This window comes from Enterococcus sp. ZQ21 (assembly GCF_030053755.1).
Lineage (GTDB): Bacteria > Bacillota > Bacilli > Lactobacillales > Enterococcaceae > Enterococcus_B > Enterococcus_B lactis.
On the sequence record NZ_CP125658.1, the window covers coordinates 230,686 to 346,028 of the forward strand.

At 37.4% G+C, this 115,343-nt stretch carries 103 protein-coding genes, 12 pseudogenes and 1 other annotated feature (2 of these 116 only partly in view); of the genes and pseudogenes, 81 read left to right on the plus strand and 34 right to left on the minus strand.

The genetic code is table 11. The features are described from left to right. The 4 genes in view from fni to mvk are tightly spaced (at most 12 nt apart) and all read right to left on the minus strand, a layout consistent with a single transcriptional unit that may run on beyond the window. A protein-coding gene (fni, locus tag QK255_RS01110) for a type 2 isopentenyl-diphosphate Delta-isomerase (RefSeq protein ID WP_002293369.1) crosses the window boundary here: on the minus strand, positions 1-641 show its 5' portion. The gene continues 415 nt to the left of window position 1, outside the view; only the first 641 of its 1,056 coding nucleotides appear in the window; its start codon is at positions 639-641; the stop codon falls past the left edge of the window. Next, positions 638-1,723: a phosphomevalonate kinase gene (locus tag QK255_RS01115; protein WP_002293368.1), complete on the minus strand. Its 1,086-nt coding sequence runs from the start codon at positions 1,721-1,723 to the stop codon at positions 638-640. Before QK255_RS01115 ends, fni begins: the two co-directional genes overlap by 4 nt. Positions 1,724-1,735: 12 nt before the next feature. Then, a complete protein-coding gene (gene mvaD / locus QK255_RS01120) occupies positions 1,736-2,713 on the minus strand; it encodes a diphosphomevalonate decarboxylase (RefSeq protein ID WP_002293367.1) in 978 nt (325 codons plus the stop codon). Continuing rightward, on the minus strand, positions 2,706-3,650 hold the full coding sequence (mvk, locus tag QK255_RS01125; protein ID WP_002293366.1) for a mevalonate kinase: 945 nt from the start codon (positions 3,648-3,650) through the stop codon (positions 2,706-2,708). Before mvk ends, mvaD begins: the two co-directional genes overlap by 8 nt. A gap of 315 nt (positions 3,651-3,965) precedes the next feature. Here mvk and QK255_RS01130 point away from each other — a divergent pair, with 315 nt between their 5' ends. Then, complete coding sequence (locus QK255_RS01130; protein WP_002293362.1) at positions 3,966-4,625, plus strand: deoxynucleoside kinase; 660 nt, start codon at positions 3,966-3,968, stop codon at positions 4,623-4,625. Between the two features lie 84 nt (positions 4,626-4,709). Further along, positions 4,710-5,615, plus strand: coding sequence for a magnesium transporter CorA family protein (locus tag QK255_RS01135; protein WP_002293361.1), 906 nt, complete (start codon positions 4,710-4,712; stop codon positions 5,613-5,615). Between the two features lies 1 nt (position 5,616). Here the strand turns inward: QK255_RS01135 and QK255_RS01140 are convergent, their stop codons facing one another. Then, entirely contained in the window at positions 5,617-6,249 is a 633-nt protein-coding gene (locus QK255_RS01140; protein ID WP_002293360.1) for a pentapeptide repeat-containing protein, read from the minus strand. A gap of 138 nt (positions 6,250-6,387) precedes the next feature. Next, positions 6,388-6,513, plus strand: a sequence feature (ribosomal protein L20 leader region). Between the two features lie 43 nt (positions 6,514-6,556). On the opposite strand from QK255_RS01140, the gene infC reads away from it, so the two are divergent. The 5 genes from infC (at position 6,557) to QK255_RS01165 (ending at position 9,292) form a co-directional block, all read left to right on the plus strand. Beyond that, the gene (gene infC, locus QK255_RS01145) at positions 6,557-7,081 is read left to right on the plus strand and encodes a translation initiation factor IF-3 (protein WP_002293357.1); all 525 of its coding nucleotides are present in this window, start codon (positions 6,557-6,559) and stop codon (positions 7,079-7,081) included. Between the two features lie 71 nt (positions 7,082-7,152). Beyond that, a complete protein-coding gene (rpmI, locus tag QK255_RS01150; RefSeq protein ID WP_002289309.1) occupies positions 7,153-7,353 on the plus strand; it encodes a 50S ribosomal protein L35 in 201 nt (66 codons plus the stop codon). A 52-nt stretch (positions 7,354-7,405) separates the two neighbouring features. Beyond that, positions 7,406-7,765, plus strand: coding sequence for a 50S ribosomal protein L20 (gene rplT, locus QK255_RS01155; RefSeq protein WP_002293355.1), 360 nt, complete (start codon positions 7,406-7,408; stop codon positions 7,763-7,765). Between the two features lie 173 nt (positions 7,766-7,938). Beyond that, a complete protein-coding gene (locus QK255_RS01160; protein WP_002293280.1) occupies positions 7,939-8,898 on the plus strand; it encodes an IS30-like element IS6770 family transposase in 960 nt (319 codons plus the stop codon). Positions 8,899-9,019: 121 nt separating this feature from the next. Continuing rightward, positions 9,020-9,292: a hypothetical protein gene (locus QK255_RS01165; protein WP_002342303.1), complete on the plus strand. Its 273-nt coding sequence runs from the start codon at positions 9,020-9,022 to the stop codon at positions 9,290-9,292. Positions 9,293-9,658: 366 nt separating this feature from the next. On the opposite strand, the gene QK255_RS01170 is transcribed toward QK255_RS01165, so the two are convergent. The 3 genes from QK255_RS01170 to QK255_RS01180 are packed head-to-tail and all read right to left on the minus strand — an operon-like array spanning position 9,659 to position 11,193. Then, complete coding sequence (locus tag QK255_RS01170; protein ID WP_002315615.1) at positions 9,659-9,853, minus strand: hypothetical protein; 195 nt, start codon at positions 9,851-9,853, stop codon at positions 9,659-9,661. A 50-nt stretch (positions 9,854-9,903) separates the two neighbouring features. Continuing rightward, a complete protein-coding gene (locus tag QK255_RS01175; protein ID WP_002292625.1) occupies positions 9,904-10,344 on the minus strand; it encodes an acyl-CoA thioesterase in 441 nt (146 codons plus the stop codon). 3 nt (positions 10,345-10,347) lie between these two features. Then, entirely contained in the window at positions 10,348-11,193 is an 846-nt protein-coding gene (locus QK255_RS01180; protein ID WP_002292626.1) for an NAD(P)H-hydrate dehydratase, read from the minus strand. Positions 11,194-11,341: 148 nt separating this feature from the next. Here QK255_RS01180 and pepV point away from each other — a divergent pair, with 148 nt between their 5' ends. Beyond that, positions 11,342-12,760 carry a dipeptidase PepV gene (gene pepV / locus QK255_RS01185; RefSeq protein ID WP_002292627.1) on the plus strand — a complete coding sequence of 473 codons (1,419 nt, stop codon included), beginning with the start codon at positions 11,342-11,344 and terminating at the stop codon, positions 12,758-12,760. A 55-nt stretch (positions 12,761-12,815) separates the two neighbouring features. Here the strand turns inward: pepV and QK255_RS01190 are convergent, their stop codons facing one another. Beyond that, positions 12,816-13,763 carry a glycosyltransferase family 2 protein gene (locus tag QK255_RS01190; RefSeq protein WP_002292628.1) on the minus strand — a complete coding sequence of 316 codons (948 nt, stop codon included), beginning with the start codon at positions 13,761-13,763 and terminating at the stop codon, positions 12,816-12,818. Positions 13,764-13,985: 222 nt separating this feature from the next. Next, the gene (locus QK255_RS01195; RefSeq protein WP_002292629.1) at positions 13,986-14,336 is read right to left on the minus strand and encodes a PepSY domain-containing protein; all 351 of its coding nucleotides are present in this window, start codon (positions 14,334-14,336) and stop codon (positions 13,986-13,988) included. A gap of 199 nt (positions 14,337-14,535) precedes the next feature. Here QK255_RS01195 and pepA point away from each other — a divergent pair, with 199 nt between their 5' ends. From pepA to QK255_RS01220, 5 genes are all read left to right on the plus strand, one after another. Then, on the plus strand, positions 14,536-15,615 hold the full coding sequence (gene pepA, locus QK255_RS01200; protein WP_002292630.1) for a glutamyl aminopeptidase: 1,080 nt from the start codon (positions 14,536-14,538) through the stop codon (positions 15,613-15,615). Positions 15,616-15,757: 142 nt separating this feature from the next. Beyond that, positions 15,758-16,078 (plus strand): thioredoxin family protein, encoded by a 321-nt coding sequence (locus QK255_RS01205; protein WP_002292632.1) that lies wholly within the window; start codon positions 15,758-15,760, stop codon positions 16,076-16,078. A gap of 21 nt (positions 16,079-16,099) precedes the next feature. Next, positions 16,100-16,564: a universal stress protein gene (locus QK255_RS01210; RefSeq protein WP_002292633.1), complete on the plus strand. Its 465-nt coding sequence runs from the start codon at positions 16,100-16,102 to the stop codon at positions 16,562-16,564. Between the two features lie 204 nt (positions 16,565-16,768). Continuing rightward, complete coding sequence (gene ytpR / locus QK255_RS01215; protein ID WP_002292634.1) at positions 16,769-17,374, plus strand: YtpR family tRNA-binding protein; 606 nt, start codon at positions 16,769-16,771, stop codon at positions 17,372-17,374. A 317-nt stretch (positions 17,375-17,691) separates the two neighbouring features. Further along, positions 17,692-18,909: an IS110 family RNA-guided transposase gene (locus QK255_RS01220; protein ID WP_283341572.1), complete on the plus strand. Its 1,218-nt coding sequence runs from the start codon at positions 17,692-17,694 to the stop codon at positions 18,907-18,909. Between the two features lie 179 nt (positions 18,910-19,088). On the opposite strand, the gene QK255_RS01225 is transcribed toward QK255_RS01220, so the two are convergent. Further along, a complete protein-coding gene (locus QK255_RS01225; RefSeq protein ID WP_002290101.1) occupies positions 19,089-20,378 on the minus strand; it encodes a S1C family serine protease in 1,290 nt (429 codons plus the stop codon). Between the two features lie 427 nt (positions 20,379-20,805). Between QK255_RS01225 and rlmH the strand changes: the two genes are divergently transcribed. Then, the gene (rlmH, locus tag QK255_RS01230) at positions 20,806-21,285 is read left to right on the plus strand and encodes a 23S rRNA (pseudouridine(1915)-N(3))-methyltransferase RlmH (protein ID WP_002287841.1); all 480 of its coding nucleotides are present in this window, start codon (positions 20,806-20,808) and stop codon (positions 21,283-21,285) included. Positions 21,286-21,519: 234 nt separating this feature from the next. Here the strand turns inward: rlmH and QK255_RS01235 are convergent, their stop codons facing one another. After that, on the minus strand, positions 21,520-22,710 hold the full coding sequence (locus QK255_RS01235; protein ID WP_002329145.1) for an IS256-like element ISLgar5 family transposase: 1,191 nt from the start codon (positions 22,708-22,710) through the stop codon (positions 21,520-21,522). A 99-nt stretch (positions 22,711-22,809) separates the two neighbouring features. Here QK255_RS01235 and QK255_RS01240 point away from each other — a divergent pair, with 99 nt between their 5' ends. Beyond that, positions 22,810-23,340 carry a hypothetical protein gene (locus QK255_RS01240; RefSeq protein WP_270275646.1) on the plus strand — a complete coding sequence of 177 codons (531 nt, stop codon included), beginning with the start codon at positions 22,810-22,812 and terminating at the stop codon, positions 23,338-23,340. On the opposite strand, the gene QK255_RS01245 is transcribed toward QK255_RS01240, so the two are convergent. Further along, positions 23,322-24,281 carry an IS30-like element IS6770 family transposase gene (locus QK255_RS01245; RefSeq protein WP_002293280.1) on the minus strand — a complete coding sequence of 320 codons (960 nt, stop codon included), beginning with the start codon at positions 24,279-24,281 and terminating at the stop codon, positions 23,322-23,324. The genes QK255_RS01240 and QK255_RS01245 overlap by 19 nt on opposite strands. Positions 24,282-24,472: 191 nt before the next feature. Here QK255_RS01245 and QK255_RS01250 point away from each other — a divergent pair, with 191 nt between their 5' ends. The 3 genes from QK255_RS01250 (at position 24,473) to QK255_RS01260 (ending at position 27,206) form a co-directional block, all read left to right on the plus strand. Further along, entirely contained in the window at positions 24,473-24,772 is a 300-nt protein-coding gene (locus QK255_RS01250; protein ID WP_270275644.1) for a hypothetical protein, read from the plus strand. A gap of 364 nt (positions 24,773-25,136) precedes the next feature. Then, complete coding sequence (locus tag QK255_RS01255; protein WP_194967690.1) at positions 25,137-26,306, plus strand: IS256 family transposase; 1,170 nt, start codon at positions 25,137-25,139, stop codon at positions 26,304-26,306. 234 nt (positions 26,307-26,540) lie between these two features. Further along, positions 26,541-27,206 (plus strand): hypothetical protein, encoded by a 666-nt coding sequence (locus QK255_RS01260; protein ID WP_070676860.1) that lies wholly within the window; start codon positions 26,541-26,543, stop codon positions 27,204-27,206. A gap of 42 nt (positions 27,207-27,248) precedes the next feature. Here QK255_RS01260 and QK255_RS01265 read toward each other — a convergent pair whose 3' ends face one another. Continuing rightward, complete coding sequence (locus tag QK255_RS01265; protein WP_070676858.1) at positions 27,249-27,824, minus strand: thymidine kinase; 576 nt, start codon at positions 27,822-27,824, stop codon at positions 27,249-27,251. Positions 27,825-28,019: 195 nt separating this feature from the next. Next, a pseudogene (locus tag QK255_RS01270) lies at positions 28,020-28,505 on the minus strand (IS256-like element ISEfm2 family transposase); the annotation flags it as partial. A gap of 456 nt (positions 28,506-28,961) precedes the next feature. Between QK255_RS01270 and gadC the strand changes: the two are divergent. Together gadC and gad are read left to right on the plus strand one after the other, a co-directional pair. Then, on the plus strand, positions 28,962-30,473 hold the full coding sequence (gadC, locus tag QK255_RS01275) for a glutamate/gamma-aminobutyrate antiporter (RefSeq protein ID WP_070544312.1): 1,512 nt from the start codon (positions 28,962-28,964) through the stop codon (positions 30,471-30,473). Positions 30,474-30,485: 12 nt separating this feature from the next. Continuing rightward, a complete protein-coding gene (gad, locus tag QK255_RS01280; protein ID WP_070676855.1) occupies positions 30,486-31,886 on the plus strand; it encodes a glutamate decarboxylase in 1,401 nt (466 codons plus the stop codon). Between the two features lie 164 nt (positions 31,887-32,050). On the opposite strand, the gene QK255_RS01285 is transcribed toward gad, so the two are convergent. Then, positions 32,051-33,487, minus strand: coding sequence for a DNA-binding protein (locus QK255_RS01285; RefSeq protein WP_070676853.1), 1,437 nt, complete (start codon positions 33,485-33,487; stop codon positions 32,051-32,053). A gap of 224 nt (positions 33,488-33,711) precedes the next feature. Then, positions 33,712-34,874 (minus strand): IS3 family transposase gene (locus tag QK255_RS01290; protein ID WP_086956687.1). Its coding sequence is split into 2 segments (ribosomal slippage): positions 33,712-34,598 and positions 34,598-34,874, totalling 1,164 coding nucleotides; the frame shifts between segments, so codons are not numbered across the junction. 74 nt (positions 34,875-34,948) lie between these two features. Here QK255_RS01290 and QK255_RS01295 point away from each other — a divergent pair. The 7 genes and pseudogenes from QK255_RS01295 to QK255_RS01325 all read left to right on the plus strand — a co-directional run. Next, positions 34,949-35,227, plus strand: a pseudogene (locus tag QK255_RS01295) (hypothetical protein); the annotation flags it as partial. A 450-nt stretch (positions 35,228-35,677) separates the two neighbouring features. Beyond that, the gene (locus tag QK255_RS01300; RefSeq protein WP_002291914.1) at positions 35,678-36,616 is read left to right on the plus strand and encodes a 2-dehydropantoate 2-reductase; all 939 of its coding nucleotides are present in this window, start codon (positions 35,678-35,680) and stop codon (positions 36,614-36,616) included. 12 nt (positions 36,617-36,628) lie between these two features. Next, positions 36,629-37,681: a PTS sugar transporter subunit IIC gene (locus tag QK255_RS01305; RefSeq protein ID WP_002291912.1), complete on the plus strand. Its 1,053-nt coding sequence runs from the start codon at positions 36,629-36,631 to the stop codon at positions 37,679-37,681. Positions 37,682-37,946: 265 nt separating this feature from the next. Next, positions 37,947-38,581 (plus strand): annotated as a pseudogene (locus tag QK255_RS01310) (DUF998 domain-containing protein). A 190-nt stretch (positions 38,582-38,771) separates the two neighbouring features. Then, positions 38,772-39,563: pseudogene (gene msrA / locus QK255_RS01315) on the plus strand (peptide-methionine (S)-S-oxide reductase MsrA). A 359-nt stretch (positions 39,564-39,922) separates the two neighbouring features. After that, complete coding sequence (locus tag QK255_RS01320; RefSeq protein WP_086300293.1) at positions 39,923-40,831, plus strand: IS982-like element ISEfm1 family transposase; 909 nt, start codon at positions 39,923-39,925, stop codon at positions 40,829-40,831. A gap of 55 nt (positions 40,832-40,886) precedes the next feature. Further along, entirely contained in the window at positions 40,887-41,384 is a 498-nt protein-coding gene (locus QK255_RS01325) for a GNAT family N-acetyltransferase (RefSeq protein WP_002292909.1), read from the plus strand. A 36-nt stretch (positions 41,385-41,420) separates the two neighbouring features. Here the strand turns inward: QK255_RS01325 and QK255_RS01330 are convergent. Next, a pseudogene (locus QK255_RS01330) lies at positions 41,421-42,104 on the minus strand (PHP domain-containing protein). Positions 42,105-42,282: 178 nt separating this feature from the next. On the opposite strand from QK255_RS01330, the gene QK255_RS01335 reads away from it, so the two are divergent. Both QK255_RS01335 and QK255_RS01340 read left to right on the plus strand, forming a co-directional pair. Continuing rightward, a complete protein-coding gene (locus tag QK255_RS01335) occupies positions 42,283-42,834 on the plus strand; it encodes a PDDEXK-like family protein (protein WP_002292914.1) in 552 nt (183 codons plus the stop codon). A 70-nt stretch (positions 42,835-42,904) separates the two neighbouring features. After that, positions 42,905-44,074: an IS256 family transposase gene (locus tag QK255_RS01340; RefSeq protein WP_002342288.1), complete on the plus strand. Its 1,170-nt coding sequence runs from the start codon at positions 42,905-42,907 to the stop codon at positions 44,072-44,074. A gap of 109 nt (positions 44,075-44,183) precedes the next feature. Here the strand turns inward: QK255_RS01340 and QK255_RS01345 are convergent, their stop codons facing one another. Beyond that, positions 44,184-45,362, minus strand: coding sequence for an IS256-like element ISEfm2 family transposase (locus tag QK255_RS01345; protein ID WP_104674425.1), 1,179 nt, complete (start codon positions 45,360-45,362; stop codon positions 44,184-44,186). Between the two features lie 95 nt (positions 45,363-45,457). Between QK255_RS01345 and QK255_RS01350 the strand changes: the two are divergent. After that, positions 45,458-45,667, plus strand: a pseudogene (locus tag QK255_RS01350) (hypothetical protein); the annotation flags it as partial. A gap of 251 nt (positions 45,668-45,918) precedes the next feature. Here the strand turns inward: QK255_RS01350 and QK255_RS01355 are convergent. Both QK255_RS01355 and QK255_RS01360 read right to left on the minus strand, forming a co-directional pair. Next, positions 45,919-46,758, minus strand: coding sequence for an aldo/keto reductase (locus tag QK255_RS01355; protein ID WP_002292283.1), 840 nt, complete (start codon positions 46,756-46,758; stop codon positions 45,919-45,921). Between the two features lie 141 nt (positions 46,759-46,899). Next, on the minus strand, positions 46,900-47,727 hold the full coding sequence (locus QK255_RS01360; RefSeq protein ID WP_002292285.1) for a manganese catalase: 828 nt from the start codon (positions 47,725-47,727) through the stop codon (positions 46,900-46,902). A gap of 191 nt (positions 47,728-47,918) precedes the next feature. On the opposite strand from QK255_RS01360, the pseudogene QK255_RS01365 reads away from it, so the two are divergent. From QK255_RS01365 to QK255_RS01385, 5 genes and pseudogenes are all read left to right on the plus strand, one after another. Beyond that, positions 47,919-48,865, plus strand: a pseudogene (locus QK255_RS01365) (magnesium transporter CorA family protein). A gap of 633 nt (positions 48,866-49,498) precedes the next feature. Continuing rightward, on the plus strand, positions 49,499-49,747 hold the full coding sequence (locus QK255_RS01370; protein WP_002292290.1) for a GlsB/YeaQ/YmgE family stress response membrane protein: 249 nt from the start codon (positions 49,499-49,501) through the stop codon (positions 49,745-49,747). 199 nt (positions 49,748-49,946) lie between these two features. Beyond that, a complete protein-coding gene (locus QK255_RS01375) occupies positions 49,947-50,351 on the plus strand; it encodes an organic hydroperoxide resistance protein (protein ID WP_002292291.1) in 405 nt (134 codons plus the stop codon). 132 nt (positions 50,352-50,483) lie between these two features. Next, the gene (locus tag QK255_RS01380) at positions 50,484-51,527 is read left to right on the plus strand and encodes a YncE family protein (protein WP_002292292.1); all 1,044 of its coding nucleotides are present in this window, start codon (positions 50,484-50,486) and stop codon (positions 51,525-51,527) included. Positions 51,528-51,541: 14 nt separating this feature from the next. Then, positions 51,542-52,105 carry a restriction endonuclease subunit S gene (locus tag QK255_RS01385; RefSeq protein ID WP_002292293.1) on the plus strand — a complete coding sequence of 188 codons (564 nt, stop codon included), beginning with the start codon at positions 51,542-51,544 and terminating at the stop codon, positions 52,103-52,105. 751 nt (positions 52,106-52,856) lie between these two features. Here the strand turns inward: QK255_RS01385 and QK255_RS01390 are convergent. Genes QK255_RS01390 through QK255_RS01400 form a run of 3 tightly spaced genes read right to left on the minus strand, consistent with a single transcriptional unit; the run spans position 52,857 to position 56,234 of the window. After that, positions 52,857-53,738: an ROK family protein gene (locus QK255_RS01390; RefSeq protein WP_002292294.1), complete on the minus strand. Its 882-nt coding sequence runs from the start codon at positions 53,736-53,738 to the stop codon at positions 52,857-52,859. Between the two features lie 21 nt (positions 53,739-53,759). Continuing rightward, on the minus strand, positions 53,760-54,743 hold the full coding sequence (locus QK255_RS01395; RefSeq protein ID WP_002310605.1) for a LacI family DNA-binding transcriptional regulator: 984 nt from the start codon (positions 54,741-54,743) through the stop codon (positions 53,760-53,762). A gap of 12 nt (positions 54,744-54,755) precedes the next feature. Continuing rightward, positions 54,756-56,234 (minus strand): sucrose-6-phosphate hydrolase, encoded by a 1,479-nt coding sequence (locus QK255_RS01400; protein ID WP_002292297.1) that lies wholly within the window; start codon positions 56,232-56,234, stop codon positions 54,756-54,758. A gap of 228 nt (positions 56,235-56,462) precedes the next feature. On the opposite strand from QK255_RS01400, the gene QK255_RS01405 reads away from it, so the two are divergent. The 8 genes and pseudogenes from QK255_RS01405 (at position 56,463) to QK255_RS01440 (ending at position 66,319) form a co-directional block, all read left to right on the plus strand. Continuing rightward, a complete protein-coding gene (locus QK255_RS01405) occupies positions 56,463-58,418 on the plus strand; it encodes a sucrose-specific PTS transporter subunit IIBC (RefSeq protein WP_002292298.1) in 1,956 nt (651 codons plus the stop codon). Further along, positions 58,408-60,002: pseudogene (locus tag QK255_RS01410) on the plus strand (glycoside hydrolase family 13 protein). The gene QK255_RS01405 and the pseudogene QK255_RS01410 overlap by 11 nt, the downstream one beginning before the upstream one ends. A 799-nt stretch (positions 60,003-60,801) precedes the next feature. After that, positions 60,802-61,641, plus strand: coding sequence for a hypothetical protein (locus tag QK255_RS01415; RefSeq protein WP_234944712.1), 840 nt, complete (start codon positions 60,802-60,804; stop codon positions 61,639-61,641). A 452-nt stretch (positions 61,642-62,093) separates the two neighbouring features. Next, complete coding sequence (locus QK255_RS01420) at positions 62,094-63,233, plus strand: 5-methyltetrahydropteroyltriglutamate--homocysteine S-methyltransferase (protein ID WP_002292303.1); 1,140 nt, start codon at positions 62,094-62,096, stop codon at positions 63,231-63,233. Beyond that, positions 63,234-64,286 (plus strand): methionine ABC transporter ATP-binding protein, encoded by a 1,053-nt coding sequence (locus tag QK255_RS01425; RefSeq protein ID WP_002292304.1) that lies wholly within the window; start codon positions 63,234-63,236, stop codon positions 64,284-64,286. It begins immediately after the preceding gene. Beyond that, positions 64,283-64,954: a methionine ABC transporter permease gene (locus QK255_RS01430; RefSeq protein WP_002292305.1), complete on the plus strand. Its 672-nt coding sequence runs from the start codon at positions 64,283-64,285 to the stop codon at positions 64,952-64,954. The genes QK255_RS01425 and QK255_RS01430 overlap by 4 nt, the downstream gene beginning before the upstream one ends. 23 nt (positions 64,955-64,977) lie before the next feature. Continuing rightward, a complete protein-coding gene (locus QK255_RS01435) occupies positions 64,978-65,826 on the plus strand; it encodes a MetQ/NlpA family ABC transporter substrate-binding protein (RefSeq protein ID WP_002292306.1) in 849 nt (282 codons plus the stop codon). Between the two features lie 19 nt (positions 65,827-65,845). After that, positions 65,846-66,319, plus strand: coding sequence for an S-ribosylhomocysteine lyase (locus tag QK255_RS01440; RefSeq protein WP_002292307.1), 474 nt, complete (start codon positions 65,846-65,848; stop codon positions 66,317-66,319). Positions 66,320-66,435: 116 nt separating this feature from the next. Here QK255_RS01440 and QK255_RS01445 read toward each other — a convergent pair whose 3' ends face one another. After that, positions 66,436-66,996, minus strand: a complete 561-nt coding sequence (locus QK255_RS01445; RefSeq protein WP_002292308.1) for a TetR/AcrR family transcriptional regulator — start codon at positions 66,994-66,996, stop codon at positions 66,436-66,438. A 141-nt stretch (positions 66,997-67,137) separates the two neighbouring features. Here QK255_RS01445 and QK255_RS01450 point away from each other — a divergent pair. The 13 genes and pseudogenes from QK255_RS01450 (at position 67,138) to truA (ending at position 79,427) form a co-directional block, all read left to right on the plus strand. Further along, positions 67,138-67,753: pseudogene (locus QK255_RS01450) on the plus strand (GNAT family N-acetyltransferase). A gap of 188 nt (positions 67,754-67,941) precedes the next feature. Next, positions 67,942-69,822, plus strand: a complete 1,881-nt coding sequence (locus QK255_RS01455) for a heavy metal translocating P-type ATPase (RefSeq protein ID WP_002292311.1) — start codon at positions 67,942-67,944, stop codon at positions 69,820-69,822. A gap of 78 nt (positions 69,823-69,900) precedes the next feature. Beyond that, entirely contained in the window at positions 69,901-70,128 is a 228-nt protein-coding gene (locus QK255_RS01460; protein WP_002292314.1) for a heavy-metal-associated domain-containing protein, read from the plus strand. A 4-nt stretch (positions 70,129-70,132) separates the two neighbouring features. Beyond that, the gene (locus tag QK255_RS01465) at positions 70,133-70,675 is read left to right on the plus strand and encodes a ferritin-like domain-containing protein (RefSeq protein WP_002292316.1); all 543 of its coding nucleotides are present in this window, start codon (positions 70,133-70,135) and stop codon (positions 70,673-70,675) included. Positions 70,676-70,919: 244 nt separating this feature from the next. Further along, on the plus strand, positions 70,920-71,639 hold the full coding sequence (locus tag QK255_RS01470; protein ID WP_025477500.1) for a DUF4767 domain-containing protein: 720 nt from the start codon (positions 70,920-70,922) through the stop codon (positions 71,637-71,639). A 329-nt stretch (positions 71,640-71,968) separates the two neighbouring features. After that, on the plus strand, positions 71,969-73,189 hold the full coding sequence (sstT, locus tag QK255_RS01475; RefSeq protein WP_025477501.1) for a serine/threonine transporter SstT: 1,221 nt from the start codon (positions 71,969-71,971) through the stop codon (positions 73,187-73,189). A 151-nt stretch (positions 73,190-73,340) separates the two neighbouring features. After that, positions 73,341-73,976 carry a DUF998 domain-containing protein gene (locus QK255_RS01480; protein WP_002292320.1) on the plus strand — a complete coding sequence of 212 codons (636 nt, stop codon included), beginning with the start codon at positions 73,341-73,343 and terminating at the stop codon, positions 73,974-73,976. 219 nt (positions 73,977-74,195) lie between these two features. Then, complete coding sequence (locus QK255_RS01485; protein WP_002292321.1) at positions 74,196-75,836, plus strand: BglG family transcription antiterminator; 1,641 nt, start codon at positions 74,196-74,198, stop codon at positions 75,834-75,836. Then, positions 75,833-76,264 carry a PTS sugar transporter subunit IIA gene (locus QK255_RS01490; RefSeq protein ID WP_002292322.1) on the plus strand — a complete coding sequence of 144 codons (432 nt, stop codon included), beginning with the start codon at positions 75,833-75,835 and terminating at the stop codon, positions 76,262-76,264. Before QK255_RS01485 ends, QK255_RS01490 begins: the two co-directional genes overlap by 4 nt. A gap of 12 nt (positions 76,265-76,276) precedes the next feature. Continuing rightward, on the plus strand, positions 76,277-76,558 hold the full coding sequence (locus QK255_RS01495) for a PTS sugar transporter subunit IIB (RefSeq protein WP_002292323.1): 282 nt from the start codon (positions 76,277-76,279) through the stop codon (positions 76,556-76,558). 4 nt (positions 76,559-76,562) lie between these two features. Further along, complete coding sequence (ulaA, locus tag QK255_RS01500; protein ID WP_002329672.1) at positions 76,563-77,813, plus strand: PTS ascorbate transporter subunit IIC; 1,251 nt, start codon at positions 76,563-76,565, stop codon at positions 77,811-77,813. Next, positions 77,814-78,551: a sugar isomerase domain-containing protein gene (locus tag QK255_RS01505; RefSeq protein WP_002292327.1), complete on the plus strand. Its 738-nt coding sequence runs from the start codon at positions 77,814-77,816 to the stop codon at positions 78,549-78,551. Between the two features lie 135 nt (positions 78,552-78,686). Continuing rightward, the gene (gene truA, locus QK255_RS01510; RefSeq protein WP_002292328.1) at positions 78,687-79,427 is read left to right on the plus strand and encodes a tRNA pseudouridine(38-40) synthase TruA; all 741 of its coding nucleotides are present in this window, start codon (positions 78,687-78,689) and stop codon (positions 79,425-79,427) included. A gap of 150 nt (positions 79,428-79,577) precedes the next feature. Here the strand turns inward: truA and QK255_RS01515 are convergent. Both QK255_RS01515 and QK255_RS01520 read right to left on the minus strand, forming a co-directional pair. Beyond that, positions 79,578-80,342 (minus strand): annotated as a pseudogene (locus QK255_RS01515) (hypothetical protein); the annotation flags it as partial. An 11-nt stretch (positions 80,343-80,353) separates the two neighbouring features. After that, positions 80,354-81,313 (minus strand): IS30-like element IS6770 family transposase, encoded by a 960-nt coding sequence (locus QK255_RS01520; RefSeq protein WP_002341232.1) that lies wholly within the window; start codon positions 81,311-81,313, stop codon positions 80,354-80,356. A gap of 300 nt (positions 81,314-81,613) precedes the next feature. On the opposite strand from QK255_RS01520, the gene QK255_RS01525 reads away from it, so the two are divergent. The 10 genes from QK255_RS01525 to QK255_RS01570 all read left to right on the plus strand — a co-directional run bounded on the left by QK255_RS01525 (position 81,614) and on the right by QK255_RS01570 (position 91,582). After that, positions 81,614-82,696 (plus strand): putative glycosyltransferase family protein, encoded by a 1,083-nt coding sequence (locus QK255_RS01525; RefSeq protein ID WP_002292487.1) that lies wholly within the window; start codon positions 81,614-81,616, stop codon positions 82,694-82,696. 174 nt (positions 82,697-82,870) lie between these two features. After that, positions 82,871-83,674, plus strand: coding sequence for a peptide-methionine (S)-S-oxide reductase MsrA (gene msrA / locus QK255_RS01530; RefSeq protein ID WP_002292488.1), 804 nt, complete (start codon positions 82,871-82,873; stop codon positions 83,672-83,674). Between the two features lie 139 nt (positions 83,675-83,813). Beyond that, the gene (locus QK255_RS01535) at positions 83,814-84,770 is read left to right on the plus strand and encodes an aldo/keto reductase (protein ID WP_002348342.1); all 957 of its coding nucleotides are present in this window, start codon (positions 83,814-83,816) and stop codon (positions 84,768-84,770) included. Between the two features lie 277 nt (positions 84,771-85,047). Further along, complete coding sequence (locus tag QK255_RS01540) at positions 85,048-85,746, plus strand: FadR/GntR family transcriptional regulator (RefSeq protein ID WP_002292490.1); 699 nt, start codon at positions 85,048-85,050, stop codon at positions 85,744-85,746. A gap of 149 nt (positions 85,747-85,895) precedes the next feature. Beyond that, positions 85,896-87,212 carry a PTS sugar transporter subunit IIC gene (locus QK255_RS01545; protein ID WP_002292491.1) on the plus strand — a complete coding sequence of 439 codons (1,317 nt, stop codon included), beginning with the start codon at positions 85,896-85,898 and terminating at the stop codon, positions 87,210-87,212. Between the two features lie 16 nt (positions 87,213-87,228). Beyond that, entirely contained in the window at positions 87,229-88,644 is a 1,416-nt protein-coding gene (locus QK255_RS01550; protein ID WP_024636016.1) for a glycoside hydrolase family 1 protein, read from the plus strand. A gap of 312 nt (positions 88,645-88,956) precedes the next feature. Further along, complete coding sequence (locus QK255_RS01555) at positions 88,957-89,277, plus strand: PTS sugar transporter subunit IIB (RefSeq protein ID WP_002292494.1); 321 nt, start codon at positions 88,957-88,959, stop codon at positions 89,275-89,277. Between the two features lie 24 nt (positions 89,278-89,301). Continuing rightward, on the plus strand, positions 89,302-89,619 hold the full coding sequence (locus tag QK255_RS01560; RefSeq protein ID WP_002292496.1) for a PTS lactose/cellobiose transporter subunit IIA: 318 nt from the start codon (positions 89,302-89,304) through the stop codon (positions 89,617-89,619). A gap of 28 nt (positions 89,620-89,647) precedes the next feature. Beyond that, the gene (locus QK255_RS01565; protein WP_002292497.1) at positions 89,648-90,901 is read left to right on the plus strand and encodes a PTS sugar transporter subunit IIC; all 1,254 of its coding nucleotides are present in this window, start codon (positions 89,648-89,650) and stop codon (positions 90,899-90,901) included. 222 nt (positions 90,902-91,123) lie between these two features. Continuing rightward, positions 91,124-91,582 (plus strand): GNAT family N-acetyltransferase, encoded by a 459-nt coding sequence (locus QK255_RS01570; RefSeq protein ID WP_002292498.1) that lies wholly within the window; start codon positions 91,124-91,126, stop codon positions 91,580-91,582. Positions 91,583-91,719: 137 nt separating this feature from the next. Here QK255_RS01570 and QK255_RS01575 read toward each other — a convergent pair whose 3' ends face one another. Next, on the minus strand, positions 91,720-92,034 hold the full coding sequence (locus tag QK255_RS01575) for a YrhK family protein (protein ID WP_002292499.1): 315 nt from the start codon (positions 92,032-92,034) through the stop codon (positions 91,720-91,722). A 30-nt stretch (positions 92,035-92,064) separates the two neighbouring features. Then, positions 92,065-93,198 (minus strand): alcohol dehydrogenase catalytic domain-containing protein, encoded by a 1,134-nt coding sequence (locus QK255_RS01580; RefSeq protein WP_002292500.1) that lies wholly within the window; start codon positions 93,196-93,198, stop codon positions 92,065-92,067. 290 nt (positions 93,199-93,488) lie between these two features. On the opposite strand from QK255_RS01580, the gene QK255_RS01585 reads away from it, so the two are divergent. Further along, complete coding sequence (locus tag QK255_RS01585) at positions 93,489-94,349, plus strand: hypothetical protein (protein WP_002292501.1); 861 nt, start codon at positions 93,489-93,491, stop codon at positions 94,347-94,349. A gap of 411 nt (positions 94,350-94,760) precedes the next feature. On the opposite strand, the gene QK255_RS01590 is transcribed toward QK255_RS01585, so the two are convergent. Then, the gene (locus QK255_RS01590; protein ID WP_002292503.1) at positions 94,761-96,455 is read right to left on the minus strand and encodes an oleate hydratase; all 1,695 of its coding nucleotides are present in this window, start codon (positions 96,453-96,455) and stop codon (positions 94,761-94,763) included. Positions 96,456-96,511: 56 nt separating this feature from the next. After that, positions 96,512-96,640 (minus strand): hypothetical protein, encoded by a 129-nt coding sequence (locus tag QK255_RS01595; protein WP_002287569.1) that lies wholly within the window; start codon positions 96,638-96,640, stop codon positions 96,512-96,514. Between the two features lie 431 nt (positions 96,641-97,071). Here QK255_RS01595 and QK255_RS01600 point away from each other — a divergent pair, with 431 nt between their 5' ends. Continuing rightward, the gene (locus QK255_RS01600) at positions 97,072-97,437 is read left to right on the plus strand and encodes a DUF1622 domain-containing protein (RefSeq protein ID WP_002292505.1); all 366 of its coding nucleotides are present in this window, start codon (positions 97,072-97,074) and stop codon (positions 97,435-97,437) included. Then, positions 97,434-97,799, plus strand: coding sequence for a DUF1622 domain-containing protein (locus QK255_RS01605; RefSeq protein ID WP_002292507.1), 366 nt, complete (start codon positions 97,434-97,436; stop codon positions 97,797-97,799). Before QK255_RS01600 ends, QK255_RS01605 begins: the two co-directional genes overlap by 4 nt. 160 nt (positions 97,800-97,959) lie before the next feature. Here QK255_RS01605 and QK255_RS01610 read toward each other — a convergent pair whose 3' ends face one another. Next, positions 97,960-99,387 carry a helix-turn-helix domain-containing protein gene (locus QK255_RS01610; RefSeq protein ID WP_002292509.1) on the minus strand — a complete coding sequence of 476 codons (1,428 nt, stop codon included), beginning with the start codon at positions 99,385-99,387 and terminating at the stop codon, positions 97,960-97,962. A 469-nt stretch (positions 99,388-99,856) separates the two neighbouring features. Here QK255_RS01610 and tdc point away from each other — a divergent pair, with 469 nt between their 5' ends. From tdc to QK255_RS01630, 4 genes and pseudogenes are all read left to right on the plus strand, one after another. Beyond that, positions 99,857-101,692 carry a tyrosine decarboxylase gene (tdc, locus tag QK255_RS01615; protein WP_002292510.1) on the plus strand — a complete coding sequence of 612 codons (1,836 nt, stop codon included), beginning with the start codon at positions 99,857-99,859 and terminating at the stop codon, positions 101,690-101,692. 306 nt (positions 101,693-101,998) lie between these two features. Then, entirely contained in the window at positions 101,999-103,477 is a 1,479-nt protein-coding gene (locus tag QK255_RS01620) for an amino acid permease (protein WP_283341574.1), read from the plus strand. After that, positions 103,443-104,690 (plus strand): annotated as a pseudogene (locus QK255_RS01625) (amino acid permease); the annotation flags it as partial. The gene QK255_RS01620 and the pseudogene QK255_RS01625, both read left to right, overlap by 35 nt. Beyond that, a pseudogene (locus QK255_RS01630) lies at positions 104,677-105,840 on the plus strand (HAD-IC family P-type ATPase); the annotation flags it as partial. The pseudogenes QK255_RS01625 and QK255_RS01630, both read left to right, overlap by 14 nt. A gap of 6 nt (positions 105,841-105,846) precedes the next feature. Here QK255_RS01630 and mafR read toward each other — a convergent pair. After that, positions 105,847-107,286: a global transcriptional activator MafR gene (gene mafR / locus QK255_RS01635; RefSeq protein ID WP_002292515.1), complete on the minus strand. Its 1,440-nt coding sequence runs from the start codon at positions 107,284-107,286 to the stop codon at positions 105,847-105,849. Between the two features lie 143 nt (positions 107,287-107,429). Between mafR and QK255_RS01640 the strand changes: the two genes are divergently transcribed. After that, the gene (locus QK255_RS01640; protein ID WP_002292517.1) at positions 107,430-107,792 is read left to right on the plus strand and encodes an MmcQ/YjbR family DNA-binding protein; all 363 of its coding nucleotides are present in this window, start codon (positions 107,430-107,432) and stop codon (positions 107,790-107,792) included. 185 nt (positions 107,793-107,977) lie between these two features. Here QK255_RS01640 and QK255_RS01645 read toward each other — a convergent pair whose 3' ends face one another. Continuing rightward, entirely contained in the window at positions 107,978-108,835 is an 858-nt protein-coding gene (locus QK255_RS01645) for a LysR family transcriptional regulator (RefSeq protein ID WP_002292520.1), read from the minus strand. Positions 108,836-108,954: 119 nt separating this feature from the next. Here QK255_RS01645 and QK255_RS01650 point away from each other — a divergent pair, with 119 nt between their 5' ends. The 7 genes from QK255_RS01650 to mdcB form a co-directional block, all read left to right on the plus strand. Beyond that, a complete protein-coding gene (locus QK255_RS01650) occupies positions 108,955-109,866 on the plus strand; it encodes an ACP S-malonyltransferase (protein ID WP_002292521.1) in 912 nt (303 codons plus the stop codon). Between the two features lie 6 nt (positions 109,867-109,872). Next, positions 109,873-111,519: a malonate decarboxylase subunit alpha gene (gene mdcA / locus QK255_RS01655; RefSeq protein ID WP_002292522.1), complete on the plus strand. Its 1,647-nt coding sequence runs from the start codon at positions 109,873-109,875 to the stop codon at positions 111,517-111,519. A gap of 101 nt (positions 111,520-111,620) precedes the next feature. Continuing rightward, the gene (locus QK255_RS01660) at positions 111,621-111,920 is read left to right on the plus strand and encodes a malonate decarboxylase subunit delta (protein ID WP_002292523.1); all 300 of its coding nucleotides are present in this window, start codon (positions 111,621-111,623) and stop codon (positions 111,918-111,920) included. Next, entirely contained in the window at positions 111,910-113,586 is a 1,677-nt protein-coding gene (mdcD, locus tag QK255_RS01665; protein ID WP_002292524.1) for a biotin-independent malonate decarboxylase subunit beta, read from the plus strand. The genes QK255_RS01660 and mdcD overlap by 11 nt, the downstream gene beginning before the upstream one ends. Before the next feature lie 3 nt (positions 113,587-113,589). After that, positions 113,590-114,183, plus strand: coding sequence for a malonate decarboxylase holo-ACP synthase (locus tag QK255_RS01670; protein WP_002292526.1), 594 nt, complete (start codon positions 113,590-113,592; stop codon positions 114,181-114,183). Positions 114,184-114,206: 23 nt separating this feature from the next. Continuing rightward, positions 114,207-115,292 carry an acyltransferase family protein gene (locus QK255_RS01675; protein ID WP_002292527.1) on the plus strand — a complete coding sequence of 362 codons (1,086 nt, stop codon included), beginning with the start codon at positions 114,207-114,209 and terminating at the stop codon, positions 115,290-115,292. A 21-nt stretch (positions 115,293-115,313) separates the two neighbouring features. Beyond that, positions 115,314-115,343: the 5' end (the start) of a triphosphoribosyl-dephospho-CoA synthase MdcB gene (mdcB, locus tag QK255_RS01680; RefSeq protein WP_002292528.1), read on the plus strand. Its footprint extends 840 nt past the window's final position; the window shows 30 of its 870 coding nt (coding positions 1-30); it begins with the start codon at positions 115,314-115,316; the stop codon falls past the right edge of the window.

Here is a 115,343-nt window from a genome sequence, read left to right on the forward strand (position 1 = left end):
TGGGTGAAACTTGTCCCGCTTCGACCGCTGATATCAACTGTATGAACCCCTAAAGAAGCTAAATCATTGATCGTTTCTCTTGTCATGCCAAACCCGACTTCTTTTACGATGAGGGGGACATCAATGGCTGTTTGAATCTCTTGGATAAGTGCTTTCCAGTTAGTAAAATCACGGTCTCCCTCAGGCATGACCAATTCTTGAGGTGCATTCAAATGAATCTGTAAGGCATCTGCGTGAAACAATCGGATAGCTTCTTGGGCTCTTTCGACAGAAGTTCCTGCACCGATGTTGGCAATGATTTTCCCGTGAGGATATTCTTGTCGCACAATTGTATAAGTATCGGCTAAAGAAGGGTCCTTCAAGGCAGCGCTGACTGAACCAGTGGCAATCATCAAATCTGCTTCTCTTGCGACGATTGCAAGATCTTGGTTGATTTTTTTTGTTTTTTCGCTTCCGCCTGTCATCGCATTGATATAAAACGGGCTGCTTAGTGTAAACCCAGCTGCCTGTGTACTTAGATCGACATCAGCAACTGCTGTTTGCGGCAAAGGATTATGAATGACCCGTACGAAATCAAATTCATTTTTTTGCTTATCATGAAAGGCTTTAGCTAGTGAAACATGTTCATCTTTTCGATTCATCGTTTTTCCTTTCTTTGATCGCTATAGACATGTAACGGTAGGGGGGTGATTTCTGCTTTTTCCCATGCACTCATTAAAGGAAGGATGCCAGATTTCTGATCAACGATTACGATGCCGCAATCCCCACCACCTGCACCGGAAGACTTTGCAGCCCCTTCATACTGTTCAGCTAAATTACATAATTTATTCAAAGCAGGCGTTTCGATAACAACCCCGGTGATAGCCGATAAATCATGCAGTAATTGTCGGTTTTTTCGAATCATCTGTTGGATCAACGTAACATTATCTTCTTTAAACCCTTTGATCATTTCGTTGACGCATTCTGTACTGTTTTTTAAGAAAAGCTGATAAGCCACCATTTTATCTTCTCTCGAACGATGAACTTGATCGACCAAATCAGAGGTAGAGGCAGGGCTACCCGTCCAACCAATCAATAAACGTAAATCTTCAGGAGCAATCAATGGCTCAATTGAGAGACCTGGCCAATCCATGGCAAGTAACTGACTGATGGAATGCTGAGTTTCTTGTTCTTGGAGCCAAGGATGGTCGAAGGTCGAGAAGGCGATCCAGCCACCATAACAGCTAGCAGCGATGTCGCCGCAAGAACCATTATCTTGAACTGCTAAATTAGCGAGTGCTGCGATCTTGAAAATCTCTAGCTGAGATAAATTCAATGCGTAAAAAACATTCAAGGCTTTGACCGTTGCAACAGTAACGGCGCCGCTAGAACCTAATCCGTATTTCCGACCATTTGAACTGTCTAGCTCGCTTGTTACTTTCAGATCATAAAAGGATAAAAGAATGTTTTTTTCTTGTGCATACTTTTCAGTCAATCGAATAGCAGCAAGGATATAATGAAAAGGATTTTCCCGAATATCTAAAACTAATTCCCCGTTACGTCTTGTCCAACGTACAGGCATCCCGCTATATTGTGCAGATTGGATACTTCCGACTTTTCGTGCGGACTCTACAGTGACTGTCACGAATTGATCGACTGCAGCGATAACTGCCGGATGACCTGTTTCAACAACTGCATATTCTCCGGCAATATAGAGTTTGCCTGGTGCAGATACTTCAATCATAAAAATCTCCCTTTATTCAATAATCGCAATTCCTGGACCAGCGTGGGCAGTAATTACTTGTTCTTTGCTAAATAATTTGGTAAATGTTTCTTGTACCTCAGATAAATGGCTGTTTTCCACTAAAACTTTGACATTAGGGCCAGCATCCATCGTAAAGTAGCATGGAATGCCTTGCTTTCTCAATTGCCGCACCGCATCCATCGCTTTTAAGCTGTCAGGAGACCAGTAAGTGAAAGGTGGTTGGGCAGCTAAAGTCGTTCCGTGCATTTTTAGTCCGTTTCTTTCCATCGTTTCTCCGAGAAGTTGGAAATCTTTTGTTTTGATTGCTTGTTTCAATTGATATAGATCCCCTTCAACGGAATCTAACCAGCCTTGATAAAAACTGGATGTTTCGACTGTCCGACGCATCCCATTTCTGCTAGACACTTCTTTTTTCTGGTCGTTGATCAAAATGAAAACCATTGCTAAATCGTCTTCGAAAGAATCAGAAGGGACTGGCTTGGCATAAGAGCTTAAGTCATCATGACCTTTTTCCCATTCGACGAAACCACCAAAAATACTTCGGCAAGCTGAACCAGACCCGCGTCGAGCAAATCTTGAAAGAGAAAGATCGTCTAATCCAAGCTTAAGGGCAGTATTACAAGCGCCTGCTAAAGCAGCTAGCCCGCTAGCAGAGGATGCTAATCCGGCTGCGGTAGGAACGAAATTCTGACTGATTACTGAAGCTTTTAGTGAGATGCCGGCTTCTTTACGAAAAAGGTCAAGAAACTGACTAACTTTTTTTGTTGCTTTTTCGTCTTGCAAGGTGTCATCTAGATAAAATTCATCTGCTATATAGCTATCAGAAAAGATGACTTCTGTTTCGGTATAAAATGCATCCAATGTCAACGAAAGACTGTTGTTCATCGGAAGGATGAGTGCTTCATTTTTCTTACCCCAATATTTGATTAGGGCAATGTTGGTATATGCGCGTGCTTTGCCTTTAAACATAGGTATGTACTCCTAATCCTTGTATCCAAGTTTCAGCCGCACCCGCATCTTCAAGTGCTTGACTGATTTCTTGGGCTTTTGTTTTTGTTTGTGCTAATGCAATCATGCAGCCACCGCGTCCGCCGCCAGTTAATTTAGCACCTAATGCACCGGTATCTTTAGCTGTTTGGATCAGTAAATCAAGGAAATCGTTGCTGATCGTCAGTTTTTCCAGAAGTGATTGTGATTCATCCATTGTTTGAGCTAACATTTCTGGTGAATTTTCAATGATTGCTTGCTTCGCTTGCTTTGTCAAGTATCCTAATTTTTGGATCATTTGTCCAGTTTCATGTGGTTGTCTTTCAAACAGGTGAGCGACATCTTTGACGGCTTCTCTTGTTTGTCCTTTGATTCCTGTATCAGCGACAATCAAAAAAGCATCGATATTCAAAGAAAAATAATCAAAAGGATGCCCTTTTGTAAAATAAATTGGCTGCAAGCTGCTAGTAGCGGCTGCATCGATCCCACTAGGATTGCCATGTGCGATTTTTTCCGAAAGTTGTACTTTCTCTAATAGTATTTCACGAGACAAAGGGAGTGTTAAGTAATCATAAAAAGCACGAGTAACTGCTGTGGCGACCGCAGCACTTGATCCCATTCCACGTTCAGCAGGAATCGTGCTTTCGATGGTTAGTTGCAAGTTTTTATGGATATCATGCTCTTTTTTTAAATGGATGAATAATTTTTTGATATTTTTTAATGTATGAGGAGCTTCGGCTAAATTTCCTGAATAGTAGGAAGAAACCAATTGATCGTCCATTGCATCCAGCTCTTCAAGGAATGCGGTGACTTTTGTTGCATAAAAAGGAAAGGCAATCGCCGGTTCTCCATAAACAACCGCGTGCTCGCCCATCAAGATAATCTTTCCGCTTGATTCTCCTTGGCCATAGTTTGCCATAATCTAACTCCTTCTCACGTAAAAGTGATTTTTAAGCAAAAAATAAAGCGCCCAAAACGAGTTGCGCTGCTTCACGAAATTTTTTGTCCGCTAAGGGTCTCAAAAAACATTCCTTCTTTATTTTACTAAAATCATCCCAGAAGTAAAACTAAGAATACGTTTTCTAAAGGAAAAACCCTTTTTTCTTAAGAATTTTTTGACCTTTTTTCTTTTTTGACTAGAAAAAAATACAATTGACACTACTAGATATTGGGGGTATATTTAAAAAGGTTGGAGTTAAACACAATATTTAGTGATGAAGTGAGCTGGAGGTAAATGAGCGTGATCGTTTTAGCAGGTACAATTGGTGCCGGAAAATCAAGTTTGACAGAAATGATGGCTGAACACTTTGATAGTCAGGCATTTTATGAATCAATTGATGATAATGAAGTCTTGCCCTTATTTTATGCAAACCCTGAACAGTATGCTTTTTTGCTGCAAATTTATTTTTTGAATAAACGTTTTGCAAGCATCAAACAAGCAATGAAAGATGACAATAATGTATTGGACCGTTCGATTTATGAGGATTCGCTGCTTTTCCATCTAAATGCAGATCTAGGAAGAGCGACGGAAACGGAAGTTCGTGTGTATGATGAACTGCTAGAAAACATGATGGAAGAACTGCCCTATGCTGCCCATAAAAAACACCCGGATTTATTAGTTCATATTCGTGTATCTTTTGATACGATGCTAGAACGGATCGAGAAACGTGGTCGTTCGTATGAACAATTGTCCTTTGACCCAAGTCTGTACGATTATTACAAAGAATTGAACAGACGGTATGATCAATGGTATGAAGAATACAAAGAAAGTCCAAAAATCCAAATCGATGGAGATCGCTATAATTTTGTGGAAGATCCTCAAGCAAAAGAAGAAGTCTTGAAAATGATCGAAGAAAAATTAGCAGAAATCCGCCAAACTGAATTAGCTATTTGATTTAAAGCTACTCAAAAAAAGGATGCTCCTTTATTTGAGTAGCTTTTTTCTTTATACTAGAAACAAATATCAGGAGGATGGAGTATGCGGGAAAAACACTATTTTAATCAAGAACGTAATTTTTGGATCAATATACAGCAAGATGATGTGCTAGCTGTTAAAAATTTAAAAGAAGAATATGGCATCAGCGATGAGATGCTGACTTATTCTCTAGATAAAAATGAGCGGGCACGCGTAGAGTATGACTCTTTTGATGAAGCGTTACTACTTGTATCAAATGTCCCGCACCAACAAAAAGTTGATAATCATTACGAAACTAGTCCTATTGCTTTTATTTTAAAAGAAGATGGTTTGTTTACATTTACCACGCCAAATACCGAGTATGTGATTCGACTGATTCGATCACTTTTGGAGCGAATGCCAGACATGAGTGTATACAGTTTATTGTTCCATACATTATTTTTAATTTCTGATTCCTTTTTTCCTTTAATCGAGGAAGTAAATAGCGAACGTCAACGGCTCAACCTAAAGTTAAGGGAAAAAACAACAAACAAGAATCTACTGCAACTTTCAGATTTAGAGATCGGTTTGGTTTACTTAGTTACAGGAACAAAACAAAATGTAGTACTTTTGGAACAAATCAAGGCATTAGCCATTTATCGCAAGTTGTCAGAAAAGGAAAAGGAAGAGTTGGACGATGCACTGATCGAAGCACGACAAGCAGTTGAAATGACGAACTTAGCTTCGCAGATTTTAGATCAGCTTTCTGGCACTTATAATAATTTACTGAATAACAATTTAAATGACACGATGAAGTTTTTGACTGTCTGGTCGCTGATCTTGACTGTACCGACTATTGTGACAGGATTTTTCGGGATGAATCTTAAGCTACCATTTACCCATTCCGTTTTCGGATGGGGAATCGCCTTGATCATCAGTCTGGTTTTATCTGTTTGGATGCTCATTGCACTATGGCGGCGGATTCGTTGATCTAGTCTTTGGTCTGCAAACCAAGGGCTTGAGCAATCACAAGTGCTTGCTCCTGGTTGACGATCAGTCCTGCTAAATAATCTTGAGATAAAGCAATGGCAGTGAAGAAATTAGTCGTAAAGTCTAATCCCTTCAGAGAAGTTCGGAACCAATTCGAACCAGTTAACTGATTGTCAGACAAAAAAAGATTTTTCCAAGTGACCTCATAAAATTCGCTGTCTTCTAACTGGCAATGATCGAAGGATACGGCTTTCAAGTTTGTGCTACTAAAGGAAGCCATCGAAGCAATGTAGTCAGTGAAAGTGCAGTCTCTAAGATAACTTTCGGCAAAATTCGTACCTGTTAATTTACATTGATGAAACACGACTTGGTGGAAACTGCCACCAATCCACTCCAGATTGGAAAAATCACACTTTTCAAAAATGACATTACTACATTCAAAATGACGTAAAACTGTTTTTTGCATGGTCAGTTTTTGGACATGACTCTCTCTTAATACCATATTTTTGGCATCAAGATAGCTTTGATCACCTCCATTGATCAGAAGACCAGAGAGGATTTCTTCATCTTCTAAATAAAAATCTCCTTTTGTCAGAGGAGGAAGAGAAGGTGGGATAGGTTCGATTTTTTTCATGTGGGTTCACCTCGTTTTTCTTTAGTATAGCAAAGAAGCGGGAATCGCTGCTAGACCAATCATTTTCAGAAAAGGAAGAAAAACTGTATGAAAAACATTGACAGAAGGATTGGTTTTTGCTATACTATGATGGTTGAGAAATAAAAGCAGAAGCACCCGCTTCTCGCCTTAGTTGATAATGTCACTGGGCTAGATAGTTTTCACTGGTTCTATTAGGTGAAGTACGCGCGGGTTCTGTAAGAGAACTCGTTTTTTTATTGCCGTTTATTCGGTAAGCTTTTCTTTCTCTCATAATATTTGGAGGTGAATGACCATAGCAAAGGATATGATGGTTAACGACGGCATTCGTGCACGAGAGTTACGATTGATCGGTTCAGATGGTGAGCAATTAGGAGTTAAGACAAAAGCAGAAGCATTGAATATTGCAGAACAAGCAAACTTGGATCTTGTGTTAGTTGCCCCTGGTGCGAAACCACCAGTTGCGCGAATCATGGACTACGGTAAATACCGTTTCGAACAACAAAAGAAAGACCGCGAAGCGCGTAAAAAACAAAAAGTGATCAATGTAAAAGAAGTTCGCTTAAGTCCTACGATCGACTTGAATGACTTCAATACAAAACTTCGTAATGCACGTAAGTTCTTGGAAAAGGGCGATAAAGTGAAAGCTTCTATCCGTTTCAAAGGCCGTGCCATTACCCATAAAGAAATTGGTCAAAAAGTCTTGAATCGCTTAGCTGAAGAAACTGCTGATATTGCAACAGTGGAACAAAAAGCGAAAATGGACGGACGCAGCATGTTCTTGACGCTGGCACCGAAAAACGACAGTAAGTAATTTGAATGACTAACTGGCTGTTGGACAGCCGATAGTCGGATAACGAAAGATTTTGAGGAGGAAATATAGTCATGCCAAAACAAAAAACACACCGCGGATCAGCAAAACGTTTCAAACGTACTGGTAAAGGCGGATTGAAACGCTTCCGCGCGTTTACAAGTCACCGTTTCCACGGCAAAACAAAAAAACAACGCCGTCAATTGCGTAAAGCAAGCATGGTTTCTAGTGGCGACTTCAAGCGTATTCGCCAACAACTAGCAAAAATGAAATAAGAAGTACAAATAACAGAATCTGAAGATTTATTTTTATTAGGAGGAATTATACATGGCACGTGTTAAAGGTGGAACAGTAACTCGTAAACGTCGTAAAAGAGTGCTAAAATTAGCAAAAGGTTACTACGGTTCAAAACACACTTTATTTAAAACAGCAAAAGAACAAGTAATGAATTCATACAACTACGCATATCGCGATCGTCGTCAAAAGAAACGCGACTTCCGTAAATTGTGGATTGCTCGTATCAACGCAGCAGCTCGTATGAATGGCTTGAGCTACTCAAAATTAATGCACGGTTTGAAAGTTGCTGAAATCGACATCAACCGCAAAATGTTAGCTGACTTGGCTGTAAACGATGCAGCAGCATTTACTGCATTGGCTGACCAAGCAAAAGACGCTTTGGCTAAATAAGCTAAACAATTATAAAGAGGAAAGAAGATAACGAAAAGTTATGTTCTTTCCTCTTTTTTATTTACAATTCTTCACCACGCGAATTGTAAAATTAAGTTAGAAAAATAAAAAGGCATTTATGGTACACTCAAATTGTATTTCCGACGAAAGAAAACAAAGGAGTGTAACCATAAATGACCTACAAACATCTTACCATAGACGAACTGACAATGATAGAATCATATTATCTTCAACATAATAAGCCGGTTGAAATCGCTAACCGAATGGGACGTGCTATACAAACTATTTATAATGTAGTCAATAAGTTCAAGCAAGGCAAGACTGCTCTTGATTATTGGCACCAGTATAAAGAAAATAAGAAAAAATGTGGTAGAAAAGTCATTCAATTACCTGCTCATGAAGTAGATTACATTAAAGAGAAAGTCACTCTTGGTTGGACGCCTGACGTCATTATCGGGCGAAAAGAAAGGCCTGTTTCATGCGGTATGAGAACACTTTATCGTTTATTTTCTAAAGGAATATTTGATATTGACACACTACCGATGAAAGGTAAAAGAAAACCCAATGGCCATCAGGAAAAACGGGGAAAACAACAGTATCAGCGCTCAATCCATGATCGACCTGATAATTATCCTGATTTCAATTCTGAGTTTGGTCACCTTGAAGGTGATACGATCGTTGGCATTCATCATAAAAGTGCCGTCATTACTTTAGTTGAAAGATTATCTAAAGTCATTATCACGATTAAACCCAACGGCCGTAAGGCATTAGATATTGAAACTGCCCTTAATCAATGGTTTTCTCGCTTCCCTAAAAACTTCTTTAAATCTATTACGTTTGACTGTGGAAAAGAATTTTCTAACTGGAAAGCCATTAGTAACCAACATGATATTGATATATATTTTGCGGACCCTGGAACACCTTCTCAACGCCCATTAAACGAGAATTCTAACGGGATTCTGCGTCGTAATGGACTGCCGAAATCAATGGATTTTAGAGAAGTGAATCAGACATTTATTTCCAGTGTCAGCAATCAACGTAATCATATTCCAAGAAAATCATTGAATTACAGAACACCAATCGAAATATTTTTGAGCTATGTACAAGAAGCATTTTATTCTAGCTTAATTTGACAAATCATATATTATGATCTTACTGCGAGACTGTTATCATTTTTTACAGTAAACATATTCTGGTTTTAACCACATTTTTTTATGTGCTGTCATTATTTTTTCTGGTAGCGAGACATCCCCTTTGGAAAATAATTCGTATTTAGAAAAAAGTGAAATTTTGGGTGTTGTGGCGGACAGCACTGTGTTAAAAGTCAGTTATAAGCTCGATAAAGGATATACTTTTTTGGGGTATTTTGTAAGTAAAGAGATTTCAGAAAATGGGAAAGAAGTGCTGGTTACTAGATTATACAAAAAAGAATCTTCTAAAACTAACAGTGAAGATGTGACTGGAGAAATTACGATTGATTTATCGAATGCGAACGCTGAAAGTCAGCTACAATTCATCATCAAGTGAATTTTTTCCCTTAGCACGATAAAAATGAGTTAGCCACAACTGTTTTTCAACGTACGAATGTACATGTAGTTAAGATAATATCGGTGTATAATGTGTAATTGATTTGAAAAAAGGGGAGATGACAAAAAACATATCATCTTCCTTTTTTCAAATAAACGTCAAAAACCAGTTTTTCGGTATGAAGTCAAAATTATGCAAAAAATGTAAGAAACCATTTTCACATCCTCTTATATACAGTGTTGCAGAAGTAGATTTTTCGAAAAATAAGTCAAAATTTACAAAAATTTGAGAAGTAACTTTTGTAAATTTCTTCTTATTTCTTGAAGTTGATCACTTCTGTCGCAACCTCCTTGTCAGTATAGATGATCAATCTGGTCGTACCTCTTGGATCGGTTTGACACGACCGCCGATTCTTTTAGCAAAAGCTTCGGATTCTTTTTTGTCTTTGAAAATGAGCAGATTGTCTAAGTTTTTTTCCCGAGTGCGGCAGCCAGTTTTATCGATGTAACCGTGCATTACTTTAACGACATACATGGGGATCACCTGCTTTTTTCTTTTCATTATACGAACTACTCGACACAATACAAGGAAAATGCTTAGACGGTTTTTTATTAAGAAATAGCATTATCCAGAGAAGCGTACGCTTGGAATAACTGATCTAGCTCCGGATTGACTTTGCTCAGCTTCACTAAACGTTGCGAATCAGAAAGTAAGAAACAGTGTTTACTGCTACCAATAGTTTTTAATTTTTTGTCTTCAGTTCCCACAATTTCGTAGCTAAAATCTAAACGTGTCCCCGTATATTTTTGGATAGTTGGATGGATGCTCACTTTTTCTCCGTAATGGATCATTTCTTTATAGCTGCAATTTACTTCCAGAACGGGGATAATGATCCCAGATTCTTCGATTTTTTTATAGGGAAACCCTAGATGTACCAATAAGGCTACCCGAGCCTCTTCAAACCAGCGGATATAATTGCTGTGATGAATAATCCCCATTTGATCTGTTTCATAATAAAAAGGTTCTCGTACATAACCTGTAAATTTCTCCATGATTCATGCCTCGTTTTCCATTGATTTTTTACAAAAATAATTCATCCACTTCGGAAGTGCTTCGCTGATCTGTGTCGGCAAAACGACATATTGTTCTTTTGCTAGCTGGTCTCCGATGAAACTATGAAGATAAACAGCTGCCGCAATCGTTTGGTCATTTTGAGGGAATTGGGCGAAGAATCCTGTGATCATTCCTGCTAAAGTGTCACCCATGCCGCCTGTTGCCATAGCAGCTGAACCTAAAGGATTGGTGTAGAAGTGTTGGTGACCATAAATTTTTGTCTCATGACTTTTCAAAACGACCGCAGCACCGATTTCCTGTTGCTTCTTTTTGTTTTCTTCATCTCGCTGTTCTTGTATCGGTAGAGCACTCAACCGTTGCCACTCCATTTGATGAGGTGTAAGTACTGTTTGTTCGGGATAGGGTAGCGAAAGATGGTTAGCAGCCAGTAAACTTAAAGCAGAGCCATCGATCACCAGCCATTGTTCTTTTGATTGGTTTTCTAGTACTTGTTTGAAACGTTCCAAACTCTTGGAAGAAGTGCCCAATCCGGGACCAATCAAGAGTACATCTGCTTGCTTTATCACGGAAAGAAACTGGTCAGTATCCGTCCAATCTACGATCATTGCTTCTGGCAGATGACTGTGAAGGGCACTCCGATTTTTTTCATCCGTTACTACTGTCGTGAGACCCGCTCCACTGTGTACGGCAGCTAAAGCACTCATGATGATTGCTCCGCCGTATTGTTCATTGCCGCCAATCAAAACGACACGTCCAAATGTTCCTTTATGTGAAATTTTTGGACGAGGTGTGATGACTCTTTTCACTAGTTGTTTGTCTATCAGCATCAAAAAACCTCCTTTTACTCATTATAACGTATATTTTTTTTAGAGAAAAACAGATAAGAAAAGGAATTGTCAGATTTTTTGAACTATTTTTTTCTGTAATTTGTGGTATCATGAACACGAAGACTTAAATAAGTGGAGGATTAACTTTATGACAATTGATTGGCAAAAAGAAGTAGAAGCACGTAAAGAAGACTTGCTTGAAGACTTAAAAAATCTTTTACGTGTCAACAGCGAGCGAGACGACTCAAAAGTAACACCAGATGCACCATTTGGACCTGGACCTCGCGACGCATTGAAACATATGTTAGCTTATGGTGAACGTGATGGATTTAAAGTAAAAAATGTCGATAACTATGCAGGGCATATTGATCTTGGCGAAGGAGACGAAATACTAGGGATATTTGGACACATGGATGTCGTTCCTGCAGGAGATGGCTGGGACACAGATCCTTATGAACCAGTGATCAAGGATGGAAAGATCTTTGCACGCGGATCAAGTGATGATAAAGGCCCAAGTATGGCAGCTTACTATGCGATGAAAATCATTAAAGAGCTTGACTTGAAACTATCGAAAAAAGTGCGTTTCGTAGTCGGTAGTGATGAAGAAAGCGGCTGGGGCGATATGGCTTATTATTTCGAACATGAAGAAGAACCAGATTTTGGTTTCTCGCCAGATGCTGAATTTCCAATCATCAATGGTGAAAAAGGAAATGTTTCTTTAGCTTTACGATTCAAAGGCGACAATGCAGGAGATTATGTATTGAAATCTTTTGTTTCCGGACTTCGCGAAAACATGGTGCCAGGAACAGCAACTGCAGCACTTCAAGTACCAAGTGCAGATACAGCTATCGCGATGGAAGAAGCATTTTACCAATTCATCGAAGCCAATCCAGTAAGCGGAACGATTGAAGCAGACAATACGTATGTAAAAATCGAATTAGTTGGTAAAGGTGCACATGGTGCAAGCCCACAATCTGGTATCAATGCAGGTTCTTTCTTGGCATTGTTCTTAGATAACTATGAATTCTTAGGATCTGCTAAACAATTTATCCATGTAGCAGCTGCTTATGTCCATGAAGATTTCTATGGAGAAAAACTAGGAGTCGCTTATGAAGATGAAAAAATGGGCAAATTGACAATGAATGCTGGACTGTTTGCTTTTGAAGAGAATGGTACAGAGGAAGCGAACTTCATCAATATGAATTTCCGTTTTCCAAAAGGTGTAACAGTAGACGGATTGCAAAGTGACATCGAACAAACAGTGGGCCAAGAAGGCGCAACAGTTACTCGAGGTGCTCGCGTAATGGAACCACATTACGTACCAATGGATGATCCATTGGTGGCTACATTATTGCAAGTCTATGAAGACCACACTGGAGAAAAAGGCTACGAACAAATCATCGGTGGCGGAACTTACGGACGTTTGTTGAAACGTGGCGTTGCTTATGGAGCGATGTTCCCAGGATATACTGATACAATGCACCAAGCAAACGAATTTATGAGTCTTGATGACTTGTTCAGAGCAACAGCAATCTATGCAGATGCTATCTACCGTTTGGCAAAATAATTAATTAAAAAAGGATCAAGAATTGCAAATTATCTTTGCAGCCTTGATCCTTTTTTTACTTTCTACTATGGTATTCATGATACACGTGATATAGATTCAGCTCGTACTCTTTCTTTGCGTTCGTGACGACCGTATCCAAAATCAGTCCTGTTACTAATGAAAGAAGGGCTAAAGTCATCAATCCAGTACTTAAAATCGCAGAAGGGATGCGTGTAATGAAGCTTGTCAGCATATATTCACGAATCACAGGAATCCCCGTGACCAATCCAAATAAAAAGAAGAAGATGGTCCAGATCCCAAAGAAAAGCAAAGGTTTATAATCTTTGCACATTTTGATGATCATCATGATCACTTTGAATCCGTCAGAGAATGTATTCAATTTTGATTCGCTGCCTTCTGGTCGGTCCCGATATTCGATTGGGATCTCAACGAACTTGAATTTTTTATCTAGAGCATGGATCGTCAATTCTGTTTCGATTTGAAAACCAGAACTCATAATAGGAAAGCTTTTGACAAAAATTCGATTGAATCCTCGATAGCCGGTCATGACATCAAGAATTTTTGTTTTATACATTCTAGTAATTGTATTTCTAACAAGGTTATTTCCAAAATCGTGGAAAGGACGCTTATTCTCATCAAAGTAGGTTCCATTTGATAGACGATCGCCAATGACCATATCTGCTTCGCCAGAACGTAATTTCTCAAGCAAACCATGTACAGCTTCGGCGGGATAAGTGTCATCGCCATCTACCATCAAATAATAATCGGCATCAATATCAAAGAACATTTGACGGATCACATTCCCTTTTCCTTGACGTGGTTCTTTCTTTACGATTGCTCCACCTTGAACGGCCAATTCGTATGTTCGATCGGTCGAATTATTATCATAGACATAAATATCTGCTTCTGGTAATTCTCGTTTAAAGTCTGCAATGACTGTTGAAATTGTTGCTTCCTCATTGTAACAAGGAATCAGAACAGCAATTTTTTCTTGTTGTTCCATTTTTCACTCTCCTTAACTATAGAAAACAAAAGCTGAATTAAAAATACCTCATAATCAAAGTAAATGCTAGTTTTTCCCGCTAAATATCATTTATTTAAAAAGAAAATACTGGAATATGTGTTTAAAAAGACCTGTCTAAAAAACCACCCACTATAAAAGAAGGATAGGAGACCTCTCTTTTAGATAGTGGGTGCGTATTCGTTATTTCATTTTTTTGACGTATTAATCTATTGCGCCCTTTTTTCTTGAAATGTCTAATACGGTTCCTGTATGAGCATCTGCTAAAAATTCATAATAAACAGTTTCGCCATCTTCTATCCGAGAAAGCCCACCTCGATAAGCACTCGACCGAACGGCGAATTTTCGAATAGGTTCTTTTTCAAAAGAGATCCAAGAACCTTCGATTGCGCCTTCTTTTAAAAAAGATGTTTTGATATTTTCAAGCACTTGGTCTGCTGACAATACTTTTTTGCGATGATACCAAATCGTTGAAGCTACCCCGCTCAATAATCCTAGACCGATCCCAACGGCTAACCCGCCTTTAAAATAGCTTAATTCGCTTTCTTCATACATGTGGATATACCTCCTTCTTCTCACTTGCTACTCCTTGTGCTTATTTTACCACACTCTCATATTTTCTTTGAAATAAATAACCGCTACCAGAAAAAATAAGCTATAATAAATACGATCGGTCTGCAGAAAAAATCATATTTTATCCGCAGATCAATATAAGTCTGAGAGGAGTTTAGTCTGAAATTTAGACGAATAGCATATGGAAGAAAAAACATTTCAACGAATCAAAGAGTTAACAGAATTACAAGGAACAAGCGGTTTTGAACAAGACGTTCGCGCCTATATGGAAAGTCATATGGAACCGCTGGTAGATGAGTTACAATTAGATGGTTTGGGCGGCATTTTTGGGCTGCGCCACCATGAAGAAGCGGATGCACCTCGTGTAATGGTCGCAGCACATATGGATGAAGTCGGATTCATGCTGACACAAATCCAAGAAAACGGGCTTTTCAAAGTCGTACCTCTAGGCGGCTGGAACCCTTACGTTGTTTCTGCTCAACGTTTTACACTTAAAACCTCTACTGGTAAGAATTATCCATGTATTTCTTCTTCCGTTCCCCCACATTTATTGCGAGGAACAAGCGGACAAAAATCAGTAGAAGTAACAGATATTTTGTTCGATGCTGGGTTTGAATCAAGAGAAGAGGCAATGAGTTACGGTGTCCTTCCAGGAGACACAATTGTGTCTTATGCTGAAACGATCAAAACAGCCAACGGAAAGAATATCATCAGCAAATCGTGGGACAACCGCTATGGCTGTACAATGGTATTAGAAGCTTTAGAAGCGTTACAAAATGAAACATTAGGTCATACATTGATTGCAGGCGCGAATGTCCAAGAAGAAGTAGGCTTACGTGGTTCTAAAGCTTCTGTCAATAAATTCAAGCCAGATCTGTTCTTTGCAGTAGACTGCTCTGCAGCAGATGACACAGTGACGAAAAATGGCACATTCGGACATTTAGGAGAAGGTACATTGATGCGTATCCAAGATCCAGGTTTGATCATGCTTCCTCGTTTGCGTGAGTACTTGCTGGATATTGCTGAAACAAACAATATCCCTTATCAATACTTTGTTTCAAAAGGCGGTACAGATGCAGGTGCTGCTCATACACAAAATGAAGGAATCCCAAGTACAGTGATTGGCGTAGTGGGACGTTATATCCATACGCATCAAACGATGTTCAGTATTCGCGATTTTGAAGCTGCACGAGAAATGTTGATTCAAACACTGAAAGGTTTGGATAAATCAACAGTGAACACGATCGTATACGGAAAATAACGCGATAGTAAAACTATAAAATCTGGCAAAAGCAACCTTTTGTCAGATTTTTTTTATAAAAAGAGGATCAATGTTTGTTAGTTCGTAAGAAAGGTGTATAATTTAATTGAAAAATACATAAAGAGAAAGTAGAGGAAAAAGAATGATTATCCCAAATAGTTTAGAAGAATTAGCAGGCTACGTAGAAACTGGAAAGAGTGTATTTTTCTTTACTGCCGGCTGGTGCGGAGACTGCCGTTTTATCAAACCGCAAATGCCTGAAATCGAAAATGACTTTTCTGATTGGCAATTTATTGAAGTAGACCGTGACAAGTACATAGATGTAGCCGCTGAATGGAACATTTTTGGTATCCCAAGTTTTGTCGTGATCCAAGACGGAAAAGAATTAGGTCGTCTAGTGAATAAAGATCGTAAAACAAAACAGGAAATCGAATCGTTCCTAGAAAGTGTAATAAAAGGCTGACATCTGTTAGGAGGGGTCAAGATGAATCAAGAATATAAGAACATTTTAGTAGGTATCGACGGTAGTGAACAAGCACTTGCTGCTTTCAAAAAAGCGGTAGAAGTGGCTCGCCGTAATAATGGGAAAGTATATGTAGCAAACGTAATCGATCAGCAATTTTATAACTTTATGGGCTATGCTCCTATTGATCAAAATCTAGTCGATCAGCAAACTGAAACAGCCAAGCAAATGATCGAAGAATGTAAAGAATATGGAAAATCTGTTGATTACACAAATATAGAAGGAATTATTGCCTACGGCTCTGTTCGTGAATCCATGGCAGTCAAATTGCCAAAAAAATATGCAATCGATCTAATCATGGTTGGGCAGTCTGGACTAAATGCAGTCGAACGCTTTATGACAGGAAGTGTAGCCAGCTACGTTATACGTCATTCACCTTGTGATGTCTTGATCGTTTCTGACGAAGAAGAACAGCCAAGTAATTAAGCAAGTGGAACTTGTATAATCTTTTTAATCAATTCACTAAAACAGTAAAGGGACTGTGACAAAAGTCTTGTCACAGTCCCTTGTTACGAATAAATGGTGTTCCAGAAGAAGCTTCTTCGGAAATAAAGCATGAAAAAAATCTCATGCAGTGAATGCAATTTTTTGTTAAGATAAATCTCAGCAAAGGATAATGGAGGAAAGAACATGATTTTTGCTTATAACAAAGCACACGTCGGAGACACTTTGATGGTTATCATAGCCGACGATAAAGGAACAGAAAACACTGTTGAACGTAAATGGAATGTTGCTCGGATCAAAGATGAACAAGGTCAAGTTGTTGCTTGGAACTTTTTCCATATCTCCGATCATCTAACAATCGAAGGGAACGGCCAAGTAAGCTTAACAGATGAAGAATTAGCGAAATTGAATCGATTGATCAAAGAAGCAGGATTCGAAGAACAGCTTGAAGCTGATCGTGAACCGAAGATCGTTGTCGGATATGTCAAAACATGCGTCCCGCATCCTGACTCTGATCATTTATCGATTACTGAGACAGAAGTAGACAATGGGACAGTATTACAAATCGTTTGCGGTGCACCAAATATCGAAGCTGGACAAAAAGTTGTCGTTGCAAAACCAGGAGCCATGATGCCGGATGGCATGATGATTTGGCCAGGAACTTTGCGAGGGGTAGACAGCTATGGAATGATCTGTTCCGCTCGTGAATTGCATTTGCCAAATGCTCCAGAAAAAAAAGGAATCTTAGTATTGCCTGAGGATGCCGTAGTCGGAGAAGCATTTCCAAAATAAAGAGGTTGTGAGCCTGCCGTTTCACTCTGAGTCACAAGAAGTTGGCAGAAGAACACCATTTAAAACATACTAAGATTAGAGGGGAACATCATTGACGAATGATGTTCCCCTCTATTTTCTATTTTTAGATTATAGTGAAGAGTGAAAGAAAGTTCGAACAAAGCCTTGAGGACTACGAGTCCCTATCAAAAACCGAACTTCTTTACTGTCATTTTAGAATCAGGTTTACGTATGTTGGGCCATGAGCCCGTGTATAGGAAATTGGAATCGAAATGAAACAGTAAAGTTCTTTCAAAACTTAAAAAGGAGGAAAACAAATGCCTTACATTCTTGCATTAGATGTTTCAATGGGACACAGCTACAGTGTCCTATACAAAGACGACACCTGCTTATTTGAAGACGAGATCGAACACACTCAAAGAGGATTTCATGCATTACTCGAAGAGATCCAGCACTTGCCTGAACGTCCATTGATTGTTTTTGAAACAACGGGGATTTATTCCAGACCAGTCGAAAAGTTCTTTCAAGATCATCACTTTTCTTACTGTTTGTTAAACCCGTTAGAAGCGAAAAAACAGATGGAAGAAAGCACTTTACGCAGTTGGAAAACAGATAAATCGGATGCCCATCGGCTCGCACAGACTCATCTTAAAAATCAACGTCAACCAAAAGAAGTACAAAGCAATTTTTACTTAGAGATGCGCGATTTAGCCCGTTTTTATCAAGAAATTGAGAAGAAAATCACTCGTCTGCGCATGGATTTACACAACTGCCTTCAGTTGACTTTTCCAGAGCTTGAACAGTTCTTTTCAAACAGGCTGACCCCTTATGCATTGACATTGATCCGTCTTTTTCCCCATCCAGATTTTGTATTGGCATCTACTCGAACAAAAATAAAAAATAAACTGATCAACGAAACACGGAAAAAAATCTCCGCGAATCGTGCCGAGCAAAAGGCAAATCAAATCATCCACTATGCACAGTGTGCCTATCCAGCTGTTGAAAAAGACAGTATCCACTGTCAAAAAACGATCTATTACGCCGAACTTCTCCAAGATTTACTCGAACAAAAAGAAGCACTGGCGACACAAATGATCAAAAAAGCCGAAGGCTCTCCTTGCTTTTTGTTGTACCAAACGTTCCCTGGGATTGGCGCACTCACAGCCGCTTTATTGCTCGGTGAATTAGGAGATATCACACGATTTGAAACCCATAAACAATTGAATGCCTTTGTCGGAATCGACATCCGACGGTATCATTCAGGTAAGTATACTGGCCAAGACCGCATCAATAAGCGTGGTAATCCCAAAGCACGGAAAATTATTTTCTTCACCATTCGAAATATGATTCGCCAGCAACGCGCAGCTCCTAATCATATTGTCGATTATTACTACAAATTAAAAAAGCAACCTATCCCTAAGAAAGATAAGGTTGCCACAGTTGCTTGTATGAACAAGCTTCTGAAATGTATGCACGCTATGGTTAGGGCACATACAGAGTACGACTATGCGTACGCGGTCTCAGTGGACCATTAACTAAACCACTTACAGTATACCACTTCTTTGCCCAGATCGAAAATTTTTTACGAACGGGGCTTTATTTGGTGTGCCTTGATTTTGTCGCTTTCGTTTACGAGCTATTTTTCTTACACCTTTTACTTGACTAATCGTAGGAAAAAGGTTGTGACAAGTCTTTGTCACAACCTCTTTTTTTATTAATTTTCACTATTTTGATTTTGTTTTAATGCCGATTGATCGATCGTCAATTCAACAGTAGTTGTTTTTTCTTTTGAGCCTTCATAGTAAGTGATTTTGACAGAATCTCCCACTTTTTTCTTATACAAAGCAGATTGAAGTTCTACGCCAGAAGAAACTTCTTTGTCATCGATCTTAGTAATGACATCATATTGTTTCAATCCAGCTTTTTCAGCCGGTGTAGCTGTTTGGACATTTGTCACGATGACACCGTTAGTTACAGATGAAGGAATCTTCAAGATTTGTTCTTGTTGCTGAGTAGAAACGGCAGATAAGTCGACCATTGTGATACCTAGAGCTGGACGTGTCACTTTTCCGTCTTTTTCCAGTTGATTGATGATATTCACTACATCGTTACTTGGAATAGCAAATCCCATTCCTTCTACGCTTACATTAGAAGTCGATTCAGAAGTACTTGCGATCTTACTTGAGTTGATACCGATAACTTGTCCTTCGATATTCACTAAAGGACCACCAGAATTTCCCGGGTTGATCGCTGCATCTGTTTGGATCGCATTGATATTGACTGTTTCGTTCGATTCATTCGTACTTGTTACTTGTCGATTCAAAGAAGAAATGATTCCTGAAGTGACAGAATTCGCATATTCAGATCCTAATGGGGAACCAATCGCAATCGCAGGTTCACCAACCTTCAGAGCGCTTGAGTCACCAAAAGAGGCAACCGTTTCGACTTTATCTGAATTGATCTTCAACACCGCTAAATCTGAATAAGCATCTGTTCCAACTAATTCAGCTTTTACTTTCGTCCCGTCTTTCATCATGACTTCCAAACCTTGCTGTCCATCTACTACGTGGTTGTTTGTGACTACATAAGCAGTATTCCCGTCTTTTTTGTAGATCACGCCGCTTCCTTCACTATAAGCTTCCAAATTACTATCATCTGAGCTGCTACTTTCTTCTTGCTGCCCGAATAATCCGCCAAAACCGCTTGATTGATTTTGACTTTGTAAGTTGATAACAGAAACGACAGCGTCTTGAACTTTATCTACCGCTTTGGTGATATCAGAATCTACATTGACTTTGACATTTTCGACAACTGTTTCACCGGCTGAATTTTGATTGCCGCTTGTAGCAGTAGAACTATTGTTGCCAGTGCCCATCGCTGCATAAAAAATGCCAGCTGTCAGTAGTCCTCCAACGATCCCTCCAACAAGCCCCAGACCCAACTTACGCCAGAGGCTATTATTTTTATTTTTTTTCATCTTTGGTGTCACATTTTTTCTATCCATGTGTTCCTCCTCCAATTACATTCATTTATCTACTTTTAGTATAGTCTTATTTGTTGACTTTAGTCTACTTTGAGACTGTGAACTTTTTATGAAAAACTTTAGGAAAAATCATTGTTTTCAGATGAAAATATTTGATTTTCTTTTTCCACAGATACTGTGTAAAACTACGCGGATAGAATTGGAAAAATAAGGGATAAAACATATCCACAGCCTGTGCATAAAGTGGATAAATTCTTATAAAACGTATGTTTGCCTAATAAATGTGATGAAATAAGGTAAAATAACACTGTTTTCTGTGGATAAACCTGTGGATATTGTGCATAACTGTTGGGGAAATCTTTTTAACAAAAATAGCCAAAATAAACATATAGACGAAAAAATTGATTATAATAAACAAAGTGAGCGTGAAGATCAAAGGAGAGAAAACATGAATATCAAAATTATTTCAGTAGGAAAATTAAAAGAAAAATACTTGATCCAAGGTATCAATGAGTATGTCAAACGGCTGAATGCCTATGCAAAAATCGAATTGATCGAAGTTCCTGACGAAAAAGCCCCGGAGAATTTAAGTGAAGCGCAAATGAGACAAGTAAAAGAAAAAGAAGGAGAACGAATCTTAGCGAAAATCAAAGAACAAGAATATGTCTATGCCTTAGCAATTGAAGGGAAAAATCCCACAAGCGAATCTTTTGCTAAACAAATCGACCAATTAGGTATCCAAGGAAAAAGCCACCTTGTTTTTGTTATCGGCGGCTCTTTAGGACTCAGCGAAGCCGTCATGAAAAGAAGCAATGCTCAGATCTCTTTTGGCAAAATGACGTATCCACATCAATTGATGCGTCTGATCCTCGTCGAGCAAATCTACCGTGCCTTCCGGATTAATGCGGGGGCTCCATACCACAAATAATGATATTTTTATAATTGGATGAGAGAGAATAACTATAGAAAGAAAGACAGTAAATTGAGCGCGTGCAAAATATTAGGATATTAAAAGTTTTGTCAACGATAAAAACACTATTTTTGTGGAAAATTTTTCTATGAAAATGTTAGAATTTTAGTTATAAAAAAATATATGGAGGAGTTACTATGCGGGAGCGTCAATAATTTTGTGTAAATGGTTCCTCCTTACTGTAGATTGTTTCTAATTCTCAATCAGTTGGCTTAGCATTTGTTCAAGTTCGCCTTCGGCCTGTTGAAAGCCTTTATGACTGCGACCTAGGAATTTTTGGTTGTAAGTATCAAAAGACGAGACTAAGAAACGTTCCATCGACTCTTCGTTTTGGAACTGTTCCTTGCGGTGGCTGTATTTCTTGATTTGCTTATTAAAGGATTCAATCAAGTTCGTAGAATAAATACTCTTGCGTATGGCCAAGGGGAAATCATAGAAAGTGAGCAAGTGATCGTTCGAAAGAATCGATTCAACCACTTTTGGATAGCTGGTTTTCCATTTTTTCGCAAAAGCACCACGTGCTTCCAACGCCACCTCTTTAGACGAGGCTTGATACACCATTTTAAAATCATCACAGACTTCCTTACGATTATTGACACGCACTTTGTGACTGATATTACGGGAAACGTGTACACAACAATGTTGAAAACGAGCTTTGGGATAGAACCGACTAATCGCTCCTACCATCCCCTTTAAGCCATCCGTGATGAACAGGAGGACATTTTTCAAACCGCGCTCTTGAAGGTCCAATAAAATTTCCTCCCAAATCGTGATGGATTCAGTCGGTGCAATCGCATAGCTCAATACTTCCTTTGATCCGTCCGGGCGAATGCCAACTGCGATATGAATAGCTTCCTTGGCGACGGTTTTCCGCTTTAACGGAATATACGTTGCGTCCATATAAATAGCAGCATAACTGTCATGAAGCTCCCGCCCTTTAAACGCCGTTACCTCTTCTGTAAATGATTTTGTTATATTGGACATGGTTTGGGGCGTGTAGTGATGCCCATACATTTTCTCAATCAAGTCTGCGATTTCCGACATGGTAATACCTTTTCGGAAGAGGTGAATGACGGTCTCCTCTAAGGTATCATTCGTCCGTCTATAAGCGGGAACAGTCTGTTGCTTGAACTCGCCGTTGCGGTCGCGCGGAATCTGGAGATGAAGTTCCCCGTACTCGGTCTTGACCGTACGGTCATAGGAGCCGTTACGAGAATTACCCGTGTTAAAACCAATGCGATCGTACTTTTCGTAATCGAGGAAAGCCGTTAACTCCATTTTGAGAAGCGTATTGACAGCTTTTTCCAAATGGACACGGAATAATTCATTCAAATCGCCTTTGTTCGCTAGAGTCTTTAGAATTTCTGTAGTAAAATCGTTCATATGGAAGTCCTCTTTTCTGTGAATGTGTTGTGGTAACTCTATTCTACAGAAGGGACTTCCTTTTTTTCTATTTACACAAAATATTTTACACTCTCTACTATGCCGGACTATAATGCTGATGATATTTACCTTTTATATAATATGATTAATAAACCTGTTTTAAAAGAAAATGTAAATAAGTTGATCACAAAGGGTGATTTCTTTCTTCATTTAAATACTAAGGAAATCAACATTCATTCAAGTATTTCGAGACTTTTAAGAGCTGGTTTTATTCGAGAAAATACACCAAAAGAGTTCTTGAAGTATTTGACAGTCTCTGATATAAAGCAACTTTTAAATCGAAAGGACAAATTAACGAAAGACTTACTTATCTTAGAAGCAGAGTCAACGATTTCTGATGAAGATATTAAAAAACATTCCAAATATATGACATTTTATATGGTCAGTGACTTAGGAAGTGAAATTCTTGAAAAATATAAAAATTTAATTTTATTTTTCAAGAAAAGCAATGAAATTTTTGGATATGGGAAAATTAATGGAAGGTTCAATGCATCATATTTTTTTAAAAATTATACTCATAATCCTTTGAATGAAATATTTAATATGATTTGTCAAATTAAGCTAGAATAAAATGCTTCTTGTACATAGCTCAAAAATATTTCGATTGGTGTTCTGTAATTCAATGATTTTCTTGGAATATGATTACGTTGATTGCTGACACTGGAAATAAATGTCTGATTCACTTCTCTAAAATCCATTGATTTCGGCAGTCCATTACGACGCAGAATCCCGTTAGAATTCTCGTTTAATGGGCGTTGAGAAGGTGTTCCAGGGTCCGCAAAATATATATCAATATCATGTTGGTTACTAATGGCTTTCCAGTTAGAAAATTCTTTTCCACAGTCAAACGTAATAGATTTAAAGAAGTTTTTAGGGAAGCGAGAAAACCATTGATTAAGGGCAGTTTCAATATCTAATGCCTTACGGCCGTTGGGTTTAATCGTGATAATGACTTTAGATAATCTTTCAACTAAAGTAATGACGGCACTTTTATGATGAATGCCAACGATCGTATCACCTTCAAGGTGACCAAACTCAGAATTGAAATCAGGATAATTATCAGGTCGATCATGGATTGAGCGCTGATACTGTTGTTTTCCCCGTTTTTCCTGATGGCCATTGGGTTTTCTTTTACCTTTCATCGGTAGTGTGTCAATATCAAATATTCCTTTAGAAAATAAACGATAAAGTGTTCTCATACCGCATGAAACAGGCCTTTCTTTTCGCCCGATAATGACGTCAGGCGTCCAACCAAGAGTGACTTTCTCTTTAATGTAATCTACTTCATGAGCAGGTAATTGAATGACTTTTCTACCACATTTTTTCTTATTTTCTTTATACTGGTGCCAATAATCAAGAGCAGTCTTGCCTTGCTTGAACTTATTGACTACATTATAAATAGTTTGTATAGCACGTCCCATTCGGTTAGCGATTTCAACCGGCTTATTATGTTGAAGATAATATGATTCTATCATTGTCAGTTCGTCTATGGTAAGATGTTTGTAGGTCATTTATGGTTACACTCCTGTGTTTTCTTTCGTCGGAAATACAATTTGAGTGTACCATAAATGCCTTTTTATTTTTCTAACTTAATTTTACAATTCGCGCTCTCAAAGATTTAATTAAACAAGAATATAATCAGCATTTTAAATACACTGATTTGCTTAACTATGAACTCTTTGAGAAGGTTCAATTGACTGTCATGAACAATGAATCAGAAGAGTTAGTTCAAGTTTCGTCAAAAGTTGGTCAGTTAATTTTTGATAAATATTTCTCAGAATCTGACAAGATAGATTCAAGCAAAAGTGATGATAGAGAGAGTTTTAGTAAGATTGAAGAAGCTTATAAAAAAACAGCAAAAGAACTTGCTTTACTAGACTTATTAATTAGTCATCTTGATTTAGAACTTTTATATGGATTAAGAGACCGCGTGGATATTATGATTAATGAATGGGAAAATATTTTAGATATTGATGAAGAGAAATTTTTTAGGGAATTTTAAAGCGTTTTTGAATCAAAAAAATGTCTAGCATGTATTAAGATTATTCGACTCATTAGAGGAGAGTAATCTATTTTTATGAGAATAAGAAGACTAACGAGAGTTGAAAAGAGGCATTTGTTTAAAATTATAATAAAAATAATTTAGCTGTCTTTTGTTATTGAAAGATAAAGATGATCTAATATAGAATCAAAACAACTGATATTTAATCAAATATTTTAGTTTATATGATAAAAAATAATACAAAAAACAACGATTATGAGTTCAAAACGAGAGAGTGTAAAATATTTTGTGTAAATAGAAAAAAGGAAGTCCCTTCTGTAGAATAGAGTTACCACAACACATTCACAGAAAAGAGGACTTCCATATGAACGATTTTACTACAGAAATTATGGAAACACTAATCAATAAAGGTGATTTAGATGAATTATTTCGATGTCATTTAGAATTAGCTGTTAATTCATTATTGCAGGCTGAATTAACAGCTTTTCTTGATTATGAAAAATATGATCGTGCTGGGTTCAATTCAGTTAATTCCCGTAATGGGAATTATTTACGTTCATTCAGAACAGAGTATGGAGAATTAAATTTGGTGATTCCTAGAGATAGAAATGGTAAGTTTTCTCAACAAACTTTACCAGCTTATAAAAGAACCAATGACTCTTTAGAAACCACTATTATTCAGCTATTTCAAAAAGGAATTACTATGTCTGAAATCTCTAAATTGATTGAAAAAATGTACGGGTATCACTATACGCCACAAACCATTTCAAATATGACTAAAATAGTTTCTGAAGATATTATTGCCTTTAAAGAAAGGTCCTTAGAATCCAGATACTCTGTCATTTTTATGGATGCTACTCACATTCCTTTAAAAAGACAAACTGTTTCAAAAGAAGCAGTTTATATTGTAATTGGCATTCGATTAGATGGAACCAAAGAGGTTCTTGGGTTTAGTATTGCTCCAACTGAATCTGCTTATGTTTGGAAAGAGATTCTTCAAGACCTAAAAGACCGTGGTTTAAAAGAGGTTTTATTAGTCGTAACTGATGGTTTAAGTGGCATTAACGATAGTATTCATAGTGTTTATCCAAATGCTCAATTTCAACAATGTTGTGTCCATATATCTAGAAATATCGCTCATAAGGTTCGTGTTAGTGATCGACAAGAAATCTGTAGCGATTTCAAATTAGTTTATCAAGCAAGTTCAAAAGAAGAAGCAAATAATCAAATAAGGTTTATGATAGATAAATGGAAAAAGCAGTATCCACGAGTGGTTAAATTGCTCATGGATCCTGCTATATTAACCTTTTATAATTTCCCTCCGTCAATCAGAAGAACTATTTATTCAACTAATTTGATTGAAGGTTTTAACAAACAATTAAAGAAATATACCAAAAGAAAAGAGCAATTTCCTAATGAAGAATCTCTGGAGAGATTTCTAGTATCTCAATTCAACAACTATAATCAAAAGTTTCTATGCCGAGTTCATAAAGGTTTTAAAGAAATACATGATACATTAGAATCAATGTTTTAACTTGATCAACAGAATGGGCTTTTCCATTTACACATAATTCTTGACGCAACCTATTCTATTTTAATGGCTTTTTATTTGTTTTTAGTTTAATATTTAATTAAGAATAACATATGTATAGGGGAAAATATGTTAATCATTGAATTTAGGGGGAAAAGAAGTGGGAAGAAAAAAAGTAGTTCATGAGAATGGGAAAAGTTATGTTGTGGTAGAGAAAAAACCTATTTACAAACGGGTATGGTTTTGGATCTTAGCTGTTATTGTTTTTTCGTAATTGTAGGATTAATTGGCGGTACAACTAAGAAAGATGAAGCTGCTGAACCAGCGACAGCATCGTCAAGTAAATCTAATGCAGCAAATTTAGATGAAAAAGAAAAAACAGAGTCAAGTACTAAAGACGTATTTACTCTAGGTGATAGTATTTCAGAACCAGCGGTTGTTGGTGATACTTTCTCTTTTGCACCTAACGATTACAGCGATGAAACGATTGGTATAAAGGTAAATGGTATTCATAATTCGGTAAATGGTATTTCTATTCAAGACATCTTAACGAATGAAAATCAATTTAACCCTGTAGCTAATGATGGCTGGCAGTGGTTAGGTGTTCATGCAAGTATCTTATATCTTGCTGAAGATCTAGATGATGAAAATGCATCTCAAAATATTATGATTGATCCAAGAGTTATCGTTGATAAAAAATTATTGTCACGTGATTCAGTTGTAGAACCAGAAGGAATGGAGAACACTTTTGAACTTTACAACAAAACTACTGTTGATAAATTAATTCCAATTTTAGTTCCAACTGATTTAAATGGTCATGATGTTTTACTTCGTTTTAACGGATTTTTAGGTGAGGATTATAGATACCTAAAAATTTCTGATCCTCAACCTTTAACAGAATAATAAAAAACGTGTAATCAATTATTTGATTACACGTTTTTTATTTCAATCTTCGTTGTAGTAGTGGTTGCGACATACCGAAAGGTAATCTTCATTACCTCCTACTACAATCTGTTCACCTGAATAAACTGGAATACCATCAACAATACGAGCATTCATTACAGCCTTTTTATTGCAAAAATGGCAAATAGTTTTAATTTCCTCAATTTTATCAGCAAATGTCAATAATGCTTCGGATCCCTTGAAGAGATTATTTTGAAAATCATTCCTCAATCCATAGCAAATTACTGGTACTTCCTCATTCATTACGATAAGTGATAGATCAATAATATTCTCTCTACTTAAAAATTGAGACTCATCGACCAAAATACAATCAACTTTTTCGTACTGATCAATAATCTCCACTAATTCTCCGTACACATCCATTTCAGAAGTAATTGCAATAGCTGGTTTCGAAACACCTATACGACTCTCAACTTTTCCAAATCCTGATCGAGTATCTATTGCGCTTGTCATTATGATAACTCTCTTCCCTTGTTCTTCATAATTATGAGCCACTTTCAGTAGCTCAATACTCTTTCCACTATTCATTGTTCCATATCTGTAAAATAATTGTGCCATTAACTTTATTCCCTTCTTTTACAATTCAATTATTCCATAATTCCATCTGCTTTTATGCAGCTGCTCGTTTATTCCTTGATAAGTCTAGAACATCTACTATTCCTAAAACCAATTTATAAGCCATTAGAGATGGTATTCCTGAACATCTCTCATATTGTTTTTTGAGTGGTATATCATCTGAAAAACTGAAGGAATCATGAAAATAGCGACATACTTATCATTTAGAGTTCTAACTTTAAATGCATTTACTTCTTCAGTCAGCACTTTAGTCATGTTGGACATGGTTTGGGGCGTGTAGTGATGCCCATACATTTTCTCAATCAAGTCTGCGATTTCCGACATGGTAATACCTTTTCGGAAGCGGTGAATGACGGTCTCCTCTAAGGTATCATTCGTCCGTCTATAAGCAGGAACAGTCTGTTGCTTGAACTCGCCGTTGCGGTCGCGCGGAATCTGGAGATGAAGTTCCCCGTACTCGGTCTTGACCGTACGGTCATAGGAGCCGTTACGAGAATTACCCGTGTTAAAACCAATGCGATCGTACTTTTCGTAATCGAGGAAAGCCGTTAACTCCGTTTTGAGAAGCGTATTGACAGCTTTTTCCAAATGGACACGGAATAATTCATTCAAATCGCCTTTGTTCGCTAGAGTCTTTAGAATTTCTGTAGTAAAATCGTTCATATGGAAGTCCTCTTTTCTGTGAATGTGTTGTGGTAACTCTATTCTACAGAAGGGACTTCCTTTTTTCTATTTACACAAAATATTTTACACTCTCAACAAAAGTATCTTCGATTAATACTTGCTCAAGTTATGTGCAGCTACGAAAAAGTAGGTACCGAGGTACTTTCTTTTTCGCAGCTTTTTTTGGACTTATGAGAAGTACATTCGCTGGAAGAATACGATATAAAACGAGCTTTTTCACTAAAGATATTAATAGAGTGAAAGAAACAAGCTTTTGTTGTCAGTTTTTTCACTTTTCTAAAAATGAAAATAAAAAATTCTGGAAGTGGAGAAGAATTTTGCTTGCTATACTTTGTCTTGTAGAAAAGAGGTGGACAAAATAATGCAAGCTCAAATAAGCGATTTTCCATAACCTTGGTAGGAATGACAAATTAAATAGGAAAGGGAAGTAATAATATGGATAAAAAAAAGTTATCTCTATTCGGTTTTTTTGCCCTGACAGCTTCCATGGTTTTGACTGTTTATGAGTATCCGACCTTTGCAACATCACAATTACATTTGGTTTTCTTTCTTCTTTTGGGAGGTATTTTATGGTTTCTACCAGTTGCTTTATGTGCTGCAGAAATGGCAACAGTTGAAGGATGGAAAGATGGTGGGATTTTCAGTTGGGTTAGTCAAACTTTAGGAGAACGTTTTGGTTTTGCAGCTATTTTTTTCCAATGGTTTCAAATTACAGTAGGTTTTATTACAATGATCTACTTCATACTAGGAGCGCTGTCGTATGTAATTAATTTTCCAGAGCTTAATACAGATCCATTTATCAAGTTTATTGGTGTATTAGTCATTTTCTGGGTACTGACTTTTTCACAGTTGGGCGGGACCAATCGTACCGCTAAAATTGCTAAAGCAGGATTTGTCATTGGAATTGTTATTCCTTCGATCATTCTCTTTGGTTTAGCAGCAGCCTACTTTATCGGCGGTAATCCGATTCAAATGGCTATTAATGCGAAAGCTTTTATTCCTGACTTTTCTCAGCTTTCAACTTTAGTAGTATTTGTATCTTTTATATTGGCTTATATGGGCGTAGAAGCTTCAGCATCACATATTAATGAGCTGGAAAATCCCCAAAGAAACTACCCATTGGCAATGTTTTTACTAGTGATTTTGGCCATCGCCTTAGATGCAATCGGCGGTTTCTCAGTAGCAGCGGTTATTCCACAACATGACTTGTCTCTCAGTGCTGGTGTAATCCAAACATTTGAAATGCTTATTTTACATTTTAACAGTCATTTGCATTGGTTGGTAAAAGTGATTGCTCTCATGATTGCCTTTGGCGTTATGGGTGAAGTTAGTTCTTGGGTAGTTGGTCCATCACGAGGGATGTTTGCAGCTGCTCAGCGAGGTCTGTTACCAGTTTTCTTCCGGAAAACTAATAAACAAGGCGTTCCAGTTCCGTTGATTATGATACAAGGAATTATCGTTACTATTTGGGCAGCAGTCTTAACTTTTGGTGGAGGAGGCAACAATTTATCATTCTTAGTAGCAATCTCCTTAACTGTTGTCATTTATCTCGTAGGATATTTACTATTTTTCCTAGGTTACTTTGTATTAGTTTTTAAGAAAAAAGACTTAAAACGAACTTACAATGTACCAGGAAAAACTGTTGGCAAAACAATTATCGGTGGAATTGGTTTTATTTTATCAGTGTTCGCATTGCTTATCTCTTTTGTACCACCAGCTTCAATTGCAGCTAGTGAGCACCGAACATACCAAATCATACTACTTATTAGCTTTGTAGTGACTGTTCTTTTACCTTTTATCATTTATGAAGTACATGATAAAAGTGCTCACACAACTATTGAGGAACCTACTCACGTGAAAGCTGAAGACGCTAATCCCGCTGTTTATCCAGCTGCTAGAGGAGAGCACCACGTTACAAAAAATGATGAACATATTTTAAAACATTAGGAGGAATTCATTATGTTATACGGAAAAGATAATCAAGAAGAAAAAAGCTATTTGGAACCAATTTTTGGCTCTGCAAGTGAGGATGTTGACTTGCCTAAATATAAGTTAAACAAAGAATCCATTGAACCACGAATTGCTTATCAATTAGTACAAGACGAGATGTTGGATGAAGGAAATGCGCGATTAAACTTAGCTACTTTTTGTCAAACGTATATGGAACCTGAAGCAGTGAAATTGATGACCCAAACGTTAGAAAAAAATGCAATTGATAAATCAGAATACCCACGAACAACGGAAGTTGAAAACCGCTGTGTAAATATGATTGCTGATTTATGGCATGCTCCAAATAATGAAAAATTCATGGGAACTTCAACGATCGGCTCTTCAGAAGCCTGCATGCTGGGTGGTATGGCCATGAAATTTGCTTGGCGTAAACGTGCTGAAAAATTAGGTCTTGATATTCAAGCAAAAAAACCTAACCTGGTGATCTCTTCTGGTTACCAAGTTTGTTGGGAAAAATTCTGTGTATATTGGGATGTGGAACTGAGAGAAGTCCCAATGGATGAAAAACATATGTCAATTAATCTAGATACTGTCATGGATTATGTGGATGAGTACACAATTGGTATTGTAGGTATTATGGGTATTACTTACACTGGTCGTTATGATGATATCAAGGGTCTGAATGATTTAGTTGAAGCTCACAATAAACAAACTGACTATAAAGTATACATTCATGTTGACGCTGCATCGGGTGGCTTTTATGCACCATTTACTGAACCTGATCTAGTTTGGGATTTTCAATTGAAAAATGTTATCTCAATTAATTCTTCAGGTCACAAATATGGTTTGGTATATCCAGGTGTGGGTTGGGTCTTATGGCGTGACCAACAATACTTACCAGAAGAATTAGTATTTAAAGTTAGTTACTTAGGTGGAGAAATGCCAACTATGGCTATCAACTTCTCTCATAGTGCAGCACAACTAATTGGTCAATACTACAACTTTGTACGCTATGGCTTTGATGGTTATCGTGATATTCACCAAAGAACTCATGATGTTGCTGTTTATTTAGCCAAAGAGATCGAAAAAACTGGTATTTTTGAAATCATTAATGATGGATCAGAATTGCCAGTTGTGTGCTATAAGCTGAAAGAAGATCCCAATCGCGAATGGACACTATATGATTTATCTGATCGTCTGTTAATGAAGGGATGGCAAGTCCCAGCCTACCCATTACCTAAAGACTTGGATCAATTAATTATTCAACGCTTAGTTGTTCGAGCAGACTTTGGAATGAACATGGCTGGTGATTATGTACAAGATATGAACCAAGCAATTGAAGAGTTGAATAAAGCTCATATTGTTTATCATAAAAAACAGGATGTGAAAACGTACGGCTTTACTCACTAAAATTCTTCAGAGAAATATAAAAGAAGTTAATTAACTAATAAAAGGAGTTGTGATTACCACACAGCTCCTTAAATCTATTTGAATAAATATATGATATTCATTTGTTACACTCTCAATCTTAGCTGTTGTTCTATTCATCATTACTCTTATTGTAAGTAGTTCAGTCAAATTTGCTTGTTCAATTGATCGATAACAGTATGAATTGTTTGAAAAGTAATCGGATATATAATTGTTTTCTCACTACCTAAGCCTTCTTGGTATAAAGAACTATCGCAAAGTATAATCCGCTGAGTACAAAAGAAAGTGTCGTCTACTATTTCTCTAAGTTGTTTACAAATGATATTACTAATAGAAAAGTGTTCTCCCAAAATGTCTTCTAACTGTTGTCGATAGTATAAATACCTAAAGTCTGACGGAGCTACTATGAACACTTCAATTGGAGATTTCCGTTTATGCTCATTTAAAAGACTTAAACTAATGGTTAGTTTACGAATAGAATTCTCATTCCAACGCAGAAATAAATTGTTTTGTTTTCGCCATTGTTCAAGAATTTCATGAACTTCTAAGTACAAAGCGCGTTGCTCTTCATTTAACAAGTAAGTCTTATCAGGTTGAAATATCTGAATATCAGCCCAAAGTGAGCGGATAAACGGGAGAAGTGCTTTATCAAAAAGTATCTGATTTTCTTCAGATATATTCAGAGATAAGATAAGTTTTTGACTGAGCTCAATCACCAAAGGGTTATCTGCTACATGGTTTTGATAAACAACGTTCAAGTCTTTTTGTAACAATTCAAAGTTATCGCATAGATAATTTCTAGAGTTGAATAGAAAGTAGATATAAAAGCATTCATCTTCGTCATGACATAAAGAGAAAGAAAGTTGCTCTAATCCTTTCTGTATTAGCTGAAACAAGGGAGTATGTCGGGCAACTCTTTTTTCTTCCTGACTAAAATATATTGGGTTAGTCTTAGATCTCTGCAAACCGATAGCGATACCTAATAAAATAAATTGTTTTTCAACTGTAGGGTAACTTCTTGAAAAAAAATGTTTTTCTACATAATCAATCAATTGTTGACCGCTTTGAATAATTGATTTATTTAGCTGGATCAACTCCGTCCGATTTGTCTCATAGATTATCTTTAGTAACAAACTTCGATAATCCTTTTCAGGAATTTCAAAATGGCCATCAGCATTTAAGTACTGCATTTGTTTAAAAAAATCAATCAACTCATTTCGTAAGTTGTAAACTTTGCTTAACGAAATGAAGGTAGTATCAGCTATATTACTCCAATTGTGTTCCCCTGATAAATAATGTCCTAATACATTGAAAAAGTCAGAGTGCTGATAGATGAGTTGAGTGAGTGCCAACCTCGAAAACGAAGAGTCGAATGCGACTGTAAAGCTACTTCTAGCTTTCTCCACTGAAATAATTTGCTGATGGAGTATGTCGGTAATGCATTCCAAGTCGTTAGTGACAGTGAGTGGGCAAACGTTCAATTGATCTGCTATTTCGCGAATCTGAATGGTCCCTTTTTCGTGTAATTGCTCACAAATGTAAACTTGACGAAAAATACTTTTCTCCAGATAGGTTTCCAACATAGTACTCCTCCTAGTCATTTTATACATAACTATTATAACTCTACCAATCGGAATAGTCCTGTAATATATTGAATCAAAAATATAAATTAGAAAATATGGAATGGCAACAGTTTTTTTGACAAATTTTATAAGGTGCAGAACTTCTTTCCGTATGCTATTCCGATTGTCCTTGACAATGAGCCTCCTCGGATGTGACGATCTTCGGCAGGAGCTAACAGTTAAAGTTAGACTGCCTCGCTAGCGTTAGCACATCCGAGCTCATTATCAAGGATTCGCTGCGCCAATCTCTGGTTACGGTAACCAACCGGTGTCTCGTAGCCAAGTGTACCGTGCAACCGAAGGTGGTTCCACCAATTGACATAGTCAAATAACTCCAAATCCAATTGTTGTAAGGTTTCAAATGTGTATTGATAGACAAATTCTACTTTCAACGACTTATAAGTTGATTCAGCTACGGCATTATCAAAAGGACAGCCTTTATGACTCAATGATCGATTGATGTCAAAAGTTGTTAATAATTCATCAATAGCTTGGTTATCAAACTCTTTTCCACGATCAGTATGAAAAATCTCAACCTCTGTCAGAGGTTGTTTGATACGGCTAAATGCTTTTTTTACTAGAACGGCATCTTTATGTTCTCCACAAGAATAGCCGAGAATTTCTCGATTGAACAGATCCAAAATGAAACAGACATAATTCCATTTTTTCCCGACTCGTACATAAGTCAAGTCTGTTACGATCGCTTCTAATGGGTTGTCTCTTAAGAATTTACGATTCAATACGTTTGTCGTTTTGGCTTCATTGCAAGTAGAATGATGTACTTTAAAATAAGCAACAGTATAGCTCGATTTTAATCCTCTATTTTTCATGATTCTACTAATTTTTCGTCGGCTGATCTGAATGCCTCGTTTTGATAAGGCTTTTTTTATTTTTCTTGAGCCGTAGGCCTTTCGGCTGCGGATAAATTCTTCAGCGACTACTTCTTCAAGTTCTGATTCGTCTTTCTTTGGTTTTGATTGATAATAATAGGACTGACGTGATAGACCTAATATTCTGCACATCGCTGATATAGGGTAAAGATGCTTATTCGCATCGATTACTTGTCTCTTCGTCCGAATATCAGCGCTGCTTGCTTTAAAATATCATTTTCCATTTCTAATTGCTGGTTTCTTTTACGTAGTTCTAACAATTCTTTTTGTTCAGGCGTAAGATTATCTTTTTCTTTGAATGAACCACTCGTTTTAGATTGCTTTACCCATTTGTCAAATGCTGAAGCCGTTAGTTCATATTCTCGAATGATTTCTACACGTGGCTTTCCAGCTAAGTAAAGATTGACGATTTGTTGCTTGAATTCTTGTGAAAAAGTTCTTCGTGTTCTCTTAGACATAAAAATTCCTCCTGGTATGTTTTCTTCTAGTCTACACACCTTAATTTTTCTGTCTAGTTAATTGTAGCCTATCCACTGTGGGGAAATCTTCTTCTAATGATATTTTTTTAGATGGAGATCTTTTTTATCAACTCAATACAAATCACTTGTCTGGCACTGAAAATATAATTTTAAGGACGGAATATGGCAATGAAATATTTGCAAAATATGATGAGATTTTAAAAAATTATTTGGACTGGGCTTGGATAATTCCGGTTGAGTCAGGAGATGCTAAGAAACTGGAGAGATTATTGGGCGATGAACTAATTAATAAAAAAGTACCAATTTTAAATTATTATTCCCATAGACAATAAAAGGCTATTTTTCATGATAATACTAGTTATAACTGTAAAAATGGAAGAAAATCTGGGAAAGAAGTTTTTAAATAAGTGTATTGTTCGATTTTAATAAATAATAAGCAATACCATCCGTCTGTGTTGCGCAACATCGTACTAAAATGAATATTTTTTCACAAAAAGAAAATCATCCATCGAATGAATGGAAGGTTTTAGTATACACGAGGTTAATGCCCCCTCTTTTATAATCAGAGGAGTGAGGTTTTTTCTATGAATGTTTCTATTTTCTTATTGCTAGTCTAGTTTCTCTTACGATGAAATTGGGATTCTATTCCAGTTTTTATTGATTTGCTGATAAAATAACTTGAATGGTGGATATAAACATGATAAATAAGAGAAGAATAACAAAACAAGGTTGTGAAATAATTCTCAAATGAGTATAATAGAAAGAAAAAGGAGGAAGAATCAATGAAAATAGCAATTGCAGGCGCTGGCGCAATGGGAAGTCGCTTTGGGTTAATGCTTCACCAAAGTGGGAACGAAGTATTATTAATCGATGGCTGGGCAGAACATGTCCAACAAATCAAAGAACATGGATTACAAGCAAATTTTAATGGTAAAGAGGTAGAAGCAAAACTACCAATCGTTCTTCAATCCGAAGTAGAAAAAGAAGATCAAGTTGATCTGATTATTCTATTTACCAAAGCGATGCAGCTGGAAAAAATGCTGCAGGATATCCAATCATTAATCAAAAAAGATACAGAGGTCTTATGTCTATTAAATGGTATCGGGCATGAAGATATTATTGAGAAATTTGTACCAATGGAAAATATCTATATTGGAAATACCATGTGGACGGCAGGTCTTGAAGGTCCTGGTCAGGTCAAATTATTTGGAAGTGGTTCAGTAGAATTACAAAATTTAGGTGATGGAAAAGAAGCAGCTGCAAAAAAATTAGCAGACAAATTGTCTGAATCAGGATTAAATGCTCATTTTTCTGACAATATTCACTATTCTATTTATCGCAAAGCATGTGTGAACGGAACAATGAACGGACTATGCACAATCTTAGACGTTAATATGGCTGAGCTAGGAAAAACATCGACTGCTCATAAAATGGTGGCGACGATTGTCAATGAGTTTGCCAAAGTAGCAGCAGTAGAGAAGATTGAACTAGATGTCCCAGAAGTCATTGCACATTGTGAATCTTGTTTTGACCCGGAAACAATTGGGTTACATTATCCTTCAATGTATCAAGACTTGATTAAGAACCATCGATTAACAGAAATCGATTATATCAATGGCGCAATTTCTAGAAAAGGGAAGAAATATGGTGTTGCGACGCCTTATTGTGATTTCTTGACTGAGCTTGTCCATGCAAAAGAAGATAGTTTGAACGTAAAATAAAGGAGAGATTGAATGGAAACTTCACAAAAAATATCACCGAAAATTTTTCTGAATAAAGTCCTCGCTGGTACAGCAACAGGAATCATTATTGGATTGATTCCTAATGCAGTATTAGGTGCCATTTTAAAATATTTTAGTGCGTATCCCTTTGCGGTAACGATCGCACAGTTAGCAGTTATTTTTCAACTAGCAACACCTTTGATCATTGGTGGTTTGATTGCCTTACAATTTGGATTTGATCCGATGAGAATGATGGTTGTAGCCGGAGCTTCTTTTGTTGGTTCTGGTGTAGTCAAATTCACACCTGATTTGGGTGAAACGGGTGTTTACGTTGGTGCTGGTACAGGCGATATTATTAATACGATGCTGACAGCATCGATTGCTGTCGGGCTGATTTTACTGATTGGAAATAGTTTTGGGTCAGTGTCGATTGTGTTAACACCGATTGTTGTAGGTGTAGGTGCAGGTTTACTTGGTTTTTATTTATTCCCTTTTGTAACAGCAATTACTTCTGCAATTGGATCATTGATTAATAACTTCACTACCTTACAACCGCTGTTAATGTCTATCTTGATTGGTTGTTCCTTTGCCTTTTTGATTATCTCTCCTATTTCAACAGTAGCAATCGGAATGGCAATCCAACTAGATGGTGTTTCTGCTGGTGCGGCTGCGATGGGCGTAGCTGCAACCACTTTTGTTTTAGTAGTGAACTCTTGGAAGGTTAATAAGTCAGGTGTGACAATTGCGATTGCTTTAGGCGCTATGAAGATGATGATGCCTAATCTATTTAGAAAACCTGTGATTCTTATTCCTTGTTTAGTTAGTGCAGTGATTACAGCTATTCCTGTCGCTCTATTTTCTATTTCAGGTACGCCTGCTTCTGCTGGTTTCGGCGTGGTCGGACTTGTTGGTCCGTTGGCTTCTTTAGATGCAGGGCTAAATGGCTTTCTTGTTGTTCTTTGTTGGTTAGTCATCCCTGTTTTTGCGGCACTAATTACTCAATTTTTATGCGAGAAAGTATTTAAACTGTATGATCGAGAAGAAGTCTTCAAATTTTTAGGCTAGTAGATTTTACTAAGAAATTTTCAATCAATGGATGCGTAAGTGAGATGTCAACAACATCTGACTTACGTTTTTTTGCCTTTTTGAGTAGGAGATTGATGCTGACAACTGAACTCTTCAGTGCCATTCGATTTTTTAAAATGTAGAAGAAACTCACCTTTATGTTATTGATTGTTCAAAAGGCAACTAGAATAAAAATATGTGTTAAAATGAGAAAAAATTTGATTGTTGGATGTATCGAATAATCACTAAAAAGTAGGGGAAGAAAATGATTTTTTTGCAAAAATATGGTTTTTATTTTTTATTATTAGGTGTGATTAGTGATTTATCGACACCGTATATCCTTGGCCTTTTTTATCCCAAACTGAATCAAATGACTACCGTAATTAGTGTGTTTGGTGACGTAGATAGTCCAGTCAGACGTGCTTTCTTGGTCTGGTCAGTTGTATCTGGACTTTTTTTGTTCTTTCGTTGCCTGCGTTGTATCACCTATTTATTGGAACATCAAAAACACTTGCAATACTTGCTGTTGCAACAGTTGGTTTATATGGGATAGGTGATTGTATTTTTACTGGGTTATTCAGTATCAATACGAATGAAAGCTCTTGAAATCTATCGACTTGGATCCATAATATAGGTTCTGGGCTAGGCTATGCAGGCTTTCTACTTTTCCCATTGTTACTTGTTCTGCTTTATCGTCAAAGTGGTCAAGGTACGCTTAGCCATTTTTATCTTGTTTTAACAGTTATTAGTTTACTAATCGCAGGTCTTTACGGATTAGCACGGATTCCGTCGATTAGTCAGTTTGCCTTCTTTAAGCAATTGGGCTTCTTTCAACGCTTAAGTTTTTTCTTTAACTATTTGCCGATGATTTGTTTAAGTTTTTTTCAACTACGAAAGTAGAAAAAGCAGTGTGAAGCTGATTAAGTAAAAGAATTTCTCTATGGGTAACCATTCGTGTGGATGTGTTCGACTAAGAATAGAGATGAGGAGAGCGAAAAGCAAGTTAGTCTTAACTTGTTATGCGTTGTGCTAAATTTCAGGTAGTCATTTTTTGAATGAATAAGAAGAAAACTTGAAAGAGGGTGACTTCATGTTAGATGTGGAGCAGATGGAAATAGACCTTTATAATATTATTTTAAATCGAAATACAAGAGAATGGGAAAGAACACAATTTGAAGAGGCAAAAGAAGACCTAGCAAAAATGTCGATAAAGCAGGTGATAGAAAAACTAGAGGTCAACTTGCGTCCGCTAGCACTACGAGATAATTTGACACCAGATGCGATGGATTTTTATTTAAGAATCACAGGGGAGTCAGCGAGTGCAAAGGCTTATGATTATGCCAAACATAAGATAACTTCACCCTTATACCAAGAACGGGCGATTTTTGCCGGTGGCTGTTTCTGGTGTATGGTTGAGCCTTTTGAAACAAAACCAGGTGTAATCTCAGTGTTATCTGGTTATACAGGTGGAGAGACCAAAAAACCAAATTACGATCAAGTCAGTGGTGGATATACTGGGCATGTTGAAGCTGTTGAGATCATATTTGATACACGTCAAATAACCTATGAAGAGCTGTTGGAGATTTATTGGCAAATTTCAGACCCTACAGATGCCTTTGGTCAATTTCAAGATCGGGGGAAACAATATCGTTCAATTCTATTTGTTGTTAATGAAAAGCAAAGGCAATTGGCTGAAAAATCAAGAGAACAACTGATTCAATCTAACCGATTTAGCCGTCCTATCGTTACAGAGATTCGCCAAGCAAAGACTTTTTAGCCAGCTGAAAATCATCATCAACAATTTTATCAGAAGCAACCTAAAAGATATAAAAAGATCAAGCATTCGCATCAGCTTCATTTATTTTTTCAGCGACATAGATAGAGGAAGGTTGTGGCGCAAAGCATTCAGCTTCAAGTCGCAAGGAAACAGGAGGTATGACAAGTCTTTTGTCACAACTCCTGTTTTTTTACTAGCCTTTATTTCCATGTGAAAGAGAATTCGAATTGTAGAATCTTGATTTTTCTATGGAATTTTGTAGAGAATCATCTTGATAATTAATAGACACCTAATCGAATTCCACATTAATGATGAACTAAATTCCGTATAAAAGCGCAAACAATAACTATAAAACCCGTGGTGCTAGTTAATTTTTTCCTAGAGGAAAATGTCTAAACATGTTGGTAAATCAACAAAAAAACGCATATAGTAGTCTCAAAACTCCCAAGAAATGAGGACTACATATGCGTTCATCAAAATATACTGAACATTATACAGATACTTTTATAACATTCAAGGAAATTATGAGAACTGTTTCTAACATATACCACAATTGTGTACCAGATAAGATTAAAAACCGAAGAAATACTGATCAACTGAAGCAACGCGATACAGTGATTATTGCTTGTGTTATATGGGGCATAATTAATGGCTATACTAGCCAAAGAGCCACGTATAGAGCGGTTTGTTCCGTCTTATTTCCTAATGGTGACTTTCCTAGTAGGAGTCGATTCACTCGCTTAAGTTTAAACTTAGCTTACACTATCAAGATTATTCGATACTTTTTCATCAAGAAGCTCACCAAAGGTGAACTAGTCGGAATTATAGATAGTTTTCCTAGTCCATTATGTAAACCAGTTAGAAATAGACAAGCAAAACTATTGAATCAAATAGCCAAAGTTGGCTATAACTCAACAAAAAAATCTTATTTTTATGGTCTTAAAATTCATATAATCGTTACTAAGACTGGCTTTCCGATTACTTACTCAATCACGAATCCAGGTGTCCATGACGTGAAAGTGTTAGAGACTTTATCGGAAGAAGCGAATCTTCCCAATATCCTAGGGGACAAAGGATATATTAGCCATAAAATCCATGAAAAGCTTGCCCTTAAGGGCATTACTATATCCGTTCCGCCACGTAAAAACATGGATAAATCAGAAAAACTAGACCACAGCTTACTTGGAAAACAAAGAAAAACAGTTGAGACTGTTTTTTCTTCCTTAGAAAAATTAGGTTGTCAAAATTTCAACTCACGTTCTGTTAAAGTGCTAGAGAGTAGATTTGAAAGCATATTACTGGCTTACAGTGTTCTATTAAGTCGAGCACAACGACGTTTTGAAGGAACTTTGAGATATTCTTTAGGATATTAAAATTAACTAGCACCACGGGTGATTTATAGTATACTATGTCAAAAGGAGGAGTTAGATGAACAATCAAATCACACTAGCGTATTTAGATTATGATGATCTAGATGCTTTACAAGTTGTAAGTGTTGTCAGTTTTTATGAATCGTTTATCGATGGCGCAGATCCACTTGATATGCAAGGATATTTACAGACACAATTGACAACTGAAATATTGGCAGTAGAATTGGCACAGTCAACCAGTAAATTTATTGGTATTAAGGATCATCAAATACTCATTGGTTATATGAAAGTCAATGATGAAAAAGATGCTATAGAGATTCAACGGCTCTATCTGCTCAAAGATTATCAAAACAAAGGGTTAGGGCAACGGTTACTCGATGAAGCGAATCGTTATGCTAAAACGAAACATAAACGTTATTTACGTTTGGCTGTTTATGAAAAAAATCATGCAGGTATTCGTTTTTATGAACGTCATGGATTTAAAAAAATCGGGATCAAACATTTTCCTTTAGGAAAACAAGATCGTATTTGTCCGATTTTAGAAAAAGAAATCTAAAAAAACGTCCTCACTTTTGATGCTGAGGACGTTTTTTTAGACTGGTAATGGAACCATAATTCGCTTTCCTTTTTGATAAATCGCTAATTCCGTCACATCTTTTGCTTTTAACAGAGCAAAAAGATCATCGAAATGGAAACGGAAATGTTCAAGGTAATGCCCATCTGATCCAACACTAAACAAGGTACCACCACGTGAAAGATATAAATCGATGACATATTCATATAACGCTAAATTGTCATACAAGTAAGCGCTCTTAGCATTTAATTCGAATGCCAATTTATTTTTGATTACTTGATCTAGAATCGGTAAAAACTACGCTTCATATTGTTTAAATTCAGCAACGGATAGACCAAATACCCGAAAACCATAGTCAAAATGAGCAAAGACATCTGCTTCTATAACAACTAGTGCTTCTGAAAGTTGTGCAAAATACTGAGGAATCACAATAGCAGGATCCATATCTTTGACTTCGTCATCTAAATAATCAAATTGACCATTATGATGCACACTGAGTAATTTTAAATCGTAATCTTTATCGGCTAAATAGTCGATGATCCGATCCTTTTCAGAAGCGATGTAACCGATTTTGATGCCTTTTAAAACACGATTGCCAAAACGCTTATTTAAGCTATTGATTGTTTGACTGTACATTTCATAATCGGGGATATCATCGACTTTAGTAACAGGATTGGCTAAGTCAAAATGTTCAGTTGTCACGACGTAACCATCGTAGTTTGTTAAATAGTCCTCATTTCTTGGGAGTTTTGAGACTACTATATGCGTTTTTTTGTTGATTTACCAACATGTTTAGACATTTTCCTCTAGGAAAAAATTAACTAGCACCACGGGTACAAATACGTAAAATTTTAGTTAGAATAATGGCAAGGAGAAAAACATGATAGATGAAAAAAAGTGTTTAAAAAATCTATTGGAGGATATGGATGATATTGAAGAAAAACTATCTAAATGGACTGGGAAAACAAATATATTTCAGATACTTAAGCTATCTAAAAATGAAATAAGACATAGTAATTTTTTAGCTTTTTTGTTTGCTCCAAATGAAACCCACAATTTATCTGATGAGTTTTTTAAAATGTTTTTGAAAAGGTATATAGATTCTAATGATGATACCAAAGCTGCTATCAATTATTTTGATGCTTTACTTAATAGCTATGAAGATTTAATTGTTTACAGAGAAAATAAGAATATTGATATTTTATTGGTATCGGAAAAAAATAAAATAGTGGTGTGCATCGAAAATAAAATTCTGTCTTCGGAGTCTGGAGGGCAACTTAATAAATACCAAAGATATATAGAACGCAATTATTCTAACTATAAAAAAATTTTTGTTTTTTTAACTCCAGATGGAAATGCACCCACAAATCCTAGTTGGGGCATAATTACTTACAAGAATATCGTTGAAGAGAGTGTAAAATATTTTGTGTAAATAGAAAAAAGGAAGTCCCTTCTGTAGAATAGAGTTACCACAACACATTCACAGAAAAGAGGACTTCCATATGAACGATTTTACTACAGAAATTATGGAAACACTAATCAATAAAGGTGATTTAGATGAATTATTTCGATGTCATTTAGAATTAGCTGTTAATTCATTATTGCAGGCTGAATTAACAGCTTTTCTTGATTATGAAAAATATGATCGTGCTGGGTTCAATTCAGTTAATTCCCGTAATGGGAATTATTTACGTTCATTCAGAACAGAGTATGGAGAATTAAATTTGGTGATTCCTAGAGGTAGAAATGGTAAGTTTTCTCAACAAACTTTACCTGCTTATAAAAGAACCAATGACTCTTTAGAAACCACTATTATTCAGCTATTTCAAAAAGGAATTACTATGTCTGAAATCTCTGAATTGATTGAAAAAATGTACGGGTATCACTATACGCCACAAACCATTTCAAATATGACTAAAATAGTTTCTGAAGATATTATTGCCTTTAAAGAAAGGTCCTTAGAATCCAGATACTCTGTCATTTTTATGGATGCTACTCACATTCCTTTAAAAAGACAAACTGTTTCAAAAGAAGCAGTTTATATTGTAATTGGCATTCGATTAGATGGAACCAAAGAGGTTCTTGGGTTTAGTATTGCTCCAACTGAATCTGCTTATGTTTGGAAAGAGATTCTTCAAGACCTAAAAGACCGTGGTTTAAAAGAGGTTTTATTAGTCGTAACTGATGGTTTAAGTGGCATTAACGATAGTATTCATAGTGTTTATCCAAATGCTCAATTTCAACAATGTTGTGTCCATATATCTAGAAATATCGCTCATAAGGTTCGTGTTAGTGATCGACAAGAAATCTGTAGCGATTTCAAATTAGTTTATCAAGCAAGTTCAAAAGAAGAAGCAAATAATCAAATAAGGTTTATGATAGATAAATGGAAAAAGCAGTATCCACGAGTGGTTAAATTGCTCATGAATCCTGCTATATTAACCTTTTATAATTTCCCTCCGTCAATCAGAAGAACTATTTATTCAACTAATTTGATTGAAGGTTTTAACAAACAATTAAAGAAATATACCAAAAGAAAAGAGCAATTTCCTAATGAAGAATCTCTGGAGAGATTTCTAGTATCTCAATTCAACAACTATAATCAAAAGTTTCTATGCCGAGTTCATAAAGGTTTTAAAGAAATACATGATACATTAGAATCAATGTTTTAACTTGATCAACAGAATGGGCTTTTTCATTTACACATAATTCTTGACGCAACCCAAACAGGGAGCGTCAATAATTTTGTGTAAATAACTCGTCCTTCTGCAAAATAATGGGTTACTCAGTAAACATTGAAGCTAATGTATCCGTCACTTGTTGGAAGCCTTTATGGCTTCTATTTAAGAATTTTTGATTGTATGTATCAAAGATGGATACTAGGAAACGCTCTAATGATTCTTCATTTTGAAACTGCTCTTTTCTGCGGCTGTATTTCTTGATTTGTTTATTGAAAGATTCGATTAAATTAGTTGAGTAAATGCTTCGGCGGATACCAGGCGGAAACTCATAAAAAGTCAATAAATCTTGATTTTTTATCAGTGACTGCGTCACTTTAGGATAAGTTTTCTGCCACTTCTCAATCTTACTCCCTAAAAAGGTATTTGCCTCTTCCTTTGAGCTAGCTTGATAAACAGCCTTAAAATCATCACAGATTTCTTTTCGATCTTTGACACGTACTTTATGAGCAATATTACGGAAAACGTGAACACAGCAATGTTGGTATTTAGCTTTAGGATAAATCTGGTGAATCGTATCTTTCATGCCTTTTAAGCCATCGGTAATAAACAGTAAGACATCATGAACCCCTCTGGAGTAAATGTCCTGTAACAACTCATTCCAAACGTAGGTCGATTCAGTCGGAGCAATCGCATAACTTAGTACTTCTTTAGTGCCGTCTTCTCGTATACCAATGGCAATATAGATTGCTTCTTTGGAGACGGTTTGCCGTTTTAAAGGAATATAAGTAGCATCCATGAAAATAGCGACATACTTATCATTTAGAGTTCTAACTTTAAATGCATTTACTTCTTCAGTCAGCACTTTAGTCATGTTGGACATGGTTTGGGGCGTGTAGTGATGCCCATACATTTTCTCAATCAAGTCTGCGATTTCCGACATGGTAATACCTTTTCGGAAGCGGTGAATGACGGTCTCCTCTAAGGTATCATTCGTCCGTCTATAAGCAGGAACAGTCTGTTGCTTGAACTCGCCGTTGCGGTCGCGCGGAATCTGGAGATGAAGTTCCCCGTACTCGGTCTTGACCGTACGGTCATAGGAGCCGTTACGAGAATTACCCGTGTTAAAACCAATGCGATCGTACTTTTCGTAATCGAGGAAAGCCGTTAACTCCGTTTTGAGAAGCGTATTGACAGCTTTTTCCAAATGGACACGGAATAATTCATTCAAATCGCCTTTGTTCGCTAGAGTCTTTAGAATTTCTGTAGTAAAATCGTTCATATGGAAGTCCTCTTTTCTGTGAATGTGTTGTGGTAACTCTATTCTACAGAAGGGACTTCCTTTTTTCTATTTACACAAAATATTTTACACTCTCGATTAAGGGGATGGATCAAAAAGTGGGGCCTACTTCAACGGTGATTGGCGCTACGATTCTTAATACCATTATCGTCTAAGTTTGCCAACAATTGAAACAAGCAGGAATCGATTATCCGCCCATCTTTTATTCCGCAGATATGGATGGCGGCGATGAATTGAACCAATCATTGTTTGAACAATACAAAGAAGCCATTCATTATCAGTTGTAACGATGATTGTACAGAAGTTTTAACTCAGAAAAAGAACTGTGAAAAAAGCATAATCCAAATGAAAACTGATCGTGTCAGAAGTTTTTACTTCTCATAAAATAGCAGCAAGACTTCAGTAGAGCCTTGCTGCTAGTAGATCTAAGGAATTCAATTGGGGCAAGTCATCTCGCAGTTCTTTTTTTGTGACCATTCCAATTCCTATAATTGATGTGAGCCTATGAAATCCCTCAGGAGCTTTATGCTGTCTCACTTTACTCAAATTCTTCATATTCATTCGGATCTTGACCTTCAATACGTCCATCTTCTTTGTTCAAGCGATTGATTGCATTGATTTCTTCTTCAGTCAATTCAAAGTCAAAAATAGCTAAGTTTTCTCGCTGATGGCTCAGGTTTCGGGATTTTGGTAGTGGTAGAATCCCGCGATCGACGTGCCAGCGTAAGATGACTTGACCCGCAGATTTTTGATATTTATTTGCTAGATCAGTGATGATGGATTCTTTGAGCGCCGCGCTGCCGCGACCTAATGGACTACATGCTTCAGTAATGATCCCACGTTTTCTGTTTTCTGCTACCATTTGTTCTTGGACCCAGTAAGGATGGATCTCGATTTGATTGATGGCTGGTGTGACACCAGTTGCCTCAATAATGGCATCTAAATGTTCAGGTTCAAAGTTAGATACACCAATAGAACGAATCAAACTTAATTTTTGCGCAGTCACTAACGCCTGCCACGCTTCAATGTACTTGCCGCGTTTAGGCAGTGGCCAGTGGATCAAAAAGGCGTCAAAGTAATCTAATCCCATGCGCGCCAGCGATTCTTGAATACTGGTCAGTGCATCATCATATCCATGATATTTTCCTGGTAATTTTGAGGTGATATAAAACTCAGAACGAGGGACACCGGATCGGCGAATCGCTTTACCGACGATTCCTTCATTGTCATAGTTCGTTGACGAATCAATCAAACGATAGCCATCTGCAATCGCTGCTTGCAACTGGCTTAAGCCTTCGCCACCGCGAATTTGATAGGTACCGATGCCCACGGCTGGGCGCATATTGCCCTCATTTAGTGTAAGTAAAGGTGCTTTCATATAATGATTTCTCCTTTTTCTTATACATTCTACTCTAACGCTTTTTTAGCTTTAAGGTAACCAACTTGCTCAATAAGACAAGAAAAGAGCAATGATTTCTTGTGAATGGAATCATTGCTCTTTTTATTCGTTTCGATCAATTTATTTTTCAGGTGGCGTGCCATACATTTTTGGTGTGACAGGATCTAGTTTTGGCGCTTTGCCTTCAACTTTAGGTGTAGAAAGCCATTGGTATTCACCTTCACCATCAAGTGCTTTTCCTTTTGCCCAAGAGCCTTCTTTACTTTGATCTCCTTCAGAGAAATTGTAAAAGTCATAGGCGATGTCTAACCGTTCTTCATTACGAGGGAAAGTGCTCGGTACTAAGATTGTACCCTCTTTTTCTTCAAGTTCTTTGACAGCTTGTGCCCAAAGGTTTTGGTGATAGCTGTCCCGAGCTAATAGCACGGATAAGAGGCCTTTAACTCCACGGTCATCAATCATTTCATAGATTCGAGCGACTTGTAATCGTCCTTGTGATTCTGCATTTAAATTGGCACGGAAGTCTGCCAGTAAATTACCGCTGGCAATGATATAAACGCCACTCCATGGATTACCGACACTGTCAGCTGGACGTGGTCCTAAGCCAGCAACGATCGCATGTTGTGGATTCATTCCAGAGATAATTGCGCCAATTGCTGGGTCTTTTTTCATTGCGGCTTCTTGATCTTCTACCGGTGCACCTTCTAATAAACGAGCAACCATTGTAGCAAGCATTTCAACGTGTCCAATTTCTTCTGTCGCAATGTCCATCAACATATCTTTGTACTTTTCTTCTCCACGGCAGCTCCAACCTTGGAAGAGATACTGCATTGCTACACTCATTTCGCCATACTGGCCACCGATCAATTCTTGAAGATACTTCGCAATTAATGGATTTGGTTTGTCTGGTTTTGCTTCGAACTGTAGTTCTTTCTGATGTAGAAACATAGTTGTCCTCCTCTAAAATGATTTTTATTGGGCCCAAAAATATTCTCTCACGTTTATTTAGAATGGTCTGATCAAACGCTTGCTTTATTTCCGTATTAATAAAAACCGTTGAAATAGCGCTTTTTCTTGACAAAAAGCAGTCACCATTAGATAGTTGAAGAGAAGTGAAGGAGTTAAAGGAGAGAGGCAAAATGTATTCGTACTATAAAATCGAAAAGAACCAAATCAGAGAATCATCCGAAGAAGACTATAATTGGTTGGTAGTCAAACATGGAAATGAAGAAGAAAAAAAGAGCTGCTGACACTTTTTGATTTACCGGAAGATATTTTTATTGGCTCCGATGAACCAGAGGAAGTTTCTCGATTAGAACATTTACGAGACACTAAATTAAACAATCCGTTTCTTTATACATTGATCGATCTTTCTTCAAATCATCAAGAACGCATTGAAAAACGCCTTGAACCTGTCACATTTATTCTTTCCAAAGGATTGATGATCACCTATGTCTCTAGAGAATCGAATCTCGTTGAGCGATTGATCGAGAAACATGGAAGTGAGCTTCGACATTTTGAGGATATCATTGCTTTTGCCACATTAATGATCTATACCCACTATATCAATGGGTTGAAAGAGATTAAAAAGCAAATCGACCAATTGGATGCGGCTGCCCGTAAAACAACCGAAAATAATGAACTATTTAATCTGGCAGACACAGAACGAGATATGGTTTATTTGGATCACACGTTGAAAGATCAGAATCTTACAGTGAATCACTTGATGGAACGAAAAGAGTTTTTAGACAAATTAGATAATGAATCGTTAGTTTACGACATTAAACTGCGACAGAAATTTGCCAACAAGCTTGTCACGATCTATCGCGATTTATTGGAAACCATCGGTGGTCTATTCTCGGATATGATGGACAATAATTTGAACCATTTGATGAAATATTTAGATTCAGCAGCATTAGTGGTTGCAGTGCCATCATTGATTGCTGGACTTTGGGGGATCAACACTGGCGGACTGCCTGGGAAGGATAACACGATAGGAACGATTCTAGTTTTTGGGTTAGCTGTCTTAGTAGGCATCCTTACTGCTGTCTATCTTTCAAAGAAAGACTTTTCAAAAACAAAATAAAAAAGCAACTTTGTCTAGCATTGAACGCTGGGCAAAGTTGCTTTTTTTCGTGACTTCACAATCGCGAAGACTGTCCAATAAGCAGAGGGGAGAAGCGAGAAATGAAAAATATTAAGAAGAAAGGCCGGGGTACAATCCGAACAATTTATATTTTACTTTACTCGCTATTGCATACGCTCACTTCTATCGTTGCTTTTTCTCATAATCCTTTTACATAGTGAGGGGAAGCAGGTTTCAAATACAAAAGGCAGAATCAAAGGAATGCCAATTGTTTTGATGTTTCATCAGAAGGATGTAGTGAATGAGGTGTGTACGACAATCAGGTTTCTTTGATTGCTTTTATTCATAGGGAAGATGACGGTTGAAAGCAGACAATGAAAGAAAATCGCACATAGTCTAGGTACCCTTTATCAGAAAATAACTTTTTGCTTATCGAAACGTTTTCAAAGAGCTGCGGCAGTTTTTTTGACCTCTTGCAGTGAGTGTTAACGATTCCAAAAAGTTGATTTATCCTTAATATAACAACGTTTTAAATTTTTTTTGTTTTTTTAAGAGCAAAATTTTTGTGTATTTTTAAGAAGAAGCGTAACATAATATGTGTAATAAATATTTCACAGAAAGAAAGAGAAAATTATGCATTGGTTATGGGTATTAATCGTAGGAGCTATTATCGGTTTGATTGCCGGAGCAATTACAAATAAAGGTGGATCAATGGGATGGATCGCTAACATCGTTGCAGGTTTAGTTGGTTCAGCAATTGGACAAGCATTGTTAGGTAGCTGGGGTCCTCAATTAGCAGGAATGGCTTTGATTCCTTCTATCATTGGTGCGATCATCGTTGTTGCTGTAGTATCATTTTTCTTGGGACGTTCAAGAGGTTAATCGTCAAATATATCAGCAATTTTACCTATTATCTTAAGGAGCAGCTTTTCGCTGCTTCTTTTTTTGTATAGATAAACTGCTTCTATCACTGATCATCGATGTTGTCTAACTGATGTCGCCGAATGCAAGCATTACCTTTGTCAGATTAAAAAATACTCGTTACACTTAATATAGAACGACGAAAGAAAGGATGATCTCAATGAAAAAAATGTACGAAACAGCAATGATCAATCGTGGAGGCCGTGATGGCGAGGTTGAGGCACCAAACGGAAGTATGCACATGAAGATCGACCGCCCAGGAATCCATAGTGAAGGGACAAATCCGGAACAACTTTTTGCGGCTGGATACGCATCTTGCTTCAACGGCGCGGTTCAACACATGCTGGAAGAAAATAATCTTGAGTCTGATTCTGAAGTCAAAGCACGGGTATCTTTATTTCAATTAGAAGATGGGGGCTACCAAATCGGGGTTGTTTTAGAAGTTTCTTTGCCAGGACTTGAGAAGGACCAAGCAGAGAAAATCGCAGAAGAAGCCCACGCATTTTGCCCATACTCTAAAGCAACAAGAGGCAATATTGATGTGGAAGTGACTATAGTAGAATAAGGGATTCTTAATGTTACTATAAATGAGATTATGAAAGATCCTATAAAGAAACGCTAGTAAAAGAAACATGTAGTTACGGTAATTAATAGCGGTATATGTACGATTGATCGAATAGAACAAGGAGGCAAAAAAATGACACAGCGGGTAGCAATAATGATTTTAGTGTTGCTGGTCATTGGCCTCCTTGTTTACTATGTCCTAAAGTTTAAGCATTGGAAGCAGCAACGGATACATCAGGATATTGAAAAAAAGTTAAAACGGTATCCTATTGTTCAAGCAGCTTGGGAAAAGGCTGAAGCAAAACAATATAACATTCCTGGATTAACAGAAACAAGAATGGTGGTGCCGGAAACCGGCGAAAATGAGGTTTGTCAATGGATGACGCCGCAAGGGTTGGCTTTTTCTCAAGATTTTGTGTTTATTTCTGCCTACTGCTATGACCATCAGCATCATTCTATTATTCATGTACTGGATAGAGAAACAGGACAGCCGATCAAACTGCTGATTTTACCTAAACGGCCACATGTAGGGGGCTTAGTATATGATACAAAACGGGAACTTTTATGGTTGACAATCACAGGATCTGCTACTGGACGAGTAGCCGCTTTACGTTTGATCGATATCTTAGCAGATACATCTGAAGAGACGGGACAGCCAATCGCTTATTGGCTGACAACTGATCTCTCAGAGATTCCACAAGCATCGTATTTGACTCAAAACAATGATCAACTGGTATCTGGCAACTTCACACTAAAAGGTGAAGGACAGTTGACTTTCTATCTATTGCCGACGATAGCTGAAATGAAAACAGCAATTCGCCGCAAAGACAAAATCCAACCAACCGTGACAATGAGCAGAAAAACATCTGATAAGATTCAAGGTGTGGCTTTTTATGGCCATTATCTCTTAGCCAGTCGTTCTTATGGTCCTTATACCTCGGAACTCTTAGTGTCCGAGCGGGACTCTCCTAGCCGGATCCTAAAACGAATCAAATTTCCACCGTATTTGGAACAAATCGTTGTTGTAGAAGATCGTCTAGCAGTATTGTTTGAAAGTGGCGCCGCAGCGTATCGCGAGAAAGCCAATCCTGTGTTAGCCAATGTTTTATTACTAGACTTAGCAACGTTGCTTCATGCAAATAAACGTCCCAAAAAGATTGCTGCAACTAAAAAATAGTCGGACAACTCAAGATGATCACTGTTGTTCATAAAGAACGACAAGAAAAATCATCTAGCGATGTTCGACTATGGGTTTATTTAGGAAGTATTTCTACTAAGATTCAATATGGCTATACAGATTCGGCGAAAAAACAAGGCAATGTTAAGTTTTTGAGAATCACAGATATACAAGAGGGACGTGTAAATTGGTCCAGTGTGCCTTACTGTGATATTAGTAATTCTAAACTAGTTGATTTAAGATTGGAAGAAAATGACATTTTGATAGCAAGGACAGGAGGAACTATGGGAAAAAGTTTCTTGGTTAAGGAAATAAGTGAGGAATCTGTTTTTGCTTCTTACTTGATTCGAATTAGGTTAGTTGAGAAATTATTATCAGAATACGTATACTGCTTCTTAGACTCGCCATTATATTGGAAGTTATTAGAAAAAATTTCTTACGGAACTGGGCAACCAAATGTAAATGGTACAAATTTATCTAAACTACTTATACCATTACCACCTTTAGAAGAACAACAACGCATGACTACTAAAATAGAAATGATAAGAAGATCTATTCGTAGAATCAATTTTGAGTAAATATAACGGACCTAGCATCCATTTTATACCAGATGATGCTAGGTCTATTATTTATATTTTATGGAATTTAATTGATTTGTTCTAGTGTTTTAATATTATTACGACAGTAAAAAAATAGTTTGATTCTTCTAACATGAATGACCATCTAGAAGTGGAAATGTATAAAAGATTTATTTTATGAAGTTTTCCTAATATCATTCACTCATGATACGCAGCGCCGTATCATAAGTGATGATATTTTTGTAATGTGTTCGGGCATGCTCTCTACTTACTAGTAGGTCAAGTTATTGATCATTAAATAGTAGAAATAGCATGTCTAAGGAGACATTCCACAAAATCATTAACATACATTAAATAAATTGAGCTGTTGCATAATAGACATAAGGAAATGTTCTTTTCTATATTTAGAAAAGCTGTCAAGGCGAAGTTTAAATATCACAAAACTTAATTGGAAAAGATAATCAACTGGAACTTGCTAGCGTTGCAAGTTGAATAAAAAAACAACCAAGATTAGATTGTAGGAACTTGTAGAAGATCATAATTTGAAGTTAACAAAAGAATTCCACGACACCTCTACTCTGTTAAGTACAGGAAACAGAGAGTTAAGGGCAAGAAAAATAGGCGAGGATATCGGGTTGAAAGGCCGATTGTAGAACATAAGTTAATAGTAAATAAAAAGACGAAGAAATCGCGTCAAGTGGATTCTTCGTCTTTTTATTGATGAGATTGTTGTGACAACGTGCTTATTTTATTAGAAGATATCTTTTTCTGATTTTTCTAATGCTAAAGCTAAACACCCAATGATTCCAGCATCATCTCCTAATTTTGGAGGTAATACATAGTTTTCGAATGCTGGGTAGTCTACATAGTGATTCATCAAACCAACCAAAGCTTCTTGGACTCGTTCTCTCAGATGTGCTTGTTTCATTACGCCTCCGCCAAAGATGATGACATCAGGTGAAAATAGAAGAGTTGTGTTATAGACACATTGAGCGATGTAATAAGCTTCTAATTCCCAAGAAGGATCAGCGACAGACAACTCTTGACCTTTCATGCCTGTTCTTTGTTCGATTGCAGGTCCAGAAGCCATTCCTTCCAGGCAATCGCTATGATAAGGACAAACACCTTTAAAGGTATCCACAGGGTGTCGGCGCACAAGCATATGTCCCATTTCAGGGTGGCTGAAACCTTCTACAAAAGTGCCATTTTGCAAGGCACCGCCACCAATACCTGTTCCAATCGTATAGTAAACAATAGTGGAACGCCCTTTTCCATTCCCCGCGACATATTCTCCGTAAGCAGCTGCATTGACATCGGTGGTAAAGACAATCGGTAGTTCTTTTAAATTTTTATTTAAATAACCGATAAAATCAAAATTCTGCCAAGCTTTTTTTGGAGTAGAGGTGATATATCCGTATGTTGCTGAATTGGGATGAATATCAATCGGTCCAAAAGAACCTATTCCAATCGCTGCCAGTTGTTCTTGGTGTTTTTTGAAGAAATCAATAACGTTATTCATCGTTTCTATCGGCGTGGTTGTAGGGATTTGTATTCTTTCAATTACTTCTAAATCTTTCGTACCTACTGCGCAGACAAATTTTGTTCCGCCAGCTTCAATTGCTCCATATAACATAAAACATTTGCTCCTTTGCAGTTAAGTCGTTTTACCTTGAATCAGCTTTACTGGTAAAACGTAATGTGATTCCAGTGGTTTTTCAGCATCTTGGATTCTTTGCAGTAGCAAGTCTACAAGGATGTCGGCAATATCCGTTATTGGTTGAGCGATAGTAGACAGATGCGGAAAATAATTCTGGATAAATTTTGTTCCGTCATATCCAATGATTTTCAATTGCTCAGGGATGCGGATATCGAGCTCTTGACACAGATTGTATGCCAATACAGCTGTAAGATCATCTGTGCAAAAAATACTGTCAATCTCTTCATTTTGCAAAATCCGTTTGATTTCTAAATTTTTTAAAGCAGTGGAACGAGCAGTTGAATGGAATTGAAAAATCTGTGGTTCTAGCTGCTGCTCATCCATAAATTTCAAATAGCCGTTCATTCGGTCATTTGTGGGGGAGTTGGATTCTTGCGAGCCCGTCAAAATAGCGATTTTACGAGCTCCTTTTAGATAGAGATTTTCTGTCGCGAGATAACCGCCTCGGAAATTATCACTGCTGACGATTGGTGTTCCGTCTGCCAGATAGCGGTCAAAAGAGACGATTGGCAACTCAATATTTTCGTACTCCTGTATCCCGAGATTATGAGCGCCGGCGATGATGCCGTCCACTTTATTTGCTGCTAACATGTTGAGATAATTTCGTTCTTTTTCTTTATTATTAGCACTGTCACATAAGATCGAACGATAGCCTAAATCAAATAATTTACTTTCCAACTGTTCGACTAATTCGCCAAAAAATGGATTGGCGACTGTTGGGAAAATCAAGCCGATCAATTGGGTGTTTTTTCCTTGAAGTGAACGGGCTAACGAATTCGGCTGATAATTGAGTTCTTTCATTGCTTGATTTACTTTATCGATTGTTTTTTGACTTAAAGAACCATAATTATTTATCACTCTCGAGACAGTAGTAGGAGAGACTCCTGCTTTTTTTGCCACATCTGTCAATTTAACAGCCATTTTCTTCATCCTTTATTTGTTCATATTCCGCAGATGCCATAATTTCCCTTTAAATTCCCTGTCACTTTTTATATACAAGCCCGTTTGATCATCTGTCGGAAAGACACGGGCAGTTGCTGTTTGCTGTCCATCATTTACAAACACCTCTACAACGGAACGATCAACAAATATTTGTAATTTCAGCGGTTTCTTTTCAATTGAGAATTCACGTACAGTTCCAAAATTTTCAGCGAAAGATTTGCCGGCATGGCTGCGATCCATACTCATTTTACCATGTATCGTATCAAAGGATAGTGTTAAACCGTGTTTTTGTTGTTCATCTGCAAACAATAAAATAGTACCTTTCTGTGAGTAATCGAATTCTAACTGGAGTTCATATTGATTTATTTCCGCGTCAATAGTGGTTTCCAAACCGCTAAAGTGATAAGGTTTTCCTTTTCGCAACTGCGCTGTTTCTTTCACCGGTCGTTGATAGAGCTGCTCTTTTTCAATAGTAAGTTCTTTTACGATGCTCAAGCAGTGTGCCCATCCTTCTTCGTCAGTTGGATAGCTGATTTCAGGCAACCCAATCCAACTGATTGCCAAGGTTCGTCCATTTTCATCACTGAAACAATGCGTCGCGTAAATGTCAAATCCTTCATCTATATTTTTTATGTGAGTAGGGTCGGAAAGCTCATTTTTTTCAAAATCAAATGTTTGACCGATCACGTAAGTATTCGGGTAAATATTACTGTATGAGTGGATCTCGTGAGATAAACCTTGTGGGCAGAAGACCAGTAGTGCTTTGCCGTTCACAAATAATAGATTTGGACACTCGATCATAAAACCCATTTCTTCCTCTGTAAAACCCAAAGTTCCTAAAAACTGCCAATTTTGAAGATCTTTACTGTAATAAGTTAGGATTCTTCCTTGTTTTTGTTCAGTTTGTGCTCCGACAATGAGCAAGTAACCGTCATCATAAGCAATCAGCTGAGGATCACGGATTTCTTGTGTATATCCCGGAGGTGGGGAGCTGATCAAAGGAGTCGGTATCTTAGTGATATTACCATTTTTGTCCATCCATGCCCCTAACTGGAAGGAATGACGTCCCCAATTCGAATCACGCACATTTCCGGTATATGCAAGGAACAGTTGATTATCAATCGGCAAAGCTGAACCTGAGTACACACCGTGACTGTCAAATGAATTATCTGGAATCAGTTTGAGGCCATCGTTTTTCCAATCTATCAGATTAACTGAGGAGAGATGGTACCAAGATTTCAGACCATGAACAGACCCCATCGGATATGCTTGATAAAATAGCTGCCATTTCCCGTCGAAATAGGAAAAACCATTCGGATCGTTCAATAAACCAGTAACTGGTTGTATATGGTAGCCTAAGCGCCAATGGGAAGAATTAATTTTTTTCTCTAAGGAATGCAAATGTTCTTCAGACCATTCTTTATATGGACGATAACGATCCGTTCGTGACCAATTTTCTTTAAGTTTCATGACAAACTCCTTGTAAACGTATTCTTGGAATTATAATATATTTTTTCTGGTAAAATGTCAAACGAATATCAAAATTAAATGGCTTATAAAAGCTATTTTTTTATATATAAAAAATTATTTTATTTAAAATTTGATAATCGATTGACAATTGTTTTAAATCATGGCATATTGTGCTTAAGAAAAATTTATAGTTACTGCTTCAATAATTTTGGATTAGGAGGAAATGAAATGGATTACAAAAAAGTAGCTGAAGAAATCAGCAAAGCGCTTGGAGAAGACAATGTACAAGCAGCTGCGCATTGTGCAACACGTTTACGGCTTGTCTTAAAAGATTCAGACAAAGTAGACCAGAAGGCTCTGGATGATAATGAAAGTGTGAAAGGAACTTTTGAAGCAAATGATCAATTTCAGATCATTATCGGAGCAGGTGATGTGAATAACGTATATGATGAATTCGTTAAGATCACCGGCGTAAAGGAAGCTTCAACCGACGATTTGAAAGCGGTAGCATCGAATAAGAAGAATAATCCTGTCATGGCCTTTATCAAGGTGTTGTCAGATATCTTCGTTCCGATTGTCCCTGCATTGGTTGCGGGTGGACTGTTGATGGCTCTGAATAATGTTTTGACGGCACAGGATTTGTTTGGTCCTCAGTCAGTGGTTGAGTTGTATCCATCAGTGAAAGATTTTGCTGGCATCATTAATTTACTTGCTTCAGCGCCGTTTGCTTTTTTGCCGATTTTGGTAGGTTTTTCAGCAACTCGACGTTTTGGAGGCAATCCGTATCTTGGAGCAGCAATGGGGATGGCGATGGTCATGCCGGATTTAGTGAATGGATACAGTGTGACGAATGCTATTGCAGAAGGATCGATGCCTTATTGGAATATTTTTGGAATGAATGTGGCACAAGCCGGTTATCAAGGATCTGTTCTTCCAGTCCTTGCAGTTTCTTGGATTTTAGCTACTTTAGAAAAATTCTTCCATAAACGGTTGGCTAATGCTTTCGACTACACATTTACTCCAATGCTAGCTATTATTATTACTGGTTTTTTAACTTTTACAGTAGTAGGGCCGGTGATGCGTACTGTCGGAGACGGCTTAGCTGATGGATTAAGCTGGTTATACAGTACTACTGGAGCTTTCGGCTTAGGTGTCTTTGGTTTCTTCTATTCGCCGATAGTCATTACCGGATTACATCAAAGCTTTCCAGCAATCGAGACTACTTTACTAGCAGATGTTGCCAGAACGGGTGGCTCTTTTATCTTTCCAGTTGCCTCAATGGCAAATGTAGCGCAAGGAGCGGCTGCTTTGGCGATTATGCTGCTGACAAAAAATAAAAAGCAAAAGAGTCTAGCTACCACTGCAGGTGTTTCCGCTATGTTGGGGATTACTGAGCCAGCAATATTCGGTGTGAATTTGAAACTGAAATTTCCGTTTATTTGTGGAATGATTGCTGCAGGAATTGCTTCATTCTTTATCGGCTTGTTCCACGTATTAGCAGTTGCGATGGGACCGGCAAGCGTCATTGGCTTTATTTCCATTGCACCTCGTTCGATTCCTTCATTCATGATCGGAATTGTTATCAGTATAGTGATCGGTTTTTTAAGCACTTACTTCTATGGAAAAAAACATATGGAACTGCTAGCAGATGGTGAATCAAAAGGAACAGAAGCAGCTGAGTCAATCAGTTCAGCTCCTAAAACGACTAGGAAACCGCAAGATGAAATTTTAGCTGCATCAGTCAGCGGGAAGATTCTCCCTTTAACGAAGGTAAAAGATCCAGTTTTTTCCACTGAAATGATGGGAAGAGGTATAGCAGTCAAACCAGATGACGGGGTAGTCCATGCTCCAGCAGATGGTATATTGACAGTTGTCCACGAATCTAAACATGCATATGGCTTGAAAACAGAGAAAGGAGCGGAAGTACTGATCCATATCGGTATCGATACAGTGAATCTAAAAGGGGCCGGATTCACGACACAGCGACAATATGGTGAATTAGTGAAAAAAGGGGATATTCTCGGTACATTTGATCGTAAATTGCTTAAAGAAGAAGGGTACGACGATACAATTATGGAAATTGTCACTAATTCCTCTGCATATGCTAATGTAAAAATTCTTGAAAAAAACACGGTCAAAAGTGGTGAAGATATTCTGATAGTGAGTGAAACAGATGAGAAATAAATGGTGGAAAAGTGCAGCAATCTATCAAATCTATCCTCGAAGTTTTCAAGATACAAATGGAGATGGCATTGGAGATATTCCTGGTATTCTTTCAAGATTAGATTATCTAGAAAACCTGGGAATCAATGCGATATGGTTAAGCCCGGTTTATGAATCACCTAATGATGATAATGACTATGATATCAGTGACTACAGAAAAATAGGCGCAGAATATGGAACGATGGCAGATATGGATTTACTGATAAAAGAAGCACGACAAAGGGGAATAAGAGTCATCATGGATCTTGTTATCAATCATACGTCAGACAGACATCCATGGTTTCAATCGGCAAAAAAAGTGTTACCAGTCCCTATCACGACTATTATGTTTGGCGTAAAGAACCGAATGGATTAGAGTCGAACTTCGGCGGTTCAGCATGGACCTATGTGCCCGAAGTGAATCAATATTATCTGCACTTGCATTCGAAAAAGCAGCCGGATTTGAATTGGCAAAATCCAAAGATGAGACAAGCAATCTATGACATGATGAATTTTTGGCTTGAGAAAGGGATTGGCGGATTTCGATTAGATGTCATTGATCTGATTGGAAAACAGCCGGAACAATCTATTACTAAAAATGGTCCTCTTTTACATGATTTATTGCAAGAAATGTACCAAAAAACTTTTGGTCATTATGATGTAGTGACAGTGGGAGAGACTTGGGGGGCAACGCCCAAGATTGCGCAGCTGTATTCAAAAGAAGAACGCAAAGAATTATCAATGGTCTTTCAATTCGAGCATATTAATCTAGACAAACAGAATGGCAAGCGAAAATGGGATCTAAAGGATTTAGATCCACAGGAATTACATCGGACTTTTTCTAAATGGCAGATTGAATTAGGTGGTTGTGGTTGGAATTCTTTATTTTGGAATAATCATGATCTCCCACGAATCATTTCTCGCTGGGGGGACGATCAAGAATATCGAACAATCAGTGGAAAAATGCTAGCGATATACCTCCATTTTATGCAAGGTACTCCTTATATCTATCAAGGAGAAGAGATCGGCATGATCAATTATCCAGTAAAGAGTATTGATGAGGTAGATGATATTGAAAGCCAAAGAATGTATGCAGAACGTATAAAAAAAGGCTATTCGAAGGAAGAGTTGATCCAATCAATCAACTCGAAGGGGCGAGATAATGCTCGCCATCCGATGCAATGGAACAATCACAAAAATGGTGGCTTTACGGAAGGCACTCCTTGGTTGCCAGTGGGGAATACAGAAGAGATCAATGTAGAAGCAGCATTAGCTGCTCAAGATTCCTTGTTTTATACGTATCAAAAACTGATCGAATTGCGCAAAGAATTACCTGTGATTGTCTATGGGAAATATCAAGTCATTGAGACAGAGGAACCGAATGTTTTAGCATATCTACGCAGTTTAAAAAAACAAAAAATACTAGTTGTAGTTAATTTTTCTGATCAAAAGACTACTTTTCCAATCGGTAAGTATCGTGTCAAACAAGTCTTGATCCAAAATTACAAAAAGAAAATTACTAACAATTTACTCCCATATGAAGCTTTTAGCGCGCTGATCTATTAAGTGGTTTTTTCTATAGATGAATCTCTATTATGATGTAAATAGTTCAATGAGAGGATGGATATACAGTAGAAACATCAATGCATTGTATTGATAAGAAACATTTAGAGTACTGGAAATAATGTATTGGTGAGCAAGGGTCTCTCTGTCCAATAAGAATCAAGTCGTTTACGTGTGGTATTATGTAGAAGTTTAATAAAGACATCCCTTGGAATTTGAACGAAAATCTGGTTTTTACTTTTTAGGGGTAGTGAGTAAATTTTATCAAAAAATCTTCATTAAACAATTTGGCAAAATAAATTTGGAAAACGAAATATATTTCAACATCCAAGTGAACTATAAATCTCATTCACTCTTGATACCCAGCTCCATACTATAAATAACATTGTTTATAGATAAAACTATTTACAGCAATTACAACAATAAAAATAAAAATGCCGAAGACAGGAGTGCGGTGACTCCCAAAAATTAGACTAAAAATCTATTTTTGGGAGTTACGGCACTTCTTTTTTGCGTATATGAGCTTGAGGAGATTCATTTATTCTTTCTACAGAAATCATCTTTCGATTTTTATAATTTTTTTGATAGAAAAACAAAAAAGAGAGAATAAAATGTCTATATCAAGAAAAATAAGCAGATTATTTGTAGTAAAGTAAAATGGGAGGAAATAGATAGAATTTTTTAGGAAGAAGGAAGATAGATGTATACAGTAATAATTGTCATTGTTGTCATAGCTAGTTTATGCACAAGTCTGTAGGGATATTATAGAATACCTGATAGAGATAGGAACAAAAAGGAGTTTGTGAAGTTGGGAATAGGATTGTTGATTCATCTATTTACTTTAGTTATTCCACTAATAATACCTCAAGAAAGAACTAAAATTATTTTTCCAGAAATAGAAGATAAAATAGAAGAAAATAATAAATTAAAGACAGAGATAGATGATAGAAATAAAATAATAGCAAATATGAGTAAAGAAAAAGAAAAATTAGTTGATGAGATAAAGAATCTGAATGATAAGAATTTTGCAGAATTAAAAACAGCTAGTTTAGTGGTTGATGGATTAAAAAACAAAACTAAATCTTCTGTAGCTATGATTAATGGACTGATGTATCTTAATCAAGAAACTACACGGGAACTATTGAACCAACAGGTATTTTATGATGAAAATAATGAAACTATTTATATTGGTAATAAAGGTAATAAAATTACAAAAGAAGATTTAGAAGGTAATTATTCCATGTTATATAATGGAAAAGGCTATGTGAGCTTAGACTCTATAGATGGTAGCACGATAAAAGAACCTAAAGTTGCAGGAATAGAGATGACACAAAGATTTATTATTGAAGGTTCAAGTTTTGATAATTCATATGCGCTTTTTCGGTTAGATGGTAAATATTCATCAATTGAATTTGATGCTGGTATGTTAGATAATACTAGTCAATACTCCATAAGTGATGCAGTGATCAAACTAGAGTTGGATGGTACTGAAAAATACAAAGAAAAGATTCGTGCAGATATTGCATCCAAACATTATAAGTTTGATGTGACTGGGATAAAAACATTAAAAATTAATCTTAGTGATAGCAATGCGATGTTTGGGTTTTATAATGTTATTTTTAATAAATCGTTATTTTTTTAACCAGTTCATAACAACAATGTTTTAAATGATCAATTATACAACGAATAAGCTTATTCGTTTAAATATTCGAAATTATCAAAAAAATCATTGACAAATTTTAGCATTGGTGGGATATTGTTAATCAAATAATAAAGCGCTGAAGAGAAGAGTAGCTGATGAATAGCAAGCAAAGAGAACCCGGATGGTGAAAAAGGGGATTGTAAAAATCAGTGAATATGAACTCCGAGCTTTCTGATTTGTTCACGCAACTCAGACGGTAGTGACCGATATTTCACCGGGTATCAACAGGTACCGTTGAGGTATTGTCTGTAAGGATAATATAAACGAGGGTGGTAACACGAAGCATTCGTCCCTTTATTTGTCGTAAGTTCGGCAAATAATGGGACGAATGCTTTTTTATATGCTTCTCAATAAGCAGCGCTGGATGATTTGTTTACTAGGAGGAATGCAAAATGACAACTATACGCACAACATCACCATTTCGCTTTGATATCGTAGGGAGCTTTTTACGTCCTGAACGTTTAAAACAAGCAAGAGCAGATTTTGAAAATGGAACGATCACACAAGAAGAATTACGTCATGTAGAAGATGAAGCCATCATTGAGTTGATCAACAAACAAGAGAAAGCTGGGTTAAAATCTGTAACAGATGGTGAATTTCGGCGAAGCTGGTGGCACTTGGATTTCTTCTGGGGATTAAATGGGATCATTCGCCGAAAACCAGCACACGGGTATCATTTTAATGGGATCGAGACTCGAGCAGATACCGTGCAAATCACAGGGCCAATCTCTGGAACACATCATCCATTCGTTGAGTACTTTAAATTTACGCAAAAACATACTAGCCAAGGAGTCCAAGTCAAACAAACGATTCCCGCTCCTGCGCAATTCTTAAAAGAACTCTACCGTGAAGACAATCTTTTGGATGTACGCAACTATTATGCAACGGAAGAAGAATTGATCCAAGCGATTGCTAAAGCGTACCGTGAAGTCTTATTAGAACTCTATCAAGCAGGTGCAAGAGTCATACAACTAGATGACTGTTCATGGGGGATGTTAGTAGGAAAACTACCCGAGGGATTCCAAAAAACAGGACAAGACCCTCAAGTGGTGAAGGAACAGCTGAAAGAACTTTATTTGAACGTCAATAATGCCGCTTTGGTTGATCTTCCTAAAGATTTAACGATCAATACACATGTATGTCGCGGAAACTATCATTCTCACTGGTCTGCTTCAGGTGGTTATGATGATGTCGCAGAACCGCTATTTACTTCAGAAAACGTTACTGCCTATTATTTGGAGTATGATACCGATCGTTCAGGCGGATTTGAGCCTTTAGCAAAAGTCAGTGAAGATAAGCTAGTGGTTTTAGGCTTGATCACTACGAAAACTGGAGAATTAGAGGATCGTCAACGGATCATCGATCGTATTCATGAAGCAAGTCGCTACGTTCCACTCGATCGATTAGCGTTAAGTCCGCAATGTGGATTTGCTTCGACAGAAGAAGGCAATGTATTAAGTGAAGAAGAGCAATGGGAAAAGATTGCTTTAGTAAAAAGCATCGCTGAAGAAGTTTGGGAAGGGGAGAAGTAGATGACAGAAAAAATCATTGAGTTGAAGGATGTCGTAGTCGACTTTTATCATGATCGTCAGCTGAGACGAGCACTCGATCATGTTGATTTAACAGTTTGTACAGGAGAGATCTTTGGCATCGTCGGTTATTCTGGTGCAGGTAAAAGTACGTTGGTCCGTCTGATCAATTATTTGCAGCAGCCTAGCAGCGGGGAAATCATCGTGAATGATCAAAATTTAGCTACACTAAATAATCAAGGATTACAAAAAGCTCGTCAAAAAATAGGGATGATTTTTCAACACTTTAATTTGATGAAATCTCGTACAGTGATCAACAATGTCGAATTCCCGCTTTTAAGCAAAAAAATCAGTGCGAATGAACGCAGAGAAAAAGCAATGGAATTACTGGATCTAGTAGGTCTTTCTGACTACGCAGAAGTTTATCCGGATCAGTTATCAGGCGGACAAAAACAGCGAGTGGCAATTGCCAGAGCATTGGCGAATGAACCGGATATTTTGATTAGTGATGAGTCCACAAGTGCGTTAGACCCAAAAACAACCGTCTCGATTTTAAAATTATTGCAAGAACTGAATCGTAAATTAAACTTGACGATTGTGTTGATTACGCATGAAATGCAAGTAATCCAAACGATTTGCCACAAAGTAGCGGTGATGGAAAAAGGCAAAGTCATTGAACAAGGCAGTGTGTCTGAGATCTTCACACAACCAAAGCAATCGTTGACACAGGAATTCATCGATACGGCAAGTAATGTACGTGAAGCATTAAGTAGAATTCGCTCGACATATGATGAAAGGAATAAACAGCCTCTTTATCTATTGAAATTTGTAGGAGAGACCACCAATCAAGCAGTAGTGACCGATATGGCACAACAATTTCATTTATCCGCAAGTATTTTATTTGCAAATGTGGACCAAATCAATCAATTGACCATCGGGGTATTGGTGCTAGCATTGGCAGGAGAAAAAGATCAAATCCTCAGCGGTATTGGATTTTTAGAAAAACAAGGTGTCCAAGTAACCAGAGTTTTTCAGGAACAGGAGATGGTAGCATGAGTCACTGGTTTGTGCATGTAGTAGCAATCAAACAGCAAATGATACAAGCAACACTTGAGACCATTTATATGACAGGGGTCACTTCTTTGATTGCGGGATTCTTAGGGTTAGCTACTGGTTTGTTATTAGTCGTCACACAAAATGGAGGAATCAGTCAGGACCGAATTTTTTATGTAGTCTTGGATAAAATCGTCAATCTTTTGCGTAGTGTTCCTTTTATTATTTTGTTAGCAGTAATCTCTCCGCTGACCAGTTTTTTGTTAGGTACAACGGTAGGTACAACAGCAGCATTAATTCCTTTGATTGCAGGGATTTTTCCTTTCTATGCTCGACAAATCCAAAACGCTTTACATGAAATCGACCCTGGAGTAATCGAAGCGGCTCAGGCAATGGGAACAAGTCATTTAGCCATCATTTTTCGTGTGTATCTTAGAGAAGGATTAGCTGATGTGATTCGTGTTTCTGTTTTGACGATCATCAGTTTGATTGGATTAACAACAATGGCAGGTGCTGTCGGTGGGGGCGGCTTAGGTGATATTGCTATCAATATCGGCTACGCGCGTTTTCAAAATGATGTAACCATTGTTTGTATGGTCATTTTATTAACGCTTGTTTTTTTGATCCAATTTATTGGAGATAAGTTAGCCGAACATTTTGTTCGATTTTGAGATAAGTCAGGGAGGATGAGAGAATGAAAAAGTTGCTAGGTCTTTTTATTGTCATTCTAGTTGCAGTAGGAGGTGCATTTGGCATTCACACTATTACACATGCAAAAGAAAAAGAACGTTCAACGATCATTATTGGTTCCCATGGATCAGATAAGCAAGTTTGGGAATATATCGCCAAAAGCAAAGAAGCCAAAGATTTAGGACTTAAAATAAAAGTAAAAGAAATCAGCGATGGGGTACAGCTGAACAATGCAACACAAGATGGCAGTGTCGACGTCAATGCGTTTCAATCGTATTCCTATTTTCTGGCCTATAATAAGCAGCATCCTAAGAAACAGTTAGCTGCATTAGGAACGACTTATTTAGAACCGATGGGGATTTATTCTGAAAAATACAAAAAGGTAGCAGATATTCCAAATGGTGCTACGATCGCAATAGCGAATAATCCGGCGGAAGAATCAAGAGGTTTATTATTATTGCAGGATGCAGGTTTGATCAAATTAGCTTCAGATTTTGATGCATTGAGTGGCACAGAGAAGGTCAGTGAAAATCCGAGAAATCTCCAATTTAAAACGATCGATGATATGACAGGCCCTCGTGTCTTGAAATCAGTCGACGGGGTGTTGATTTCCAATTCAGTCGCTTTGGATGGTGGATTGAATGTTTTGGAAGATTCCTTGTATCATGAAGCAGTCAATAAAGAAACAAAAAACAATATCAATATCTTAGCGACGGCTGAAGCGAACAAAAACAACGAAAAGTACAAGAAATTAGTGGAGTTATATCATGAGTCAGCTATTCAAGAATATGTAACCAATGAATTTAATGGAACAAAAGTAGAGGTCAATAGACCAATAAGCTATTTAAAATAATAAAGGAATGGTGTTAGATATGGCAAAAGTAGAAAGTTTCACACTAGATCATACAAAAGTAAAGGCGCCTTATGTACGCCTGATCACCGAAGAAACAGGACCAAAAGGCGACAAGATCACGAACTTTGATTTGCGGTTTGTTCAACCAAATAAGAGCTCGATCGAAACGGCAGGACTACACACATTTGAACATTTATTAGCTGACTTATTACGTGATCGGGTAGAAGGGATCATAGATTGTTCGCCATTTGGTTGCCGCACGGGGTTCCACTTGATTGTTTGGGGTGAGCCGACTGCTCATGAGATAGCTCGTGCATTGAAATCTTCTTTAGAGGAAATTGCTGAAAAGACAACTTGGGAAGATGTGCAAGGAGTCAGTGAAATCAGTTGCGGAAATTATCGCGATCATTCCCTTTTTTCAGCAAAAGAATGGGCAAGTAAAATAGTAAGTGAAGGAATAAGTGACAATCCTTTCGAACGTCATTTAGTATAAATTGAGAACATCATATATTTTGCTATGATCATCCTGAGGTTTTAACAGAAGTAGTCAGCTTCAAGAAATTTCGGCTTATTTCCGAAGAAGATACTTTTGTCATAGCCTTTTTCTATTCAAGGCATGATTTTCTCTATGTGATCATTCAGTTTCTGTAAGAGTTCTAATAATTCTTTTTTGGAGTACTTGTAACTGCTTTCTACCCACCGATTGAGAACGGATAGACAACCTTGGACGTGGTACGTAGTGAAGAATCTCATTTCTTCTGTAATAATCGTTTTCTTGTCTTCATATAGCCATATGTTCAGATAGTTTTCTTCAATAACTTGTTTAACTTTCTTCTGAAACAAAATATCACCATGGTTGAGGATAAACAAGCGATATAAAAAAGTATTTGCGTAAACATAGTCGATCAAGCGAGTGTATAGTTCCTCATAGCTATGGGCTGGATCATAAGAGAGAATTTCATTTAGATCTCGAAAAAAGTTGCTTTCTAATTGATCATATAGATCATAGATATCCTTATAATGTGTATAAAAAGTCGAACGATGTACATCTGCCGTTTCTGTTAGCTCGCGTATAGTGATTGCTTGAATCTTTTTATTTACTAATAATGTAGATAGTGCTTCAGCCAAAGCTTTTTCTGTTTTTTTAACGCGTCTATCTGTCTTTTTCATTTACCTATCTCCTTATCCGACATATCAAAGCAAAGCTGTCGCTTAATCGACAATCTTATAGATGATTGTTTATAGATAGTAGACACCGTGTCTATTATAATGTAAGTATAACACAATCATTGAAGTTGAGGAGGCGAAATGATGAAACTAACTTTTAAACCCTTAGAAAAGAAAGATTACAAAAAAGCGATCCATTTTGCTGTTGAAGGAATGAACTTTGAGCGATATATGGAAAATGAACTTTTGCTGAATCTTTACGGAAGACATTTTTTGTATATGGAATTGAATCGAGCTACTCAAATTCTTACTTTGTATGCAGAGAACGAGTTGGCAGGTGTTTTGTTGGCGGAGATAAAAGGAGAAAAAAAAGAAACATCGTTCTTTTGGACAGCAAATATATGTTAAGATATTCGATTTTTTACAAAATATATTTGCTAAAGAGAGTAAAGGAGCTTACGAGACAGCAAATGAACAAATGCTTGCAGCATATTTAAAGAAGCATTCGCCAGATGGAGAAATCATTTTTTTAGCTGCAAATCCTGATTTGAAAATAAAAGGCATAGGCACCAAGTTGCTAACAGAATTTGAAAAAAGAGAGAAAGGAAAAGAAATATTCCTTTTTACAGATAGCGGCTGTACGTATCAATTCTATGAACGACGTGGATTTGAAAGACTAAAGGAAAAAATTAGCAAGATAAAGATCTTAGACAAAGAGATAGATTTCCGATGTATGCTGTACAGGAAAATCATTCAATGAAAATTTTGATAGAAACGACAATAGTTGGCAAGATCACTTTAGTGAGTCTTCTTGCTAACTATTTTTTGTAGTGTATTCTACCAAAAGAAAACCACCTTTTTGACTAAACTTGATAGTGGTCAATTTTTTATGATGGATAAGTATCTATACTTAGTCTCGTAAGAACGAAAAGGAAAAGAGGGAGAAAGATGAAATTTCAAAAGTGGATCCAAGAGCATCGAAATCATATCACCGCCTTATCAGCTGTGTTGATTATTTTTGGTTTTATCGGAAAATTTACTGGATTTGTCTTGTTCTATAACATTGCTCTAGCCATAGCTTCTATTATTGCGGTCATACCTATTATGATCCATGCGTATCAGGCAGTAAAAGTCAAAGTTATCTCAATTGATTTACTCGTTACTATTGCTGTGCTTGGTGCCTTTATGATCGGAGAATACAAGGAGTCAGCTATCGTTACATTCTTGTTTTTGTTTGGTAGTTATCTGGAACAAAAAACATTGACCAAAACGCGGGAATCAATCAAGGCTTTGACCGAGATGGCCCCATTGACTGCCAGCGTTGTCCAAGAAGATGGAACGACTGAAGAAGTGGAAATCGATGACGTGGAAGAAGGTGATATCGTCTTAGTAAAAACTGGTGGAGCTATTCCTGTGGACGGACGAGTCATTGACGGAAAAGGGTATGCGGATGAAGCCGCAGTGACGGGTGAATCACGACAAGTCGTCAAAATCAGTGGAGATGACGTATTTTCTGGAACGATTTTAGCAGATGGCTACGTGACGATCGAAGCAACTAAGGTCGGAGATGATACGACCTTTGCCAAAATTATCGAATTAGTCGAAGAAGCACAAGATACCAAATCACATGCGGAAAAATTCATTGATCGTTTTTCTCAGTATTATACTCCAACCGTTTTACTTATTGCGTTGCTTGTTGGTCTGATCAGTCGTGATTTTCGTTTAGCCATCACTGTTTTGGTTCTTGGTTGTCCTGGCGCTTTAGTCATTGGTGCGCCTGTTTCGAATGTAGCAGGAATCGGTAATGGAGCGAAACGGGGCATCTTAGTCAAAGGCGGTGAAGCAATGGATACTTTTTCCAAAATCGATACTTTTGTCTTTGATAAAACCGGTACATTGACCAAAGGAACTACTGCTGTATCCACTATCAAGAACTATACAGAGGATGAAAGGGACAGCTTAGCTTTAGTGGCTCGATTAGAAACGTTATCCGATCATCCTCTGGGGCGCGCCGTGATCCATTATGCTCAGGAGAAAGACCTTGATTTTCAACAATTAGTAGTTAAAGATAATCAGACGATCAAGGGACAAGGAATCACAGCTGAGATTGATGGTCGTACAGTTTGTGCGGGCAACACCAAATTGATTGCCGCTCACAAACTTTCTCTCACACCAAAGCAAGTACAAGATTTACATCAATTACAACAAACAGGCAGCTCGGTCATTATTGTAGCAATCGATAAAAAAATTACTCAAATCATTGGTGTGTCAGATGTGATTCGACCAGAAGTCGCTGAACAATTAGCTATGTTGAAACAAGCAGGAGCAAAACATTTAGTGATGCTGACAGGTGATAATCAGATGACTGCTGATTATGTAGCTGATATGTTAGGCATTGATGAAGTCCATGCTGAATTATTACCAGATGAAAAGGTTCAATTTGTGAAAAAATACCAAGAACAAGGATTGCGCGTTGCTTTTATTGGAGATGGAATCAATGATTCTCCCTCTTTGGCTGCGGCTGATATCGGGATTGCTATGGGATCAGGAACGGATGTCGCTATCGAAACGAGTGACGTTGTCTTGATGCAATCTAGTTTTGGATCGTTGGTTCATGCTTACCGTTTGGCTAAGAAAACTGTTTTGAATACCCGTGAAAATGTAGTGATTGCCATTGGTGTCGTCTTATTTTTACTCATCGGCTTATTTGCCGGGTTTATTTACATGGCTAGTGGGATGTTCGTTCACGAAGCTAGTATCTTGATCGTTATCTTTAACGCGATGCGTTTATTGTATTTTGGACACGAAAGCAAAGAGGAAAAATCGTAAAACTTGATAAGAATCAATTTTTTTATGGAAGCTGTAATCTAGAATAAGACTATCAAGAAAAAGGAAGGAAGAACTACGATGAAAAAAATGATTATGCAATTAGATACACTAGCTTGTCCAAGCTGTATGCAAAAAATCGAACATGCGGTTTCTCAACAGCCTGGGGTAAGCAATACGAAAGTTTTGTTTAATGCGAGCAAAATCAAAGCAAGCTTTGATCCAGATGAAGTCCACCCTGAACAATTAGCTGCAGTTGTGGAAAAATTAGGTTATGAAGTCCAATCAACAAAAGTAAAAGAGGCGTAAATCAATGAATATAGTGGAAGAAAAATTTGCTCAAGAAACAAAACAAGCAGATATCGACCATCATAAACCAACTGCTGGCGCCATGGTGGGGCATGTATTAGCAAATTTTAAATTAGAAGAAATGAAATTGATCCAAGCACAATTGTATGTTTTGGGTACAACTTCGCAAGAATTAAGTACCCTTTTTTCAGAATATGCTGATCAAGAAGCGAGATGGTTCAATAAAATCTCTCATGAGTTAGTGATTGAAAATGAAATCGTTCCGTCTACTTTAGAAGAAGTCATGCGTTATGGAAAAATTTACGAACATGGTCAAAACAAATATTTACCAGCCTCAACAATGTTGGAAAACTTTGCAAAAGATTTTGATTTCCAAAATGTCTTTATCACACGGGCAATCAAGTTAGCTGAAAAAGAAGAAAAATATGGCTTGCAACAATTACTCGTTGAACTTTTAAGTTTCAATAAAGAAATCATCTACCAAGTACAAAGACTCCAAGGAAAAACTGTCCGACAAGATTTGGATGAGGAAGACGATGATGACTAAAAGTCTATGTTTCTACAAACACAAATATAAAGCGTGAGAAAAGCAGGAAAAAAACACGAAGTTTTTGTCTTAAAAATAAAATAAAAAGAAGCACCCGCTGATGTTGTCTATAAGACATCAGCGGGTGCTTCTTAGTTTTTAAATGGTTTAAAAGATGGATGAGAAAATACAAAAAATCAATAAAATCACATTGCTTATTTGATAGAATAAAGAAGTGGGGGAGTAATCGAAAGGGGTTTTTTAATTGAAAAAAAGGATTTTATTAATAATGGGTCTAGCTTTTTTGTTAGCTGGTTGTACCAACGGGAATGAACCAAGAAAAGAATCAACAAAAGAAACAGCGAAAACAACAATTGCAACTACTACAACAACTAGCACAGAGAGCAAGTCAACTGCAACAAGTACAGAAACAGCAGATACCTCTACTTCGTCAGAGTCTTCCAAAACGATTGAAACAACTCAAACATCTACTTCAAGTTCTTCTGTAGAGGCTTCATCTTCCTCTTCAGAAAGCAGCGAACAAGTCGAACAAACACTGTGGAATGCAGACAAATCCGCACACTTAGAGGCATTTATGACCACATGGGGCCAAACAATGGGACAACAATACAAAAGTTATACGAATCAAATGAGTGTGGACTTATATGGTCTTAAAGTCCCTCAAGCTATTTTGAATGGGGAGTGGAAGATGGCTATTGGTGGAGTGCCTGTTTCTGCAGAATGGTCAGAAAGCGGGACAGGTCAAGCAGATTATCAAATCACAGCCGTCTATTCCGATGCAGAGACAGAACCATATCTGAAAAAGCACATCTATCTATTCGGGTTTCAGCAAAATCAGCCAAAAGTATTGGTGACACAACAAAATCAGGGGAATCCCGATCATTATCTTTACTTCAACGAGACAGCGAATAATGAATTGAAAAATGGCTTTAATCAAATCGTTTATGGGCAAGTAAACCAGTGAGAGTGAGAGAAAGAAGAGACTCAGTGGAAAATATTAATTGATTGCTATGTCAAAGAATTAAGATGAAGGATGAAATTTCTAGTTTCGTCCTTCATCTTAGTTACGTTTTACTTGGATAACTTTAATAATAACGATAAATAGTTTTCTCTCGACTTCTTTAGAGATTGAATAAACCCTCCAATACTAACATTGAATGTTGCAAGAGCATGAATTGCCAATTGTATTATTAGAATTTTTAGAAAATTGCACCTTTAGTTTCTTTAGATAAAATGATACAATGATTGGTAAAATTGTGAAAGGGTGGTCATTTGTTAGAGAAGTTTTTGGATATGTCGTTAGTTCAACGTATTGTTGTTGGTATTTTAGTCGGAATATTGTTTGGTATCTTTTTCCCCACGTGGACATTTATTTCAATATTGGGGACGTTGTTTGTCAGTTGCTTGAAAGCAATTGCGCCTCTTCTAGTTTTTTTCTTGACGATGGCTTCAATTGCCAAACATAAAATAGGAAATAAGACATTTGTGAAGCCTATTTTAGTCTTATATTTAGTAGGAACATTGCTTTCGGCACTTGTAGCAGTGATTATAAGTTCAATTTTTACTGTTCCTATTACTTTACAAGAAACAGTGTCTGAACAAGCACCGCAAAATTTGGAAAGTGTTTTATCTACGATGTTGACAAATGTCACACAAAATCCTGTTCAATCGCTCATTGATGCGAATTATCTTGGTGTCTTATTCTGGGCTGTGTTGTTAGGTCTAGCTTTTCGAGCACGTTCAGAATCGACAAAAGAATTGGTGGATCAAATATCTGTAGCATTATCACAAGTTGTACAAGTGATTATTGCATTCGCTCCGATAGGGATTTTAGGATTGGTTTATCAATCGATTGCCACGACTGGAATCGCTGGATTGGCAGAGTATCTGCAGCTTTTACTTGTGTTGATCGGCACGATGCTGTTTGTCGCATTAGTTGTGTACCCGTTCCTCACGTTTTTGTTTATTAAAGAAAACCCCTATCCATTGATTCTCTTTTGTTTGAAAGAAAGTGCGCTTCCCGCTTTCTTTACCCGAAGTTCTGCCGCAAATATCCCGATAAACATGATGCTGGCTGAAAAATTGAAATTGACGAAAGAGTCTTATTCCATATCGATCCCATTAGGTGCTACGATCAATATGGGCGGTGCTGCGATTACCATTTCCGTGATGTCATTGACGGCTGTACATTCCTTAGGGATTGAAGCACCATTTGTTTTGAAAGTCCTTTTATGTATTTTGTCTGCTTTAGCTGCTTGTGGGGCTTCAGGTGTTGCGGGCGGTTCACTGTTATTGATTCCATTAGCATGTAGTTTGTTTGGTATCTCTAATGATGTCGCGATGCAAATCGTCGGTATCGGATTTATTATCGGTGTTATCCAAGATTCAATGGAAACTGCCTTAAATTCGTCAAGTGATCTGTTGTTTACTGCAATAGGAGAATTAGGCGCGCGTAAAAGAAGTGGAGAAAAAATAAAATTGAAAGACCGATTAGACGGATTAAATGAACATTGAACATTAGATATTTAGGGGATGAACCTTAAGACGATTCAAATTTTTAATGAGTTATATAGATGTACGTGTAAAAAGAGGTTCCTGTTAAATCGAGATAAAGTCGTTTATAATAACAATTAAAAGCATAGGTAATGGTTATTGGAGGCGCATCATGGATTTTTTACGTAAATTTGGTTTCTTCTTTTTATTATTAGGCGTGTTGAGTGATTTTTTGACTCCGTACGTATTAGGATTGTATTATCCTGAATTAGATCAAATGAAGAGTGTGATCAGTGTATTTGGAGAGATTTCCAGTCCTGTAAGAAAGGCATTTCTTATTTGGTCAGTGGTTTCAGGGATTTTTTTCATCCTGTCATTGCCTGCATTATATGCTGCATTTGCAAGTACATCTCGCGTGTTAGCTACCCTGGTTACAGCATCTATCGGTTTTTATGGTATAGGTGATTGTATCTTCACAGGTTTGTTCAGTATCAATACCCATGAGTCTTCGTGGAATGTCTCGACATGGGTCCATAATATCGGATCAGGTTTAGGTTACAGTGGTTTTTTATTGTTTCCAGTTCTTCTTTTCTTGATCTATCGAAAAAATGGGCAAATGGACGTAAGCCACTTATACCTTGGACTGTCTGTAATCAGTTTGCTTTTTGCGGCGATTTATGGTCTGGCAAGAATTCCTTCTATAAATTCTTGGCCATTACTGAATAAAATAGGATTTTGCCAAAGAATCAGTTTTTTCTTTAATTATGTGCCCATTGCCTGGTTGAGTATCTTGCATCTCAAACAGTAAAACTTGAGCCGTCAAATTGAACAGTCAGCGGACATTTCGTCCGTTGGCTGTTTTTTTGTTTTTCTGAAATATAGTTCCATAATTTTCTTGTAGAGCTTCTGTTTTAGCGTATATTAACTGAGAAAGAGTAGTGTATGATTTCTCAGGTTATTTTAATCTTTTATTTGGTCTAGTTCTCCTTATAAAAAAAAATTATAGTGAATATAGAAGGTGATGGAAATGAGTGTAATACAATATCAAGAAAGCAAACTACGAAGAGTAGCGATCCTGAACAGACTGTCCAATTTCGAGCATGTAAGTTACCAGCAACTTTCTGAAGAATATTATGTTTCCAGAAGCAGTATCGCAAATGATATTTCTTACATCAAATATGTATTTGCGAAAGAAGGATTGAATCTCAGTTTTGATCGTTTCGGGACATATTTTGAAGGAAATGAAATACAGGTTCAGAAGGTACTGAAGCGTATGATCCTGAATCATTTTGATGAATTGGAGATCGTAAGAGAAATAGTGGATCGAAAGCTTCTAGCAATAGTTGAACGATCTTTTCGCGAGAGTATTGCAGACAAGCAAATTGAGATACCAGAAAGCTACTTTTCAAGTATCATTGTTTCGATCTTATTGATGATCCAGCGTTCAAGAGAAGGGAAGAAAATCAGTTTAAAAGGTAAAAATCAATATGGAAAGTATTTTTTAGAATTCAATAAATATCCTCTCGTTTGTGAATTGCTGCATCAGTTAGAGGAACAGCGTATTTACCAATTTTCGCAAGAAGAAGTACAGTATTTGACTTATGTTATTGTGGGAAGTGGTTTACGCTTTTTCATGAAAAATGAAACGATTCCTTTGGTATTTCGAGAAAAAATCCGGCAATTGATCCAAAAAGTGAGTAGAGGCATTCAGATAGATCTTACCCAAGATAGTCGTTTAGAAGAAGATCTACTTGTCCATCTGTATCAGCTGCTTTTACGTATTGAGGCTCAAACGACCATCGTAAATCCTTTGATAGATGAGATAAAACAAAATTATCCTTCTTTGTATGGTGTTGTCTGGTTTGCGTTAAATGATTTTCGCTGGCCTTATCAAGTAAGCTTGTCCGAAGATGAAGTAGGTTTTGTAGCTATCCATTTCCAAGCAGCAATCGAGCGTGTCAAACGATTAAATAGACTCTTATTCGTATGTCCCAATGGCATGGGAATTAGTTCATTTGTTTCTGCAAAAATCAGAAGAATCTTACCTGATATCGATAGTATCGAAACAGCATCTGTCGATAAATTGAACAGACTAGATTTGTTTGACGTAGATTTGATTATCTCCACTGTCGATATACCTAAGCAAATTAGACCAGTAGTAAGAATCTCGCCAATGGTTACTGCTAGAGATATGAAACGTATCATGAATCATTATATCGATCTGGTCATAGATAACGAACAAATAAACGTCGAAGGCTCGATAGCTGAAAAAGTGAAACATCTTATTTCCTCTAATGTCTATTTTGATCACTTGGATTCAAAAGAAGCTGCTATCCGTTTTTTGGTTGATCAGCAACAGTTTGAGAATGAAGATTCGAAACAGCGATTTCTCCACTCTATTTTTGAGCGTGAGGAAATCCAATCAACATACTTGGAGAATGGTTTTGCTATTCCTCATGGCAATCCTAATGTCGTTAAACAAACTTCGGTTGCTGTATTGATAGCAGACAAGCCATTTTCATGGGGATATCAAAAGGCAGATATCGTTGTTCTGCTAATGATCCGAGAAGAAGATGTGAAAGAAGTCGAACCTGTGATGAAAATGGTCATGCAAGGAATAGAGGATAAAAATTGGTTTATTTCAAAAATGTTGGAGGTCAGAGAATGAGTACTATCAATAAATTGCTGCCGAAAAATCAAATCCAAGTAATAGAAACGGCTGAAAATTGGATGAAAGCAGTCGAAATTGCTAGCAATCCATTATTAAAAAACAAAATGATAACGCATACGTATTTAGAAAACATGATCAGAAGTGTAGAGGAAAATGGACCATATATGGTGTTGGCTGATTATTTTGCGCTGATGCACGCAAAACCAGGTCTTGGAGTAAACGAGCAAAGTATGAGTCTTTTAGTCGTAAAAGATGCTGTAGATATGAAAGGGAAACCAATCCATATTTTTTTGGTTTTAGCTGCCAAAAACCACGAAAGCCATCTGGAGAGATTAAAAGATATCATGGAAATATTTATGGACAATGAAAAATATCAAACGATTTTATCAGGAAATAAAGAAACAATCATTCAGTTATTTGCATAAGGAGGAAGAAAAATGAAAATTTTAGCAGTATGTGGATTTGGTGTGGGGAGTTCTATGGTTTTGAAAATGTCTCTTGATAAAGTAATTAAGGAGCTTGGTTTAAAGGCGACAGTGGAAAATACAGATTTATCCACTGCCAAAGCAACGATGGCAGATGTTTATTTTACAAGTCATGAATTACTTCCAGAACTAAAAGCTTCTGTAAAAGCGCCTGTTTATCCTATTAAAAAGTATATGGATACTTCAGAAATAAAGGCGCAATTGGAACAATATCTAGCTGATAAGGGGGAATAAAAGAATGAATTTCATTAGTGAACACATCTTGAAGAATCCGCCCGTCTTGTTAGGTTTGATTGCGATGCTCGGGCTGATCATCCAGCGAAAATCATTTTCAGAAACGGTTAAGGGAGCTTTGACTGCTGCATTTGGTATGGTTGCTTTGACCGCCGGAGTCAATATGCTGGTCGGAACGATTTCTCCAATCAATATAGCTGTCCAAACACAGTTGGGTGTAGAAGTGACAGAAGGACTATCTGATGTGACGTTTACTGCAGAATATGGCGGAACGGTCGGATTAGCTATGTTTTTAGGATTAGTTATCCATTTATTGATTGCTCGGTTTACACCTGTGAAGACGATTTTTTTAACAGGTCATATGCTTTGGTGGTTTCCTTTCGTATTTGTAGCAGCTGGTGTGGAAGCAGGACTGTCAGGGGGAGCATTGATTGGGATCAGCGGGATTTTATCGGCTTGTTATTGGTCTTTCATGCCGTGGATCATGCGCAAATATGTCTGGGATGCTACGGGAGATGATTCTTTCCTGATTGGTCATCCAACGGGTGTTTTGTCTTTAGTTTCAGGATTTGTAGCAAAACGAGTAGGAAATAAAGAAAAATCGACAGAAGATATCAAAGTACCTGAGAATCTTTCATTTTTCCGAGAAATCTCAATTACAGGTGCACTAGTCATGTTCTTGATGAATACCGTAGTTGGGATCATCGCACCTGTTTTGATACCAGAAGGGGATAATCTCCTGATGTTTTCGATTGAAGCAGGGTTGAATTTTGGTGCAGGACTACTCATTATGCTATATGGTGTCCGACTACTGATCAATCAAATCATTCCAGCGTTTCAAGGGATTGCAGAAAAAGTCGTACCGGGAGCGAAACCAGCATTTGATGTGCCTATTTTATTCAATTATCGACCAAATGCAGTGATTATCGGTTTTATCGTGGCAATGATCACTTCTACGATTTTAGTTGTTTTGGCGAATTCATTCCATCTATTCGGCGTGTTGCTTGTGCCATTAGTAATCACAAGTTTCTTTGAATGTGGTGGTGCAGCAGTCATCGGTGAAGGTCAAGGTGGCTTTCGTGGAGCGGTTGTCGGAACAATCGCAGCTTCATTTGTCATGGTCGTATTAGCTGGTTTTTCAGCTATTGTTTTTAGTACGACGATCCAAAGCTGGATATTGATTTTCGGCGGAAACGATTTGTCGTTATGGGGAATGATCGGTAGAGGATTCAGCGGTTTGTTTGGAGGGTTCTAGATGTTCAAATATATGGATAAAATCAAACAGTTATTAGATTTGGTTGAAAAGGAAGAAAAAAAGTCAATCAAAGAAGCAATCGATGTATTGACCCAAGCGAATCTGCAAAAACGTTCGGTCTATATTTTTGGTGCTAGTCATGCTGGTATCTTAGCAGAAGAGATGTATTATCGGGCTGGTGGGATGATGACCATCAATGCTATCTTTGGACGAGAAGTGATGCTAGATCGTTCCCCTATCACCTTTACCAGTCAAATGGAACGTTTAGAAGGATATGGAACGAATTTAGCAAAAACAGTTTCATTTAAAGATCAAGATGTATTGATCCTTCACTCGGTATCGGGAAGAAATCCAATCATTATTGATTTAGCGTTAGCTGCAAAAGCGAAGGGCGTAAAAATCATTAGTTTGACGAATGTCCAATATTCACGATCGGTGACTAGTCGTCATTCATCAGGGAAACGATTGTTTGAGGTTTCTGATATAGTTATTGATAACCATGGGGAGATAGGAGATGCTTGCTGTGAGCTGACAGGTATCGTACAAAAAGCTGGTCCTTCCTCTACTGTAATCGGTGCAGCCATCCTCAATACGATCATCGTGGAAGTTTGCGAACAGCTTATTGCAAATGGGATAAAACATCCTCCTATATTTTATTCGGCGAATTTAGATGGGGGCGATCTGCGAAACGCGGAATTATATGAGGAATATAAAGAAGTGATTCATTATGAATTATAAATAATACAATTGTTCATAAACAATTATTTAAAGCTACTTGGTTTCTCTCACAGAGAAGCAAGTAGCTTTAATTTGTGCTACAATCTTAAAAAGGTAGAGAGAAGACCAAATGGAATATAGAGGAGCCACAAAAATATGAGAAACATCAAGTTGACGATCGAATATGACGGAAAAAGATATTCAGGCTGGCAAAGACTTGGAGATGACGATAAAACCATCCAAGGGAAAATCGAAAAAGTGTTGCATCAGATGACAAATGAAGAGATAGAAATTATTGGATCAGGAAGAACAGACGCCGGCACGCATGCGCGAGGACAAGTGGCAAATTTCAAAACAAACTCAGAAATTGGACTGGCAGAAATGATCGACTTTATGAATCGCTATCTTCCGCGAGATATTGTCATCAAAAGAATCGAAGAGATGCCTGAGCGCTTCCATGCAAGATATAATGCGGTGGGCAAAAAATACAGCTATTATGTTTGGAACAACGTGATTCCTTCAGCATTTGAACGAAATCACAGCTTTTATTTTCCTCAAGAGTTGGATATGGATAAGCTGAATGCAGCTTGCGAAAAATTGATGGGTACACATGATTTCATTGGTTTTTCTGCATTGAAAAAATCAAAAAAATCTACGGTACGTACGATTGATGAATTATCTATCGAACGTAAGGGAGAAATGCTTCATTTTACTTTTGTCGGAGACGGATTTCTATATAAAATGGTGCGAATCATCATGGGAACATTACTAGAAATCGGTACAAGTGCCATGCCGATAGAAACAATCGATGAAATATTCGAAAGCAAAGTGCGGCAACATGCAGGAGAAACCGTCCCTGCACAAGGTCTGTTTTTGGATGAAGTTTATTATCGATAAAAATACTTTGATAATGGATGAAACACATGTTTCATAATATAAATATCGATGTTAAATAATGTATGAAGCAAATTAAAGAAATAGAAAATATAAAAAAGACTTTTTAGCCTGTTTATGTGTGCAGCTAAAAAGTCTTTCTTAAATAAAAATCTAGTGAGAATGTTGTACTTCTCTTCTTGGTTGTTTTTGTTTAGAAAAAGTAAATCGATAAAGTAAAAATAAAATCAAAGTAACGATAGATAAATATCTTGAAGCAATTGCTAGTTTTGTGTACTGATAAGTAATAACGACTTTATTTATACCTGGAGGAATAGTTAATTCAGTTGTGCCAAACTTAGATAATTTTGTTTGCACTAGTTTGCCATTAATAGAAGCCACTTGCCCTTTATAACGATAAATAGGTGTCGTCAAGACAGTATTTTTATTATTCGAATTATCTAATTCAATTGTAAGTTTGTTACTCATAAAATGAGTTATTGGATTTATTTCCTGGTTACCTAGTAAATATTGATCATTATTAATCATATCAGGATGATAGATTGACTCTTTGTTTGCATAATCAGTATGATTGTAATTTTCAGCTATAGCAATAGCATCTTTAGGTGCTATAAGTGTTAGTGACTCTTTGTTAGCATGGATAGAATTGCTTACTCCTGAGAGATGCAATATTAGTGCAAGAAACGTAAAGACCATTATTTTCCATGAATTATTTTTAGTAGAAAAAACATAATAGATCACTATACTCATCGTATAGGCTATAAATAAAGAAGAAAAACCATTTAATCGCCAGACAAATTGTAGACTCTTAACTGGTGTGTGGCTAAAAAGTTTCCAAGGAAATAAATTGGTTGAACAAAAAAGGACAAATACACCAAGAAAGAAAATAAACAAATCATCAGCAGATAATTTTTTTATAATATGATTTGTCAAATTAAGCTAGAATAAAATGCTTCTTGTACATAGCTCAAAAATATTTCGATTGGTGTTCTGTAATTCAATGATTTTCTTGGAATATGATTACGTTGATTGCTGACACTGGAAATAAATGTCTGATTCACTTCTCTAAAATCCATTGATTTCGGCAGTCCATTACGACGCAGAATCCCGTTAGAATTCTCGTTTAATGGGCGTTGAGAAGGTGTTCCAGGGTCCGCAAAATATATATCAATATCATGTTGGTTACTAATGGCTTTCCAGTTAGAAAATTCTTTTCCACAGTCAAACGTAATAGATTTAAAGAAGTTTTTAGGGAAGCGAGAAAACCATTGATTAAGGGCAGTTTCAATATCTAATGCCTTACGGCCGTTGGGTTTAATCGTGATAATGACTTTAGATAATCTTTCAACTAAAGTAATGACGGCACTTTTATGATGAATGCCAACGATCGTATCACCTTCAAGGTGACCAAACTCAGAATTGAAATCAGGATAATTATCAGGTCGATCATGGATTGAGCGCTGATACTGTTGTTTTCCCCGTTTTTCCTGATGGCCATTGGGTTTTCTTTTACCTTTCATCGGTAGTGTGTCAATATCAAATATTCCTTTAGAAAATAAACGATAAAGTGTTCTCATACCGCATGAAACAGGCCTTTCTTTTCGCCCGATAATGACGTCAGGCGTCCAACCAAGAGTGACTTTCTCTTTAATGTAATCTACTTCATGAGCAGGTAATTGAATGACTTTTCTACCACATTTTTTCTTATTTTCTTTATACTGGTGCCAATAATCAAGAGCAGTCTTGCCTTGCTTGAACTTATTGACTACACTATAAATAGTTTGTATAGCACGTCCCATTCGGTTAGCGATTTCAACCGGCTTATTATGTTGAAGATAATATGATTCTATCATTGTCAGTTCGTCTATGGTAAGATGTTTGTAGGTCATTTATGGTTACACTCCTTTGTTTTCTTTCGTCGGAAATACAATTTGAGTGTACCATAAATGCCTTTTTATTTTTCTAACTTAATTTTACAATTCGCGAAACAAAAAAAAGCAGCTTTTTTATTTAGTTGTCTCTATATTTTCTCTGCTTATCGGACAGTAGACATCTATTATCGTTCCGCAATTGCCGAAGCTATTGCAATAACACTTGTTATCCCTGTATTATTTTAGGCTTATCAAATTATCTCTGGAAAAGAAGAAAAGTATCCGTCTGTAAAGCTAGCATTGAGTATGAGTTTGCTAGTGTACAGCCATGTACTATCAACATTAATGAGTACAGCATTAATTATCATTTTTATTTTTATTCGTTTGGTTTCTAAAGGTTTCAAGAATGCAGATTTTATTGCTATATTTAAAAAATTATTTAGTGCGGCAGGAATGACATTGGTTCTGACGAGTGCTTTTTGGTATCCGATGTTGGAACAAATGCTCTACCAAAAAATCAACAAACCTAGCGTGACAAATTTATATGCTCATGCATCTAATGTGTTCGATAGTCTGACTGAAGCTATGAACAACGACTTAACTACTTACTCAATGGGACTAGTTGGTCTGTTATCTTTATGTATTCCCCTGATTTTATTTAAAAAATTAACAAACGTAGAAAAAAAGATTTATTATGGTACGTGTTTGACTTGGCTAGCTACAACTAGTTTGGTGCCATGGTATCTTCTGCAAAATACGCCAGCCAAATTGTTACAATTCCCTTGGCGGATCTTAAGCTTGCAAATAATATTCTCTTCTCTGATATTAACGATGATATTTTTCAAAAATAGAAGATACAATAAGACAAGAGAACTATTTTATTTATTTATGACTGTTTTGTTATTAATCACTTTAACTGTTTCTAGTAAAAAAAATTTCAATCAAAAAATAATTTCTCAGCCGGGACATATTGTTGTAAACAAAGAAACAGTAGAGGCGTATACCACTAAAGGAATGGATTATTTTTTATATGATTATTCTCCTATCGCTTCATTGGAGAATAAGGAGCATATAATAAAACACGAAGCAAAGATCGACAGTCAATGGGTAAACCTTCCTTATAAAACAACTGGTAGTTCTATCATATATAGAGTAACTAATGAGAAGAGCCAAGTAATCACACTCCCTGTATATGCTTATTTAGGAACGAACGTAGAAATAAATCATCAACCTGTAAAGGAGCAGGTGAATGCTAATGGATTGGTACAAATAAGCGGAGTCAAAGGAGTTGCTGATATTAAAGTAAGCACAAATTATACAGTAACGACTATTATTTCTTATCTTGTTACATTAACTGCATATTTATGTTTATTTTTAAAAATAATTTTTCATAAAAGGTAAATTAACTTTTCAGTTATAAAATAAATTGATTAAAAAGGAGAATCTGTCGATAAGGATTCTCTCTTTTTTTATACGCAAAATCTGTAAGGAATGAAGTAATCGCTTATTTCCTCACTTTATGATAAATTACAGCTAAAGTCACTAGCTTGTCTTCTTCGGAAAGGAGGAGAGTCTATGGATAAGGAACAAGTATTCATTCAAACACTTTATAATCTGATTTTAAATCCGAATACACGAGATTGGGAACGAAAAGTATTGATCCAGACAAAGAATGACATAAGAGAGAATACATCCGCTAAAGAACAGTTATCAAAACTAGAAGCAACACTACGTCCATTAGCTATCCGAATGAATTTAACGCCTGACGTAATGGATTTTTATTTATTGCTTACAGAAGGATTTGACACGCAGCAAAAATATGACTTTTCCAAGCATGCTATGCAAGATGCTGACTATCAAGAACGTGCAGTATTTGCAGGGGGATGTTTCTGGTGCATGGTCGAGCCGTTTGAATCGAAAAAAGGGATCCTATCCGTTTTGTCAGGATACACGGGCGGACATGTTGAAAAACCAAATTATGATCAAGTAAGTGGTGGTTACACAGGCCATGTGGAAGCTGTGGAGATCATTTATGATACGAGAGAGATAAGTTATAGCGATTTGTTGACAATCTATTGGCAAATAACTGATCCCACAGATGCCTTTGGACAATTTCAAGATAGAGGGAAGCAGTACCGTCCGGTGATTTTTTATCAAGACGAACGTCAGAAAAAATTAGCGGAGCAATCGAAACAGGAACTAGTCAGTTCAGGAACGTTCCGCCAACCAATCGTCACAAAAATTGAACCAGCTGGTACGTTTTGGCCAGCAGAAAATTATCATCAGCAATTTTACAAAAAACAACCGAAACGCTATAAAAAAATTCAGCAAGCACGTAAACAATTTCTGATCTATCAACGAATAAAAAACAAATGGTAAAAAAATACAAGAAAAAATCATTTTGACTAACTCCTTTTCTTTAAAATGTAGTAAACTAAAACCAGAACGAAAGAAAGCGTTTTAAAAATGGTAAGGAGGAGAAAACTTGTATATTGCAGATAGTGCACGTTATGAAAAAATGGAATATCGTAAATCCGGTCATTCAGGTTTGAAATTACCGATTTTATCTCTCGGATTATGGCAAAATTTTGGTGATTATGATCCTATCCATAACCAAAGAGAGATTTTAAGAGGTGCATTCGACATGGGAATTACCCATTTCGACCTTGCGAATAATTATGGAGGCCCTGCTGGAGCTGCAGAGAAAAACTTCGGGCGTATTTTTAGAGAAGATTTTCAAGCCTACCGTGATGAACTGATTATTTCTAGCAAAGCAGGTTATCATATGTGGGAAGGTCCATACGGAGAATGGGGCTCTCGTAAATCTATCATTTCAAGTTGTGATCAGAGTCTCCAAAGAATGGGGCTAGATTATGTCGACATCTTCTATCATCATCGTCCAGACCCTGATACACCTTTGGAAGAAACAGCAGAAGCATTGATGCAACTTGTAAGACAAGGAAAAGCATTATATATTGGTATATCCAACTATAATGGAGAAGATACCAAAAAAATGACTGAAATTTTAAAAAGAAAAGAAGCACCGTTCATTATTCATCAGATGCGCTACAATATGTTTTCTCGTGAACTACTAGAAGACGACTTATCTCCAGTATTAGAAGAAGAAGGTCTAGGAGCAATCACGTTCAGCCCGCTTGCCCAAGGTTTGCTGACAAATCGTTATCTGCATGGGATTCCTGAAGATTCTAGAGCACATCGTAAGGAAATACCATTCCTTTCAGAAGAACAAGTTGGATCAACTCTGGAAAAAATCAAAGCACTGCAGACAATCGCCGTATCACGAGGGCAATCATTAGCGCAAATGGCCCTTGCATGGAATTTGCGACAAAAATCTGTTACGAGTGTACTGGTTGGAGCAAGTCGGTTAAGTCAGTTACAAGAAAGTGTTCGAATGATGGATAATTTAGATTTCTCACCAGAAGAAGAATTGAAGATCGACCAAATTCTAGAATAGAAACGATGTAATCAAACTTTTTATCCATCTATCAAAAAATGTCATCAAGAATCGAATGAAGCTCATCTATTATTGAACATCATACGTTTTGTCGTTCAAAATAAAAATGATCGAAGGCTAGGAGTGAATTTTATCCTAGTCTTTTTTTATGGTAAATAGCTTCGTTTGTATATCCATGAACGGATGAATCATCTTTTTATACAAAAAATCATCAGATGATTCAAACGTGTTATAATAATTACGAAAAAATACATCAGATGAAAAGGAGGTATGTGGTTTGGAAGAAAATAAAACCCTAGTAGAAGTAACCACGGACAAGATCCTTAGATATTTAAAGGAAAAGCAGTTGCAAGTAGGAAATAAATTGCCGAATGAATATGAGTTGTCCGATTATTTAGAGGTGGGACGCAGCACGGTGCGAGAAGCTGTCCGAGCGCTTGCTTCTAGGAATATTCTTGAAGTTCGGCAAGGGGCGGGGACATTTGTCAGTGATAAGCGAGGGATTGCTAATGATCCACTCGGTTTTTCTTTGATTGAAGATCAGGACCGGATGATACGAGACTTGTTTGAGCTGAGATATTTACTGGAGCCAAAGATGGCAGGGTTAGCGGCGGAATATGCAACGAAAAATCAAATCAGCCGAATGAAAAGCTTAACGCAAAAGATTGAAACGTCTTTTCGAGAAGGTACACAAGATCATGTTCAATTAGACATCGATTTTCATACGACGATTGCAGAAGCTAGCGGAAACGTAGCGTTACTGCATATCATTCCGATCATTAATGAATCGATTGCTTTATTTAACAAAAATTATGATATCCAGCATTTGAAAATCGAGACGATCGATATCCACACAGAAATCGTTCAGGCTATCGAGAGGCGGAATGTACTTGCGGCATTTGATGCGATGACTGTCCATATGGCAACAAATCGGAGAGAATTACAGAAAATAATTGGGAAGAAAGAAACTAATTGACAGTTCATCTGATGTATTTTATGATAAATACATCAGATGAATTTTTGTTTTATATTTGGTAAAACGGACAAGCAAATAGTTTTTATTCACCGAAATGTAAGCGCTGACTAACAGGCAAAAAGAGATGACGGCAAGGAGAAGAAGCAGGAATGAGGGGATCTGGAATGAGTTTTATGGATAAATTAGCCAATGTTTTAGGGAACGTGGCAACGAGAATCAATAATTTAAGGTATATCATGGTGATAAAAAACGCATTTGCTGCATTGATTCCGGTAATTATTACGGGTGCTTTTGGCACGTTGTTTTCAGCAATGGTCTTTGATTCGGAAAATGGGTTAGCACAGATAAGTTTTTTGCGTTTTTTAGAAGAATTAAAACCTATCGCATCTGCCATCAGCTATGTCACACTAAGTTTCTTGACCATCTATGCTGTTTTTCTGATAGGGATCGAATTAGCAAAGCTGAATAAAGTGGATGGTGTATTCCCTGGTATTATCGCAGTGATGTCTTATTTATCTGTTAATCCAACTGTTTATGAATTAGTGAATGAAAATCAGACTGTTATAGTAGAAAACGTATTGGCTAAACAATATACAGATACGAAAGGGTTATTTTTGGGAATGTTGGTCTCCATCCTTTCCATTGAACTTTATTGCTGGTTGAGGAAACAGAAGAAACTACAGCTGAGAATGCCGGATACCGTGCCAACGAATGTTTCTGCCAGTTTTTCTGCGTTATTTCCCACGATTCTGACAGTATCAGGTATCGCGGCTGCGGGATTTATCATCAAAGAACTTACAGGGATGTACCTTTATGATATCATTTACAATGTCGTACAACGCCCATTAGAAGGTGTCGTTCAAGGGCTACCAGGTATTTTGTTATTGATGTTCATTGCGCAAGTCTTTTGGGTGATTGGTATCCATGGAAATCAAATGGTGAAGCCAATTCGAGAACCGTTGCTTTTAGCGGCAATTGCTGTAAATACGGAAGCTTTTGAAGCTGGAAAAGAAGTACCAAACATTATCACTATGCCATTTTGGGATATGTATATGAGTATGGGCGGGTCTGGGGTCACGATAGGTCTACTGATAGCAGTATTGCTAGTGGGAAAGCGAGAAGATATGAAACAAATCACCAAGTTATCTCTTGCTCCTGGGATCTTCAACATCAATGAACCAGTTATTTTTGGTATGCCGATCATGCTGAATCCTATTTTAGCTATCCCGTTTATCTTAACGCCGCTTGTTACAGGAACGATCGGTTATTTTGCAACCGCTTTAGGATTTGCGGCAAAAGCAGTTGTAATGGTTCCTTGGCCGATGCCGCCGATCGTCAATGCTTATCTGGCCACAGCAGGAAATATCGGTGCAGTTATTACGCAACTTGTTTGTATTGTTGTTTCTATTTTGATCTATCTGCCATTCGTAAAAGTAGCAAATCGTGTGGAAAATGATGTGATCTAAAAAACAGGAGGAAATCATGAAAATTACTATTCCAGAAAATTTTATTCTTGGTGCAGCATCTTCTGCTTGGCAAACGGAAGGTTGGAAAGGAAAAAAAGAAGGACAGGATTCGTTTATAGATAGCTGGTATAAAAATGAACATTTTGTTTGGCATAATGGGTATGGTCCAGCCGTAGCAACTAATTTTATGGAGCAGTACCAACAGGATGTAGATTTGATGAAATCCATCCATCTGACACATTATCGGACTTCTATCAATTGGGCTCGTTTTTTCACTGATTACGAGAATTGTATAGTAGATGAAGAATATGCTCAGCATATAAGTGAAATGATCGACTCTTTGATCGAAGCAGACGTAGAACCGATGATTTGTTTAGAACACTACGAAGTCCCTGCTTTTCTTTTGGAAAAATATGATGGCTGGTCTTCAAGAAAAGTGGTTGATTTTTATGCTAAGTACGCAAAGATTGCTTTTGATCGTTACGGTGACAGGGTAAAAAACTGGTTTACATTCAACGAACCAATCGTTCCCCAAACGCGTTGCTATTTGGATGCTGTTCGCTGGCCGCATGAACAAAACACAAAAAAATGGATGATGTGGAATTATCACAAAGTATTAGCAACGGCTAAAGCTGTAGAAATTTACCATAGTGGCAATTATGGCGGAAGGATTGGCTGTATTTTAAATCCTGAGATGGTCTATGCTCGTTCCAGTTCTCCAGAAGACCAAAAAGCTGCTTATATGTATGATCTGTTTTATAATCGAGTATTTTTTGATCCGATGGTAAAAGGGTACTACACAGAAGAGTTCCTAGAGTTGTGTCGAAAACAATCGATTTATTTCGATCCTGCAACAGAGGATTTAGAAACGATTCAGCATCATACAGTAGATTTCCTTGGGATCAATCAATATTACCCTAAACGCGTTCGTGCTCCTCGTTACCAATGGAATGAAGAGACACCTTTCCATCCAGAACGATATTATGAAGTCTTTGATTTACCTGGAAAGAAAATGAACAATTCTAGAGGGTGGGAGATCTATCCAAAAATCATGTACGATATAGCCATGTATCTAAAAGAAAATTATCATAATATCCCTTGGCTGATAACAGAAAATGGTATGGGAAGAGAACATGAAGAACAGTACATGGATGAGAAAGGGATCGTGCAAGATGACTATCGTATCGAATTTATCGGACAGCATTTGCGTTATTTGATCAAAGCAGCAGAAGAAGGTGCAAATTGCGAAGGTTATATGCTATGGGCATTCACTGACTGTGTTTCACCAATGAATGCATTTAAGAATCGATATGGATTAGTTCGAATCGAATTGAACGATGAACGGAGCAGAATATTGAAAAAGTCTGCTTCATGGTATCAGTCTCTGATTGATAAGAGAGAATTAAACTTGCCTAATGAATCCTATAAATAACTAGAAGTTTTTCGAAGATATTGATTGTATTTGATGGTTATTTGGAATAAAGGAGGTTGTGAAAGTAGCATTTTGACCTCGTATTCAAAAAAGTTGTGACAAAAGACTTGTCACAACTTTTTTTGTGCACGTTAAAAGAAATAAATACAATAAAAAAGAATTTGTGTGTTTAGTGTGCGCTTTCTTTTTTAGTGTGTATGCAACTTGGTATAGACCATAAACGTGATATTATCAACTTTTTAAAGCGCTTTTAAAGTTGGCACACTACTTGCTTTATATACAAGTGTAAGAATAGAAAGGAACGTGTTTAAAATGGAAAAGAGAACAATCATGCTTGTATGTTCAGCGGGAATGAGTACAAGCCTCCTAGTCACAAAAATGCAAAAAGCAGCAGAAGCAAAAGGAATGGAAGCAGATATCTTTGCTGTCTCTGCCTCAGATGCAGATAATCAACTAGAATCTAAAAATGTAGACGTTTTACTTTTAGGTCCGCAAGTACGTTTTATGCAAAATCAATTTGCTGAAAAGCTAGCACCTAAAGGCATTCCTTTAGATGTGATCAATATGGCTGACTATGGCATGATGAATGGTGAAAAAGTACTCGACCAAGCAGAAAAACTAATAAACAAATAATAAAAATATCGGAGGAAACAAGAAATGGAAGATCAAAAAAATCTAGAAGCCATCATGGGTCTGATCATGTTTGGCGGAAATGCAAAAAGCGATGCAATGGAAGCGATTGCTGCTGCGAAAAAAGGAGATTTCACTTTAGCAGATGAAAAAATCAAAGATGCAGAGGAATCTTTAGTCCAAGCACATCACTCTCAAACAGAGATGCTGACGCAAGAAGCACAAGGAAACCACGTTGAAGTAACACTTTTGACGGTTCACAGTCAAGATCACCTGATGACATCTATTGCTTTTACAGATTTAGCAAAAGAAATCATTGATCTGTATCGTCGGTTGGATGCGTAATTCACAGTAAAGAAAAGAGGGAAGATTTATGGATAAATTTGTTGCATTTATGGAGAAACATTTTATACCTGTCGCATCAAAAATTGGTGCACAACGGCATTTAGTTGCGATTCGGGATTCATTTATGGTGAGTATGCCGTTAATGATTTTAGGAGCATTAGCAGTAATGATCAATAACTTACCGATTCCCGGATTCCAAGAATTGATGAATTCAATTTTTGGCGGTGAATCATGGAAAGGATTCGGGGCTGCAGCTTGGAACGGCACATTTGCCATTCTTTCTGTCTTGATTGCTTTCTTACTTGCGTATCATTTAGCTAACGGCTACCGAAAAGACGGTGTTTCCGCAGGTGTGATTTCTTTAGGCTCTTTCTTTGCTTTAGGCGGAGCATTAGGTATGAGCTCAAACGGTTTGTTTATTGCTATTATTGTTGGGATTATTTCAACAGAAATCTTTGTACGTTTAAGCGGAAATGAAAAATTGATCATCAAAATGCCTGATGGTGTGCCACCAGCAGTTGCGAAAGCATTTGCTTCATTACTGCCAGCAATGATCACTATCTCTGCCTTTGCTTTAGTTGCTGCAATTTTTGCTGCATTTGGGGTTGATGATATCGTAGGTTCGTTCTATACAGTGGTCCAAGAACCATTTATGGGACTTGCGAACTCTTATCCATCTGCATTATTGCTTGCATTTATCACACCATTCTTATGGTTCTTTGGTTTACACGGGGCGAATATGGTCGATCCTTTGATGCAAACGATCAATGCGCCGGCAATCGAAGCAAATGTCAATGCGATCGCAGCTGGACATAGCGCACCATTTATCGTGAACAAACCTTTCTTCGACAGCTTTGTCAATTTAGGAGGAACAGGTGCAACATTAGGTTTACTGTTAGCTATTTATTTAGTAGGACGTAAAAACAAACCGTATATGGTTGTAACAAACTTGTCGATTGCGCCAGGTGTTTTCAATATCAATGAACCAACGATGTTTGGTTTACCGATCGTATTGAATCCAATCATGTTCATTCCATTTATTTTGACACCAATGGTCTTAGTTAGTGTTGCGTACTTTGCGACTTCTACAGGTTTAGTGCCAGCAGCTACTGTTATGCCACCATGGGTAACACCACCAGTTATTGGCGGTGTATTGGCAACGAAGAGTATTGCAGGTGGTGTACTGGCCGCTGTCAATCTGCTCCTTTCTATTTTGATCTATCTGCCGTTCGTCAAGGTAGCTACGATCCAAGAAAGAAGAAAAGAAGCTTTGGATGCTTAATGAAAAAAGAAAGCAGAACCGGTTATCTGGTTCTGTTTTTTTTATGGAAACAAGTAATTTAAAACTTAGGATCGAATAATGAATGAGAAAATCGAGGTATATTTGTCTTGAAATTTGTGTATAAATAAAGAATCCCATTCATTCAAAAAAATCGAGCGATTGAAAAGCTATTTGAAATACAAGGTGCTATAATAGACCAAATATGAATGGGAGAGAGTACAAATGGAGAGAAGAACAGTCATAAAATTGCGGGATCGACCGACGTTGATAAAAGAAACAGCCGAATGGTTTGCTTCAAAATGGCATCTGCCAGTTGCTGTTTATGAAGAAAGTATCCAAGCAAGCACGAGAAAAAACACATCGGTTCCGCAATGGTATGTGGTATTGAATGAATGGGGAGAGATTATTGCAGGTGCAGGTGTTGTTGACAATGATTTTCATGATCGGGTAGATTTGACTCCGAATGTCTGTGCGCTGTTTGTTGAAAAAGACTACCGAAACCAACGGATTGCCAAAATGATTTTAGAAACGATCAAGCAAGACTTTGCAGAAATGGGCGTAAAGGTGCTTTACCTTGTGACGGATCATACGGATTTTTATGAAAAATACAATTGGCAGTTTATCGGGATGGCTCAGGATAATGAAGGAATTCCTGTGCGAGTGTACCAAATGACGCTGTAAGAGTAGATACATGAAACAGCATAGACGTGAGTATATAGAGAAGGAAACCGAAAAATTGTTCTATACTTAGAAATTTTTTCGAATCGCAGTATGCGAAATATGCACAACACAAGAATAACAAAAAAGCATGGAGAAGGCTAAACTGCCTTCCCATGCTTTTTCCTTGTTCTTTTCTCGTCGTAAATAAAAATGTTCCTAACGATTCTGAGAATAGGACGAATCGTCAAGAAAACAGCACCAGCCAAATAAAAATAGGTGCCATATCGATCGGGGATTTTAGTTAAGGAAGCAAGGCTTCCAAAAATATAGAAAATCCCGGTTAATAAGTCGACAGCTAGTGAGATCAATGTGTAACGGTTTTGGAAATAGAAGCGGAAGCGACGTCCTCGTATTTCGATATCTTCTTCTTTTCCTATTTCGATCTCATGGGTATTTCGTTTGATTTTGGGCATAAAGAAAATCACCTGTATTTTTTACTGATTTCAAGGTTTCAAAACAACTTTTATATTTTTATCTTCTTTTTTGTCAAAGATCTCATATGCTTGTGCTGCTTCTTCCAGTGGTAGCGAATGAGTAATGATTTGTGTAGGATCAAATAGTCCTTCTGCAATCATTTCGTAGATTTTCGGCATCAGATGGATAATTGGTGCCTGTCCATGCTTGACCGCAATATCTCGCATAAAAAACTCTTGAAGCGGGTAAGAAGAAGCTGGCGTCATATACACACCAGTTACTTGGACGGTTCCGAATTTTTTGACAGCTTGCGAAGCCATCTGTAATGGAGAAATCGTGCCGCTTTGTAGGCTCACCAAATTTTTTGCTTTTTCTTTTACAGGTTCTAACCCATCCATTCCTACACAATCGATGATGACATCGGCACCACCTTTAGCCAACTCATACAATTCCGTTCCAGCTTGTGCTGTGTCCTCTAAGAAATAAGTTTCCACGCCGTTGTAATTAGCCGCTTTATCTAAACGATGTTGTACTGGATCCACTGCAATCACGCGCTCTGCTCCAGCCATTACAGCGAATTTTTGAGCAAATAGACCGACTGGACCAGATCCTAGAATCACAACTGTATCGCCTTTTTTTACGCCTGCATTTTCAACGCTCCAATAAGCTGTAGGCAAAATATCTGATAAAAACAAAACTTTTTCATCAGGAAGATTATTATCTGGAACGACAAATGAAGTAGAGTCTGCATAAGGCACTCTTAGGTATTCTGCTTGCCCACCCCAATGATTGCCATTCAACTTGCCAAAACCGAAAAGCCCGCCATATAACTGATCTGGATTTGATTCATCACATTGGCTTTCCATGTGATTCAGGCAGAAATGACAATGACCACAACTGATATTAAAAGGGATAACTACTCGTTGCCCTTTTTTCAATGTTTGAACTTGTGATCCTACTTCTTCAACGATTCCCATAGGTTCGTGACCTACAACATACCCTTTTTCCAAAACTGCTTCACCATGATGGTAAAGATGCAGATCGGATCCGCAAATGGCGGTTGCTGTGATACGGATGATTGCGTCTGTTGGTTCTAATATTCTTGGATCATCTACGTTTCTGATTTCCATTTTTTGTTTTCCTTGCCAAGTGACTGCTTTCATTGGAGATGCTCCTTTCAGATTCACAAAATTGTCTGCATTATTGGTACTACAGATAGTTTCATTCTAAAGGAGTTCTTATCTTTTTGATAATGAAACGCTTTTTTCTCAACATAAAAATCCTCAAAAAAGCAAGAGTTCCAAAAATTTTTTTTATTAGAAAAAGAAGGAGTGTGCCTTCATTGTATCCTTACGTACAGTAAAGTATAGTTGAACTATTGAATCATTTTAACTATTTAAACAATAACCAACCATCATTCGTTTCAGTGAAAAAACAAATACGAGGAGGCGTAATGAAACAAATTCAAAATAAATGGAATAAACGGATCATTGTTATGATTAGTTCTGTCTGCCTGTTTTGCCTGACTGTTATGCTTTGTTTAATAAGCACCTTGGCAAATCAACATTTTATGTTAGAGCAAAACATGCAATCGGACTATGCGAAAAAAGTAGCTGCTGAGATCAATCGAGAGATCCAAAGCTATCATTATGAAATCGGAGCTCCGGCTGAAGCATTGGAAAAGATTGTTTCTGAAGAACTAGTACAAAAAAATATCGAGCTTTTCATCCGCAACAGATATGAAAAAGAACCAGCAGAGCTGATCGGAGAAAAAGAAGTAGAAGAAAAGCTCCAAGAGATAATCAATACATACAAACAAGAAGAAGCAGAGGATGATCCATTTGCTAGTGAAGAAAACAATTTACTCATCTATATGACTTCTGGGATTTTTCGACGAGGAATACAATCAATTTATTTGATGTCGTTCATCGATCAGATATTGACGATACGAGAGCGAATGGTTTCTTTTCTTCCAGTGATCAGTAGTATCTTACTTGTATTGCTGAGCGGAGTGTTTTACTTATACAGAATGTCTTGGAAGAAAGTTCTTTGGTCATTTGCAGTGGTGATAGGAGGTGCGGGCTTCCAATTATTAAGTCTGTCAGTCAGTCTCTATTTGTACGATATGACCAGTCAGTTAGATATTCGAACCCAAGCACTGCAACATTTGTTAGACACATATATTTTGTCATTCATCCAATTTTTTAGTGTAGTAGCAATCGTTGAAGTAGTGATAGCAGCTGGATTATGGTGGATTGGCAAGAGAGTGAATACTGAAAAAAAGGTTTTTTCAAAAAGAAACGAATATAAATAATAAGAGGTTGTGACGTGAAATCTGTCACAACCTCTTATTATGAATAAACGGTGTTCTCCTACCAACTCCTCAGTCAAAAGTCACAATATTCATAAAACATAGGAAGCTATTTTTTGAAATTGCTTCTTGTGACTCAGAGCTAAACGGTAGGTTCACAACCTCTTGGTAAACGGTGTTCAAAAGCCAGTTTCTCGGTATTAAGCCAAATTTATGTAAAAATGTGAGGAACCATTTTCACAAAATTTTTCTTAATACTCGAAACTAAACGACTTTTTCACAACCTCTTGGTAAACGGTGTTCAAAATCTTGCATCTGCGGTAATAAGTCCAACCAAGTCAAAAACATAAGTAGCTGTTTTTGCTTGGCTGTTCTTATTACTTGATGCAAGGCAGCTTTTTCACAACCTCCTGATTATTCAAACATTTTTTTTGCGGCACGAGCTAGAGTAGGGATGTCTTTGTCGTAACGCGGTGTTTTGACAAGACGGGACATAGGGATGCCCGCAAAATGGAAAGCAGCGATTTCTCCAGAACGTACAGCACTTTGTTCAGTAAAGATCATCTGATAAGGCTGCTCAACAAATTCTCCTGTAAAGGCCAGATTGGTTGAATGCTTAGGAATGACTTTTGGTCGATCACTTTTTGCACGGTTATTAAATAATGCAGAAGCATAAGGCATATAGACAGGGATATTATTTATTACGCTGTCGAAAATCTCTGTTTCTTTTTCCCGAATATTCACTGGACCAGGATCTACTTTTGAAAGTTGTCCGATCAGTTCTTCCAACATTTCTTTTCCGTTCATCTTAATATACTGTTTATCCACAAATTCGCCACGTCGTCTTGGATAAAGGAAATAACCCCAAATAACTGTTTCATTTGGTTTTTGAGACGTAAAATGCGGTTGATGATGCACGACGATAGACATATTGACATCTTTTTGGCCTAATGGCGTGATCGGTGTAGTTGAAATAAATGAATTCAAGGCATTTCCTGGTTCTTGAGTCGTGATACGGGTGATTTCATTCAATAACAGGTGGTTTTTCGTCGTCAGAGTAAAGCTGACCCATTCGCTCGCATCTCGATCCGCGAAAAATTTATCGGGATTTCCTAAGTTATAGAAACGTTCGCTGGCTTTTTTCCAGAGACTAGAAGCTGCACCATAGTCCATATTTTCTACAGCTGGTGTTTCGTAATCTCCCAAAGTAGCTGAATCTGTAATGGAACCATTCGTGAAAATGACCGCTGTATCTTCATCTACCGTGACATGTTCCTCTTCCTGAGTCAATGTATTAGTCATTTTCAAACCAGTGACAGTGATTTCATCTTGCATCGGTGTATCTTTGAATTCCCAGTCAGTGACACGGCGGTTCAAAATGATTTTGCATCCTTGTTCTTTCAAGTACTCGATCAAAGGAAGCATGATACTTTCGTACTGATTGTAACGTGTTCGATTGACGCCCACTAAATGCTCGATTTGAGTGAATTCATAAATCATTTGATGCATATAGCGACGCAATTCTTGAGCAGAACTACGTGTTCTGAAAGCAAATGTTGTTTCCCACATAAACCAGAAGTTTGTTTCAAAAAAGTGTGGATCATCTTTGAAATATTCTTCGATAGTGATATTGTCTAGTTTTTCTTCTTCTGAATCAGGCATGGCAATCAGTTTAGTCAGAAGAATACGGTCCTTGTTGTTGAAGCCCAGTTTTCCGCCGTCAATGATCCCTTTACCACCTTCCATCAAACGTGCTTTGTCAAAGGTACGGTGTTTTGCATCAAAATCTCTCGTATCTTCTTCAGCAGTCATTCCTGGCTCAGTAACAGAAGGTATTCGACTTAATAGATCCATCAAATCTACATAGGTACGGTAATTAAGCATGCGACCGCCTCGAGCAATATAGCCTTTTTGGTTTTCTAATGGATGATTTTTATTCCAATATTCATCCACTACAGTGTCGGTCGGTGCACCATCATTTGAACCGTGATCATCCAATGAATAAAAGGTGATCTGATCCCCTTTCCATTTGCCTTCTTGAATCAAATAAACAGCCGCTGCCATATTGGCAATACCGGCACCAATCATTATTGCTTTACTTTTTCTCATTGTGATTCCTCCAATGTCTTCCAAGTATGTCCGTAGTGATTCAACGAAATAGGATGCTAGATGGATTCAAATTCATCATATAAATGACTGTCATCTTCGAATAGCCCTGTTTTTTTTCCTAGATATGCAGCGCCAAGGGCAAGCAAACCTAAACCGATGCCGACTTTGATTAATTTTTTACTCATGAAAAACGCCTCCTTGCTTTCTCTTTCTATATCCAAGGATAGTTCGTTTTTATGAGAATGCCAAATGATAGGGTGAGAAGAAAAAGGAATTTTTGACAAAAAAGAAGAAGTGTCTGATTTTCCTGTAATTAGTAATAGGGTAGGGAAGAAGAAAAGTTTTGAGGAGATGTATGGTTCTATTTTTAGAAATTTGGGTAAAAAAAGCGCGAGACAGTGCCACTTTGAAAAGCTGATGACGGACTAAGCCTTATTTTAACTTGCTATGTTGTTTTGGATACTTCCATGATGTATGGATGGTGAAGAATGAGAACGGGAAGAGGAGGATTTTAGGCAAGGTGTGATCAATAAAACAACTTTTAAATAGACGAACAAGGTCTCTTTCTTTTACAATAAAAGAATAGGAACAAATTAAAAGAAAGTAGGTAGCTTATATGTTTCACTCAAATTTGATTGAATTTCTAGAATGGATCATTGCTATTTTAAATATTTGTTCTATCGGTATATTAGTTGCTGGGATCGTTCTTGTTCTATTCAAACTTTTTGATTGGTCTCATGTCAAGAAAAACTATGCAGAACGTAATACTCGTAATGCAGATACAAGAAAACTGTTAGCAAGTTATATTTTGTTAAGCTTGGAAGTACTAGTCGTTGCTGATATCATCGAGTCAGTTATCAAGCCGACTTGGACAGATATTTTGAAGCTTGCACTTATTATTATCATTCGAACAGTCATTTCTTATTTCTTGAATCAGGAAATAGAAGACAAAGAGAAACAAAGAAGAGGAGAGATGGGATGACGACAGAGTTGATGCAGTTTCTTCTTCCATATTTTGAAAAACTTGTACTGGGACTTGATATTTTTGCTATCTGTTTATTGATTTGGGGAGTTTGTCTGTCGATTAAGGATTTCTTGAAATACTTATTTGTCCATACAGAAGCGAAAAACGACCGAGTCAGTGAGAACAATGCTATTAAAAAGATGTTGGGAGGTTATATACTCCTAAGTTTAGAAATTCTTGTTTCGGCTGGGATCATCGAATCGATTATCAAACCTACTTTGCAGGATATTTTCCAGCTAGCTGCATTGGTAGTTATCCGAACGATCATTTCTTATTTTTTAAATAAAGAAATCGGGCCAGTAGATGTCCCAAATAAGTGAGGTTATGAGCCCGCCGTTTATCGAGAGGTTGTTAAGAAGTGGGCAGATTCAAGGAATAAGAAGAAATTTATGAAAATTTCGGCTTATTTCCGAAGAAGTTACTTTTGGAATATTGTTTATTCAGAATAAGAGGCTGTGACATGATGTTTATCACAGCCTCTTATTTATTTTGCACAGCTGAAACGATTGCTCGTTCGATCGTATTGATTGAAATAGGAATAATATTCTCATATTGGACTGCATCCGGTGTATATAATGTACGTTCACATAACACTCGGTTCGAAGGTTGCTTTGCATACTTCTTTATATCAGATATACTTGCATAGATTGTTGGTGCAACTTGAAAATCGAAAGTAGTTACAGCTTCCAAGGCTTCCCGATAAATCAGATAATGAACATCCGAATTTGTGACGATATAGATAGTCAGACGTTCTTTTGTCAGACGGAGAATTCCACTCAATTCGATGACAAAAGCTCGCATGCAATTAGGATTAAACCGTAGATCATAAGGTAGCCGTTTGGCCCAACTGGAAAAAAGTGTTTGGACGTCTTTATATAAATTTGCCTGTTCCTCATTTAGAAGATAAAATTTTTCCGGCATGAATAATTGATAGTTATCCCAAGCCGAACGCATCAGATGAATCAGTGCACGTTCAAATGGCTGATTCCCGAATAATTCTTGACGGAAATGAGTTTCAAAGGTAGCAACTAGTTCTTTTATTTCGGGAGTATTATCAATAAACACTTGGTGTAGCTGTTGAAAATCTTCCGCAATCAACTGATAAGAATGGAAACCATAATTACAAAGATTGAACAGTGTCAAAATAAAGACAAATTCTTCTTTTTTATAATAGGTTTGGAAATCAGTGGTTTCCCATGCTGACTCGACATAATTGTAAATAGGACGTTTTTTGATTTCTTCGATAAATGTTGGATCTATTGTCACCGTACACAACTGTTGGCGCAAGAAACTAATAGCAAAACCAATCGATAAGATTTCTTTATTTTCTTTATCATAAAATCTACCGCTATTCTCCGTTACAGATTCAATGAAACGATCCGCACGTTCAAAAAACGATTCAGGTAGCTCCCAGGACTTAAAGCTGCCTAAACGATAAGCCACATTAAGAAGCAACAGACGTCTTTCCATTTCAGTGAATCGAGGGGAGTAGCGGTCGATTTCGATCCCACAATCATGAAAATAAGCCAATACTTGTTTTTTTAAGGAGTAAGCTTTGCTGACAGAGATGAATTCACACTCAGTTAATTGGAGATAATCAGGTTCATCTTCTTCCAAATAAAGCAGGCAAGTTTTTAAAAACAACGAATTTTGGGTTAATTGCTGCATGATCTTACATCGAGGTATATGTTCTGAAAAATATAAAGTGTAACAATCCTTTTCCCGATGTGTATAAACAATTTGTTCTTCAAATTCTTTTTTTATGTTATTGATATCATTGAGTAAAGTGGTTTTGCAAACATGTAGAAGATTGGAGAGCTTTTCTAGATTGACTTCTTTATTTACATAGAATTGTCCACATAAAAACAGCTGTCTCAAAATATTCTTCTCAATATATTCTTCAATCATAGTAAAGCCTCCATCTTGTATTTTTTTGCACAATATGGAAAATATTATGACATGTTTTCTTTTGGAAATCATCAATTAATTTCTGAAAAAGCCTGTAAATTCCGTTAATAAAAGATTTTTATGTTATAAAAATTGAAAAATAAATATTTTCATTAGAAAATAGATTGTGAATTTATAACAAGAAAAAGGAATGCAAATACAGTTGATGAATGAATGATGGTCATTTAAGTTATTTGTTCGTTTTTTTTAGACTATCCATTTTAGAAGTCTGATTTATTAAAAAATTGTTCGTTTTTCCACGTTCAATTATCAGAAAAATCCGACTTTATTTATTTTTGTTTGAAATATTCTACGTGAATCTGATGTTATAAAAAAAATTTTCTCATTTTTGGCGCTATAGTGAAGAGGTGTTACAGATAAGCACATGTATCTGCGAGACATTGACCAACGAAATATGGAGGGAAGAAACATGAAAGATATGGATATCAAGGCCGTCTTTATAGGCGACAAAGCTGAAAATGGACCAGTTTACAAAATGTTGTTGAACAAGATGGTAGATGAACATCTTGGCTGGAGAGAAAATTATATTCCTTCAGATATGCCTGCAATTAGCGAAGGAGATAAGCTAACTCCAGATTATCTAGCCACCCGCGACCATATGATAGAAGTCTTGGATGAAGTCAGTCAGCGATTACGCGCAGGATCGATCCCCTGGCATTCAGCAGGCCGTTACTGGGGACAAATGAACGCTGAAACACTGATGCCTGCTTTATTAGCTTACAATTATGCGATGCTATGGAATCCCAATAACGTTGCACTAGAATCTTCTATGGCAACTTCGCAGATGGAAGCAGAAGTAGGACAGGATTTTGCCTCACTATTCAACATGGCAGACGGATGGGGACATATTACAGCAGATGGTTCTATTGCTAACCTTGAAGGATTATGGTACGCCCGTTGCATCAAATCGATTCCTTTAGCTGTCAAAGAAATTCTGCCTGAAAAAGTGAAAAACATGTCTGAGTGGGCTCTTTTGAATCTGTCTGTTGAAGAAATTTTGGAAATGACCGAAAGCTTTACGGATGAAGAGATGGATAAGGTCAAAGCCGCTTCTTCTCGTAGCGGAAAGAATATCCAAAAATTAGGGAAATGGCTGGTTCCTCAAACAAAACACTATTCTTGGATGAAGGCGTTAGATATTTGCGGAGTCGGCTTAGATCAGATGGTTGCTATCCCAGTTCAAGAGGATTATCGAATGGATATCAACGCTTTGGAAAAAACAATTCGTGAATTAGCTGATCAAAAAATCCCGATTCTAGGTGTGGTTGCTGTCGTAGGAACAACAGAAGAAGGACAAGTAGACAGTGTAGATAAAATCATCCAGTTAAGAGAAAAGTTAAAAGATGAAGGTACCTATTTCTATTTACATGTTGACGCTGCATATGGCGGGTACGCGCGTTCACTGTTTTTAAACGAAGCAGGAGAATTTGTGCCATATGCTTCCTTAGCTGAATTCTTTGAAGAGCATCATGTATTCCACCATTACGTAACGATCGACAAAGAGGTATATGAAGGATTCAGAGCTATTTCAGAAGCGGATTCTGTCACGATTGATCCGCATAAGATGGGCTATGTCCCTTATGCTGCTGGAGGAATCGTGATCAAACATAAAAATATGAGAAATATCATTTCTTATTTTGCACCATATGTGTTTGAAAAATCAGTCGAAGCACCAGATATGCTAGGTGCTTATATTTTAGAAGGCTCAAAAGCAGGAGCGACGGCTGCTGCAGTCTGGACAGCTCATCGTGTATTACCATTGAATGTGACCGGATATGGTCAATTGATTGGTGCATCAATCGAAGCAGCTCAAAGATTCAGAGAATTTTTAGAACAATTACACTTTACTGTAAAAGGAAAAACGATCGAAGTCTATCCACTGAATCATCCTGATTTTAATATGGTCAATTGGGTATTTAAAGTACAAGATTGTGCAGATTTGAACGCTATCAATGAATTAAATGAAAAAATGTTCGATCGGTCTTCTTATATGGATGGCGATGTTTATGGTGAACGGTTTATTACTTCTCATACGACATTTACACAAGAAGATTACGGTGATTCTCCGATCCGTTTTATTGAAAGAATGGGTCTATCGAAAGAAGAATGGCAAAAAGAACAGCAAATCACTCTGCTACGTGCGGCTATCATGACTCCTTATTTGAATGATGATCGAATTTTCAATTTTTATACAAAAGAAATCGCGAAAGCAATGGAAAAGAAACTAAACGAAATCATCAAATAGAACTGATTTTTGTGTGAAAGAATAGCAAGAGACATATGGAGAACAGACAATTATTTGCCTCATCAAAACAGTTGTATTTCCCCCTGTTTTTCATATATTCCTCAGCAAGACATTCTTTTTTATAAATCTTTCTATAGTTGGTTCGTTCGTTTCATGTATCAAACCCAGTTCACTAAGTTCGTTCAATGGATGTTTCGGTGATACTGGGTTTTGTACTGAATCGATGAAGCCTTGTCACTTTTGTTCTTGAACAAAAATAAAAGAAAACGAAAAACATGTCGCTATTGAAAGAAAGAAGGAATAAAGATGAAAGATGCTGGTTCATCAAAACAAATCACGACCATGACCTTTATCGGGATGACCTGTGCCCTTGTAGCAAGTGTACGAAATATTCCAGATGTGGCAGCAACGAGCTGGACGATGATTTTTTACATGCTGGTTGCCGTATTGTTATATGCCTTTCCGATCTCATTGATCTCTGGTGAATTTGCCGGAATGTTTCCTCAAAAAGGTGGTCCAGAACTTTGGGTATCGAATGCTCTAGGAAAAAAATGGGGATTCGTTGTCTCCTGGCTGTTATGGGTCCAAATGTTTCCAGGGATGGTGATGGTTGCTTCAGCACTCGCTCCGTTGTTTGGTAATATTATCGATAATGTGCCGCTTGGGCTGAACAGCAAATTTACATTAGTTGTTATTTTAGTTGTTTATTGGATCATCATTTTTTTGAATTTAACATTCGACATGGCAAAAATCGGAGGAAAAATCGGTGTTTGGTTAGGTCTATATGTGCCTTTGACGATGATGCTCTTATTAGGGCTTGCTGCGTGGTTCAAAGTTGGAATCGTACCAACCGGAACATTAGGCAATTTTTCATGGGACAAAGTAATACCAGATAGTACGACTGCATCCTCATTTGTTTATTTTGCGCCGATCATGTTTATTTTTACTGGCATCGAAATGTCCTCCGTGTATATCACTCGATTGAAGAATCCAGTGAAAACGTATATTCGTGGGGTATTTGCCGCGCTGATTTTTATATTTTTCGTCAATATTTTGAATGCTTTGGTTGTAGCAAATGTCGTACCAAAAGGTCAAATGGAATTGAATAATATCGCACAATCTATTTCGATTTATTGCCAAATTCTCGGTTTGCCGCATCTTATTGTGAATCTGTTTAGTTTGCTTGTCTTCATCGGTGTGGCCGTCCAATTATCTGCTTGGGCATCAGGACCTGCAAAGACAGTGACAGAAAGTGCTAGAAAAGGTGCGTATCCACCAAAATTCAATTTTTGGAAGACAAATCAATTTGACGTATCCAAATCCGTTATTTTGACTCAATCTGTCATTATCTCAATCTTTGCACTTTTTTATTTGCTGATTCCTGGCGTCAATCAAGCATTTTTGATGCTAGTTAATTCAACTACTGTAATCTATTGTATCGTCTATGTCATTATGGGGATCTCGGTTTTGAGATTACGTTATACACATGCAAAGTTGAACCGTCCATTCAGAATTGGAAAAAAAGAGAACAAAAGCAATCTTGGCGTCTGGGCGATCGTTATTGTTTTATTTGCGGCAATCGGCTTTTCTGTCGGACTGACGATGAAAGCTGGAACATGGATCAATCTAATTGCAGTCACAGCCATCAGTGTCATTTTGTTTGTAGTACCACTATGTATTGAAAAAATAAAGAAACCTTCTTGGGAACAGGAAGTCGCCATGCTGCTTGAAAAAGAAAAAGGTGAACTTGATGGAAAAACCGGCAATGAAACGGACTCTAACTAATCGAAATATCCAGTTAATCGCACTAGGTGGCGCAATTGGAACAGGATTATTCTTAGGTTCAGCAAAGGCAATTGCACTGGCAGGACCAGTTGTTATTCTCGTCTATTTGATATGCGGTGTGGCTATTTATGGCTTGATGCGGGCTATGGGTGATTTGTTTTTAGCAAATAGTAAATTTAACTCTATCAGTGATTTCATTGACTACTATTTGGGTGAAAAGTGGGCCTTTTTTGTCAATTGGACTTATTGGCTTTGCTGGCTTGGAGCTGGACTTGCGGAATTGACAGCAATAGGATTGTATATCCATTTCTGGTTTGTACATGTACCAGCTTTGATAAGCGGAGGTAGTGCATTAATGATCTTAATGGCAGTCAATCTTGTTGCCGTCAAATGGTTTGGCGAATTGGAATCTTTTTTCTCAATCATCAAGATTTTGGGGATTGTTCTTTTTATTTTATTGGGTATAGGTTTGAGCGTCTCATATTTTCATACCCAGTCTATCGGAATCAAAGCAAATTTTGGACAGCTCAATGAATTACTCCCGTTTGGCTTTGCTGGAATGATTGCTTCATTTCCTATGGTTTTATTCAGTTTTGCTGGAATTGAAATGATCGGATTAACAGTTGGTGAGACGAGTGACCCACAAAAGAATTTGAAAAATGCAATCAACTGTCTGCCTTGGCGTATCCTCTTTTTCTATGTAGGAACGATTCTGTCGATTTTATTCGTTGTTCCATGGCATTGTTTAGATTTAAAAGAAAGTCCTTTAGTCACTATGTTGCAAATGATCCATTGCCAAAGCGGGGCAGCAATCGTCAATCTGATGATTCTGGTTGCTTCTTTGTCTTCGGCAAATAGTGCGGTTTACAGTACTAGCAGGATCTTATATCAAACAGCAAAAGAAAAAAGTCTGCCCCCTTGGTTTTGTGCGCTTTCTAAGAAAGGCGTACCTTTACACGGTATTTTGATTACAGGAACGTTATTTCTTGTAGGCCTTTGTCTACATTTTTTTGTCGCTGATAGTCGATTGTTTTTTCAGCTTTTGGCAGGTATGACAACGAGTTGTTTTCTATTTGTGTGGTCTTCGATCTTATGTGCACATATTCAATTTGTTAAAGAAAAGAAACGGAACACTATACCAAGATATAAAGACCTTGCTTTGTTGGTATTTTTTGCGGCCATTGCTTTCAGCTTGTTATTCGAAACAGGAACTCACGCATGAGACTTTAACCCAATTAACTTTTGCAGGGATTGCTGGGTTGATCGATCCGCCAAAAGAAAGTGCAGTCAAAGCTGTAAAGGAATGCCAACAAGCAGGAATCTCAGTGAAAATGATTACGGGGGATCACAAAGATACAGCAAAAGCGATCGCGGAACAAATTGGCTTGAAACATACTGCTAAAGTTTTAGAAGGGATCGATTTGGATCTTATGTCTGAAGAAGAGTTGACTCGACAAGTACCAAAAGTCGATGTCTTTGCTCGAACGACACCAGAACACAAACTGCGAATCGTGAAAGCTTTGCAGAAAAATGGAGAAATCGTCGGAATGACCGGAGACGGCGTAAATGATGCACCTGCTTTGAAAAGAGCCGATATAGGAATCGCTATGGGAATCAAAGGTAGTGAAGTAAGCAAACAGGCAGCTGATATGGTTTTAGGAGATGATAATTTCCATACGATCGCAAAAGCCGTAAAAGAAGGTCGGCGTATTTTGGATAACTTGCAAAAGACCATCAATTTCTTCTTACCAACTGCGTTAGCTCAAGGATTGATCTTGATTTGGGCGCTGATACTGAATCGGCCGCTACCTTTGTCCCCAGTACAGATTTTATGGGTCAATATGGTAACGACAATCACTTTATCTTATGCATTAGGGTTCGAGTCGCCAGATCCAGAAATCATGAAGCGTCCACCAAGAGATCCAAAGCAAGGAATCCTATCAGGTTATCACTTGTTTCGGATCATCTATGTCGCACTACTGATCATGGTTCCTTCCTATTTATTGGCTATGCAATTTGAAGGGCAAAGCTTACAGCAAACCATTCTTCTGCAAAATATCGTCTTAGCTCAAGCTGTTTACATGATCAATTGCAGAGAGTTGTCCAAGCCGTCGTTGAACCAAGGTCTTTTGCAAAACAAAGCGCTTTTTCTTTCATTGGGTATCCTTGCTTTATTGCAGGGGATGGTTATTTTTCTGCCAAGCGGCCAGCAGCTGATCGGTACAGTAAGTTTAACGATGACACAACAGTTATTGATTGGGGCAAATGTGTTTCTTCTATTCTTAGTTGTAGAAATAGAAAAAGGGATCATGAATAAACTGTTTCGCAAAAAAGAAAAAACAGCTAGAGAATTCAGTCGCTAGCCGTTACTATAAAAAAGTTTTGAAAGTGAGTTCAGTCAAACGATTGAGCTCATTTTTCGTTGGAATAGAAGAAATGTATACAATAGGGATATCTAGAGAATCCAGAGGGAAATTGGAAATCAAGATATCTGTTTTTTCAAAAGAAATAGTGGAAAGATCGGTTAGTTCGATAGGTAAGAAGCAGACACGTTTTCCCAAGTAATCTTTTAATTCCTGCTGCAAGAACGCCTTCCATGAAGGTTCTCCTTGGAAAATAAAATAGACATTGAACAAATTCGGTTTGATAGAAAAAATCGTTTGTTGGATCAGTAAAGACAAGAGTTGAAGAAAGTAATTTGGTTCATTGATTTCCATTTCTTTATTTAGATCGTTCAGTAAATTCTCTTTCTGCTGATACAAGTGTGCATATTGCTGATCATACGTCTCTAAAAAACGATGGTATTGGCGTTCCAAAGGTTCGATCAGTATCGGCGATTCATGATATTTTAATACGAGGAGAGCCAAGTTATCAGTCAGAGATGTTTTTTTTAGTTGATCAAGAGACAGCTCTGAAGCTAGTTCCTCTACAAATGTTTCGAGGACCTCTAAAAATGGAGAATGATGCAGGCAGCGAGCGATTTCTTGTCCATAGTTATTGTTGTAATTCCAACTTTCCAGAAAGCAGAAAGAAGCAAAAGAAAGCTCAGTGTCTTTAAGATAAATACCTTCCGTTAAATACAATTTTTTCAATGCAGAGTCATACAGGGAGGAGAGTGTGCTGTTGATATGGATAGAAGAATCTAATCGGCAATTCGCTTTTATACGGATCGTATTGATAAAGAACCAACATGTTCCGAAAATCTCTTCTGTTTCAACAGCTAGTTCAGTTTGACTGAGGTTTCTCAAAAATTGAAAATAATGGGATTCATGGATCGAATAATCCTCGAAAAAATAGTTGTTATGAGTGAAAGGAATCAGCAATCGATGATAGAAAGTACGAATCGCACGCTCTTTTCCAAGAATACAAGCTGTATATTTCGTCAAATCGATCTGCAAGTCGTAACTTGCTAAACGCTGATTGATTTTAGTCACATGTCTTTTCAATGTCCCATAAGAAAGCCCGTGATCCGCTAGAAAATCAGGGACAGCAACTTTTTTTGTAAAAAGCAGATTTTTCAGCAGTTCGACACTGACTGATTGTTTGAAAAAAATCTCCCAAAGGTCATTTGTTAATAAATTTTGATGGTTTTGCAAACTGATTCCTGCTTGATCGCTGAAGATGTCCCAGCCTTCGGGCAGCTGAGAGCGAATAGATTGAAGGTCAGAAAAAATCGTTCGTTCGGTTGTCCCTATGATTTCAGCTAATTCATTTACGGTTATCTTTGTATGATTCAGCAATTGTTCGACTAAAGAAACATGACGTCGAATATCTTTTTCGGTAATGATTTTTTTCATTAGTGAATACATAAATCAGACTCCCTTCTATTCTAAGAATACGGAGAAAATAAACGGTGGTCAAGTTTCAACTGATCTTTCAACCAGTATTCATTTTTCTATTCTTACGTGGTATCTTTGAATAAAGTGAATCAATAAGAAAGAGATGGAAGCAGATGCTAACGAAAAAAGAACTAATCGATCACATCGATGAAACATACAATTTGTCTCCAGAATATATTTTTAAAAAATTTCCTGATTATTGCGTATTCAGACATCAAAAAAGCAAAAAATGGTTTGGGGTCCTGATGTCTGTTCCAGAAGAAAAAATCTATGATGATGCAAGTGACCATAGGATCATCGATATCCTTGATTTGAAGGTCGATCCTGAACTTGGCGGAATTTTGCGAGGAAAAGAGGGATATTTTCCAGCCTATCACATGAATAAAGAACATTGGATCTCTGTTGATCTACGTAAAATAGAAAAACTAGATGAACTAGCAGGTTTGATTGATGGAAGTTTCAAATCAACGCAATGAATTCTAGGAAAAATAGAGAAGAGGTTGTGACAGAAGTGTTTATCTTCAAGAATAAGAAGGAATTTACGAAAATTGCTTCTCAAATTTTTGGGAAATTTGAGCTTATTTCTGAAGAAGTTACTTCTGGAACACCGTTTATTCGAAAAAAGAGCTGCGACAAGAATTTTGTCCCAGCTCTTTTCTTTTTATTTTCCTAAATAAAATTCCCGCATCGTTTTTGCAATCATTTTGATCAAAGGATGATCTTCTGTGAAGCTAGAAGATAAATAAATTGTTCGTGTCAAGGGCAAATCTTTGATTTCCCGCAAGACGAAAGGATCATTTTTATCGTAAGACCAAGAAACTTTTGGGAAAAAGCTAACGGCTAAGCCTTGCTTGACAATAGAACGTAATGTCGCAGGATCATCTGTCGTCGAACTGATCGTCAATTCGATACTTTTCGCTTCAAGTGCTGCATCCAGTGTATGACGGAAGGCATTGCTCTTTGACAGCATCAAGATGGGGGTGCGTTGGATATCTTCTAATTGCAGATGTTCTTTTTTCGCAAGAGGATGTTTCTTAGGAATGGCTACATAAACAGGTTCTTTCATGATAGGAATATTGGTCATGCCAGGCTTCATCTCCGAAGTGATGTATAGTACAGGATCGGTAATATCATCTGGTAAATGATGTTGCATGATCGTTAATGGGATATCAGGATGCTTTTCCATAAATATTCGGACCAAGTTCGGAATAGAAACAGAGGCTACCTCTAAATACAAAATGACGGAAGTAACGATCTTCTCATTGACCGAAGACAATAATTTGATTCCTTCTTCTAATGTGTCTAATGTCTTGACTGCATATGGATAGAATTCTTCTGCATAAACAGTTGTCTCAATATTTCTGCCGCTATGGTAAAACAAAGGGACTCCTAATTCGTTTTCCAAATGTTTGATCGCACGGCTCAAGGCAGGTTGAGAAATAAATAATTCTTTGGCTGCTTGGGTGACATTTTTTGTTTCGAACACTTTTTTAAAATACTGTAGATGAAGCAATTTCATAATTATCCATCCCATCCATACCTTTTTGTTATGGTTTTTTCTTTTTTTGGCATTTTTTATTATAGCAGAAATTGACTAAGATAGCAGTGGAAAAAGTAAGTGCTAAGGAGGCGAGGCTCATGAGTACAGGTTTCTTATTTCCTGGGCAAGGCAGTCAGAAGTTAGGGATGTTAGCGGATATCCCTGAAATGTACATGGAACGTTTAGAAAATGTGACGGGGTATCGGTTAGTTGATAAAGAAGAAAACTATCAAGATACGGTTTTTATCCAGCTAGCATTACTGACAAAAGCAGTATTTTATTTAGATGAAATGGAAAAAAACGGTATTCAGCCTGATATTGCAGCAGGACATTCGATCGGTGCTTTTTGTGCAGCTGTTGCTTGTCGATCTTTGACATTTGAGAATGCAGCGGAACTAGTCTATCACCGCGCAGTCTTAATGAAAGAAGCTTATCCAAGCGGTTATGCAATGGGCGTAGTAGTAGGTGTGACGAGAAGCGAAGCAGAGGAAATTGTAGCAAAAACATTTGATCCTGACCACCCAGTCTATCTGTCAAATGAAAATTGTCCGATGCAACATACGTTATCTGGGAGTATCGAAGGTTTATCCGTTACGTTGGCAGAAGCCAAACGGCACCAAGCGCAAACAGCGAAGCTGCTGAAAGTTCCTGTGCCATCTCACTGTCTCTTGATGAATGATACGGTCAAGAAATTCAAGCCGTATATGCAGTCTGTCCATCTATCTGATGCTAGATGTTTGTATATAAAAAATACGGATGGAAGAGCCACTCAGGACGCAGAAGAGATTCGTAAAGATTTGTTGGAAAACCTAGCTTTCCCTGTGCAATGGAACCAAATGATGGACTTGGCAAAAGAATTAGGAATGGATCTGACGATTGAATTTCCCCCCGGCAATACTTTGACAAAGCTGATTCATACAAAATTTGGTGTAGATAAAGGGATCCGTACGATCAATCTAGACCAACATGGTATTGATGACGCCACGTTTCTATATCAAAAATGGAGATGACTAATTATGGAAAAACCAAACCGCAACTGGGCTTCTAAACGCGAAAAAAAAGCGCAGCGATTGGAAAAAATCAGCAACTTGCTCAATGGCAAGTATGTAGAAACTGAAAAAATCGTAGAAGTAATGGAAAAACTGATTGCTCCCGGCGATAAAGTTGTATTAGAAGGCGACAATCAAAAACAAGCAAGTTTTCTTTCAGAAAGTCTTGAAAAAGTAGATGCAGAAAAAGTGAATGATCTGCATTTGATTATGTCTAGTATCTCACGACCAGAACATTTGAATATTTTTGAAAAAGGAATCGCAAGCAAGATCGATTTTTCTTATGCTGGTGCACAAAGCTTGCGTGTCGCCCAAATGATTGAAGACGGCACAATGAAATTAGGTGATATCCATACTTATTTGGAACTTTATGGACGCTTATTCATCGATTTGATTCCAAATGTTGTTTTAGTAGCTGCAGATAAAGCAGATAAAGACGGCAACTTGTACACAGGTTTCAATACGGAAGAAACACCAACAATCATCGAAGCTGCAGCTTTCAAAGATGGTATCGTGATCGTTCAAGTCAACGAAGTTGTCGATTCTTTACCACGTGTAGATATCCCTGGTGACTGGGTAGACGTTGTCGTGAAAGCAGATCAACCTTATCAATTAGAAGCTTTATTCACACGAGATCCTCAAAACATCACAGAATTGCAAATCTTAATGGCAATGATGGCAATCAAAGGAATCTACGCAGAACACGGCGTACAATCTTTGAATCACGGTATTGGATTCAATACAGCAGCTATCGAATTGTTACTGCCAACTTATGGCGAATCACTAGGGTTGAAAGGGAAAATCGCGAAGAACTGGGTATTGAACCCACATCCAACGATGATTCCAGCCATCGAATCAGGTTGGGTTGAAAGCATCCATAGTTTTGGTGGCGAAGTTGGTATGGAAAAATATATTGCTGCTCGCCCCGATGTCTTTTTTGTCGGTAAAGACGGCACGATGCGCAGTAACCGAACATTATCACAAGCTGCAGGACAATATGCCATCGATATGTTTATCGGTTCAACCTTGCAATTAGATTACGAAGGAAACTCTTCTACCGTAACAAAAGGACGTTTATCTGGTTTTGGCGGTGCGCCTAACATGGGACATAATCCTGGCGGTCGTCGTCATTCTACACCAGCATGGCAATCACTTCGCGACAATGATGATCCATTAGGGAAAGGCCAAAAATTAGTTGTTCAAATGGTTGAAACATATGGTTCAAATAAAAAACCAGTCTTTGTCGAAGAATTAGATGCACTAGCTGTTCAAAAACAAGCAGGCTTAGCCAATGCACCAGTGATGATCTATAGCGAGGATACCACACATATCGTGACAGAAGAAGGAATTGCTTATTTGTACAAAGCAAAAACAAAAGAAGAACGACAAGCAGCAATTGCAGCCATCGGCGGTGTCACACCTCTTGGGATGACAAGTACTAAAGAATCACTAGACCGTTTGCGTGCAGCCGGCATCGTGAAATTACCAGAAGATCTAGGCATCAAACGTAGTGAAGCGAAACGTTCATTATTAGCTGCACAAACCATCGATGATTTGATCGAATGGTCAGATGGCCTGTATGAACCACCAATGAAATTCAGAACTTGGTCATAAAATTGGCGAGGAAAACCTTTTGTCGCCATTTACCCAGATGGAAGAAGAAAGACGAATAAGCAGAACGTGTATGCTCTGTTTTACAAAAAGGGGAGAGATCCATGGAACAATTAGCTTATAAATATCCAACGAAACAGCCGATCAATAAGAAAATCCATGTAGGAGTGGTCGGTTCAGGTGATTTGGAAATCTTGATGTTTCCGACAGAAAAAAAAGAATCTACTGTAAAAATCTGTACAGGAAGCGATGGCTTCGGAGAAGTATGGAACAACGTATTAACGAGATTTTTTGATCGTTATCCAATTTCAGCAGATATCGTGATCAATGACTTCGGTGCTACACCAGGAGTTGTGTACCTACGATTGACGCAAGCAATGGAGGAACTTTCAGATGAAAAATAGTTTTGTAGAATTAAACGCCAGAGAACGAGTGAACGCTCTACTTGACAATGGACGTGAATTGATTGATCCATTCGATCAAATCATCGCGCCAAGTTTGCCAGCACAAGGAATCGTCCCTGAAAGTGATGACGGGATCGTTGTCAGCCGTGGCACGATCAATGGCAAACAAGCAGTAGTAATCGCTATGGAAGGAAAATTCCAAGGTGGCGGTATCGGTGAAGTTTCCGGTGCAAAAATCGTTGCTGCACTCGAACATGTATTAGAAGAAAACAAAAAAGGAAATGAAATCTTTCCAGTCATCGTACTAGATACAGGCGGTGTTCGTCTGCAAGAAGCGAACTACGGACTGTTATCTATTTCAGAAATCGGAAATGCAATCATTGCTCTAAAACAATATGTACCAGTCATCGGTTTGATTCCAGGACGTGTAGGATCATTTGGCGGTATGTCGATTACTTCAGCATTGATGAGTTATTTAATCGCAACAAAAAAAGCGAGAGTCGGTTTGAATGGACCAGAAGTTATTGAACAAGAAGCAGGTGTTCGAGAATTTGATTCTAGTGACAAAGACTTGATTTGGAATACATTAGGATCTCGTCAACGGGTAGAATCAAAAATCATTGATGAATTAGTGACTGATAGTGTAGAAGCAATCAAAGCTGCTGTCATCGCAGCAATGGACGAACGAAAAGACACGCATCGCAGTGAAAGCTCAGCATTTTATTTATCATTACTTGATTCTTTGGATCTTTCAAAACCAATGAGCATTGACGATTACAATGAAGCGATTGCTAACCATCAAGCAAAATCAATGGACTTACCAGAAGTAGCAGAAGGAAATGAACCAGCTGCAGAAAGTGTTGGTTACGATTGGTTTGCGGCACTAACTGGCATGAAAAATCCAACTTCTTCTATCAGTACTGTGTATTATGGTAAATCAAGTAAATTCATAGAAGAAGCCATCGTGACCTCGATCGTACCTGATCCTAAAAATCCGATGTACCGTGTACGAAACGGTGAAGTTGGTTTAGTTGAAGGTTTCCGCATGGGACAAATTTTGGATCACGTTTACGAAGAAGATAAAGATAAAAAAGTGAAACGGCCAATCGTCGTTGTGATCGATGTACCAAGCCAAGCATACGGCTATAACGAAGAATTGATCGGTATTCATGTGGCTTTGGCTAATAGTGCTGCTGCTTATGCAAAACTCCGTCAAGCTGGACATCCAGTTATTGGATTGATTGCAGGAAATGCTATTTCAGGTGCATTTTTAGCGCATGGATTACAATCAAGCCGCTTGATTGCTTTAAACAATAAAGAAATCACTGTCCAAGCGATGTCTAAAGAAAGTGCTGCACGTGTGACAAAACGTTCGGTTGCTGAAATCGAAGCAGCTGCTGAAAAAGTTCCAGCTATCGCTTACGATATTAATAATTATACAAAACTAGGAGCGATCTATCATTTCCTAGAAGATATCACCGACCAAGCTGCTTCAGAACAAAATGTCAACAATGTCATCGAAGCAATTAATGAAGCCATTCAAGATGTCCGCAATACAAATGACACGATGCTGACAAATCGATACACGAACGAAACAGCCAAAACATTCGGACGTGTCGAAACAAATAAAGTCCGTGCCAAAATGGACGAAGAATGGGATGCATAAAAAATGATTCAAGCACATGATATTGTTCTTTTTGATAAACATGAAATAGAAAGGTTCCCCTTGCCTGAATGGGTCGTTCTCACTGAAAAGATGTTCGGAACAGTCCGTCGTGCGTTGACAGATCACGCCGAAATACTACCGATTGGATTACGTGGCCCTGCCCGTAATCAGAGATGGGCAACAGAAATCTCAAAACATGCTGTCAAACAAGTCATTCATCCGTGGGACATCATCGAACAAGAATCGTATAGACAAGAGAAAATCATGGATTATCCTGTTTATCAGCAATTTCATGCTGCTAGAAACATATTATCAGGATGCAAGTGGGGAATCGGCGGCAGCTTAGGATTTGAATTATCAACTGGGATTCCGGCAGTAAAAGAAACCAGTGATTTTGATTTGCTGCTGTACGCAGATTCTCCGATTGAATTGCCAATTCAGGCAATTCGATCGCATCCTGCTTTTTTTGAGCAATTCGATACCCAAGTAGTGACTCGGCAAGGCGGATTTTCACTAAAAGAGTATTTGAGAGAGCCAGAGAAAAAAATTCTATTGAAAACAGTCGAAGGACCTAAATTAACCAAAGAACTTTGGTAATAAAGAAAAAGAGAGAGAAAGAGATGTTTGAAAACAAAAAAATCAAAATCAACGTAAGTGACTTCCAGAAAGTATCAGCTGTAACGGCTGTTATGATGCAAACGATATTGAGCTTTGCTTTGGCAAACAGCCACAGCGCAACAAATACAGCTTTTCTTGGTACCTTTTACGTCATCGTTAAATACACAGCACCAATGTTTATTTTTGCAATTGTCTATAATATGGTAAAAACAAGTCAGCATTTGTCTTATTGGGAATTTTTGAAAGAAAAGTTTTTTGAACTAGTCGTTCCGTATCTTCTATGGACGACGGCTTATCTTTGGCTATTTCCAGCAGTCCAACAACAAACTCCGTATACGGATACTGCAAGCTTTTTACTGAAATATGTCACAGGTGATGGAGCGCCTCATTTATGGTATACCGTGATGATGCTGCAGATTCAATTGTTCATGCCGTTTTTTGTTTGGCTCGGTTACAAAGTATTTGCTAATAAAAAATATGTATGGCCAGTATTGATTGGTTCAACGATTTTATATGTTGCATGGTATCTGTTCTATCAAACACAAGTATTGACTGGTCCTTATCATGACGGCTGGTACTTGTTAGATCGGTTTGTTGCTAGTTTCATGATTTACGGGATTTATGGGGTAGCCGCATTTGTTTATCACGAAAAAGTCTATCAATATTTGGACAGAGTACGTTATCTTTTTTTACCTGTTGCCTTAGTTATCGCGTTCTTTTCTGTCCGTTCATTGCTCGCACACCCAGGAGACTTGAGCTTTGCGAATGCGCCTTACTTGAATACGATCCAAAGTTTGTACAGCTTAGTCATCATCTTTGCTGTCTTCATGGGCGCTTCAAAAATGATTGTAAATGATTCGCCAAAATTACCATTGTTCAAATGGTTGTCTGTTTATGCTTACCGTACGTATTTAGCCAATGTATTTGTTTTCCAAGTACTGTTGTTATTGTTTAAAGATAGTTGGCTGCAGTTACCTTCAGGAGTCATGATTCTTGTAGCTTATCTAATGACGTCAAGTTGTGCATTTGCTTTAAGCTGGTTGCTTCACATCATTTGGGCAGCCATCAAAAAAGGGTTCAACAAGTAATAGAAAGAAGGAGTGAGTGTCATGATAAATGACGAACGAAAAAAAGCAGTG

Excerpts from the sequence above, each read along its gene's own strand:
- QK255_RS01115 (WP_002293368.1), bottom strand. The coding sequence starts at position 1,723 with ATGATTGAAGTATCTGCACCAGGCAAACTCTATATTGCCGGAGAATAT.
- mvaD (WP_002293367.1), bottom strand. The coding sequence starts at position 2,713 with ATGTTTAAAGGCAAAGCACGCGCATATACCAACATTGCCCTAATCAAA.
- mvk (WP_002293366.1), bottom strand. The coding sequence starts at position 3,650 with ATGGCAAACTATGGCCAAGGAGAATCAAGCGGAAAGATTATCTTGATG.
- QK255_RS01130 (WP_002293362.1), top strand. The coding sequence starts at position 3,966 with ATGAGCGTGATCGTTTTAGCAGGTACAATTGGTGCCGGAAAATCAAGT.
- QK255_RS01135 (WP_002293361.1), top strand. The coding sequence starts at position 4,710 with ATGCGGGAAAAACACTATTTTAATCAAGAACGTAATTTTTGGATCAAT.
- QK255_RS01140 (WP_002293360.1), bottom strand. The coding sequence starts at position 6,249 with ATGAAAAAAATCGAACCTATCCCACCTTCTCTTCCTCCTCTGACAAAA.
- infC (WP_002293357.1), top strand. The coding sequence starts at position 6,557 with ATGACCATAGCAAAGGATATGATGGTTAACGACGGCATTCGTGCACGA.
- rpmI (WP_002289309.1), top strand. The coding sequence starts at position 7,153 with ATGCCAAAACAAAAAACACACCGCGGATCAGCAAAACGTTTCAAACGT.
- rplT (WP_002293355.1), top strand. The coding sequence starts at position 7,406 with ATGGCACGTGTTAAAGGTGGAACAGTAACTCGTAAACGTCGTAAAAGA.
- QK255_RS01160 (WP_002293280.1), top strand. The coding sequence starts at position 7,939 with ATGACCTACAAACATCTTACCATAGACGAACTGACAATGATAGAATCA.
- QK255_RS01170 (WP_002315615.1), bottom strand. The coding sequence starts at position 9,853 with ATGAAAAGAAAAAAGCAGGTGATCCCCATGTATGTCGTTAAAGTAATG.
- QK255_RS01175 (WP_002292625.1), bottom strand. The coding sequence starts at position 10,344 with ATGGAGAAATTTACAGGTTATGTACGAGAACCTTTTTATTATGAAACA.
- QK255_RS01180 (WP_002292626.1), bottom strand. The coding sequence starts at position 11,193 with ATGCTGATAGACAAACAACTAGTGAAAAGAGTCATCACACCTCGTCCA.
- pepV (WP_002292627.1), top strand. The coding sequence starts at position 11,342 with ATGACAATTGATTGGCAAAAAGAAGTAGAAGCACGTAAAGAAGACTTG.
- QK255_RS01190 (WP_002292628.1), bottom strand. The coding sequence starts at position 13,763 with ATGGAACAACAAGAAAAAATTGCTGTTCTGATTCCTTGTTACAATGAG.
- QK255_RS01195 (WP_002292629.1), bottom strand. The coding sequence starts at position 14,336 with ATGTATGAAGAAAGCGAATTAAGCTATTTTAAAGGCGGGTTAGCCGTT.
- pepA (WP_002292630.1), top strand. The coding sequence starts at position 14,536 with ATGGAAGAAAAAACATTTCAACGAATCAAAGAGTTAACAGAATTACAA.
- QK255_RS01205 (WP_002292632.1), top strand. The coding sequence starts at position 15,758 with ATGATTATCCCAAATAGTTTAGAAGAATTAGCAGGCTACGTAGAAACT.
- QK255_RS01210 (WP_002292633.1), top strand. The coding sequence starts at position 16,100 with ATGAATCAAGAATATAAGAACATTTTAGTAGGTATCGACGGTAGTGAA.
- ytpR (WP_002292634.1), top strand. The coding sequence starts at position 16,769 with ATGATTTTTGCTTATAACAAAGCACACGTCGGAGACACTTTGATGGTT.
- QK255_RS01220 (WP_283341572.1), top strand. The coding sequence starts at position 17,692 with ATGCCTTACATTCTTGCATTAGATGTTTCAATGGGACACAGCTACAGT.
- QK255_RS01225 (WP_002290101.1), bottom strand. The coding sequence starts at position 20,378 with ATGGATAGAAAAAATGTGACACCAAAGATGAAAAAAAATAAAAATAAT.
- rlmH (WP_002287841.1), top strand. The coding sequence starts at position 20,806 with ATGAATATCAAAATTATTTCAGTAGGAAAATTAAAAGAAAAATACTTG.
- QK255_RS01235 (WP_002329145.1), bottom strand. The coding sequence starts at position 22,710 with ATGAACGATTTTACTACAGAAATTCTAAAGACTCTAGCGAACAAAGGC.
- QK255_RS01240 (WP_270275646.1), top strand. The coding sequence starts at position 22,810 with ATGCCGGACTATAATGCTGATGATATTTACCTTTTATATAATATGATT.
- QK255_RS01245 (WP_002293280.1), bottom strand. The coding sequence starts at position 24,281 with ATGACCTACAAACATCTTACCATAGACGAACTGACAATGATAGAATCA.
- QK255_RS01250 (WP_270275644.1), top strand. The coding sequence starts at position 24,473 with ATGAACAATGAATCAGAAGAGTTAGTTCAAGTTTCGTCAAAAGTTGGT.
- QK255_RS01255 (WP_194967690.1), top strand. The coding sequence starts at position 25,137 with ATGAACGATTTTACTACAGAAATTATGGAAACACTAATCAATAAAGGT.
- QK255_RS01260 (WP_070676860.1), top strand. The coding sequence starts at position 26,541 with ATGGTTTTGGATCTTAGCTGTTATTGTTTTTTCGTAATTGTAGGATTA.
- QK255_RS01265 (WP_070676858.1), bottom strand. The coding sequence starts at position 27,824 with ATGGCACAATTATTTTACAGATATGGAACAATGAATAGTGGAAAGAGT.
- gadC (WP_070544312.1), top strand. The coding sequence starts at position 28,962 with ATGGATAAAAAAAAGTTATCTCTATTCGGTTTTTTTGCCCTGACAGCT.
- gad (WP_070676855.1), top strand. The coding sequence starts at position 30,486 with ATGTTATACGGAAAAGATAATCAAGAAGAAAAAAGCTATTTGGAACCA.
- QK255_RS01285 (WP_070676853.1), bottom strand. The coding sequence starts at position 33,487 with ATGTTGGAAACCTATCTGGAGAAAAGTATTTTTCGTCAAGTTTACATT.
- QK255_RS01300 (WP_002291914.1), top strand. The coding sequence starts at position 35,678 with ATGAAAATAGCAATTGCAGGCGCTGGCGCAATGGGAAGTCGCTTTGGG.
- QK255_RS01305 (WP_002291912.1), top strand. The coding sequence starts at position 36,629 with ATGGAAACTTCACAAAAAATATCACCGAAAATTTTTCTGAATAAAGTC.
- QK255_RS01320 (WP_086300293.1), top strand. The coding sequence starts at position 39,923 with ATGCGTTCATCAAAATATACTGAACATTATACAGATACTTTTATAACA.
- QK255_RS01325 (WP_002292909.1), top strand. The coding sequence starts at position 40,887 with ATGAACAATCAAATCACACTAGCGTATTTAGATTATGATGATCTAGAT.
- QK255_RS01335 (WP_002292914.1), top strand. The coding sequence starts at position 42,283 with ATGATAGATGAAAAAAAGTGTTTAAAAAATCTATTGGAGGATATGGAT.
- QK255_RS01340 (WP_002342288.1), top strand. The coding sequence starts at position 42,905 with ATGAACGATTTTACTACAGAAATTATGGAAACACTAATCAATAAAGGT.
- QK255_RS01345 (WP_104674425.1), bottom strand. The coding sequence starts at position 45,362 with ATGAACGATTTTACTACAGAAATTCTAAAGACTCTAGCGAACAAAGGC.
- QK255_RS01355 (WP_002292283.1), bottom strand. The coding sequence starts at position 46,758 with ATGAAAGCACCTTTACTTACACTAAATGAGGGCAATATGCGCCCAGCC.
- QK255_RS01360 (WP_002292285.1), bottom strand. The coding sequence starts at position 47,727 with ATGTTTCTACATCAGAAAGAACTACAGTTCGAAGCAAAACCAGACAAA.
- QK255_RS01370 (WP_002292290.1), top strand. The coding sequence starts at position 49,499 with ATGCATTGGTTATGGGTATTAATCGTAGGAGCTATTATCGGTTTGATT.
- QK255_RS01375 (WP_002292291.1), top strand. The coding sequence starts at position 49,947 with ATGAAAAAAATGTACGAAACAGCAATGATCAATCGTGGAGGCCGTGAT.
- QK255_RS01380 (WP_002292292.1), top strand. The coding sequence starts at position 50,484 with ATGACACAGCGGGTAGCAATAATGATTTTAGTGTTGCTGGTCATTGGC.
- QK255_RS01385 (WP_002292293.1), top strand. The coding sequence starts at position 51,542 with ATGATCACTGTTGTTCATAAAGAACGACAAGAAAAATCATCTAGCGAT.
- QK255_RS01390 (WP_002292294.1), bottom strand. The coding sequence starts at position 53,738 with ATGTTATATGGAGCAATTGAAGCTGGCGGAACAAAATTTGTCTGCGCA.
- QK255_RS01395 (WP_002310605.1), bottom strand. The coding sequence starts at position 54,743 with ATGGCTGTTAAATTGACAGATGTGGCAAAAAAAGCAGGAGTCTCTCCT.
- QK255_RS01400 (WP_002292297.1), bottom strand. The coding sequence starts at position 56,234 with ATGAAACTTAAAGAAAATTGGTCACGAACGGATCGTTATCGTCCATAT.
- QK255_RS01405 (WP_002292298.1), top strand. The coding sequence starts at position 56,463 with ATGGATTACAAAAAAGTAGCTGAAGAAATCAGCAAAGCGCTTGGAGAA.
- QK255_RS01420 (WP_002292303.1), top strand. The coding sequence starts at position 62,094 with ATGACAACTATACGCACAACATCACCATTTCGCTTTGATATCGTAGGG.
- QK255_RS01425 (WP_002292304.1), top strand. The coding sequence starts at position 63,234 with ATGACAGAAAAAATCATTGAGTTGAAGGATGTCGTAGTCGACTTTTAT.
- QK255_RS01430 (WP_002292305.1), top strand. The coding sequence starts at position 64,283 with ATGAGTCACTGGTTTGTGCATGTAGTAGCAATCAAACAGCAAATGATA.
- QK255_RS01435 (WP_002292306.1), top strand. The coding sequence starts at position 64,978 with ATGAAAAAGTTGCTAGGTCTTTTTATTGTCATTCTAGTTGCAGTAGGA.
- QK255_RS01440 (WP_002292307.1), top strand. The coding sequence starts at position 65,846 with ATGGCAAAAGTAGAAAGTTTCACACTAGATCATACAAAAGTAAAGGCG.
- QK255_RS01445 (WP_002292308.1), bottom strand. The coding sequence starts at position 66,996 with ATGAAAAAGACAGATAGACGCGTTAAAAAAACAGAAAAAGCTTTGGCT.
- QK255_RS01455 (WP_002292311.1), top strand. The coding sequence starts at position 67,942 with ATGAAATTTCAAAAGTGGATCCAAGAGCATCGAAATCATATCACCGCC.
- QK255_RS01460 (WP_002292314.1), top strand. The coding sequence starts at position 69,901 with ATGAAAAAAATGATTATGCAATTAGATACACTAGCTTGTCCAAGCTGT.
- QK255_RS01465 (WP_002292316.1), top strand. The coding sequence starts at position 70,133 with ATGAATATAGTGGAAGAAAAATTTGCTCAAGAAACAAAACAAGCAGAT.
- sstT (WP_025477501.1), top strand. The coding sequence starts at position 71,969 with ATGTCGTTAGTTCAACGTATTGTTGTTGGTATTTTAGTCGGAATATTG.
- QK255_RS01480 (WP_002292320.1), top strand. The coding sequence starts at position 73,341 with ATGGATTTTTTACGTAAATTTGGTTTCTTCTTTTTATTATTAGGCGTG.
- QK255_RS01485 (WP_002292321.1), top strand. The coding sequence starts at position 74,196 with ATGAGTGTAATACAATATCAAGAAAGCAAACTACGAAGAGTAGCGATC.
- QK255_RS01490 (WP_002292322.1), top strand. The coding sequence starts at position 75,833 with ATGAGTACTATCAATAAATTGCTGCCGAAAAATCAAATCCAAGTAATA.
- QK255_RS01495 (WP_002292323.1), top strand. The coding sequence starts at position 76,277 with ATGAAAATTTTAGCAGTATGTGGATTTGGTGTGGGGAGTTCTATGGTT.
- ulaA (WP_002329672.1), top strand. The coding sequence starts at position 76,563 with ATGAATTTCATTAGTGAACACATCTTGAAGAATCCGCCCGTCTTGTTA.
- QK255_RS01505 (WP_002292327.1), top strand. The coding sequence starts at position 77,814 with ATGTTCAAATATATGGATAAAATCAAACAGTTATTAGATTTGGTTGAA.
- truA (WP_002292328.1), top strand. The coding sequence starts at position 78,687 with ATGAGAAACATCAAGTTGACGATCGAATATGACGGAAAAAGATATTCA.
- QK255_RS01520 (WP_002341232.1), bottom strand. The coding sequence starts at position 81,313 with ATGACCTACAAACATCTTACCATAGACGAACTGACAATGATAGAATCA.
- msrA (WP_002292488.1), top strand. The coding sequence starts at position 82,871 with ATGGATAAGGAACAAGTATTCATTCAAACACTTTATAATCTGATTTTA.
- QK255_RS01535 (WP_002348342.1), top strand. The coding sequence starts at position 83,814 with ATGGAATATCGTAAATCCGGTCATTCAGGTTTGAAATTACCGATTTTA.
- QK255_RS01545 (WP_002292491.1), top strand. The coding sequence starts at position 85,896 with ATGAGGGGATCTGGAATGAGTTTTATGGATAAATTAGCCAATGTTTTA.
- QK255_RS01550 (WP_024636016.1), top strand. The coding sequence starts at position 87,229 with ATGAAAATTACTATTCCAGAAAATTTTATTCTTGGTGCAGCATCTTCT.
- QK255_RS01555 (WP_002292494.1), top strand. The coding sequence starts at position 88,957 with ATGGAAAAGAGAACAATCATGCTTGTATGTTCAGCGGGAATGAGTACA.
- QK255_RS01560 (WP_002292496.1), top strand. The coding sequence starts at position 89,302 with ATGGAAGATCAAAAAAATCTAGAAGCCATCATGGGTCTGATCATGTTT.
- QK255_RS01565 (WP_002292497.1), top strand. The coding sequence starts at position 89,648 with ATGGATAAATTTGTTGCATTTATGGAGAAACATTTTATACCTGTCGCA.
- QK255_RS01570 (WP_002292498.1), top strand. The coding sequence starts at position 91,124 with ATGGAGAGAAGAACAGTCATAAAATTGCGGGATCGACCGACGTTGATA.
- QK255_RS01575 (WP_002292499.1), bottom strand. The coding sequence starts at position 92,034 with ATGCCCAAAATCAAACGAAATACCCATGAGATCGAAATAGGAAAAGAA.
- QK255_RS01580 (WP_002292500.1), bottom strand. The coding sequence starts at position 93,198 with ATGAAAGCAGTCACTTGGCAAGGAAAACAAAAAATGGAAATCAGAAAC.
- QK255_RS01585 (WP_002292501.1), top strand. The coding sequence starts at position 93,489 with ATGAAACAAATTCAAAATAAATGGAATAAACGGATCATTGTTATGATT.
- QK255_RS01590 (WP_002292503.1), bottom strand. The coding sequence starts at position 96,455 with ATGAGAAAAAGTAAAGCAATAATGATTGGTGCCGGTATTGCCAATATG.
- QK255_RS01595 (WP_002287569.1), bottom strand. The coding sequence starts at position 96,640 with ATGAGTAAAAAATTAATCAAAGTCGGCATCGGTTTAGGTTTGCTTGCC.
- QK255_RS01600 (WP_002292505.1), top strand. The coding sequence starts at position 97,072 with ATGTTTCACTCAAATTTGATTGAATTTCTAGAATGGATCATTGCTATT.
- QK255_RS01605 (WP_002292507.1), top strand. The coding sequence starts at position 97,434 with ATGACGACAGAGTTGATGCAGTTTCTTCTTCCATATTTTGAAAAACTT.
- QK255_RS01610 (WP_002292509.1), bottom strand. The coding sequence starts at position 99,387 with ATGATTGAAGAATATATTGAGAAGAATATTTTGAGACAGCTGTTTTTA.
- tdc (WP_002292510.1), top strand. The coding sequence starts at position 99,857 with ATGAAAGATATGGATATCAAGGCCGTCTTTATAGGCGACAAAGCTGAA.
- QK255_RS01620 (WP_283341574.1), top strand. The coding sequence starts at position 101,999 with ATGAAAGATGCTGGTTCATCAAAACAAATCACGACCATGACCTTTATC.
- mafR (WP_002292515.1), bottom strand. The coding sequence starts at position 107,286 with ATGTATTCACTAATGAAAAAAATCATTACCGAAAAAGATATTCGACGT.
- QK255_RS01640 (WP_002292517.1), top strand. The coding sequence starts at position 107,430 with ATGCTAACGAAAAAAGAACTAATCGATCACATCGATGAAACATACAAT.
- QK255_RS01645 (WP_002292520.1), bottom strand. The coding sequence starts at position 108,835 with ATGAAATTGCTTCATCTACAGTATTTTAAAAAAGTGTTCGAAACAAAA.
- QK255_RS01650 (WP_002292521.1), top strand. The coding sequence starts at position 108,955 with ATGAGTACAGGTTTCTTATTTCCTGGGCAAGGCAGTCAGAAGTTAGGG.
- mdcA (WP_002292522.1), top strand. The coding sequence starts at position 109,873 with ATGGAAAAACCAAACCGCAACTGGGCTTCTAAACGCGAAAAAAAAGCG.
- QK255_RS01660 (WP_002292523.1), top strand. The coding sequence starts at position 111,621 with ATGGAACAATTAGCTTATAAATATCCAACGAAACAGCCGATCAATAAG.
- mdcD (WP_002292524.1), top strand. The coding sequence starts at position 111,910 with ATGAAAAATAGTTTTGTAGAATTAAACGCCAGAGAACGAGTGAACGCT.
- QK255_RS01670 (WP_002292526.1), top strand. The coding sequence starts at position 113,590 with ATGATTCAAGCACATGATATTGTTCTTTTTGATAAACATGAAATAGAA.
- QK255_RS01675 (WP_002292527.1), top strand. The coding sequence starts at position 114,207 with ATGTTTGAAAACAAAAAAATCAAAATCAACGTAAGTGACTTCCAGAAA.